A 112,402-nucleotide genomic window follows, 5' to 3' on the forward strand; every position below is an offset into this window, starting at 1 on the left:
AGTTTTTGGAGGCTTTGTCGACAAGGTCGACCCGGCGAAAAGCGGCAACCAGCGCGTGACTGAACGATTGGAAGAGAGCTTGAAAAGAGCCTGAGAGAGCCTTGGACTGCGTGTCGGCGTGGGTGAATTGTATTCGCCTCGCCGCGCGCAAGCCGGGTATGCGCTCGCGGGATGGGATAGCGCGAAGCAATGCGGCGCAAATAATACGTGGGGAAAGTAAAAATGGTTCGCCGTTTACTGACGCCGGAGAGGCGACAGTCGACTGCGTGCGGGCAGGAGCTGCCGGTCACGGGCAGTGCGGTGCGGATCTGAGATGACGCCGGGTGTTCCGGTCGCCATAAAGATCAGGTTTCCTATCAAAGTGCGCGCGCGGCCGGCCAGATCGCCGCGCCACAAGGCCGCTCGACTGCGACCAACTGCTGCGCTCGCATGAGCACTGCGGCCCGGCCGGCTCGAAGCGGCCGTCCAGTGGAAATCGGCAAGAGGCGTCACACCGGCTGAGGCGGCGCCCACTTCACGCCTGCCTCGCCGGTCTCTATCGCACTTCGAGCTCAACCTTCCCGAAAAATCCCGCTGTACGCGCTCAACGCCGGCACCCCGCCAAGGTGCGCATACAGCACCTTCGACCCCGGCTCGAATTCCCCGCGCCGCACCTTGTCGATCATCCCGTGCATCGATTTCCCTTCATAGACGGGATCCGTCAGCACGCCTTCCAGCCGCGCACAGAGACGAATCGCCTCCAGCGTGCCATCGTTCGGCAGTCCGTATTCCGGCCCGGCATAGCGCGTGTCGAGCACGACGTCCTTCTCTTCGATATCGCGCCGCAGCCCGACCAGCTCGGCCGTGTGCCGGGCGATGCGCGTGATCTGTTCATGCGTGCGCTCAGGCGTTGCCGACGCGTCGATGCCGATCACGCGGTCCGCGCGTCCGTCGGCTGCGAAGCCGACGACCATCCCCGCCTGCGTGCTGCCCGTGACCGAGCAGACCACGACGTAATCGAACTTGAACCCGAGTTGCGCTTCCTGCTCGCGCACTTCTTCCGCGAAGCCGACGAATCCGAGCCCGCCGAGCGGATGCTCGGAACACCCGGCAGGAATCGGATACGGCTTGCCGCCCGCCTGCCGCACGCTTTCCATCGCTTCTTCCCAGCTGCGGCGAATGCCGATGTCGAAGCCGTCGGCGACGAGCCGCACGTCGGCGCCCATCATCCGTGACAGCTGGATGTTCCCGACGCGGTCGTACACCGGATCCTCGTAGTTGACCCAGTGCTCCTGCACGAGCACGCACTTCATCCCGAGATGCGCGGCGACCGCCGCGACCTGGCGGGTCTGGTTCGACTGCACGCCGCCGATCGATACGAGCGTGTCGGCGCCTTGCGCAAGCGCGTCGGGGACGAGGTATTCGAGCTTGCGCGTCTTGTTGCCGCCGAACGCGAGGCCGCTGTTGCAGTCCTCGCGCTTCGCATACAGCTCGACCCTGCCGCCGAGGTGCGCGCTCAGGCGCTTGAGCGGCTGGATCGGCGTCGGGCCGAACGTGAGCGGATAACGCGGGAAACGTTGCAGGTTCATCGGCAAGCTCCGAAAGGCGATGGGCGGGATTCGAAACGGTCGGGTGCGGCAGTCGCGCCGTGTTCCGATGGAAAAATGATAGGCACGACCGCGCAAAATGAGCTTGCGAAATAAATAACGACGGCCTACGTTATCGATGATATTTCTGCTAATTAGATAATTTTGGTTCGCAAAATGCACGAGTAACGCAATGAAATTAGATCGCGACAATGCAGCGCCTGGCGATGCAGCGCCGGTGCTCGACCGCATCGACCGCGCGATCCTGCGGCAGTTGCAGCAGGACGCATCGATCTCGAACGTGCGCCTCGCCGCGAAGGTGAAGCTCAGCGCGCCGGCGTGCCTGCGGCGCGTCGAACGGTTGAAGGAGATGGGATTGATCCGCGGCATCGTCGCGCTGCTCGACCCGAGGCCGCTGGGTGCCGGGATGCTGGTCGTGATCGGCTTCGTGCTCGATCGTTCGACGCCGGAGGCATTCGCCGAATTCGAGAAGGCTGCGCAGAAGGTGTCCGGGTGTGTCGAATGTCACGTCGTGACCGGCGAATTCGATTACTTCATGCTGGTCCGCACGCGCGACAACGAGAGCTTCAACCGCCTGCATGCGGAACAGCTGCTGTACCTGCCCGGCGTGCGGCAGGTGCGCTCGTTCATGGTACTCAAGGAGATTCTGTCGACGCATGCGCTGCCGGTGTAGCGCATCGCGACGTCGCCGGGTGCGCTGGCTGCGTTGACGGCGTGCCGAGCGACCGAAGAAGTGAGCGCCACCCCGCATGGCCGAGCGTCGCGCAGAAAGCAATCCGGTGCTGCGCTTGGCGGAGCCACGGCGCCGCGCCCGTCCGCGGCCGCGTCGCCACGCGTGACGCCTGCGTCGCCACGCGTGACGCCTGCGTCGTCACGACGCCGCGCGGCGCGATCGCGTATGCTCGTTCCGTCAGCGGCGACGGCGGCTGCCGTGGCCGGATCAATCGTGTGACGACAGATCAACGAGCGAGGGCATGATGGCTAGACAGACGATGGCGGAATATCTGGCGAAGACGCTGGCGGCAGCGGGCATCGAGCGCATCTGGGGGGTGACGGGCGACAGCCTGAACGGGCTGTCGTTCAGCCTGAGCCAGATCGGCTCGATTCGCTGGATGCATACGCGGCACGAGGAGAGCGCGGCGTTTGCCGCCGGCGCGGATGCCGCGTCGACCGGGCGGCTCGCGGTTTGCGCAGGCAGTTGCGGCCCCGGCAACCTGCACCTGATCAACGGCCTCTACGACTGCCACCGCAATCACCAGCCGGTGCTCGCGATCGCCGCGCACATTCCATCGACCGAGATCGGCCTCGGCTACTTCCAGGAAACCCACCCGCAGGAACTGTTCCGCGAGTGCAGTCACTTCGCGGAACTCGTGACGAACGCATCGCAGTTCCCGCGCGTGCTCGCGCGCGCGATGCGCACCGCGATCGAGGAGCGCGGCGTCGCGGTGATCGTGCTGCCGGGCGACATCGCGCTCGGCGACGGCCCGGAAGAAGCACCCGCGTGGAGCGAGTCGGCGCCGCCGTCGATCCTGCCGGCCGACGCCGATCTCGACCGGCTCGCGGTGCTGCTCAACGGCTCCGACGCGGTCACGCTGCTGTGCGGCAGCGGCACGCAGGGCGCGCACGACGAGGTGGTCGCGCTGGCCGACACGCTCGGTGCGCCGGTCGTGCATGCGCTGCGCGGCAAGCAGTTCGTCGAATGGGACAACCCGTTCGACGTCGGAATGACGGGGTTGATCGGCTTCAGCTCGGGCTATCACGCGATGGAATCGTGCGACACGCTGCTGATGCTCGGCACGGACTTCCCGTACCGGCCGTTCTATCCGACGAATGCGAAGATCGTGCAGATCGACTGGAAGGGCTCGCAACTTGGCCATCGCGCGCCGCTCGCGCTCGGGCTCGTCGGCACCGTGAAGGAAACGATCGCGGCGCTGTTGCCGCGCCTCACGCGCAAGACGCAGCGGCGCTTCCTCGAGAACGCGCTGAAGCACTACGCGGCCGCCCGCAAGGGGCTCGACGATCTCGCGGTGGCCGAGCCGCCGGGCCGCGCGATTCATCCGCAATACCTGACGAAGATCGTCGACGAAGTCGCGGCCGACGACGCCATCTTCACGGCCGACGTCGGCACGCCGACGCTATGGGCCGCGCGCTACCTGACGATGAACGGCAAGCGACAGCTGCACGGCTCGTTCAATCACGGTTCGATGGCGAACGCGATGCCGCAGGCGCTCGGCGTGCAGGGCGCGCATCCGGGGCGGCAGGTCGTGTCGCTGTCGGGCGACGGCGGGCTGTCGATGCTGCTCGGCGATCTGCTGACTGCTCGCCAGCTCAATCTGCCGATCAAGATCGTCGTCTACAACAACAGCCTGCTCGGCTTCGTGTCGATGGAGCTGAAGGCGGCCGGCTACCTCGACACGAACGTCGATCTGAGCCCGACCGACTTCGCGGCGATCGCGAAGGGCGCGGGGATCTTCAGCGTGCGCGTCGAGCATTCGGAGAATGTCGAGCACGCGCTGCGCACCGCGTTCGCGCACGACGGGCCGGCGGTCATCGACGTCGTCACGTCGAAGTACGAACTGGCGATGCCGCCGAAGATCGAGATCGCACATGCGAAGGGCTTCAGCCTGTTCATGCTGCGCGCGATCCTCAGCGGTCGCGGCGACGAGATCGTCGAACTCGCGCGGACCAACCTGCGGTGACGCGGCCGGGGCGGCGCGAACCGTCAGTTGTCCGACGGGTTTGCGCCGGAAGCCGTCCATTCGCGCACGGCGTCGATGAACAGCCGCAGCGCGGCGGGCGGATGCCGGTTCGCAGGATAGTAGAGGCACAGGCTGTCGAACGTCTGCTCCCATTCAGGCAACACGCGCACGAGCCGGCCGTCGGCCAGTTGCTCCGCGACGCGCTCATGCGTGACCCACGCGATGCCGATGCCGGCGAGTGCCGCATCCACCATCAGGCTCAGATTGCCGAGCGTCATTGGCCCGTCGACGTCGACGCTCACGCGCTTGCCGTCGCGCATCAGGTCCCATCGATAGAGCGCGCCGCTTTCGAAGCGGAACCGGATGCATCGGTGTCGCGCGAGATCCTGCGGCGTGTCAGGCGCCGGGTGCCGCGCCAGGTAGTCGGGCGACGCGACCGCGACGAAGCGGACCGCGTCGCCGAAGCGCACGGCGATCATGTCGCGCGGCACGTCCTCGCGCACGCGGATGCCCGCGTCGAAGCCGTGTTCGACGATGTCGATGAGCCGCGAATCGACGACGAACTCCACATGAATGTCCGGGTAGCGCGCAACGAAACCGGGCAGCACATGCCGAATCAGCGGGCGCGACGCGGATTCCGACGCGCTGATCCGGATCTGGCCGGACGGCCGGTTGCGGGCGGTCGCGGCATCGTTCATCGCATCCTCGAGATCGGCGACGGCGGGCCGCACGCGCAACAGCAACTGTTCGCCGGCCTCGGTCAGCGCGACCGAGCGGGTCGTGCGGTTGAACAGCCGCACGCCGAGCCGCGCTTCGAGATGGCGGATCGCATGACTCAGCGCCGACGGCGACACGCCCAGGATGCGGGCCGCGCCGCTGAAGCTGCGCTGTTCCGCGATCGTGATGAAGGTCGTGAGTTCGCCGAGGCCAGTGCGCAGCATTGATGAAATTTCCTCAATAACGCATGAAATGGTACGCCGATTGTTGAGAGGTATCCATCAACCTACACTCGGTTCCTCGGCATCCCGTCGATCGTCTTCACCTTTCTGCAGGGGAAATTCATGCAAAAGCGCATGCTTGGAAAGAGCGGCCTCGAAGTCTCGGCAATCGGGCTCGGCTGCATGGGATTGAGCTACGGTTACGGCCCGGCCGTCGACAAGGCGAGCGGTATCGCGCTGATTCGCGCGGCGTTCGAATGCGGCGTGACCTTCTTCGATACGGCCGAGGCGTACGGCCCGTTCGTCAACGAGGAACTGGTGGGCGAGGCGGTGGCGCCGTTTCGTGACCAGGTCGTGATCGCGACCAAGTTCGGATTCGAGGACGGCGAGCCGATGAAGGGCGTCGATAGCCGGCCGTCGCGGATCCGTGCAGTGGCGGATGCTGCACTCAAGCGGCTGAAGGTCGACCGCATCGATCTGTTCTATCAGCATCGCGTGGATCCGAACGTGCCGATCGAGGACGTCGCGGGCACCGTCAAGGACCTGATCGGCGAAGGCAAGGTGGCGCACTTCGGACTGTCGGAAGCCGGTGAGCAGACGATTCGCCGCGCGCACGCCGTGCAGGCCGTCACGGCGCTGCAAAGCGAGTATTCGCTGTGGTGGCGCGAGCCGGAGGAGCGCATCCTGCCGACGCTCGAGGAGCTCGGCATCGGCTTCGTTGCATTCAGCCCGCTCGGCAAGGGTTTCCTGACCGGGGCGATCGATGCGAGCACGACGTTCGATGCGACCGATTTCCGCAATATCGTGCCGCGTTTCTCGGAAGAAAACCGCAAGGCCAACGCGGGCCTCGTTGACTTGCTCGGCCGAATCGCGGCCGACAAGGACGTGACGCGCGCGCAGATCGCGCTCGCGTGGCTACTGGCCCGCAAGCCGTGGATCGTGCCGATCCCGGGCACGACGAAGCTGCATCGGCTCGATGAAAACGTGGGCGCGGCCGAGGTGGCGCTGACGACCGGCGAACTGTCGGCGATCGAGGCGGCACTGCGGCAGATCACGATCGTCGGCGAGCGGTATCCCGCGCAGCTTCAGCAGCGCGTCGATCGCTGATCGGGCGGCCGTCGGTGGTACGGCCCGCATCGGCGGCGCAATCAGGGACAATCTTCACGTCGCCTTAAGTTTGCATTTCCTAGAATCGATTGATCGCCGCGCCAGCGCGGCTGACCGATTTGTTCAGGAGGATGCACGTGAAAGAGCCCCGTGTCGTCGTAGCCCTGTTACAGGCAATCATTGGCACGCCGAAGCTGAAGGCGCAACCGCGCAAGGTCGGCCGATGACCTGGCCGAACGCGTTGCGTGTCTCGGCACTATTCGTGCGCGAGTGGGTCGGCCGCCCGGCCGCGGTGGGCGCGTTATGCCCGAGTTCGCGGCATCTGGCCCGCGAGATGGCCGATGCGGTGCCGGATGGCGACGGGCTCGTCGTCGAGCTCGGCGGCGGCACCGGCGCGATCACCGCGGCGTTGCTCGAACGCGGCGTCGCGCCACGGCGCCTCGTCGTGGTCGAACGGTCGCCGGCGTTCGTGCAGCACCTGCGACGCCGCTTTCCCGGTATCTCGATCGTGTCGGGCGACGCGCGGCAGCTCGAGCGGCTGCTGCCGCCCGACGCGGCGGTCGATGCGATCGTGTCCTGCCTGCCGCTGCGCACGCTGCCGCGCCAGGACGTGACGGCGATCGTCGGACAGTGCGAGCGCGTGCTGTCGGTCGATGGCGTGATGATCCAGTTCACTTACGATTTGCGCGTGCCCGAGCGTCACCCGCTGCGCGATCCGGCATTTGTTGCCGATGCCAGCCGGATCGTGTGGGCAAATATTCCGCCTGCGCGCATCGTCACGATGCGCCGGGCCGCGATCGGACAGGTGGCGTGATGCCTGCATCGTGGCGCGCTTCCTTTCATTGACCCTGCGAATGTTGGCGGTCGAGCGGCGTCGCGTAGCTGCGCGCGATCAGGTCGCCCGAAAGGAAACGACATCCGGCATGAAAGGCGCCGGACGTTGACGCGGCGCACATGTAACGGTGGATCGTGGGGGGGTGTCGTGTCCGCGTTCACGCAGCGCCCACATGATCTGCGATGAATCACGTTGCGCCGCATCGTCGCGGCGCGAAACAAAAAAACCGCCGGCAGGCGTGCGCCTGCGGGCGGGCAAAGACACCACGGCAGACCCGCGCGGGTGTCGCGTGAAGACGGCGAGACGCGTCAGAACTTGTGGCGCAGCGCGAGCCGCACGGCCACCTGATTCGACGTCGACGACGGCGCGTCGGTGCCGGGGATGAACGCCTGGTCGAGAATCGATCCGGTCTTGTCGCCGGCGATGTGCTGGTACGCGGCCTGCACGTACACGTCGGTCCGCTTCGACAGGTTGTAGTCGGCCATCAGCCCGACCGAGTGGATCTTCGGCTTCGCGTCGCCGGTCGACGCGTCGTATTTCTCGAGCGACAGCACGTACTGCGCACCGACCATGAACGCCGGCGTGATCTGGTACGCGCCGTTCACTTCGAAATTCTGGTACTTGATCGCGCTGACCGTCGCACCCGGCGCGATGATTGCCCCCGGCGTGCCGAGATAGCCGTTGCCCGTCGGGTTCTTGTAGTTCGAGTTCGTGTACGCGAAGCCGACCGTCGCCGGGCCGAACGTGTAATTGATGCCCGCGCCGAACACGCGCATGCGCTCGGCGATGTAGCTGGCGTCGTTCGCGGTGATCGCGCCGGCCGAGCCGTCGCCGGGGCGGTTCGCCTGCAGATATGCGGCGCCGATCAGCAGCCCGTTGTTCTGGTATTGCGCGCCGAAGCTGTATGCGCGATTGTCCGAGAAGCTCGTGCTGTTGCTGAAGCTGTATGCGCCGCCGAACTGGAAGCCGCCGAAGTTCGGGCTCGCGTACTTCACCGTGTTGTCGAGGCGGAACGAGTTGTCGGTGTTGTCGTTGTCGAACGGGTGCGCGAGCAGGTAGCCGCCCCAGTTGCCATTGGCGGTGGTCGGCGCGAGATAGTCGACGACGGAGTCGTACTGGCGACCGAAGGTCAGCGTGCCGTACTGCGCCTGGCTCAGGCCGACATAGGCTTGCCGACCGAACATGCGGCCGCCCTGGTTGAGCCGGCCGCTGTTGACGTCGAAGCCGTTCTCGAGCTGGAAGATCGCCTTCAGGCCGCCGCCGAGATCCTCGTTGCCCTTCAGGCCCCAGCGGCTGCCCTGCGCATAGCCGCTCGCCATTTCGTAGACGTGGCCGGTGCCGACGTTGTTCGTGTAGTTGAGGCCTTCGTCGATCACGCCGTACAGCGTGACGCTGCTCTGCGCGAAGGCGGGCGACGCGAAGGCTGCGGTGACGGCGAGCGCGGTCAGTTTCCTGTTCATTGAGATCTCCGGGTATCCAGCTTGTATCGGTTGTCGTGAGCGCGTCCGGTGAGGCGCGTCCCGTCATCCTGGGCGAAGCGGCGCGGCGCGCACGACACCGGTCCGCGCGAGCGCGGCGGCGTGCCGGCGGGCGGCGTCCGGTCCTGTCTCCTCCGATGACACCGCGCATTGTTCCGAAGCCGAACCGGAACCGAAAGCGAGTAATTTCGATGGATGGAATCGGGTTCGCCGATGGAGGGCGACGGCCGGTTTCGACTACCGGAACGGCCCGCAGCGGCCGCGCTCCGACGCCGGTCGGCCAACGGCGGGACGCGGGCGCGACGTGTCCGGGCGAGGCCGGGAATGCCCTCGCAGAACCGGCCGGGAGGCCCGGCCGGCGGGCCTGACGGCGCTGCCGGCGATCGATTGGCGTGGCCGATTGCAATGATCGGAATTACTCGTTTCCCTAAACATATCGGCGGCTCGACCATGCAGGCTGACCGGACGTGGACGGATACGCGATTCGCCGGTCGCCGCGCATGCCGCGACGCACAAACAACAGATTCGATTTGGAGACGACCCACCATGCAGATTCGACGACTGAGCACGGCGCTTCTTGCCGCCGCGACGATCCTGACCGCGCCCGCGGCCCATGCGGCCGGCGGCGCGTGCGCAGACGGCAAGACGGTCCATTTCGCGGGCATCACGTGGGAAAGCGGATCGTTCGCGACCGAGGTGCTGCGGCAGATCATGGAGAAGGGCTACGGCTGCAAGACCGACGTCGTGCCGGGCAGCACGGCCGCGACGGAAACGGCGCTCGCGCGCAACGATCTGCAGATCTGGGCCGAACAGTGGACGGGCCGCAGCGAGATCACCGCGAAGGCTGTCGCGTCGGGCGCCGTGAAGCTGATCGGCGACACGCTGCCGGGCGGCACGACGGAAGGCTGGTTCGTGCCCGAGTACGTGGTGAAGGGCGACCCGGCGCGCAACATCAAGCCGGTCGCGCCCGGGCTCGCGTCGGTCGACGATCTGCCCAAGTTCAAGCAGGTGTTCGCCGACGAGGAGGAGCCGGACAAGGGCCGGTTCCTGAACTGCCCGACCGGTTGGGACTGCGAGCGCGTGAACACGCGCCTGCTGAAGGTGCTGAAGCTCGACCAGTCGTACACGAACTTCCACCCGGGCACGGGCGCGGCGCTCGACGCGGCGATCGCGTCCGCGTACCAGCGCGGTGCGCCCATCGTGTTCTATTACTGGGGCCCGGCCGCGCTGATGGCGAAATACAAGTTCGCGGCGCTGAAGATGCCGGCCTATAACGAAGCATGCTGGAAGACGCTGCGCGACGAGAGCAGCACGCACCAGTGCGCGTCGTCGTACATGGTGTCGCGGCTGACTGTCGGCGTGTCGAAGCCGTTCGCCGACGCAAACCCCGATCTCGTCGGCGTGTTCGGCAAGGTGCGCTTTCCGATGGATTTCCTGAACCAGACGATCCTCGAGATGACCACGAAGAAGATCGACGGCGCGGCGATGGCCACGCAGTTCCTGAAGACGCGTCCGGACATGTGGAAGCAGTGGGTGCCGGCCGACGTCGCGCAGAAGATCGCCGGCAGCCTGAAAGGCGCGTAACCTGCGCGCGGCGGCGGGCTTGTGCCCGCTGCCGCCGTCACGCGCCTTCGCGGCGCGACGGAGAATCATCATGAACGGCTTCTTCCTCCACCTGTCGATCGCCGACTGGGTCAACGGCGCGCTCGAGACGTTCGTCGCGCAATACGGCGACAGCTTCCATCACTTCAGCGCGCTGCTGTTGCGCTACCTGCTCGTGCCGCTCGAAGGCGCGCTGCGGGTGGCGCCGCCGTGGCTCGTGCTGCTCGTGGTCGGTGCGATCGCGTGGAACGCGACGCGCCGCATCGGCCTCGGCGCGCTCTTCATGCTACTGCTTTACGCGATCGGCTGCTTCGGCCTGTGGGACAAGCTGATGCAGACGCTCGCGCTGATGCTCGTCGCAACGGTGCTGTCGGTCGCGATCGGCGTGCCGATCGGCATTCTCGCGTCGCGCAGCCCGTGGCTGCGCCGGCTGCTGCTGCCCGTGCTCGACGTGATGCAGACGCTGCCGAGCTTCGTCTACCTGATTCCGGTGCTGATGCTGTTCGGGCTCGGCAAGGTGCCGGCCATCCTCGCGACGATCATCTACGCATTGCCGCCGCTGATCCGGCTCACCGATCTCGGCATCCGCCAGGTCGATCCGGACGTGACCGAAGCCGCGCGCGCGTTCGGTACGACGCGCTGGCAGCTGCTCGTGAACGTGCAGTTGCCGCTCGCGCGGCCGAGCATCATGGCCGGCATCAACCAGACGACGATGATGGCGCTGTCGATGGTCGTGATCGCGTCGATGATCGGCTCGCGCGGGCTCGGCGAGGACGTGCTCGCGGGCATCCAGACGCTTGACGTCGGCAAGGGCACGCAGGCCGGCATCGCGATCGTGATCCTCGCGATCGTGATCGACCGCATCAGCCAGGGCTTCGGCCAGGAACGGCGCGCGCGGCGGCGGCTGGCGCAGCAACGCCGCCAGAAAGGCGCGTCGCGCGTGCCGTACCGGCTGCCGCGCAAGGCGGCGCCGTCCGCCACCGATTCGAACCAGCCGGCGCAATCGTCGCGCGCATAGCCACGGAGGCACACATGGCGACCATCGACGTCAAACACGTATACAAGCTGTTCGGGCCGGAGGCGGCGCATCCGCGCGTGCTCGACCTGTTGCGCGCGGGAAAGCGCAAGGCCGACGTGCTGTCGGAAACGGGCTGCAACGTCGGACTCAACGACGTGAGCCTCGGCATCGCGTCGGGCGAGATCTTCGTGATCATGGGGTTGTCGGGCTCGGGGAAATCGACGCTCGTGCGGCACTTCAACCGGCTGATCGAACCGACCGCCGGCGAGATCGTGATCGACGGCAGCGACGTGATCAAGCTCGATCCGCACGGGCTGCGCGAGCTGCGCCGCTACAAGGTCAGCATGGTGTTCCAGAACTTCGGACTGCTACCGCACCAGACCGTGCTCGACAATGCCGCGTATGCGCTGCGCACGCGCGGCGAGAACCGGCACGACGCGACGCAAGCCGCGCGCAACTGGCTGGCGAAGGTCGGGCTCGACGGTTACGCCGAGCATTACCCGGATGAACTGTCGGGCGGGATGCGGCAGCGGGTCGGCCTCGCGCGTGCGCTGGCGGCCGATACCGACGTGCTGCTGATGGACGAGGCATTTTCCGCGCTCGATCCGCTGATCCGCACCGAGATGCAGGATCAGTTGCTCGAGCTGCAGGCGACGTTGTCGAAGACGATCGTCTTCATCACGCACGATCTCGACGAGGCATTGCGCATCGGCGACCGGATCGCGATCCTGCGCGACGGCACGCTCGTGCAGGTCGGCACACCGGACGACATCCTGTCGCGGCCGGCGGACGATTATGTGCGGCGGTTCGTCGAGAAGCGCACGAGTGTGAGCTGAACCGGGAATCGAAAGGAGCATGCAATACGGCGCATCGCGACGAGCGGTGCGCCGTTTTCTGTTGGGATCCCGTGCCGGCGCGATGCCTACTTCGTGCCGATCGCACACGCGAGCGGATGCGACGGCACGTCATTGCGATACACGGCGACCGATGCGAAACCCGCGTCGGTCATCAGGCGCGCCAGTCTCTCGACGCGACAGGCATCGTACGGTGCGCGATCGATGTCCCGCACGGTGATCGCAACGATCCCGCCGCGCCTGACGACGCGGCGCAATTCGCTCAAGCCGCGCGTTGGCGCAGGCCAGAAGTAGACGCAGTTGATCGAGAACGCCTTGTCGAACGCATCGTCGTCGAACGGCAGCGCGTCGACCGAGCCGAGCGCCAGTCGCACGCGCCCCTGATCGATGGCGGCGCGGTTCAGGCGTTGTGCTGCAGACAGCATGGTCGGTGAATGGTCTACGCCAGCGATGCGGCAGGACGGCGCCGCTTCGGTGGCGAGCCGGATTGCGTCGCCGGGGCCGAACCCGACTTCGAGTGCATGGTCGCCATCCTCGATGGCCAGCAGCGACAGCGTCCACGCGTTGTCCGGCCGGTTGTGCCGGCGCATGATGCGACCGACGATCCGGCCGATCACGCCGCGCGGCAAGCCGGGTTGCCCGAGATGAGTCGTCATGGTGTTGCCCTCCGGTTCGACGGGGAGCAAGACGCGTGCCGCCGCCGCGACGTGTGGGGGGCACACGCAAGGCCGCTTGCCGGCGCGGTCAGCCAGTGTCACCCCGCGTCAGGGCGTGACCGTTTCCCTTTCGTGCATCCGCGCGCCGGCCGCTTCGCCCCGCAACGCATCCGCCAGAATCAGGTCCGCGCCTTTCTCCGCAACCATCATCGTCGGCGCGTTGATGTTGCCCGACGTGATGTTCGGGAACACCGACGCATCGACGATCCGCAGCGCCTGCAGCCCGTGCACGCGCAGCGCCGCATCGACCACCGACGTCGCCGCGTCCGGCCCCATCGCGCACGAACCGCACAGGTGATAGATCGAACCCGACTGTTCGCGGAAATACTGGAGCATCGCTTCGTCTGAATTTACCTGCGGCCCCGGCGAGATTTCCTCGACGGTCATCGACGTCAGCGCCGGTGCGCGCATCAGCGCGCGAATCACCTTGCTGCCCTGAACGGCTTCGTCGAGATCCTTCTGCGTGGTGAGCGCGTTGATGTGGATCTTCGCGGCATCTTCCGCGCGGTTCGACGCGATCTCGATCGTGCCGCGGCTCGTCGGCCGACATGGGTTGAATGCGATCAGGAATCCGGAATAGGGTTCGGGCTTGATGCTCGCGCGATCGCTCTTCGGGATCCGGTACGACAGCGGGTTGAAGTAGAGCTGGATATTCGGCTCCTGCGCATCGGCCGCGCCGCGGAAGAAACCGCCCGCCTGGTTCACGCTCATCGCGAGCGGGCCGCGCCTGGCCAGCAGGTAGCGCAAGCCGATCTTCATCTTGCCGATGAGCGTGCCCATCTCGTCGTTCAGCGTCGGCCGGTTCGCCTTGAAGTAGAAGCTCACGCACAGGTGATCCTGCAGGTTGCGACCGACGGCCGGCAGCGGATGGACGAGCGGCACGCGCCGGCGCGCAAGCAATGCCGGATCGCCGACGCCCGACAGTTGCAGCAGCTTCGGCGTATCGACCGCGCCAGCGGCGAGGATCACCTCGCGCGCGGCGGCGAGCGTTTCGTCGCCGTGTTCGCCCGCGACGACCACGCCGGTCGCACGCGTGCCGTCGAACGTCACGCGCCGCACGAGCACACTCGAGCGCAATGTGAGGTTCGAACGGTTCAGCGCGGGACGCAGGTACGCGAAGCTGCTGGAGCAGCGTTCGCCGTTCTTCGTGTTCAGGTCGTAGATGCCCGCGCCCTCGAACTGCGCGCCGTTGAAGTCGTCGGTGCGCGGCAGGTTCAGCTGCGCGCAGCCTTTCAGGAACTCGTGGACGATCGGATGCACGTCGGCCTTCATCGACGTGATGTGGATCGGCCCGGTCGAGCCATGATGCTGCGGATCGGTTGCACCGGCCGCGTGCGTCTCCAGCTTGCGGAAATACGGCAGCACGTCGTCGTAGGCCCAGCCCGGATTGCCGGCGTTCGCCCAGTCGTCGTAGTCGCTGCGCTGGCCGCGCACGTAGACCATCGCATTGATCGAGCCCGACCCGCCGACCACCTTGCCGCGCGGGCAGTACAGCTTGCGATCGGCGAGCTGTGCCTCGGGCTCGCTGTAGTACATCCAGTTGTAGCGGCGGCTGTAGTAGGTCTTCGTGAAGCCGACCGGCACCTTGAACCAGAACGATGCGTCGCGTTCGCCCGCTTCGAGCAGCAGCACGGAATAGCGGCCCGATTCGCTCAGGCGGTTCGCGAGAATGCAGCCGGCCGAACCCGCGCCGACGATGATGTAGTCGTAGGTCATGTTTCGTCCTTCGCGATCAGCCCTTCGCGGGCGCGAGATCCTTCACGTCGACGGGGTGTTCGCCCATCTGCAGGTGAAGCCGTTCGCCGGTGTACGGCGAGTGACGACGCACGACGTCCATGTCGAGTTCGATGCCGAGGCCCGGTTCGTTCGACGGGATGATGTAGCCGTCCTCCCAGCGGATCGGCGTTTTCACGACGTCCGCATGGAAACCGCCCCAGGTCATGATGCTTTCCTGGATCAGGAAGTTCGGCGTGCAGGTCGCAAGCTGGATGCTCGCGGCAGCACCGACCGGCCCGTTGTACAGGTGCGGCGCGATCTGCGCGTAATGCACCTCCGCGAGCGTCGCGATCTTCTTCGCTTCGAGCAGGCCGCCCACGCGCGCCACATTCAGCTGAAGGATCGATGCGCCGCCCGCCTGCAGCAGCTTGTGGAATTCGTACTTCGTCGTCAGGCGCTCGCCGGTCGCGATCGGAATCGACGTGTGCTTCGCGACCGACGCGATCGCTTCTTCCTGCCCGGGCGGCACGGGCTCCTCGAACCACAGCGGATCGTACTTCTCGAGCCGCTTCGCGAGCCGGATCGCCGACGACGGCACCATCTGCCCGTGCGTGCCGAACAACAGGTCGGCCTTGCTGCCGACCGCTTCACGCACGCGGCGGCAGAACAGCTCGCAGCGATCGAGCACTTCCAGCGACAGCTGGTGCCCCGAATAGGCCGTGTACGGGCCGGCCGGATCGAACTTGACCGCCGTGAAGCCGAGCTTCACATTTTCGGTCGCGCACTCGGCGGCGAGATCGGGATCGTCGTAGTCGTAGTCGCCGTTGGCATTCTTCGGATACAGGTACGTGTACGAGCGCAGCCGTTCGTGGATCCGGCCGCCGAGCAGTTCGTACACCGGCTTGCCGGCGGCCTTGCCGATGATGTCCCAGCACGCCATCTCGAGCCCGCTGACGACGCCCATCATCGTCAGGTCCGGTCGTTGCGTGAAGCCGCTCGAATAGGCCTGGCGGAACAGCCGCTCGACATGGTGCGGATCGTGGTCCAGCAGGTAGCGGTCGAACACGTCGGCGATGATCGGGCCCATTGCCTTCGGATGAAACGTCGCCGAATAGATCTCGCCGACGCCTTCGATTCCGCAGTCGGTCTTCAGCGTGACGAAGATCCAGTACATCCCGCCAATGTGCGGCGGCGGTACGGCGACGATGTGGGTGTCGAGCGAAACGATCTTCATGCGGACTCCTTGATGCGGTCGAGGCGATGTTTGAGGAGCGCGGCGGCGCCCGCGCCGCACAGCGCGATGGCTGCGATATAGCCGAAATAAAGCTGGTAACCGTGCGCGCCGGGCCAGGTCTGTGTCACGTAGCCGTTGATCAGCGGCACGAACACGTCAGGCGAATAGCCAAGCACCGAGATCAGGCCGATTGCGAGACCCGCGCAGCGCGCGGGCACGCGACAGTCGTCGAGCAGCGACCAGTAGAGGCCGCGGATCGCGTAGGTGAGGATCCCGATGAACAGCACGAGCACGACGAGCATCGCTTGCGGGCTGTGCGGCGGCGCGGCTATCAGCCCGACGAGCGACAGCGCCGCGAGCAAGAGCGCCCAGAACAGCACGGACACTTTCGATACGCGGTCGCCGAGGAAACCGCCGCCGATGCCGCCGACGGGGCGCATCCACAGCTTGAGCGTCGTGATGAAGCCGGCCGCCGTCGCGCTCAGCCCGAAATTGCCTTCGTGCAGATAGGCCGAGAAGCTGTAGGTCGCCCAGAACACCTGGTAGCCGCAGAACACGATGGCGGCGACGAGCCACAGTTCGGGGATTGCCGCGAGCGTCTTCAGGTCGGTCAGCACGTTGCCCCGGCGGTCGGTGTCGCGACGGCGTTGCACTTCCGTGCGGCGCTCGTCCGCATGCGTCGGATCCTTCACCAGCGCGAGCAGCACGCCGAGCGCGATGCAGAAGAACGCGTACAGATGCACGACGAGCGTGAAGCCGGCTGCGTCGGTGCCGCCGCGTGCCTGCGTCACGTAGGCGAAGAGCGTGATCGCGACGGTCGCGAGCAGCGCCTCGACGAGCCCGCGGCCGCCGTCGAGCAGCCCGAAGAAGCGGCCCTGTTCGTCGGGACCGGCGATCATGTTCACGCGCTTGATCACGGCCGCCCAGAACGTGAGGCCGGTCGTCAGCCCCCAGCCGCCGAAGATCAGCACGAGCGCGTTGAACGACGGGCCGGTCGCGTAGACGAGCCCGAGCGCGCCGGTCGCGAGCAGCGAGAAGCAGATCAGCCAGCGCGGCGACAGGCGGTCCGCAAGCCAGCCGCTCGGCAGGTAGCTGACGAGGAAGATCGTGCCGAGCGACGAGTACAGATAGCCGAGCTGCACGTCGTCGATACGGAAGAACTGCAGCATCGTCGGCTGGTACACCTGCCGCAGGTACAGCATCGGATAGATCGCGCCCGCGGCAATCACGAGCAGCAGCAGTTGCAGGTAGCGTCGGGCGCGCGAATGCTGTGACGCGTGAACGTCGTCGTGCAATGCGAGCGACGCGGCGGGCGTCGACGGTTGGGTCGTCATGGTGTCTTCCTCCATCAGGCGTTCCGGATGCGGATGCCTGCAGATTTGTTATGTATGGTTCGATCGCGGGGCGGCGCGCGCTGCGTGGTGTCGTGGCCGCGCGCGCCGGAAATGGAGCCGGCGGCGCGCGTCAGTACTTCATGACGACGAGGCGCGTCTGCGTGAACTCGAGCATGCCGTGCTTGCCGTCGTCGCCGCCGAGGCCCGAACGTTTCCAGCCGGCGTGGAAGCCTTGGTACGGATCGGCCGGCGTGCGATTCACGTACAGCTCGCCGGCTTCGATCGCGTTCGCCACCTTCATCGCGGTGCGGTAGTTTTCGGTGTAGAGCACCGACGACAGCCCGAACTGGTGATCGTTCGCGAATGCGATGGCCTCGTCGATCGTCGTGTAGCGCAGCACCGGCATGACTGGACCGAAGGTTTCCTCCTGCACGATTTCCATGTCCTGCCTCACGCCGGTGAGCAGCGTGGCCGGGTAGAAGAAGCCGGGGCCGTCGGGGATCGCGCCGCCGGTTTCGAGCGTCGCGCCGGCCGCGATCGCACGTGCGACCATGCCGTGAATGTGCGCGCGCGCCGATGCGCTCACGAGCGGGCCCATCCGCGTGGCGTCTTGTGCGCGGTCGCCGATGCGCACGGCCGCCATCCTTTCCTTCAGCAGCGCGACGAAACGGTCGTGCACGCTGTCGTGCACGTACACGCGCTCGATCGCCGTGCAGAGCTGGCCGCAGTGCGTGGTCTTCGATGCGACGAGCGCGGTGGCCGCGCGTTCGAGGTCGGCATCGGGTTCGATGATCGCGGGCGTCTTGCCGCCGAGTTCGAGCGACGGCTTCGCGATGTTCGCCTTGCAGTAGTCGAGCACCTTGCGACCCGCGTTCACGCTGCCCGTCAGCGTGATCATCCCGACCGCGGGATGCGTGCATAGCGCTTCGGCCGTCGCGTGGTCCATCGTCAGGATGTTGACGACACCCGGCGGGAAGCCGGCTTCGTCGACGGCCTTCGCGATCTCGAACGCCGACACCGGCGTATGGTTGCTCGGCCGCACGACCACGGTGTTACCGGCGATCAGCGCGGGCGCGATCTTGCGCAGCAGCGTGTAGACGGGGAAGTTGAACGGGATCAGGCACGCGACGACGCCGATCGGCTCGCGCTGCAGGAAGAGATTCTCGTCGGGCGTATCGCTCGGGATGATCTCGCCCTCGATCCGGCGCGCCCACTCGGCGTGGTAGCGCGTGATCTGGCCGGCATAGACGGCTTCGTTCGATGCGTCCTCGATGCTCTTGCCGGATTCCTGCGCGAGCGCCGCGCCGATGTCGGGCGCGCGTGCGATCAGCGCGTCGGCAAGCTTGTGCAGACAGGCCGCGCGTTCGGTGCTTGGCAGCTTGCGCCACGTTTTCTGCGCGGCGGCTGCGGCGGCGACGGCGGCGAGCGCGTCGGCCGGCGTCGCGGCCGGCACGCGCGCGAACGGTGCTTCGGTTGCGGGGTTGTGGACGACGATGAGCGCGTCGCTTTCCGGGACGGCGAAACAGCCGTTCACGTAATTGCGTTCGGTACGCATGAAGTGGCTCCTCCGATGGGTGCGGGCGGATCGCTTCTAGCGGCGAAACGCACGGCACGGGACGGAAGCCATTCTGCTCATGCGTTTAATGCACGACAAACGACTTATTTTCGCGTCGAGCATGAGAAAAACGCACGTTACTCCGCCGATCGTCCGGAATCGCCCGTCCGGCAAGACTGCCGTGGCGCGTGCCCGGGCGGCGGGCGGGCCGCCAATTCAGGCGAGGCTGAGTGCGCACGGGCGTGGAAGCCGCTCGGGTGTCGCCCGCGACCGCGGCGAAGGCTCGACTGCGAGGCGGCAGTCGGGGACGGATCGCCCGTCAGGCCAGCGGCACCTGGGGCAGCGGCGACGACGGCTCGAGATGGCGCTTCGCGAGCCACACTTCCTGCTGGAGCCAGTCGCGGAACTGCACGATGTGCGGCAGGTTCGTCTGTTCGGGGCGCGTGACGAACCAGTACGACTGGTGGCCGTCGACGTGCACGTTGAGCACCTGCATCAATTGCCCGGTCGCCAGCTCGCGCGCCACCATGTGACGATCGGCGATCGTGATCCCGAGTCCGTCGATCGCCGCGCGGATCGCGTGATCGAGCAGATCGAACTCGTAGCCGCCGCGCGTGTCGACGTCGGCGATGCCGGCGGCCTTCAGCCAGTGCTGCCAGGTGAGGTAGCGCTGGTCGTCGGTGGCGAGCACGTGCAGCAGCGTGAAGCGGTTCAGGTCGATCGGCGCGCCGTCCTGCCTCAGCCGCGCGTAGAGCGCGGGCGCGCAGACGGCGATATGCTGCTCCTGCATCAGCAGCGCGTTGTCGAAGCCGTCCCATTCGCCGTCGCCGAAGCGGATCGCACAGTCGAGCACGCGCGATTCGCCGAGGCTGTCGTGGATGCGCGTCGTGAGGCTGAGCTCGAATTCGGGATGCGCGTCGCGCAGCCGTCCGAGACGGGGCATCAGCCAGCGCGCGGCGAAGGTCGGCGGGACATTCGCGCGCAGGCGGTTCAGGTGGGTTTTCTCCTGCAGGCTGCGCACGGTCAGCTCGATCTTGTCGAACGATTGCTGCAGCGCGCGCAGCAGCACACGCCCGGCCGCCGTCAGTTCGAGCTGGTGATGACGGCGCTCGAGCAGCGTTTCGCCGAGCTGGCTCTCGAGCTGACGCACCTGGCGGCTTACCGCGCTCTGCGTCACGTTGAGCAGTTCGGCCGCGCGCGTGAAGCTGCCGGTGCGGCCGGCCATCTCGAAGGCTTTCAGCGCATTCAGCGCCGGCATCTTGCGTCTCACGGGGTGGTGTCGTTTTGGTGCGGGATGCTTATTGTAGGCGGGAGACGGCGGGACGGGAGCGATCAATGCTGCGGCCGCGCGCGCAACGGATATCGGGGTTTTCACGGCCTGCCGGGGCGCGCACTTTTCTGCGATAAAGCTGCGCTCGAGATTGCTGGCAGGCCGACTGGCAGCCAGGCGGAAGACGGAGAGGGACACACATATCATGCGACGCCTGCCATCGTTGATCGCGTTGCGATTTTTCGAGGAGACCGCGCGCCATCTGAGTTTCAATCGCGCTGCGGTTTCGCTATGCGTGACACAAGGCGCGGTGAGCCGGCAGATCCGGTTGCTCGAGGACGCGCTCGGCGTGCGGTTGTTCGAGCGCGATCACAAGGGCGTGCGCCTGACGGAGGCGGGCGAGCGGCTGCTGCCGTTCGTCGGCCAGGCGTTCGACACGATCGAGCGCGGCATCGGCGGGATCGCCGTCGCGCGGCCGGACGCGAAACGACGTCTCACGGTATCGCTGCCGCCGACATTTGCCACGCAGTGGTTTTCGCCACGGCTCGGCACGCTCGCGGAGGCACTGCCGGACGTCGAGCTGTCGATCCGCACCGAGCCAGCCGACGATTGTCATTGCCATATTCGGTTCGGGCGCGCGGCGCGGCCCGGCATGCAATCGGAGCTGCTGATGATGGAGCGGCATGCGCTCGTCGGTGCGCCGCGTTATCGCGGCGATACGCTCGATGCGCTGTTCCGCAGGTTGCCGTCGCTGCATGTGTTGCATGAGGGCAAGCGCTTGACGCTGTGGGACGACTGGTGCGAGCAGGCGGGCATCGCAGTCGAGCGCATCGGCGACGGCATCGAGTTCTCGACGCTCGAACAGGCGATTCGCGCGGCCCGCAAGGGCGCGGGGCTTGCCGTGGTCGACCTCACCATGATCGAGGAGGAGATCGGCGAGGGCAGCCTCGTGCGGTTGTCGCCAGTCCAGGCGATCGGTCCGTTCGGCTATTGGCTCGACATCGCGCCGGAGAACGTGGTGGTCGAGCACGTGGACGCGTTCGCCGCGTGGCTGCGGGCGCAAGCGGCGAGGAAGGGGTAGGGGGCTTCTCGTGGCCGCAATGCATTACAGATCGGGATCGAGCCCGAAGTGCAAAAGCGTTTCCCGGCGACAACGCGCTTGGGCATCGGCCATCGAGATGACGCGCAGCGTGCTCTTCGAGCGATCGATAGGTCCGACGTCGAAGACTTTCCTTTGCGGCGGCACAACCTGCGTGCCGACCGCCCGTGCGTCATGTTCGACAGCTGACGTGCTTGCGACATGCGCTTGACCGTGATGGTGTTTGCGCGCGGCGAGCTTGTCGATGAGCTGCCTCAATTGCCACAAGCGAACGGGCAGATCCCCGTTCAATGTGCGACTGCGCCTGGCGACAGGCTTCGCGATTCGGAACCCGGTGATTGCGCGGTGCTTTTCGGTCATCCGTATATTCCTTTTTCGATCAAGTATTGATGCAGCGCCAGTACAGACTCGCCGTGAGGTGCGACGTTGAACGTCATCGCACGATGAGACCCTGCGGCACGCCAGAAATCGCGACCTGATCGCGTCGCATAGAGTGCGCGTAGCGACCGAAGCGTCCCGTCAGCCAGCCCGACCGGATAGCCCTGGAAATACTGGAACAGTGCGGCCTCGTCACCATGCGGGTCGGGGATGGCTGCGTCGAAACCGAACCGCGGCCATGCGTAGTACCCGCACAGGCGGGGGCCACCGGGTTCCGGTGGCGCTTTACGGCCGCCGATCGCGAATGTGCTGATCCAGGCGATCCCCAACCTATCACACGCCCTGACAATGCGCCACAGCATCGCCGCACCGAGTCCTCCGACGGCGTCATCGACGAGATCGATGGTCCGGAGTTCGAGTGCGGACATGTCCGGGGTTTGAAGCACGGATACGCGATTCACTGATCGGATCAGTGTTGGATGGGTGACGGCGAACGTCAGTCTGTCCGCACTGTCGAGATAGGCTTGAATGTCCGATCCCGCAGGCGCGCCGCACAGCGAAACCAGCAATGCGTCGGAAATGTCGCCGTTCACGCCGAGCAACGCGGAGATATCCAGATGGTTTCGATCGACATCGAGCTGATCGTCGAAGTATGTTGTCTCGTAAGGCAGAACATGACTGAGATCGACACGCTGGGCAGACATGGTTGCAGGGCGCAGAACTGAAAGTGTCCAGCATATCGGCTTGGTTTCGACTCGCGGAGTCTGCCGAACAGCCAGGTCGAGCGCGCTGCGCTTGATTGCCCTGCCCCAGGTTCCGGCGACGTGCACGGTATCGTCTCGTGCCTGCCGGCAGGCACGAGACGCATCACACCATCACCGCCTCAACGCCGCCACGCCCGGCCGCCGCCACCAGCATCAGACGCTGCGTCTGCGGCGCCCACGCGATCGACACGCTCTTCCCGACCAGCAGTACGCCGGCCAGCGCGAACATCGTCGCGTGACAGCCGAGCATCGCGCGGCGCGAATCGACCGCCGGCCGCGGTCAGCGGCCAAGCCCCGCCATCAGCGTGTACTTGAGCTCCACATACTCGTCGAGGCCGTACTTCGAGCCTTCGCGGCCGAGCCCCGATTGCTTGACGCCGCCGAACGGCGCGACCTCGGTCGAGATGATCCCGTCGTTGACGCCAACCATCCCGCTCTCCAGCGCGCCGGACACGCGCCATGCGCGGCCGAGGTCGCGCGTGTAGAAGTACGCGGACAGCCCGTACGGCGTGTCGTTCGCCGCGGCGACGGCTTCTTCTTCGGTCGTGAAGCGGAAGCAGCCGGCGACGGGGCCGAAGGTTTCCTCTTCGGCGATCAGCATGTCGGGCGTCATGCCGGTCAGCACGGTCGGTTCGTAGAACGTGCCGCCGAGCGCGTGGCGCTTGCCGCCGGTGACCACGCGCGCGCCCTTCGCGGTCGCATCGGCCACATGCCGCTCGACCTTGTCGAGCGCCGCTTCGTTGATGAGCGGCCCCTGGTCGACGTCGCCCGAGAGCGCGTTGCCGACACGCAGCGCGCGTACCGCGTCGGCGAGCTTGCGCGTGAAGGCATCGTATACGCCGTCTTGCACGAGAAAGCGATTCACGCACACGCAAGTCTGGCCCGTGTTGCGGAACTTCGATGCGATCGCGCCCTGCACGGCCGCGTCGAGATCGGCATCGTCGAACACGATGAACGGCGCATTGCCACCGAGTTCGAGCGACAACTTCTTCAGCGTATCGGCCGATTGCCTGGCGAGCAGCTTGCCGACGCGTGTCGAGCCCGTAAACGACAGCTTGCGCACGACGGGCGAATGCGTGAGCGCCTCGCCGATCGCGACCGCGTCGCCCGACACGACGTTGAACACGCCGGCCGGCACGCCCGCCCGTTCGGCGAGCACCGCGAGCGCGAACGCCGACAGCGGCGTTTCCTCGGACGGCTTGAGCACCATCGTGCAGCCGGCCGCGAGCGCGGGGCCGGCCTTGCGCGTGATCATCGCGAGCGGGAAGTTCCACGGCGTGATCGCCGCGACGACGCCGACCGGTTCGCGCGTGACGACGATCTGCGCGTCGGGCTTCGGGCTCGGGATCACGTCGCCGTACATGCGCTTCGCTTCTTCCGCGAACCATTCGAGAAAGCTGGCGGCGTACGCGACTTCGCCACGCGCCTCCGCGAGCGGCTTGCCCTGCTCGCGCGTGAGCAGTTCCGCGAGCGCATCGCGATGTTCGAGCATCAGTTCGCCCCAGCGCCTGACGCGCGCGCCGCGCTCCTTCGCCGTCAGCGCGCGCCACGCGGGCAACGCGTGCGCGGCGGCGTCGATCGCGCGCTGGGCGTCATCGGCATCGCCTTTCGCGACTTTCGCGATCGTCTCGCCGGTGGCGGGATTCAGCACCGGATAGGTTGCATCGCTAGCGCGATGCGATTCGTGCCATTCACCGCCGATGTAATGGCCCGTTCTCAGAAATTCGCTCATTGCGTGTGGTTCCTTCAGTCTGCCGCGAAGCTGCCCTGCGCCGGACGCGACTCGCGCGCGATGCGCTTGCCGGCGGTGTAGTCGTTGATCAGGTCGCACGGCGTGTAGTTGCGCTCGAGCTCGTGCAGTTCGTCGTCGCCGAGCTGCGTCTCGAGCGCGCCGAGCGCGCTGTCGAACTGCGCGACGGAATCGGCGCCGACCAGCATGCTGGCAATGCCGGGGCGGCTCAGCACCCAGGCCTGCGCGATCTGCGCGGGCGGCACGCCGCGCCGCTTCGCGACCTTCGCGACCGATTCGGCGATCGCGAGCGACGCGGCATCGCCATACATCTGCGCGGTGAAGAAGTCGGTCTGGTTGCGCGTCGATTGCGGCTCGCAGGTCAGCAGGCCGCGCGCGAGCGGGCTGAACACCGACACGCCGACGCCCTGGTCGATGCAGTACGGCACCATCTCGCGCTCTTCCTCGCGATACGCGAGGTTCAGCTGCAACTGCATGTTGATCGGCTTGTCCCAGCCGTTGCGCTCGCACGCCTGCATGATCTTCGCGAACTGCCACGTGTACATCGTCGACACGCCGATATAGCGCGCCTTGCCCGCCCGCACGATGTCATGCATCGCGCTCATCGTTTCCTCGACGGGCGTGTTCACGTCGAAGAAGTGCAGCATGAAGATGTCGACGTACTCCATGCCGAGACGCTTCAGCGAACCGTCGATGCCGTCCAGCACGTGCTTGCGCGAATGGCCGCCGGCGTTCGGATAGCTGCCCATGTCGTAGCCGACCTTCGTCGTGACGACCAGCTCCTCGCGGCGCGCGTTGCGCTTCAGGATGCGGCCGACCACTTCCTCGCCGACCCCCGTCGAATAGAAATCGGCGAGATCGATGAAGTTGACGCCGGCATCGAGCGCGCGGCGCACGATCGGCTCGCTCTGCGCTTCGTCGAAGATCCACGGCTTCCATTCGGGCGTGCCCATGTTCATCGTGCCGAGACACAGGCGGGACACCTTCAGGCCGGACTGGCCGAGGCGGACGTATTCCATGCTTCCTCCTGATACGGCCTTGCCGGCCGCTCGTTGTCGGTCAGTTCTTCGTGGGCGTGTAGAACGGGTTCGAGACGTTGCGCGCGGCGGCGAACACGGCATCGCGATGCGGCAGCCCTTCCATCGCGGCGACGATCGCGTTGCGGCACGCGCGGTAGTTGTTCTCGAACACGGCGTCGAGATCGTCGGTTTTCGGATTGACCCAGTTCGCCGACACGACGACCCAGTCGTTTTCCGCTTCGGGCGGCAGCGTGCCGTTCTCGAGCGCTTCGGCCACGGCCTTCGCGATGCCGGCCTGCGAGGCGCCCCATGTTGCATTGCCGTGGAAGTCGCCGTCGATCTGCGCCTTGTTCACGTATAGCGTGAGCGGCTTGGTCGGTATGCCGGGCTGCGCGATCACGACGAACGGCGCATGGCCGGCCGACGGCGTCGCAAGCGCGGTCGCGAACGCTTGCCCGGCGGGGCCGTTGCGGGGGCCGATCAGCACGTTGATGTGCGCCAGGTTGACGCCGGGGCCTTCGAAGCCTTCGCCGATGAAAAGCTGTCTGGGTTGCGGTGCGGTCATTGCGGTGTCTCGTCGATGAGGTTGGTGTGAGGCGATTCTCCGGGGCCGCGACGCGGCCGGTGAATCGATGTTTTCTGATCGAGGTATGCGTTTTCGTCGTCTCCGGGAAAGCCCTGATCGCCGCGCGCGGACGCCCGCCGGCCGGACCGCCGGCGCGGCCGCACGATGTCGCGGAACGGGCGGTGCGGGTGGGCGACGGCGCGCCGGCTTCGGGTTTGTCATACCCGGGCAGGGGTTGGAGCACCGCGCGCGTCTGGACAACAATCGGCGTACCCCGGGCCTTATCTTTCGACGCCCCGTCCTTTTTCGAAAGCGAGTAATTCCGATGGCAGCCATTCAGAGACCCGATTGGTCGAAACTCAGCTCTCTCGACCCGGAGTTGATCCGCGCATTCGTCGCCGTCGTCGAGAGCGGCGGCTTCACCGCGGCGGCCCGGCAGCTGCATCGCACGCAGTCGACCATCAGCCTGCGGATCCGCACGCTCGAGGAGCGGCTCGACACGCACCTGTTCATGCGCAACAGCCGGCGGCTCGAGCTGTCTCGCGATGGCGAGAACTTCCTGATCCACGCGCGGCGGATCATCCAGGTGCAGAACGACGCGATCATCGCGTTGAAGCAGACGAGCAGCGACCGCGGCGTCGTGCGTTTCGGGCTGCCCGAGGATTACGCGGAGCTGTGGCTGCCCGACCTGCTGAAATCCTTCTACGCGCTGCGGCCGGGCGCGCGCCTGCACGTGCATTGCCGGATGTCGCTGGAACTGGTCGAGCGGCTGCAGGCCGGCGAGCTGGACGTCGCGCTCGTCGTGCGGCACGGGCCGAATGCGGCCGGGCGGCTGCTTGGCCGTCACGACGTCGTGTGGGCCGCGCATCGCGACTTCGCGCTCGACCCGTACGCATCGATACCGCTCGCGCTGTTTCCGGAAACATGCTGCTACCGGCAGCGCGGCCTGCAGGCGCTCGCGACCGCGGAGCGGCCGTATCACGTCGTCTATACGAGCCAGAGCCCGACCGGCATCAAGATCGCGGTGAATCACGGCGCGGCCGTGACGATGATCGACCGCTGCACGCTGCCGGGAAACTGGCGCGTGCTCGACGAAGCGGACGGCTTGCCGCCGCTGCCGCCCGCCGACCTCGAACTGCATCGCTCGCCGGGTATCTGCGATCCGCTGACCGACGATCTGGTCTCGCTGATCGAGGCCATGGTCGACGAGCGGCGGCGCGCGTCACTCGAGGCGTTCGCGTAGCGGTACGGCGCGGCGCGCATGCCGTTTTTTGCACAGCGAAGCCGTTTTTTTGCACGGTATTGATGCCGCGCCTCCTAAGCTGGGGATGTGTCCAACAGCCAGGACGCCCGCCGTCCGCGCCATGACCTTCATCCATCCCGTACCCGGATTCGACATCGCCGGCCGCCAGCTGCGCGCCGGCGCGCTCACCACCGTCAATCCGTTTCCCCCGCCGCGCCCGCGCCTGCGGTTGCCCGTCACGCTGACGGCCGACAGCGGCGCGCTCGGGCATGCCCGGCTCGCGGCGCTGCTGCATTCCACGATCGGCGTGTATGTGGTCAGCGCGCGTACCGTGCGCGACGTGGTCCACGTGGAATTCGACATCGCGCCGGAGGACCTCGACTTCACGCTGCACGTGCTGATCGCGCAGCAGGTCGATGCCGTGATCGGCCCCGTTGCCCGCCGTCTGCGCGTGGCGACGCGGGATCGTCCGGCCGGGGAACGCTGATTGCTCGTACCGTATGGTTCGCCGCCGGTTCGCTGGCCACGGTGTCCGCTGGCCGGTCGCGGCGAAGCTTGGTGCGCCGCATCGCACGCGGCGCAGCCCGTTGACAGGGAGGATCCATGCACCTCATGGAAGAAGTGCAGACCATGCGTCCGGCAAGCGGGCGCGTGCTCGTGGCGACGTTGCCGTCGGGCACGCAGCTTGCGCAGCAGTTGCGGGTGACCGTGCGCGCGGCGGACGTGCTGCTGCGTCAGGCGATCCGGCTGCCGGACCGCCATCATTGGTCGGTCGACCTCGAACGTGTCGACGCAGCCGGCGGTCCGCTGGCTGCATGGGACTCGCATGTGACGCTGCGCATCGCGAAGACGTTCGCGCCGTCGGTCGATGCGAACGCGCGCGCCAGCGATCCCGACCAGGTCGCGGTGGAGATTCGGCTGTTTCTTCCGGAACAGGCGTATCTGCGCGAGCAGCGCGTCGGCATCTTCGGCCGGCGGCACGGCAACCGGTTCGGCGCGACGCTGTCGGTGACGGCAGGGTCGCAGTGGGGCGGCCGGCGGATCGAATGCATTCCGCCTGCCGGGCGGTACGTGCATGGCGACACGCTGGAAGCGCTCGTCGACAGGGTAGCGGGCATCGTCAACGCGGCGTTGCTCGCGGCCGGCCATCCACGGCCCGGCGGTTCATGACGGCACGGGCGGCGCGCGCCCGGCCGCGGTTCAGGCGTCGCCGGCCTGGCCGGTCTGCCGCTGCAGGTCTTCCATCAGTTGCTCCGCGAGAAAGTCGCACGGCGGGCGCTTCGATTTCGTGCTGCGCGCGAGGATCAGCTCGAGCGGCGGCAGATCGGGCAGCCCGTGCGAGCGGCCAAGCATCGACAGTTGCGCGGGAATCGCGCAGCGCGCGAGCGGCGCGACCGCGAGCCCGGCCTCGACCATGCTCAGCAGCCCGAGCAGGCTCGGGCTTTCATAGGACGTCCGAAACGGCAGCTTCGCGCGTTCGAGGCTGCGGATCGCGTTCTCGCGCGCGACGCTGCCCGGCATGAACACCGCGATCGGCAGCGGCCGTTCTTCCCACACGCGCGGCCCGTTCGTCATCGCGGCCCACGCCATCGGCTCGTGGCGGATGAAGTCGCCGGACAGCCCCTTGATGCGCGTGCCGCAGACGAGATCGACGGTGCCGTCCTTCAGGAGCGGCGCGAGCGCACTGCTGGGCAGCCCGATCACCTGGATCTCGACCTTCGGATAGGTCGCCGAGAATTTCTTCAGCACCGACGGCAGCAGCGACGACGCATAGTCGTCCGGCACGCCGATCACAACCTTGCCGGTCACTTCCGGCCGTACCACGGCCGCCCACGCTTCGTCGCGCAGCGCCAGCATTCGTCTGGCGAATCCCAGCAGCACCTCGCCTTCGCGCGTCAGCACGATGCTGCGCGGCTTGCGCACGAACAGCGGCCGGCCGATCGCGTCCTCGAGGCTCTTGATCTGCATGCTCACGGCCGACTGCGAGCGGTTCACCGCTTCCGCGGCGCGGGTCATGTTGCCGGTTTCCGCGACGGCGACGACGGTAGCCAGCACGTCGTGATCGAGCATCTTCATCGGTATCAGGAAAACTGAATGTAACGATCAGCATTATGCGTTTTTATTGTCGCTGTGTGTCTGCCATAGTGGCATCGAGCCTGCCGCATCGTTCGATGCGGTGCGGCGATCACGCCGGCGTGCCCGGCACGCAGCGTTGAACAGGGAAGAGTGGTGTACCGATGATGGATCATCCGTTGCGCGCCGCACTGGCCGCGGAATTGCATGCGCGGCCGTTCCTGCGGCTCGCCGAAGCCGTGTCGCTCACGCACTACGCGATCTACGCGGACGGCCAGCCCGACATCCACGAAACGCTGCTGCACGCGCTGTGCCGCGACACCGGCATTGCCGTGCCGCAGGACGGCGCGACCCATCATGCGGTGCAGTCGCCGTGCGGCTGGCATCTGAAGTGGGAACGCCACACCGAATTTTCGACCTTCACGTTCGTCGCGCCGCGTCGCGACACCGGCTATTTCGACGATCTCGCGATCGAGGGGATTCCGGCCGCCTGGTTCGCGCGGCTCGCGGGCATCCGCTTCGTCGCGGTGCGCATGGAGTTGCTGTCGGGCGATGCCGCGCGGCTCGTGTGCGGCGACCTGCGCCGCTGGATCGACGGGCCGGCGCTCGTCGGCAGCGGCGTGCTGGGCGGCGGCAAGGTGTTTTGCGACTGGCATGTGCGTGACGACGGCTTCATGCGCTTTCTCGTCGTCGACGAGGATTTTCGCGAGGAGCAGGGCGGCCGGCTGCTGCAGCGCCTGTATGAAATCGAGACGTACCGGATGATGGCGCTGCTCGCGTTGCCGGTCGCGCGCCGGATGAGCCGCGAGCTCGACGAGATCCACGCGGCGCTCCATGCGCTGATGCAGCGGATGGACGCGAGCGGCGCCGACGGCGACGACGCGGCGTTGCTCGTGAAGCTCACGCATCTCGCGGTGCGGGTCGAGGCGCTGTCGGGGTCCGGCGGCCGCTTCAGCGCGTCGCGTGCATACGAAAAGCTCGTGCTGGCGCGCATCCACGAATTGCGCGAGGAGCGCATCGAAGGGATGCCGACGATCGCCGAATTCATGGAGCGGCGCTTCGCGCCGGCAATGGAAACGTGCCGCAGCGTGTGGGCGCGCCACGAGCAGATCGCCGCGCGGATCGCGCGAGCGGTCGACCTGTTGCGCACGCGCGTGAATCTCGCTCAGGAAAAGGACGTGACGCGCCTGCTGGCCGGCATGGAGCGCACCGCACGCAATCAGCTTCATCTGCAGCACGCGGTTGAGGGGTTGTCGGTGGCCGCCATTTCGTACTACGTGCTGTCGCTCGCGACCGCGGCGTTCAAGGCGCTGCACGTGATGAACCTGCCGGTCGATCCCGAACTGGCGGAAGGGCTGCTGATCGCGCCGGTCGTGTTCGCGGTGATTCACGTCACGCGGCGCACGCGTGCGCAGCTCGCACGGTCGGAGGGCGCGCACGACAGCGCCCCCGTGCAGGCAGCGGCGTTGAAGCAGGCAAATTAGAACATCGACAACATATCAAAAGGAGTGGAGATGACTTTTACGCAAATGCAACCCGGTTTTTTCAGTGGCCTCGACGCATTCGACGAACCGGTATGGGATGAAGCCGGTGCACCGGAGGACGCGCATGTGACGTCGTATCAGGCCGTGCTGCAGGAGCCGACGACGTCGCTCGTCGGGAATACGGTCGACCGGCCGGATGTCGCGGCGGTGGCGATTCTCGGGTACAACTGACGCGCGTTCACATCGCGTCGATTCGAGCATTCGCAACGGCCCGAACGGGCGCCGGCGTGACGAAACGGCGGGCGCGGGATGTGCCCGTCGATTGCATTTCCGCCATGATCGGCGCAGCGTCGCGCTGCCGGCGAACGCGCTATAGTCGTGCGACGCCCGCTGCGAACACCGCATGTTCGGCGGCTCATCCACGCACGCCTCGCTTCCATGACCGCGCATCCCGCCGTTTCCCTTCATCTCACCGACACCGAACAACCGGCAGCCCGCGATTTCATCAGCCGCAAGCTCGGCGAATTCAACCACGCGATGACGGGCCGCAGCGACACGGCGGCGCTCGACGTCTACGTGACGAATCCCGCGACCGGCGAGGTCCTGGGCGGCCTCACCGGCCGGACGTCGCTCGGTCTCTTCTTCATCGACCTCTTTTACCTGCCGGAATCGCTGCGCGGCGGCGGCTTCGGCAGCAGGCTGCTGCGCGAGGCGGAAGCGGAGGCGAGGCGGCGCGGATGTGCTCGCGCGGTGCTGTACACGATTACGTTCCAGGCGCCGGATTTCTACCGGAAGCACGGGTACGAGGCGTTCGGCGAAGTGCCGTGCGAGCCGGAAGGGGCGGCGCGCGTGTTCATGGTCAAGACGCTGTGAGCGACGTCGCCTGACGTCACCGCCCCGGCGTCGCGCGCTCGACGATCATGTCGTACAGCGCCTGTGCCGCGGGCGACAATTGCGCGGCCCGGCGCATGACCAGCACGAGCGCGCGAGACACCGACGGCTCGACCAGCTCGATCGTGCGGACCATCGGATACGCGTTCTTCTGGATCGCGAGTCTCGGCACGACGGCCGCGCCGAGGCCTTCGGCAACGAGGCCGAGCGCGGTCGAACTGCGCTGCACTTCATAGAACGAATGCAGCGTCACGCCGCTCGTCTTCAGCGCGCCTTCGAGCAGCCCGCGATTGCCGCTCACCTCGCCCGCGAAGATCAGCGGATGCGGGTGCAGCGCTGCCCAGCGGATCCGCCGACGCTTCGCGAGCGGATGATCGTCGCGGCAGACGAGCACGTACGGGTCATGCGTGAGCGGTACGCTGACGAGTTCGGGGTGCTGGTCGCCCGCGATGCTGATTCCGAATTCCGCTTCGCGGCGTAGCACGGCCTGCAATACCGACGCCGACGCATGATCGAGGATCTTCACGCGATCATGTGGCCGGTGCGCGGAGAACGCGCGCAGAATGCGCGGGAGATACTGAACGCCGACCGTCGGCACGCACGCGATCGTCACGTCGCCGCGCTGGCTCAGGCCCGTTTCGCGGATTTCGGTCAGTGCGTCCGACAGCTCGTTCAGCAGCCGGCGCGCCTGCGGCAGGAAACGCCGGCCGATTTCGGTGAGGGTGGTGCGGCGCGTCGTGCGTTCGATCAGCGCGACGCCGAGAAACGACTCGAGCTTGCGCAACCGCTGCGTGATCGCCGTTTGCGTGACGTGCAGCGTGTCGGCCGCTTGCCTGAAGCTGCCGCCGTCGGCGATCGCGACGAAAGCCTGGACTCCGAGCGTATCGATTTTCATCAGAAACATGAATCAATAACGATATTAAATTCATTTTACTGAAGAACCACGAGATCGCAGAATGCGCTGCATCGATGGCTGTCGGTATCCCGACGCCGTCCACGCCGACCAGGAGGCATGCCGTGACGACCCCCCTCGATCAATACGCCAACCAGTACGTGCGATTCGAAGACGAACGCACGCGGCCCGTGCGCGACCTGCTGGCCGCCGTGCCGGATACGCCGATCCATACCGCGATCGACATCGGCTGCGGGCCCGGCAATTCGACTGAAGCGCTGATCGCGCGCGCGCCCGGCGCGACGGTTCGCGGGATCGACGCGTCGCCGGACATGATCGCGGCCGCGCGCAAGCGCCTGCCCACGCTGCGTTTCGATCTCGCGGACGTTTCCAGTTGGGACGATCCGGGCCGCTACGACCTGATTCTGTCGAACGCGGTGCTGCAATGGGTGCCCGCGCACGACACGCTGTTTCCGGCGCTCGTCGGCCGGCTCGCGCCGGGCGGCCATCTCGCGGTGCAGATGCCCGACAACCTCGACGAGCCTGCGCACCGGCTGATGCGCGAGGTCGCGTCGGTCGGGCCATGGGCGGACAAGCTCAAGGACGCGGCGCGCACCGAGCGGTTCGACGCACGGTATTACTACGCGCTGCTGTCGCCATCGTGCTCGCGAGTGGATGTCTGGCGCACGACTTACTACCATCCGTTGCGCGGCGGGGTCGATTCGGTCGTCGAATGGTTCAAGGGCAGCGCGCTGCGGCCGTTCCTCGCGGCGCTGAACGAAAGCGAACGCGACGCGTTCGTCGCGCGCTATCGCGACGCGCTCGCCGGGCCGCGCGGCTATCCGCTGCTCGACGACGGCACCGTGCTGCTGCCATTTCCGCGCCTGTTCATCGTCGCGACGCGCAAGTAAGGCGAAAGCGAGACCGGGCCGGCGGCTGATCTTCGGTCAGGACGGCTGCCGCATCGATTCCGGATCGACCGTCCGGCTCTTCGCGGACTGCCCGTCACGCAGATCCTTGTACCAGAAGAGGGCGACTTCCCCGTCGTTCGCGCCGTCGGCGTACAGGAAACGGTCGTGGCCGCCGACGACGAAGCCCGCGCGGGCGTACGTACAGCAGGCCGCGACGTTGTTCGCTTGCGTCTCCAGTCGCATGAAGCCGAACCCGCGGTTGCGCGCCCACGCTTCCGCGGCCGCCAGCAGGAACTGGCCGATCCCTTGCCGCCGGCAACCGCGGTCGACCGCGAGTTCCGCGATCTCGGCCATCCCGTTCCAGCTTTCGCTGATCGCGACGAATCCCGCGAGCCGCCCGCCCGCGCTCGCGCGGAACAGCGCGGTGCCGCCGGACGCCTCGCGCGCCCAGCCGGCCGGGTCGAAGCCGTAGTCCTTGCGCCGCACGGGCAGCGCGCGCAAATCGAGCAGATCCTGGTACGGCGCATTCAGCTCCCACGCGATGTCGAACGAAAAGTCGCATCCGTTCAGTTCGTCGGCGGGCAGATCGACCGCCTGTTCGATGCTGATGTGCTCGGCTCGGTCCATGTGTCGGTGTCCTGTCTTCAGCGGGATTGGCGGGTGTCCCCCCCCGGGGCGAGCGCCGCCGCCCTGCGGCGAGCCGGATCGCGCTCGTTCCTGTTTCGAATTGCTGCACACGCACAATGCTTCTGGCGCGGTTCAACGCCCGATTATGCGGGATATCGGCGGGGACGCCGCGCCTGAATCGGGTATGCAACCACGTCACACATCGGCATGGGACGCGATATAGTCAGCGATGCTTATCGAAGCGGAGATCGACTGCACCGAACCACATCGACCGGTACGCGAGCACCATTTTGAATTCGACGCAGCGGGGGCCGCCGGCGAAGCGCTTTCGCTCGATGCGATGCGGCACGCAAGAACCATGACGTGGCAGGCAGTCGACGCGATCGCGGCCTGTATCGAGCCCGGGATGCGCAATCGGAGGCCAATGCGCTGGGGTCGAGCGTGCTCGAGGAACTCGGGATGGAGCGCATCCGGCATCCGGCCATCGTCCGCTTCGGGGAAAACACGCTGCGCACGTGCAAGGCGCTCCCGGTCGCCTATCAGGTACGCGCCGGCGACGACATCCTCTTCATCGATCTCGGCGCCGTCGGGACCGCGCACGAAGGCGACGCGGGCGCGACCTTCGTTCGCGGCGACGATCCGGACATGCATGCGTGCGCGCAGGGGGCGCGCGTCATTTTCGATGAAGTCGAGCACCGCTGGCGCACCGAAGTTGCCGCATTGACCAAGACGGTGCCTCGGCGTGCAGCGTCGTCAGCATCCGCATCGGGTCGTCGAGCCGCGCGCGCATCGCACGCGCGCTCGCCCGTTCCGCGGCGGTCCGCTGTTCCGCTGTCTCGCGGCGGCTCGTGCACAGCGCAACGCCTTCGCCGCTCGCCGGTTTCAACGCCTATCATGTATCAAGCGTGTCCCGCGTTCGACATGCGCGGCCGTCCGAGGCCGCACATGTCGCGCGCAAGGGCTGGCCTGGCGTGTGCCTGACCGGACGCGCAACCGCGTCACTCGACGTTTGCAAGGGAGCGTGATGACCGATCGCGACAAGGTGTTTTCAGGCTCGATTCCCGCGTTCTACGACACGCTGATGGTTCCGCTGATCTTCGCGGAATATGCTGCCGACCTGGCGGAGCTCGTCGCCGCCTTCGCGCCTCGCTCGGTGCTTGAAACCGCCGCCGGCAGCGGCGCGGTCACGCGGGCGCTTGCGCCACGGCTCGGCCCGGGCGTGCGCTACGTGGTGACGGACCTCAACCAGCCGATGCTCGACTACGCCGTCACCAGACAGGGGGCCGGCAGCCGTATCGAATGGCGGCAGGCGGATGCGCTCGCGCTGCCGTTCGAGGACGCGTCGTTCGACGTCGTCTGCTGCCAGTTCGGCGCGATGTTCTTTCCCGACCGGGTCGCCGGCTACGGCGAGGCGCGACGCGTGCTGGGGCCGGGCGGGCGTTTCGTTTTCAGTGTCTGGGACCGTATCGAGGAAAACGCCTTCGCCGATGAAGTCACCCAGGCCGTCGCGGCGCTGTTTCCGCACGACCCGCCGCGATTTCTCGCCCGCACGCCGCACGGCTATCACGATCTCGCGCTGATTCGAGACGATCTGCGCCGCGCGGGTTTCGCCGACGTCGACATTGCGACGCGCGAGAAGGCAAGCCACGCCGCGTCGGCACGCGATGTCGCCACCGCTTATTGCCTGGGAACGCCGCTGCACGACGAAATCGTCGCTCGCGATGCCGGCTTGCTTTCGCTCGCGACGGATCGAGCAACCGCGGCCATTGCCGGACGCCATGGCAACGGGCCGGTGGTCGGGAAGATTCAGGCGCACGTCATCGTGGCGTCAGGTTAGCGCCACCGCCGATTGGTCATACGGAATTCGTGCCGCCCGATTGCCGGAGACCCTCATGGGGGCTGCGTCGCGGTTCGACCATGCTGAGATTTCGCGCCGCAACGCGTCGAACGGGCGAAGGCGGAGGGTGCGATGAGCGAACAGGACAACGTGCAACTCGTACGGCAGGCATACGCGGCGTTCGGCAGGGCCGATATCGACGGCATTCTACAGACGCTTTCCGAACGTATCGACTGGTTCATCCCGGGGCCGGCCGGCGTCGTTCCGTTCGTCGGCAGAAGACATGGGCCGCAGGAAGTCGCGGCGTTCTTCGCGGCGCCAGCGGCGGCGCAGACCGCGGAACGGTTCGAGCCGCGCGAATTCATCGCCAGCGGCAACCGGGTCGTCGTGCTCGGCACGCAACGCTGGCATGTGCATTCCACGGGCCGCACGTACGAAGACGACTGGGTGCATCTGCTCACGATCGAAAGCGGGAAGATCGCGACGTTTGTCGAGTATCACGATACCGAGGCCGAAGCGGCGGCACATCGACCGTGACGACGCCGCAATCGTGCGCGGACATCGTCACCCTCGGGAGCGTGTGTCGCATGCTTCCGCCTGCCGCCCTGATCACTCGATCGCACGCATCGCGTGGCGCAGCTCCTGGTAGCTGCGCAGGCCTGTCACGCCGAGTTCGCGGCCGATCCCGCTGAGCCCGAAACCGCCCCAGCACACGTGCGGGTAGATGAGCTGCGGTGCGTTGATCCACACGAGGCCGGCGCGCACGCGTGCCTGGAACTGCTTCGCGATTTCAGCGTCGCGCGTCACGACGGTCGCGACGAGCCCGTAGCGCGTGTCGTTCGCGAGCGCGATCGCCTCGTCGTCGTTGCGGAACGACTTGACGCACGCGACCGGGCCGAACACCTCGTCGGTCCACAGCAGGTTGTCGGCGGCCGGCTCGGCGACCACGACCGGCGCCATGAAGAAGCCGTCGCCGCCGCTGTCGGCGACGCGGCCGCTGAACGCAACGCGCGCGCCGGCCGATATGCCTTGCTCGAGCATCGCCTCGACGCGCGTGCGCTGCGCGGCCGAGATCAGCGGCCCCATCGCGACGTGTTCGGCGGAAGGCGGCGCGACGACGAGCGCGCGCACGGCCGTCTCGAACGCGGCCATGAAGCTGCGGTACAGGCTGTCGTGCACAAGGATGCGCGCGGTGGCCGAGCACATCTGGCCCGCGTTCGTGAACGCGCCGGCCACTGCCAGCGACACCGCCATGTCGAGATCGGCATCGTCGCGCACGATCAGCGACGACTTGCCGCCGAGTTCGAGCGTCACGCGCTTCATGTCTTCCGACGCGGCCTGCATGACCTTGCGGCCGGCGGCCGTGCTGCCGGTAAACGAGATCTTGTCGATCAGCGGATGCGCGGTCAGCGCCGCGCCGACTGCCGCGCCGCCGTTCACGACGTTGACGACACCGTCCGGCACGCCGGCTTCGGCGATCAGGTCGAGCAGTGCGTGCTCCGCCGGCGACGTCAGTTCCGACGGCTTCATCACGACGGTGCAGCCGGCCGCCAGCGCGGGCGCGAGCTTCCACGCGGCCGTGACCATCGGGAAGTTCCACGGCATGATCAGCGCAGCCACGCCGACCGCGTCGTGAAAGCGCTCGGCCGCGACGGCGTCGTTCGGCAGTGCTACCGGCTTGGCCGCGAACAGCGCCGGGTTCTCACACAGCTGCGCGTAGTACGCGAACGTCGCGGCAACGTCGCCGACGTCGGCGTCGGCCTCGAACGGCGGCTTGCCGCTCACCTGCATCTGCAGCGCCGCCAGGCGTTCGCGATTGGCTTCGACGCGTTCGGCAATCGCCGCGAGCAAGCGGCCGCGCTCGGCGGGCGGCGTGTCGCGCCAGCCTGCGAACGCGTCGCGTGCGGCGCGGACCGCGGCATCGACGTGCGTGGCCGTCGCGAATTCCTGCCAGCCGATCGTCTCGCCGGTCGACGCATTGAAGATCGGCGCGCCGGCTTCATCGGAGTGCGTGCGCACGGGATGGCCGGCGATGCGTGCGGCAGGCAGCACGACGGGCGAGGTGGAAGAGGAAAGATCAGCGGTGGTCATGAACGTTTTCCTGTCGATCGGGTTAGCGGCACGCGACGCCCGGCATCACGCAGAGCATCTCGAACGCGAGATTCGCGCCGACGAGCGCGGTGGTGCCGTTCGGATCGTACGGCGGCGACACTTCGACGAGATCCGCGCCGACGAGGTTCAGCCCTTTCATCCCGCGAATGATCTCGAGACCCTGCTGCACCGACAGCCCGCCGATTTCCGGCGTGCCGGTGCCGGGCGCGAACGACGGATCGAGACCGTCGATGTCGAAGCTGAGGTAGACCGGCGTGTCGCCGATGCGTTCTCGCACTTGCGCCATCAGCGGCGCGAGCGACTTGTTCCAGCATTCCTCCGCCTGCACGACGGTGAAGCCTTGCTGGCGGCACCAGTCGAAATCCTCGGCGGCGTAGCCGGTGCCGCGCAGGCCGATCTGCGTGACCTTGTCGCATTGCAGCAGGCCGTCCTCCACCGCGCGGCGGAACGGCGTGCCGTGCGCGATCTTCTCGCCGAACATCGTGTCGTTCACGTCCGCGTGCGCGTCGACGTGCACCACGGCGAGCTTGCCGTACTTTTTATGCAGTGCGCGCAGGATCGGCCATGCGATCGTGTGGTCGCCGCCGAGCGTGATCGGCCGGCAGCCGTTCGCGACGATCTCGTCATACGCCTGCTCGATGCGGCGCACCGAATCCTTCAGGTCGTAAGGGTTGGTCGCGACGTCGCCGATGTCGGCGACCTGCAGCGAATCGAACGGCGCCGCGCGCGTGGCCATGTTGTACGGGCGCAGCAGCACGGATTCGGTGCGGATCTGACGCGGGCCGAAGCGCGAACCCGAGCGGTTCGACGTGCCGAGGTCGAGCGGCACGCCGACGAAGCACACGTCGAGGCCGTCGGTCGTGTCGGCCTGCGGCAGGCGCATCATCGTGGCGATGCCGCCAAAGCGCGGCATCTCGTTGCCGCCCATCGGCTGGTTCAGTTCGCGGTGCATGGGGGCCGTCTCCTCTTTCCGATGAAAAACGATCGGCCGATGGTAGAGGAGAACGCGGACGCGAAGATCCTGAAGTCGCAACGTTTACATCGACGTCATTCGATGCGAGTGGCGCCGCCGCATCGACGCGCCGTGCCCGTCAGCCGGCGGTCGGCGTCGGGCCGGATCGGCGTGCGATCGCGGGCGGCGGCGCGTCGTCGCCGTCGTGCGTCGCGGCCGCCCGAAACGCCGGCATGGCCGAACCCCATGCGGCAAGCTCGCGCTTCGTGCGCACACCGAGCTTCGCGAACGCGCGCTTCACGTACGACTCGGCCGACGCGACCCGCACGCCCAGGATGTCGGCGGTTTCCGGCACGGTCTTGCCGGAGATCAGATGCTTGCAGGTTTCGTACTCGCGCTTCGACAGCTTCACGCCGTCGGCCGCGATCCGCGCATCGAACTGCGCGAGCGGATGCACTTCGGGCGCCGAATGCGCGACGCGCCGCGCGGCGGTGGTCGACGCGTGCAGCTCGAGCAGCGGGAACAGCACGTCGCTGATGCTGCGAAAGCGGTTCATCTCGGCGAGCGTGAACGGCGGGCGGTCACGGCCGCGTTCCAGCGCGATCGAATGCTGCGCATAGCGGGTGCCGCGCGCGAGCACGCATTCGTGGCCGATATGCACGTCGTCGAACAGCCGCTGGCGGAATTCACCGGGCGGAATCGCCGCGATGTCGCGCACGACCAGCATCGTGCCCGTTTTGCCGCGCAGCCCCGCGAACAGCGGGTCGCTGTCGAGAAAGCGCTCGTAGTAGAGCGTCATCACGTCGGAGATCTCGGCGGTCGCGGTGCCGATGCCGCTGCTGCCGATCCATTCGCAGCGGTAGCCGGTGGGCATCGTGCCGTCGACACGCGAACGTTCGACGTGCGCGACGTCGAGCGGCACCACGTCGTTCAGCAGTTGCGTGAGACGCGGCACGAAGCGCGGCGTGCCGACCGTCTCGATCAGCTCGCCCAGCGCCTTGAACGACACGTTGAAGCGTTCGGTGTCGCGGTGGAAGGGGTTCACGTTGAGCAGCATGCGGTTCCCCGGTGAAAAGCGGCGGCGATTTTAGCGTCGGAAGCCGAACGCGTCATTAGGGGGAAATACGGTACGGAGTCCTGCGGCCTCAAGCCCCGGAAAACGCGGCTTGTCCCCCCCGAAGGGGGGCATACCGGGGCAGTGTAAATGAGTAACTTTGTCTCTGCTTTTTCAATCGAGAGACGAAAGATTCAGATGACCAAACTGATCAAGGACATCCTGCCGCTCGGCGCAGGCATTGGCGAATTCACGAAGCTCGACTTCGGGATGGACGAAAGCGACTGGCGCGCGGCCGAGGGCAAGAGCGGCAGCTACCTCATCGGCTGGTGGGAAGGCAAGGTCGGCTCGGTGGAGTTTCCGGAAACGGCGGCGGACGAGGCGGTGTGGCTCGTCGAGGGCCGGATCGCGCTGACCGACGTGGAAGGCAACCGCAAGGAATTCACGCCGGGCCAGGGGTATCTGCTGCCCGCCGGTTTCGCGGGCCGCTGGGAGACGATCGAGGACGCGAAGAAGTTCTACGTGCTGCTCGAGAAGTCGTGATGCGCGCGGCCGCCGCCGTGGCGTCGTCGGATCGGCGCGGGCGTGGCGGCGGTTGCGTTTTCGATCGGCCGCAAGCGATGTCCGTCGCGCGTCTGCCGAGCGCACGCATCGCTGCTTGCGGTGTAAGTGCCGATCATCGTCATCGGCGGAACAACCGACGAGATCGGTGAAATCCGCGCATTCGGCGCGCCGCGCACGCACGGCACGCGCGGGCCGCGATCACGTGGGATGGCTGGGATCATGGAAATGGAAGTCAAAGAAACAACGCAGGCCGTACCGGCACACGCGCACGACGCGCATCGCGCGCCGGTCGCACTGAGCGCCGCCGAGGCGCTCGCGAATACGAAGCTGTTCCCGTACTGGCTGGACAACCCGGCCGCACCGGCCGCCGAGCCGGAACTCGTCGGCGACGCGACGGCCGACCTGCTGATCGTCGGCGGCGGCTTCACCGGGCTGTGGGCGGCCGTGCAGGCGAAGGAACAGATGCCGCATCTCGACGTGGTGCTGATCGAGGCCGGCAAGGTCGCGCACGGCGCATCGGGCCGCGCGGGCGGGATCATCTCGACGTCGGTGATGCACGGGCTGCCGAACGCGGTGCGCGTATTTCCGAACGACATCGCGCAGCTCGAGGCTTTCGGCCATCGCAACCTCGACGGCTTCGAGGAAACGCTGAAGCGCTACGACATCGACGCCGACATCGAGTGGAACGGCGAGATGACGGTGGCGGTCGACCCCGCGCACATCGCGCACCTGAAGGGCGACTACGACCTGCATCGCCAATACGGACACGACGTCGTGCTGCTGGATCGCGAGGCAACGCTCGAGCAACTGAATTCGCCGCTGTTCGCGGGCGCGCTGTGGTCGCGCAATCGCAGCGGCATCGTGCATCCGGCGAAGCTCGCGTGGGGGCTCAAGCGCGCGGCGCTGTCGCTTGGTGTGAAACTGTACGAACACACGCCGCTCATGACGGTGACCGACGAAGGCGCAACGGTGTACGTGAAGACGCCGAGGGGCGGCGTGCGCGCACCGCGCGTCGTGTTCGGCAGCGGCACGGCCAAGGTTGGCATTCCCGACATCAACCGCCGCGTGATGCAGGTGCGCGACCACGTGCTCGCGACCGAGCCGCTGACCGACGCGCAGCTCGCGCGGATCGGCTGGAAGAATCGCCAGGGCGTGTACGACACGCGCACGCAGCTCAACTATTTCCGGCTGACGAAGGACAACAACATCATCTTCGGCGGGCTGGTCAGCTATCACTTCGACGGCGATCCCGAGCCGCACCAGGACGGCGAGCGCGAAACCTACTACCGGCTCGCGGAGGCGTTCTATCGCACGTTCCCGCAGCTCGCCGACGTGCGCTTCTCGCACGCATGGGGCGGCCCGATCGACTACTGCTCGCGCGGCTCGGTGTTCGCGAAGCGCTATCTCGGCGACAAGGCCGTGTTCGTCGCCGGCTACACGGGTTTCGGCGTCGCGGCGAGCCGGTTCGGTGCGTTCATGGGACTGAACATCCTGTTCGATCGCGACAGCCCGGAGCGCAAGCTCGACATCGCGAACCAGAGCCCGAGCTACATCCCGCCGGAGCCGATGCGCTGGGTCGCCGCGAAGATCACGTTCCATGCGTTCGACGGCGCGGATGCCGAAGGCGGCTGGAAGCGTGCGTGGATCAACGGGATCAAGGCGATGGGCTTCCCGATGTGAGCGACGCGCGATGTCCGCGCGACGAGTATGGCGCGAGCCGTTGCCGATGGCGGCGCGCGTCCGGCAAGGTTCATCGGCGAAGACGGCCGGTGTCGCGCCGGCCCGACAACGCGCTCAGGCGCAGCGGCTCGAAGCATGTTTTCGAATACCACCGATCTCGATCTCCGGCTCATCCGGGTCTTTCTCGCCGTCGCCGACGCACGCGGCATCACGGCCGCCGAGGCCTCGCTCGGCGTGCGGCAGTCGACGATCAGCACGCAGCTGTCCGCGCTGGAAGCGCGCGTCGGTTTCAAGCTGTGCGATCGCGGCCGCGGCGGCTTTCGGCTGACGTCGAAAGGCGAACGCTTCGCGGCCACGGCACGCACGCTCGTCGCGGCAACCTCCGAGTTCGTCGCGCGCGTGCGCGACATCGACCGCAAGCTGGTCGGCACGCTGTCGATCGGCCTGATCGGGCAGGCGCCGCTCGTCGAGAACGCGCGCCTGGCCGAGGCGATCGGCGCGTTCCGCAAGCGCGACCAGGCCGTCACGTTCTCGATGAAGGTCGCGTCGCCGCAGGAACTCGAGGAAAGCCTCGTCAACAACCAGCTCGATCTCGCGATCGGGTATTTCTGGCATCGCGTGCCGGGGCTCGACTACACGCCATTGTTTACCGAGGAGCAGGTGATCTACTGCGGACGCGGGCATCCGCTGTTTCATGCGTCGCGGCCGGTGTCGGCCGACGACCTGCAGGCGCACGACTGGGTATGGCGCACCTATCCGGTGCCGGAGGAGCAGTATCCGCTGCCGGAGCGGCGCGTGACCGCGAGCGCGGACAGCATCGAGGCCGCGACGATCCTGATCCTGTCGGGCGGCCATCTCGGCTATCTGCCCGCGCATTACGCGGAGCCGTTCGAACAGCGCGGGCTCGTGAAGGCCATCGGCCGCACGACGTTCAGCTTCGACGTGCCGCTGCATCTCGCGATGAAGCGCAGCGCGAGCGACAAGCCGATCGTCGACGCGTTCTGCGAGGATCTGCTGCGCGCGTTCAACATCAAGGCGATCGCGCTGGCCGCGTAGCGCGGTACCTGCTCAGGCGTCGATGCGCTCGACCTTGCCGACCAGCAGCCCGTACGACAGGCTGCCTGCGAGCGCCATCGCGGCGATATAGGTGATCGCGTGCGAGAAGTCCGCGCCATCGACGAGCAGCCCGATCACGATCGGCGTCGCGATCGCGGCGAGGTTGCCGACGAGGTTGAACACGCCGCCCGTAAGGCCGAGCAACCGCGCGGGCGCGAGCCCCGACACGAGCGACCACGTGATCGATGCGAAGCCGTTGCCGAAGAATGCGATGGTCATGAACGCGATCACCCAGCCCGTCGACGTCACGTAGTTCGCGCCGATGATGCAGGTCGAGATCAGCAGCCCCGAGATGATCGGCAGCTTGCGCGCGAAGCCCTGCGATGCGCCGCGCCGCATCAACCAGTCCGACAGCAGGCCCGAGCACAGCACGCCGACGAACGCGGCGAGAAACGGCAGCGACGCGAGAAAGCCCGACTTGATGAAGTCCATCCCGCGATACTTGACGAGGTAGGTCGGGAACCACGTGAGGAAGAACCAAAGCGTCGAGTTCAGCGCGAACTGGCCGAGATAGATGCCCCACAGCTTGCGCCGGCCGAGCACGACGCCGAGGTCGCGCCACGTCGACGGCGTGCGTTCGCTGCGCGCGGCGATGCGGTCCTCGAGATCGACGAGGCCGCCACCGTCGCGGATCGACGCGATCTCGGCCGCGTTGACGCCGCGAAACGCGCGCGGCTCGCGATACACCGCGTACCAGACCGCGGCCCATGCGATGCCCGCGAGTCCGGTCGCGACGAACACCATGTGCCAACCGAGATGCACCTGCAGCCACGCGAGCACGGGCGTAAGGAACGCGAGGCCGACGAACTGCCCCGACGTGTAGCCGCCGATTGCGCTGGCGCGCTCGCGAGTCGGGAACCACGTCGTAACCACGCGGTTGTTGATCGGATAGGCAGGCGCTTCAAGTGCGCCCACAGCGAGGCGCAGCACGATCAGTCCGACGAACGATCCGGCGAAGCCGAGCAATACCGTCGCGGCCGACCACAGAGCAAGCGCGCTCGCATACAGCACGCGCGGCGACACCTTGTCGACGAGCCAGCCGCCGGGGATCTGCATCAGCGCATAGGTCCAGCCGAATGCGGAGAACACAAGGCCCGCGCGGACCGGATCGATGTTCAGTTCCTTGAACAGCGCCGGCGCGGCGATCGACAGGTTGCTGCGGTCGAGATAGTTGATCACGACCGTGACGAACAGCAGCGCGAGGATGATCAGGCGCTTGCGGCTCGGCGGCTCGGCGACGGCGGCAGCCGCGGGCGCGGCCCTGCGGGCGGCGGAATCGGGTGCTGTGTCGGCATGCGTGTGCGATTGCGATTGCGCCGACGGGTTGGCATGCGTGCGCGACGCGGAATGGGCCACGGTCGTCTCCTGAGTTCTGTGTCGGCCGTCGCACGCATGGCGGGGCGGGGCCGTATCCAATGGCATTGGCGAACGTTAGAACCGTGGAGCAAAGCGCGTCAACATTTGGGCAGGCATCCCTATTAATGGGACGTTGCGTGCTCAATATGTGGACATGTCATGAGCGGAGGGCAGGCCGGGTTACGCGCTTGCGCTGTCGTCGCGATATCCGCTCTTGCCATCGAAGATTTCCTTGAGCGCGGCACGCAGCACGACCGGATCATGCTCGCCGGGCGCGAGATGAATCACGTAATGCGTGTGGCCGTCGAGACGCGCGGCGGTGCGCTCATCGAGTTCGACTTCGATTGTGTCGCCCGTGAGGCGCACCGTCAGATCCTTCACGTGCGCGGTGAGCTGGTCGAGCACCATCACCTCGATCGATGTTTCTTCCGGAAAGCGCAGCAGCGAGAAGCAATAGTTCTGCTCCGCGTCGTGGCAATAGATGTTCGCGCAGCTTTCGTCGTCGTCGATATCGGACGTTGCCGCACCGACGGTGGCATGGAGTTCCATGATGTTTTTCTCGATGTGGGGTTATCGGGCCAGCGCGGTTTCCGCTTCGACCTCGCCGTGCGCATCGCGCGCCTTCAGCCACAACCCGAATGCGCGCATGACTTCGACGACAGGCCGCAGCCGGTCGCCGTCCGCAGTCAGATCGTACTCGACGCGCACCGGCACTTCCGGATACACGGTGCGGCGCACGAAGCCGGCATCCTCGAGCGCGCGCAGATCGAGCGTCAGCATCCGCTGTGAGATGCGCGGCAGGCCAACGCTCGGCTCGACGCGTCCTGATCGAAGCGCGCCGAGCTTTCAGCGCGTCAGCGTCACGAACAGATAGCCGACATATCCGGCCCCGTTCGCCAGCAACGCCCAGATCGCGAGCCCGCGCGCACGCGCATTGACGCGCAGCCACACCGCCGCCGCGAGCGTGATGACCACGCCGGTCAGCACTTCGGGGCGCGGCTCCCATGGCGTCAGCATGATGCCGATCGCCGGCAGCAGCGTGCCCTGGAACACCATCGCGCCGGTGATGTTGCCGAACGCGAGCGTGTCCTTCTTGCGGCGGATCCACAGCACGCTGTTGACCTTTTCCGGCAACTCCGTCGCGATCGGCACGATGATGAGCGACAGCAGCAGCGCGGAGATGCCGAGCAGATGCGACACGCCCTCGACGCCGTGAATGAAGCCCTTCGCGCCGCCGACGAGCAGCGCGACACCGAGCGCGAGTTGCAGCGCGATGGTCGCGAGGTTGGTCGGCAGCCCGACACGCGACAGGAACATCGCGTGCGGCGCCTCGGTGCCGTGCCCGGCATCGACGAGCTGCGTCGATGCGCGGAACGTCATCACGACGTACATCACGTAGACGCCGACCAGCATCGCGGCGAGGAGCGCGCGCACCGCCCACACATGATGCGGAACGAACATCGCGACGGTGGCGAGCGTGAATGCGGCGATGAAGTAGTTCAGGTCGCGCACGAAGCCGGTGCGCTCGGGTGCGATCGTGCCGGTGAGTCCGCGCGAGCGGATCACGGCGAGCGTCATCAGGAATGTCGTCAGCGTCGCGAGCATCAGCGGCGCGCCCAGAATCGCGCCGACGCCGATTTCCTCGTTGACCGCCGCGTTCGACGTGCCGCCCGCGAGCGCGAGCAGCGGCACCATCGTTTCGGGCAGCGCGGTGCCGACGGCGGCGAACAGCGACCCCGTCACGCCTTCCGAAATCTTCAGCCGTTCGCCGAGATGTTCGAGCGCGTTCGTGAAGAGTTCGGCGGCGACCAGGATGACGATCAGCATGAACGCCAGTTCGACGAGCATCAACGTCATGCGGCACCTCCGCAGGCAGGCACGCGGGCGGTGGCGGAACGAATGCAGCGAATGAAATGCAGGGAGAAAGCTGAAAGGAACATGGGGACTCCGTGGTCGGACGTGGACGAACCATGACGCATCTGCCGACGTCCGACCAGGAACGACGCGATGCGTCGATGGTCTCGCCAGACCGATTCGGCCGAACGCGCCACGGCAGCAGGCCGAGTGTGTTGACGCGTTCGCTTTCCGGGGGATGGAAAGCAGGCTACTCCCCAAAGACGAGGGGCAGTCTAGCCGAGAGGAATGCTTTCGGCAAGCATGCATGTGTGCCGCCTCGCTGTCGCGCGTTGCGACTGCCGTACTCCGCTCCGTGGCGCCGCGCGCGCATGCGCACCCGCGTGCATGGCGGCATCGGCCGGACGACGTAGAACTTACATCCATCTGTCTTTTGGTTACTAAAAACTGTCATCGAGCGCCGCTAAGCTTTCGCCACCCTCACAACCGGGATTCCCCGTCATGCGCTCGACAATCCGCCTGTTTGCCCCGCTATTGCTGCTGCCCACGCTTGCCGCACCCGTCTTCGCCGCCACCGCCGCTCCTGTCAGTCCGAACTGCGGCGGCAGCACGACGCCGATCGCCGACATCCAGGGGCCGGGCGCGCCGTCACCGCTCGCCGGCCAGAACGTGTCGATCGAAGCGGTCGTCACCGCCGACTTCGGCGGCACGGACGGCTTCGGCGGCTTCTTCGTCCAGCAGGCCGACGCGCAGCGCCGCAATCAGCCGGGCGTGTCCGAAGGCCTGTTCGTCTATGCGCCGAAAGTGCGCGCGAAGGCCGGCGATCTCGTGCACGTGACCGGCAAGGTCGAGGAAAAATACGGGCAGACGCAACTCACGCTGTCGGGCGCGATCGCGGTGTGCGCGAACGGCCAGACGGTCACGCCCGCGACCCTCACGCTGCCGGTCGACAGCCCGAACGCATTCGCCGCGTACGAAGGGATGCGCGTGCGCCTGCCGCAAACGCTCACCGTCACCGAAAACTACGAGCTCGGCCGCTACGGCAGCGTGATGTTGAGCAACGGGCGCCTGCGCACGCCGACGAGCGTGGTGCCGCCGTCGCAGGCGCAGACGCAGATCGATGCGAACGCACGCAACCGGCTGGTCCTCGACGACGGCTCGAACAAGCAGAACCCGGCGACCGTGCCGTATCCGGCGCCGGAACTGTCGGCCGCGAACACGCTGCGCTCGGGCTACACAGTGCGCGACGTCGAAGGCGTGCTCGAGGTGCGCTATGGCGCATGGCGCGTGCAGCCGCTGCCGGGTGCGGCCGCGCCGACGTTCGACACGCGTTCGAATCCGCGTACCAACGCCCCGGCACGCGATCCGAAATCGAACCTGCGCGTCGCGTCGTTCAACGTCCTCAACTATTTCAACGGCAACGGTCTCGGCGGCGGCTTCGATGATCCGAACAACCGCGGTGCGAAGAACTACCAGGAATTCCAGCGCCAGGAAGCGAAGATCGTCAGCGCGCTGAAGGCGCTCGACGCCGACGTGATCGGCCTGATGGAAATCCAGAACAACGGCTACGGCGAACTGAGCGCGGTGCGCCAGCTTGCCGCGAAGCTCGGCAGCAACTGGCGCGTTGTCGATCCGGGCACGTCGCGCCTGGGCGGCGACGCGATCGCCGTCGCGATGATCTACGACAGCCGCGCGGTCGAACCCGTCGGCCGCGCGTCGACGCTCGCGATCGACGACAAGAGCCGTCAGCCGCTCGCGCAGTCGTTCCGCCGGATCGGCGGCAAGCAGGCACTGACGATCGCGGTCAACCACCTGAAGTCGAAAAACTGCCCGGACGCGGCGAACGACGACCTCGACCAGGGCGACGGCCAGGGCTGCTGGAACCCGACGCGCACGCGCGCGGCCGCGAAGCTGGCCGACTGGCTCGCCGGCACGCCGACGGGTGTCGCGGGGCAGGGCACGCTGCTGATCGGCGACTTCAACAGCTACACGTATGAAGACCCGATCCGCCTGCTCGAATCGCGCGGCTACCGCAACCTCGTGTCGCGCTGGATCGGCGCCAACGCGTACAGCTACGTGTACAACGGCGAAGCCGGCTACCTCGATCATGCGCTCGCGTCGCTGCCGCTCGCGTCGCACGTGAAGGCCGTGCACGAATGGCACATCAACGCGGACGAGCCGCTCGCGCTGCAGTACACGCTCGCGTACAAGTCGGCCGAGCAGCAGAAGACCTTCTATGCGCCGGATGCGTATCGTTCGTCGGATCACGATCCGGTGCTGATCGATATCGCGCTGCCGGGCGGCGGGCGCTGATTGCTGAATCGAATCCATGCATGACGGCGTGCGGCGTCGCCGCGCGTCGTCGCCCGGGCGGTGGCGCCGCCGCTCGCGCGGTCTCCCTCCCTCGGCCGTCACGAGCCCGATTCGGGAACGCTCCAATCCGATCCGGAATGCGCGACGCGAATGATCGCGTCTCCAGTGCGAATACCCGCGTATTACGCATCAATACTGTTCGGCGTATTCGTGGTTTCATTCGGGCATCGAGTAAATAATTCCGTCGTGTGTCCCGGAAATAAATTGAATCGGTATTTTGTGGGTGATGTCTGTCTTTATTCAATGAATCGCGTCAATCGGCCCGGGATAATTAAAATGAAAGAATAATCCTATCGATTTGAAGGGCTTTCGCACGCGCTGCCTGTATTGGAAAGGCGCCGCGTGAAATGCGTAAAACGGGCCGCATTTCAGCAATATTGATTCCCGGAACGTGCCAGGTTCGAACATTCGTTTTCTTTCAAATTCCAGACACTGATCGTCGTTCGCATCATAAGAGATTTTTTAATATCGGAATGATCTTTGACAACGCGGCGCAGCACCGCCTATTTTTGTGATGTCGTAAATTTTGGTAATACGATAAGTCGTCGAAACTGCAAGGGGGCGGCGTTCCCGCATCATTCTCCGCCAGCAGTTTGCTGTGTCTGTATCAAGTTCAGTGTCTCGAAGAAGTCCATTCCCCAACCGCCGTCTGCCGACCGTGCAACGCGAGTGGCGGGTATGCCTGCGCGTTTTTCGCCGGCGATGGCGGCCTGTGTGAAGCGATATCCGACCCAACACAAGGACCGAGATGAAACCAGACAGAAGCAGTACCGGCAGCCGGCGCGAACGTCGCGTCCGGCTGGCCGGGCTAGGCGCAGTGACGGCCGTGACGCTCGCGCTCGCGGGCTGCGGCGGCGACGATTCGTCGTCGGTGGGCGCGTCGAGCCTCGCGCAAACTACCGCCAGCCAACAGGCCAGCGCGCAAGCTGCGGCCGGCAGCCAGTCGCCGACGGCAAACCAGCCTTACGTCGACCCCGTCGCCTATTCGATGAACGCGACCGACGGCCTCGCACCCGCGCAGGTCTCGGAGAAGGCGGCAGTGATGCATTACCAGTGGAAATCCGGCGGCACGACGGTCAACTACACGACGACCACCGGCCACCTGACCGCGCAGGACGCAAACGGTAACGCGGAAGCGTCGATGTCGTACGTCGCGTACACGGCGCCGAGCACGAACGGTAAGCCGCGCCCCGTCACGTTCGTCTACAACGGCGGCCCCGGCTCGTCGTCGATCTGGTTGCGCCTCGGCTCGTTCGCACCGACGCGCGTCGCCACGCCCGATCCGCTGTTCGGCAACAACTGGCCGAACTATCCGCTCGTCGACAACGCGGAAAGCCTGATCGACACGACCGACCTCGTGTTCATCGACCCGCCTGGAACCGGGCTGTCGGAAGCCGTGCTGCCGAACACCAACCAGAAGTACTGGGGTTCGGACGCGGACGTCAACATCATGCGCGACTTCATCCAGCGCTACCTGAACGTCAACAGCCGCGGCACGTCGCCGATCTATCTGTACGGCGAATCGTACGGCACGCCGCGTACCGACATGCTCGCGCTGGCGCTCGAATCGGCCGGCGTGCATCTGACGGGGATCGTGCTGCAGTCGTCGATCCTGAACTACTTCGCCGATGCTGTGGAGGCGGTGGCGATCACGCAGTCGACTGAAGGGCTGCTGCTCGACACCGATACCGTGGCCGGCTACCTGCCCGGCTATGCGGCGGTCGCGGCGTACTTCAACCAGGTGTCGCCGGCGCCGGTCAACCAGTATCTGTATGCACTGCAGACCGAGTTGTTCACGACGCTGATCTACAACCAGTTGCAGCAGTACTCGCAATCGTGGGTGCTGAGCCAGCTCGGCATTCCGGATGCGCTCGGCACGCCGGTGTTCCCGAGCGATGCGACGCTGAAGCTGTGGTCGCTGCCGTCGAGCCTCACGCAGCAGGCGCTGCGCGGCTACTTCAACGCGAATCCGTTCGGCACGAGCCTGCTGCCCGGCACGACGATCGGCCGCTATGACGGACGCGTGTCGTTGCCGAACTCGGATCCGCGGCTGCAAGCGGACGGGGATCCGTCGGACATCCTGATCTCGCAGCCGTTCACGAACGCGCTCGCGACGCAGATGCCCGATTACCTCGGCTACACCGCGCCGAACGCGACCTACCTGCCGCTGAACGACAACATCATCCAGGTGTGGGACTTCTCGCATGACGGCCAGCCGATGCCCGACACGATCCCCGATCTGCTCGGCGCGCTGCAGCTCAATCCGAAGCTCCAGGTGCTCGCGGAGAACGGCCTTCACGATCTGGCGACGCCGTTCTTCAACACCGAGAAGCAACTCGCGCGGCTGCAGACTGTGAAGGGCCTGAACCCGAAGCTGCAGGTGAACTTCTTCCAGGGCGGACACATGACGTACCTGGATGACGTGGCGCGTCCGCAGATGAAGCGCGACCTGAAGATCTTCTATCAGGGCAGGCGGATTCCGACCGCGCTGACGCTGCGCACGCTGCCGCCGCCGTGGCCGGACGAGAACCCGGCCGGCACGCCGACCGGCAGCGTGCCGGGCGCGACGGCTGCGACGACGCTGGCGGCGGCGCCGTAAACGACGGACTCCTTGAGAAAAGGAACCCTCTATTCATCCATTGAATGCGAGTGATCATGTCCCTAATCAATTTGATGCGGCGTATGTCTCCGTTGATCGTCCTCGGTGCCGTGATGAGCAGCGCCCATGCACTGCCGCCGCAGGCGGTGGCGCCGGTGAAGCTGCCGCGCGGCGGGCACGGCGTCGACGGTCCGTTCTTTCCGTCGACCCGCGTGGCGCCGGTGCTGCCGTCGACCGGCGCCACGCTTGAGCAGCAGGCGCAGAAGCGCGTCGACGCCCGGCTCGGCGGCAACACGGTGCTGAGCAACGGCGCGGCGGTGACGAAAGCGCAGGCGCAGAGCAGCGGGCTGGGGTTCGTCGCGAAGCACTTCGACGAGATCGATGCGAAACACACCGGTCGCGTGACGATGAGCGATGTGCGGCAGTTCATCCAGCAGCGGCAAGTGCAGGCGGAGCAGGAGCAGCAGGAGTGACTGTATAGCGAGGTCGTGCGCGGGGCGGTGGCCGGTCCAGGCCGTCTCCCTGCGCGGGCGGTCTGCTTCCAACTCGCCGCGGCGCACGTTCGGCCGCGGCTTTCTTCATCAAGCCCGGTTCTTGCGCGAGCAACGCGACGCTGCGTCACGCATCGCGTGATCGAGGTTCGGCCTCCCGGTGCGCGTAACGTCGCACCGTCGCCGACGGCAACTCGCCGAACATCGCGCGGTAGTCCTGCGCGAAGCTGCTCAGGTGCCAGAAACCCCACTTCGTCGCGGCCGACGTCACGGATCCGCCGAGCCGCAGCTCGCGACGAACGTGATTCAGCCGGACCGCGCGCAGATACGCGATCGGATTCAGGTTGAGCGTGTCGTTGAACGCGTATTGCGCGGTACGCCGGCTGATGCCGAGCTGCACGCACAGTTCGGCGATCGACAGCGGACAAGTCGACGCATCCTGCAGCCGCTCCTGCACCGCGTTCACGAGCGACCAGTATTTCGTCGGTCGCGCCGGGAGGGTCTCCGCGTCGGGCGCGGGCACCGTCATCGCTTCGGAAATCGCATACAGCACGGTCCGCTCGAGCAGTTCGATGCGCTCCTGCGTCGCCACGTCGTCGATCGGCGTGCTTTTCGCCGCCGCGGCCATCGTGTGGCGCAGCAGGCCGCGCAAGCGGTCCGCGACCTGGGTCGTCATCGGGATCAGCGGCGCGAAGGTGCGCGCGCGCAGCGACGCGGCGAGCGTGCGCATGGCTTCCGTCGACAGCTTGTCGGGTTCGATCTCGACGTTCACGAGCACGTGCCTGTCGGGCGAATAGAACTCGAACACGGGCTGGCTCGAGAATACGTGCAGGCTGTCGCGCCCGCTCTTCTCGCCGCACATGCGCGCATGGCCTTCGAGCTCCAGCGGCACGGCCACCGCGATGCGGTCCGACGGCACCGCGCCCTGTTGCAGGATCACCTTGTCGAGGTCCTCGACCAGGAGCCGGATGCCGCCGAGCGACACGATGGACGACGAGCCATGAAACCGGCCGCCCGAGATCTGCGTGTAGTTGAGATCCCAACCGTCGAAGATCCGTGCCTGTTCCTCCACGTCGGTGAACGCGCAGAACGCCACCGTTCGCGCAAACGGCGGGGCACCGGAAAAATCGCTCGGATCGGCGGACGGCGTCATCGGAGTCGGGAAGGGCGGGCCGGATCGATGCATTGTAGCCGCTGCACGGACCGGTCAAAAACCCCGGCGGCCCGATTCTTCGAGCAAACCCTCGCTTGCCGAAATCCGATAGTGAAAAGCCGGCCGACGCAATACCTTTGGCACGAACGGACACAACGCAGCGCCTCGCGGCGGCGCCGCGAGGATTGCACTGCGTTGCCGGACGAATCGAACACGGCTGCCCGCGCGGTACCGGCGGCACACTTCTGGAGAGACGTCGATGGAGCTTCCACGTGGCGGATTCTGGCGGAACTGGGTAGGCAATCAATCGTGCGTCGCCGCCCACATGGCGTCGCCAAGCAGCGAGGCGGAGATCGCCGAGCTGGTGCATGCCGCGACGAGCCAGGGCAAGAACGTCCGGTGCTCGGGATCGGGGCATTCGTTCACGCCGGTCGTCGCGACGAGCGGCCTGCTGCTGTCGCTGAAGGACTACCAGGGCATCGTCGCGGTCGACGCGCAGCGCAAGCGCGTCACGGTGAAGGCCGGCACGCGGATCAACGCGGTGACGCGTCATCTGAAGGACATCGGCTTCTCGCTCGTCAACCAGGGCGACATCGACTCGCAGGCCATTGCCGGTGCGCTCGCAACCGGCACGCACGGCACGGGGACGACGTTGAGCAATCTGTCGTCGCAGGTCGTCGGGATGCGGATCGTTCGCCCCGACGGATCGATCATGGAAGTGAGCGACAGGCAGGACCTCGACCTGCTGCATGCGACGCAGGTGAACCTCGGCCTGTTCGGCGTGGTGTCGGAGCTGACGCTTCAGGTGACCGATGCGTTCTGGCTGCACGACCGCGTGTGGCGCGAGGATTTCGACGCGCTGATGGAAAAGTACGACGACCTCGCGGCCACGCACCGGCATTTCGGTTTCTTCTGGTGCCCGACGTCCGAAAGCCGCCACCTGTACTGCCTGCCCGACACCACGAAGGTATCGAACTCGAAGAAGGATTACGACGTGTGCGAAATCAAGGTGATGGACGTCACCGACGAACGCACGTTCTTCGAAGGCGAGCACGAGAAGATCGCGTACAGCGCCGAGGTCTATGCGATCCACTACGTCGCGAACTTCCACGAACTCGAATACGCCGTGCCTGCCGAACACGGCAAGGACGCGCTGCGCCGCGTGCGCGACCTGATCCTCACGAAGCATCGGGACTGCATCTTCCCGGTCGAGTACCGTTTCACGAAGGGCGATCCGGCGTGGATCAGCCCGTTCAACAATCAGGACAGCGTGACGATTTCGTGCTCGGGCGGGCCGAACGGCGTCGACTACTGGCCGTTCCTGAAGGACGTCGACGACATCCTGCGCGATTACGGTTCGCGTCCGCACTGGGGCAAGCTGCACTTCACGAACCGCGACGATGTGGATCGCTGGTTTACGAAGGCCGAAGCGTTCCGCGAACTGCGCCGCAGCGTGGACCCGGAAGGCCGTTTCCTCAACGATCATCTTCGGACGCTGTTCAGCTGAGCGGTCCGAACGAACCAGACTGGAGAACGACACATGAATGCGAAGATTGACGGGCGCCTGGCCGGCAAGGTCGCCATCGTGAGCGGCGGCGCGGGCGGATGCGGCGGCGCCGCGTCCGAACTGTTCGCCGCGCAGGGCGCGAAGGTGGCGATCATCGACCGCGACGGCGACGCCGCCGAAATGCTCGCATCGCGACTGCGCGATGCCGGCTTGCAGGCGATCGGCCTCGGCGCCGACGTGTCGAAGCAGTCGGACGTGCAGAAGGCGGTCGATGCCGCGCGCAGGCAGTACGGCAATGCGGACATTCTGTTCAATCATGCGGGCACGCTGATCGTCAAACCGTTTCTCGACATCGACGAGTCCGAATGGGACTGGTTGATGGGCGTGAACGTGAAGAGCATGTTCCTGATGACGAAGGCGGTCCTGCCGCAGATGCTGGAAAAGGGGCGCGGCAGCATCGTCTGCACGTCGTCGATCTCGGCCGTCTGCGCGACGCCCGGCGAGGTGCTGTATGACGCGACCAAGGGCGCGTGCCACATGTTCGCGCGGGCGATCGCCGTCGAATACCGCGATCGCGGCATCCGCTGCAACGCGCTGGCGCCCGGCTTCATCCGCACGCCGCACGGGATGCGCGAGCTGAAGGATCTGCAGGCGATGGGCGTGGACGCCACCGAAGCGGCTATCGCGGTGCAGCAGGGCCGGCTGTGCGAGCCGTCGGAAGTGGCCGCGGCCGCGCTGTTCCTTGCGTCCGACGAATCGAGCTTCGTCAACGGCACGCATCTGTTCGTCGACAACTGTTTCTCCGCTGTTTAGGCCCCGTAATTCGCAGGAAGCGGAGGGGCGGGCACGAATTCTCCGGGAACGGCAGGTTCCGTCGAAGGTTCCGCAGCGATGCGGACCTTCGATTTTTTTTGCCGGTTCGCCGCGCGATGCGTCCTAGCGGATTGTCGTAATCCTTCTATCTGAACGAATTTGCGTCTGCTGGAATGGCAATGCCGAATCATCGTTCAGCCGGCATCGCGGGGCGGCATGGTCGATGACGTCATCGCGCGCGGGTCCAGCGCTCGGCTTCGCGGGTCCGGGCAAGTCCGGCATACCAGGGTCAATCCATCACTTTCTTTCGATCAATCATCATGTTCAATCGCACTACCAGCACCGTCGCCAACGTCGATCCGGAACTCTGGACTGCCATTCAGGACGAGAACCGCCGCCAGGAAGAGCACATCGAGCTGATCGCATCGGAAAACTACACGAGCCCGGCCGTGATGGCCGCACAGGGCTCGCAGCTCACGAACAAGTACGCGGAAGGGTATCCGGGCAAGCGTTACTACGGCGGCTGTGAATACGTCGACGTTGTCGAGCAACTGGCGATCGACCGCGTGAAGCAGCTGTTCGGCGCGGAAGCCGCGAACGTGCAGCCGAACTCGGGTTCGCAGGCGAACCAGGGCGTGTTCTTCGCGATGCTCAAGCCGGGCGACACGATCATGGGCATGAGCCTCGCGCACGGCGGCCACCTGACGCACGGCTCGCCGGTGAACATGTCGGGCAAGTGGTTCAACGTCGTGAGCTACGGTCTGAACGAAAACGAAGACATCGACTACGACGCCGCCGAGAAACTGGCGAACGAACACAAGCCGAAGCTGATCGTGGCGGGCGCGTCGGCATTCGCGCTGAAGATCGACTTCGAGCGTCTGGCGAAGATCGCGAAGTCGGTCGGTGCGTACCTGATGGTCGACATGGCGCACTACGCGGGCCTGATCGCGGCGGGCGTGTATCCGAACCCGGTGCCGCACGCGGACTTCGTGACGACGACGACGCACAAGAGCCTGCGCGGCCCGCGCGGCGGCGTGATCCTGATGAAGGCGGAGTACGAGAAGCAGATCAACTCGGCGATCTTCCCGGGCATCCAGGGCGGGCCGCTGATGCACGTGATCGCGGCGAAGGCGGTGGCATTCAAGGAAGCGCTGTCGCCGGAATTCAAGGCGTACCAGGCAAAGGTGGTCGAGAACGCGCGGGTGCTGGCTGAAACGCTGGTCAAGCGCGGGCTGCGGATCGTGTCGGGGCGTACGGAAAGCCACGTGATGCTGGTGGACCTGCGCGCGAAGCACATCACGGGCAAGGCGGCGGAAGCGGCGCTGGGCGCGGCACACATCACGGTGAACAAGAACGCGATCCCGAACGATCCGGAAAAGCCGTTCGTGACGAGCGGGATCCGTCTGGGTTCGCCGGCGATGACGACGCGCGGCTTCGGCCCGGCGGAAGCGGAGATGGTCGGCAACCTGATCGCCGACGTGCTGGAAGCGCCGGAAGATGCAGCGACGATCGAGCGCGTGCGTGGTCGGGTCGCGGAGTTGACCAAGCGTTTCCCGGTCTACGGCTGACACGCGGCAGCCGGGTTCGACCGCCAACGCGGTTGAACCTGCTCGGTTCCGAAGCGACGTAAAAAAACCGGCTCGCGAAACCGCGAACCGGTTTTTTGCGCTGTGTGCGAATCGGTGTCGCGTCACACGGTCGGATCGACGTTCGCCTCGAGTTCGCGAATGCGCTCGTCATTGCGCGCGTCCTTGAGCATCGGCGGCCCGGCGAAGGTTCTGCGCACGCCGAAGCCGTACCAGATGACCATCAGTACCGCCACGAATGCGACGAGCACGTAGAGTACCTTCTCGTTGGGCGGCTGGATGCCGACGTATGCGAGCACGCACGCGCCCACCAGCGCGAGGAGCGCGCACGGCTTCGACCAGATGCCCAGCTGGAACGGGCCTTTTTCGGTCCACGTGCGCCCTTCGGCGAGCATCCCCGAGCCGATCGGCATCGCGTACGAGATGAACAGGAACACGGCGCTGCCCGCGCTCAACACCGAGAACGCGTCGCCGTATAGCGTGACGACGATCGCGAGCACGGCGCATGTCCAGATCGCGGGCCCGGGCGTCCGATGGTTGTGATTCACGCTGCGCAGCAGCTTCGACGCCGGCAGCCCGCCGTCGCGCGCGAACGCGTACATCATGCGCGACGTCGACATGATCGCGGCGAGCCCGCACACGTAGTTGATGAAGAACATCGCGAGCTCGAGGCACACGCGCAACGCCTTCGGGATCGGCGCGAGGATGGCTTCGAAGAAGCCGGTGCCCTGTTTCATTGCGGCGGTCAGGTCCGGCATGACCAGCACGAACGCGCACACCATCACGTAGCCGAACGCCGCGGACCAGAACACCGAGCCGATGATGCCGCGCGGCACGTTCTTCGCCGCGTCGTGCGTTTCTTCCGACGTGTGCGCGGATGCGTCGAAGCCCGTGATCGTGTAGGTCACCAGCAGCAGGCCGGACAGGAACGCGAGCGGCGTGGTCTGTTTCGGCCATGCGCCGCCGTCGACGCCCGTGTAATTGGTGAAGGTGACGAGCCGATGCAGGTCGAACGCGACAGGCGAGTAGACCAGCAGTGACACGACCAGCGCGATCGTCACGACGAAGATCAGATAGCCGGACAAGTCGGTGATCTTGCTTGCGATCCTGATGCCGCGAGCGTTCAGGATTGCCTGCGAAAAGGTGACGACCGCGATGAACGCGGTCTGATGCCACCAGGTCAGGCTGTCCGGACTGACGCCGAACATCGGTGCGATCAATGTCTTGAAGAACGGATCGTAGGTGCCGAAGTTGATCGCCGCGATCACGAAGATCAGGCCGATCAGGTTGAGCCACGCCGTCATCCACCCCCATTTCTTCCCGCCGAGGATCGCGCCCCAGTGATAGAGGCCGCCGGCGGTGGGGAACGCGGACGCGATCTGCGACATCGACACCGCGACGATCAGCGCGAACAGCGAGCCGAGCGGCCAGCCAAGGCCGATCGATGCGCCGCCGGCCGCGGAAAACGCCATCTGAAACGCGGTGATGCCGCCCGACAGGATGCAGATTACCGAAAACGACACGGCGAAGTTCGAGAAGCCGTTCATGCGTCTCGACAGCTCCTGCGCGTATCCCATCTTGTGGAGGAGGCTTACGTCATTGTCAGTGCCTGAATCAGGCTGGATTTTCGCATCCATGTTCGCTCCGTCACGAATGTCCTGCGACGCAGGACCGTCATCGCTGCCCGGGCCCGGCACGGCAGCCCGCTCCTGGAATTCGTCGGCGGCACGCGATGTGATGTATCGATGGCGATCGCGTGCCGGTCCGATACGGGAACGGTATGAAGCCAAATCTCGCGGCGATATCGGATTTCGGCAATGCGGTGAAACTCAGGATGCATGCACCGTTCATGGGCATCGCATGCAGGGTTGAATATTTGTAAGAAATCCATACGGATCAGGGATGATCCGCCCTTGTGGAACTTCGACACAGGGGGAAAGGTGCCGCCTGGAGTGGCACCAACCCGTGTGGCGAAGCGGGTTGACGGAGTGGCGGCTTCAGGAGACGGGGAGATGGACGGGGAACGATGCGGTATCGCATTCATTCCGGTTACCTAACGGTGCGGGACGCCCCGCGCGGCCGCACACCGCAGGATTCGCGCGCAAACGCGGAGCGCTTCGTTACATGCAGACTGCGCTCAGACCGTTGCCGTCCGCCGCGCGGTCAGCCGATTCCACAGCATGCCGGCGCGGCTCCCGCTTCCGCAATATGCGAGCACCGGCTTCGGCAGCGCATCGACCAGCGCACCGAACGCATCGACTTCCGCCTCGCCGATCCGGTCGCGTTCGACCGGCAGATAGCGTGCGTCGAGGCCGACTTCGCGCGCGGCGGCGGCGATTTCCTCGAAGGCCGGCTGATCGGCGCTTTCGCCGTCCGGCCGGTTGCAGATCACCGCACGAAAGCCTGCGTTGCGAATCGCCTTCAGGTCCGCCGGCGTGATCTGTCGAGATGCGGTGAACCCGGTCGCCGCCGCAGCCCGGCATTGTTCGAGCGCGCGCGCGAAACACGCGATCGCGAAGTCGACGTCCTGCTCCGTCGTGAAACGGCCGAAGCTGATGCGCACCGTGCGGGCGGCGGCTTGCGCGTCGAGGCCGAGCGCGGTCAGCACGTGGGACGGCGCGCCGCTCGTCGAGTTGCACGCGGAGGTCGACGACACGGCGAGCGCATCGCCGAGCATGAACGGGAAGAAGCCCGGCGCGTTGACCGTGAGGCTCAGCGTGTGCGGTATGCGGCGTGCCGCCGCCGCGTTGTGCGTGATGTCGCCGAGCGCGAGCAGCGCGTCTTTCAGGCGCGTGCTGAGCGTCGCGATTCGCGCGGTTTCGCGCTCGAGTTTTTCGGCGGCCACCGCGCACGCGGTGCCCATCCCGACGATCTGGTGCGTCGCGAGCGTGCCCGAGCGCAGGCCGCGTTCGTGGCCGCCGCCGTGGATCTGCGGCGCGATGCGCCCGGCAATGTCGCGGCGCACGAACAGCGCGCCGATGCCCTTGGGGCCATACACCTTGTGCGCGGACATCGACAGCAGATCGATGCCGAGCGCGCGCACGTCGATCGGCGTCTTGCCGAGCGCTTGCGCCGCGTCGACATGCAGCAGCGCGCCGGCCGCGTGCACGACGCGCGAGATCGCGCCGATGTCGGTCAGCGTGCCGAGCTCGTTGTTGACGAGCATCAGCGACACGAGGCCCGTGTCGGGGCCGATTGCCGCGGCCACGGCGTCGACGGTGATTTCGCCGTCGGCCGTGGGCGACAGGTAGGTCGCGGTCATGCCGCGCTTCGACAGGTTCGCCATCGTGTCGAGGATGGCCTTGTGCTCGAGGCGGCTGGTGATCAGGTGGCGCTTGTCGGTCGCGGTCTCCGCATAACCCTTGAGCGCGAGGTTGTTCGATTCGGTGGCGCCCGACGTCCAGACGATCTCGTCGGCATCCGCGCCGATCAACGCGGCGACCTGCGCACGCGCGTGCTCGACCTTTTCCCTGGCCAGCCGGCCGGCGGCGTGCGAACTCGACGCGGGATTGCCGAAGATGCCGTCGGCACCGAGGCAGGCCGTCATCGCTTCGATCACGCGAGGATCCGCGGGGGTGGTGGCCGCGTAGTCGAGGTAGTGCAGCGGGGTGGTGTCGCTCATGTCCTTCTCTGGCTCTTTCTTTTCGTGAGGGAGAAATGATACGAGGAGGAGCGGGGAAAAAGGATCCAAAATGCGTTGGCTATTAGAAGATATGTGGAAAAACATTCCATGAATGGCGATTTGAAGAGAATCGAATCCTGGGGTCGCGCATGGCGCCAGGCAACGATCCGCCGATGTCCATGAGGGATTCCCCCGGTGATGCCCGCATCCGCGCCATTCCGCCCGTGCCGCCGCGTGTTCCGTGCCGCCTGCTGACGCCGCCCGCACCGATCGGCCGATTATTTGCGTTTCGCGAATGGCGCGTTCGCCAGTTGTTCCATACCCGATCCGCGTGTGCGCACCTATCGTTCCGGCGTCGGCTGATTGAATTCGACGCCCGCAACGGCAAAGGCGGCCGCCACTTCCTCGCGACTCACGTCGCATCGCACACACAAGACAACGGACCGGACTCGTGCACGAACGCCCCGGCGCGTGCAGGTGGACCGGTCCATGGAGACGGACATGAAAGCAAACGAGTGGGATACCTCCTATGAGTGGAAGGCGGTGACGCTGCTGGCGCTCGGTTTCGGGCTGGTCGGCCTCGACCGCTGGCTCATCGCGCCGCTGTTCCCTTCGATCATGAAGGACCTGCACCTGAGCGCGCAGGACGTCGGCAACTGCATCGGCGTGCTCGGCCTGTCGTGGGGCATCTTCGCGGCGCTGATGGGCGGAATTTCCGACAAGGTCGGGCGCCGCAAGGTCCTGATCCCGGCGATCATCGCGTTCTCGCTGCTGTCGGGCTTCTCGGGGGTTGCGGGCGGGCTGCTCGGCCTGATCGCGATTCGCGGGCTGATGGGCGTCGCCGAAGGCTCGTTCTGCCCGACCAGCTTCGCGGCCACCGCCGACGTGTCGCATCCGCGGCGGCGCGGCCTGAACCTCGGGCTGCAGCAAAGCGGCTTCGCGCTGTTCGGGCTCGCGCTGTCGCCGATCATCGCGACGCAACTGCTCAGCGTCGTGTCGTGGCGCTGGGTGTTCGCGCTCGTGGCGATTCCCGGGCTGATCCTCGGCGCGATCATGTTCTTCGTGATCCGCGAACCGAAGCGCGCGAAGGAGGTCGTGTCGGAACACGCGCCGGCATCGCTCGGCCATGTGCTGAAGAGCCGCAACATCCTCGTCGCGATGGCCGCGCTGTGCTGTGCGATGACCGGCGTGTTCGTGCTGGGCGCGCTGCTGCCGCTGTACCTGACGGATTACCTTGCACTCGGCACGCAGAAGATGGGCCTGGTGGTGTCGGCGATCGGCTTCGGCGGCTTTCTCGGGCAGTTCGGGCTGCCGGGCCTGTCCGACCTGGTGGGCCGCCGCCTCGCGAGCATCGTCGGTTTTGCCGGCACGGCGGTGATGCTCTACGTTTTCCGGGGCCTGGGCCCGCAACCGCTCGTCCTGTTCGCGGTGCTGTTCGTCGCGTCGTTCTTCACGCTCGGGCTGGTGTCGCTGCTGTCGGGCCCGGTGGCCACCGAAGCCGCGCCCGTCGGGCTCGTGTCGACGTCAATCGGCGTGGTGGTCGGTTGCGGCGAGATCTTCGGCGGCGGCATCGCACCGGCGATGGGCGGCTACGTTGCCACACACTTCGGGATCCAGAACATTCTGTGGTTGCCGATGGGGGCGGTGCTGCTTGGCATCGTGGTCAGCTTGCTGCTGCGGGAAACCGCGCCGGCCGTGCTGCAGCGGCGCATGAGCTTGCAGCCGGAGCTGTCGGCGGGCAAGCAGCCGTAACGTTTCGCCAGGTCACGCTCGCACGGGCGGCCGGCGGGATTGACACCCGTCGGGTGACAGTGTGACGCGTTCGGCGTGACCCAGCCGGCAGGCAGGTGCGGTTAGACTGCCGATTTGGGTTTCGGAAAGGGTGCGGCATGGACCGGTTTCTGAGCATCGAGGCATTCGTGAGGGTCGCGGAGGCGAGCAGTTTCGCGGAAGCGGCGCGACAGCTTGGGGTCACCAGTTCGGTCGTGACGAACCGCATCCAGCAACTGGAGAAGTTCGTCAACGCGCCGCTGTTCCATCGCAGCACGCGCCACGTGCGCCTGTCCGAAGTGGGCGAGACCTTCTACCGCGAATGCGCCGAGGTCGTCGGGCGCGTCAACGAGCTGACCGACCAGATGCGCGAGCTGCGCGCGACGCCCACCGGGCGGCTGCGTATCCAGATGCTGCCCGGTTTCGCGCTCGATCACTTCGGCGTGCCGCTCGCCGAATTCAATCGCCGCTATCCGGGCATTCAGCTCGACATCATCGTCAATGACCGCGTCGTGGACCCAGTCGAAGAAGGGTTCGACATCGCGTTCCAGATCTTTCCGCCGATATCCGAATCGCTGATCGAGCGGCGCCTGTTCGTGGTGCGACGCCTGTTCTGCGCGTCGCCGGCCTACCTCGAAGCGCATGGTGCGCCACAACATCCGCGCGAATTGCTGCAGCACACCACGGCACTGTATTCCGGCTATCCGTCGCGCAACCGCTGGACCCTCACGCGCGGTGACGAGGTCGTCGAAATGGAATTGCCCGGCATGATCCGCTCGAACTCCGTGCACCTGCTGCGCGAATACGCGCTGACGGGCGGCGGGGTCGTGTGCCTGCCCACGCTGGTCGCGAGCGACGCGCTCGTCGCGGGCCGGCTGGTGCCCATCCTCACCGATTTCCAGATCGCGCCGCTGAGCTTCGCCGCCGTCTATCCCGCAACGCAGCGACAGGCGCTGAAGGTGAAGGCGCTGGTCGAATTCCTCGTCGAATACATCGGCGACGAGTCGCCGTGGGACCGCCCGCTGCTGGAGCGCGGCTGGGTTCGCTGAACGAAGCGATTATTCGCGAATCGCAAATGCCGTAGTCGCGGTCCGTCGCCTTGTTGACGGGCGCCCTTGCCCCTAGAGTTGAAGCCAACAAGCAGTTCAACTCAGGAGACAGCAATGACCGACACGGCATTCCACACCGTCTTTGGCTCGCTCGACAGCCATGCCAGGGGCGAGATCGAAATCACCAGCGGCAGCGCAAAACACTACGCGTTCTCGAACGTCTTCGAGATCGCATCGAAGTCGGCTCCCTACGAAAAGGTCGTCGCCGGCAAGAACCTCGAATACGTGATCGAAGTGCTGCGGACCGACGGCCAGTCGCCGTGGTTCGCGTGCGCACACGACGAGTTCGCGATCCAGATGGATGGCGAAGTCCGCATCGAATTCATCAAGCTCGACAACCCGCCGACTACCGGCCGCGGAACCGTGAGCGCCGGCGCGCAGCCGGCAGGCCGCGAGATGGGCTACGTCGTCCTGCGCAAGGGGCATCAGGCGTTGCTGCCGGCCGGCTGCGCGTATCGCTTCGCCGCCGGCAAGCCGGGCGTCGCGCTCGTGCAGACCGTGCTCGGCGAGCTGTCCGTCGAGAAGTGGGCCGACATCTGCCTGCACTGATCCACCCGACCGCCCCGTTCAACCATTCCAGGAGACACGTCATGGCCACCCTCGAGACCCTCGATCCTTCCGCGGGCTTTGCCGCCGATCTGGTGCAGGCGACGCAAGCCGATGCCGTCACCGGTTACCGCCGCTTCCAACTCGGCGAGTTCGCGTTCCAGCGCGACGAGTACTTCGTGAAGATCAGCTGGCCGGCGAAAGGCCAGACCCGCACGCACGCGATGCCCGCGGATGCATTCCTGCGCGCGATGATGCGCGACGTCGCGTGGGGCTTCTTCTACGGCTGGGTGAATTTCGATCACGTGTTCGGCACGCGCAATCACTACGGCCAGGTCGACGTCTACGCGGGCACGTTCAACGGAATCCTGAAGGAAGCGGGCGTCGACTACACCGAGACGTTCGAAACGCCGACGATCATGGCGACCTTCAAGGCCATGCTGCACGACTGGACCAACGAGGGCTTCGACCCGTTCGCGGCACCCGAGGAAACCGGCACGGCATTCGGCCGCAAGCACGGCGAGAACGGCGCGGCGATCGAACGCACGCGGATTGCCACGCGCCGCATGCCGGGCCTCGAAGGCGACTCGCCGCTGCGCGACGAGCTGCCGGTCAACCGCGCGTTTCTCGACGTCGGCCAGGACGAGCCGGAAGTGCACGTGAAGCCCGGCTTCGAAGGCGAACTGCACGCGTTCAACCTCTTCAAGTACCTGTCGCGTTCGGACGTGACGTGGAATCCGTCGGTGACGTCCGTGTGCGGGCGCAGCCTGTTCTGCCCGACCACCGAGGAATTCATCCTGCCGGTGTTCCACGGCAACGACCGCGTCGAATGGTTCCTGCAGCTGTCCGACGAAATCGTGTGGGACATCGGCGACAAGAATACCGGCGCGCCGCGCGCGCGCATCACGATGCGGGCGGGCGACATCTGCGCGATGCCCGCCGACATCCGGCACCAGGGCTACTCGACGAAGCGCTCGATGCTGTTGGTCTGGGAAAACGCGACGCCGGACCTGCCGCAGCGATACGAGAGCGGCGAGCTAGCGCCGTATCCGATCGAGTTCTGAGCCGCACGCACTTCAGCAATACATCGAGGACGATTCATGCAAACCCAACTCTTCATCGACGGGCGCTTCGTCGACGCCGTCGAGCGCGGCACGATCGACGTGCTCAATCCGCACGACGGCTCGCTGATCACGAGGATCGCGGCCGCCACCGCGGTGGACGTGGACCTGGCGGTCGAAGCCGCTACCCGCGCGTTCCCGCAGTGGTCGGCGATGCCGGCGGCCGAGCGCGGCCGGTTGCTGCTGCGCCTCGCCGATGCGATCGAAGCCAACGCCGAGGAGCTCGCGCAACTGGAATCGCTGGACACCGGCCATCCGATCCGCGATTCGCGCGCGCTCGACGTGCCGCGCACGGCAGCATGCTTCCGCTACTTCGGCGGCATGGCCGACAAGCTGCAGGGCTCGGTGATTCCCGTCGAAACCGGCTTCCTGAACTATGTGCAGCGCGCGCCGATCGGCGTCGTCGGCCAGATCGTGCCGTGGAATTTTCCGCTGATGTTCACGAGCTGGAAGATGGGACCGGCGCTGGCGGCAGGCAACACGGTCGTGCTCAAGCCGTCGGAGATCACGCCGCTGTCGACGCTGCGCATCGTCGAACTGATGGCCGAGGTTGGCTTCCCCGAGGGCGTCGTCAATATCGTACCCGGCTACGGCCATACGGCCGGCCAGCGCCTTGCCGAACACCCCGGCGTCGGGAAGATTGCATTCACCGGCTCGACGGCGACGGGCCGCCGCATCGTCGAGGCGTCGCAGGGCAACCTGAAGCGCGTGCAGCTCGAACTGGGCGGCAAGGGCGCGAACATCGTGTTCGACGACGCGAACCTCGACGCCGCCATCAACGGCGCCGCATGGGCGATCTTCCACAACCAGGGGCAGGCGTGCATCGCGGGTTCGCGTCTGGTGTTGCATGAACGTATCGCCGACGCATTCCTGGAGCGCTTCGTGGCGCTGGCGTCGTCGATCCGCGTCGGCAACCCGCTGGACCCGGACACCGAGATGGGGCCGCTGACGTCGAAGCAACACCTCGACCGCGTGCTGTCGTTCGTCGACGTCGCGCGCGAGCAGGGCGGCCGCGTGCTCGCGGGCGGCAGTGCGCCGCAGGATGCCGCACTCGCCAACGGCTACTACGTGCGCCCGACCATCATCGAAGCGAAGAGCGCCGCCGACCGCATCGCGCAGGAGGAAGTGTTCGGCCCGTTCGTCACCGTGCTGCGCTTCGGCAGCGACGAGGAAGCGCTGTCGATCGCCAACGCGACCGAATACGGGCTCGGCAGCGGCCTTTGGACCAACGATCTTTCCCGCGCGCACAAGATGGCGTCGCGGATCGATGCGGGCATGTGCTGGATCAACTGCTACAAGCGCGTCAATCCGGGCAGCCCGTTCGGCGGCATCGGCAAGTCGGGCTACGGCCGCGAGATGGGCTTCGAGGCGATGCACGACTACACGGAAGCGCGCTCGGTGTGGGTCAACGTCGACGGCAAGGTGCCGCCGCACTTCAAGCGTTGAGGTCAAGATGGAGCGCTTCGTCTATCAGGGAACGCCGTCGCGCGTCGTGTTCGAGTGGGGTGCGCTCGAACGGCTGCCGGACGAGCTGTCCGCGCTCGGCGCGCAGCGGGCGCTGATTTTGTCGACGCCGGAACAGCAGCCGCTCGCCGAACGGGTCAGGGGCGTGCTCGGCGAGCGCGCGGCCGGCGTATGCGCGCAGGCCGTGATGCACGTGCCGGTCGAAGTCGCGCGTGCCGCGCGCGAGACGGCCGCCGAGCTGGGCGCGGACTGTTGCGTCGCGATCGGCGGCGGCTCGACGATCGGGCTCGGCAAGGCGATCGCGCTCGAGTCGTCGCTGCCGATCCTCGCCGTGCCGACCACGTACGCGGGCTCGGAGATGACGCCGATCTTCGGGCTCACGGAAGGCCGGCTGAAGCGCACTGGGCGCGATGCGCGCGTGCTGCCTCGGACGGTGCTCTACGACCCGTCGCTGACGCTGTCGCTGCCGCCCGGAATTTCGGCGGCGTCGGGCGTCAATGCGATGGCTCACGCGGTCGAGGCGCTCTACGCGGAAGATGCGAACCCGGTGATCAGCCTGATGGCCGAGGAGTCGATCCGTGCGCTCGGCGAGGCTCTGCCAGTGATCGTTCGCGATCCGAACGATCGTGAGATGCGTAGCCGCGCGTTGTATGGCGCATGGCTTGCCGGCACGTGTCTCGGCTCGGTCGGCATGGCGTTGCATCACAAGCTGTGTCATACGCTCGGCGGCACCTTCAACCTGCCGCATGCGCAGACGCACGCCGCGATGTTGCCGCATACCGCGCACTACAACCATGCCGCGGCGCCCGACGCGCTGCGCCGCGTCGCACGGGCGCTGGGCGGCACCGACGCGGCCGACGCCGGCCCGCTGTTGTTCCGGTTGAATCGGCAACTGGGCCTCTCGCCGGCGCTTGCCGACATCGGGATGCCGGAAGCGGGCCTCGACGAAGCCGCCGACCTCGCCTGCCGGAATCCCTATGCGAATCCGCGGCCGATCGAACGCGCGCCGATTCGCGAATTGCTTCAGCATGCGTGGGAAGGGCGCGAGCCGCATTGAGCGGCCGGCTGCATCACAGGAGACGAACGTGACGAATGAGCTTCATGACGACGGCGATACGCGGTTGACCGAGCAGGTCGTCGCCAGCTTCGACGGTACGCCTGATCCGCGCTTGCGCGTGCTGATGCAGAGCCTTGTGCGGCATCTGCATGCGTTCGTCCGCGAGACGGAGTTGACCGAGGCGGAGTGGATGGCCGCGATTCGCTTCCTGACCGAAACCGGGCAGATGTGCGACGACGTCGTGCGCCAGGAATTCATCCTGCTGTCGGACACGCTCGGCGTGTCGATGCTGGTCGATGCGATCAACCATCGCTTCGCAACCGGCGCGACGGAAACGACCGTATTCGGCCCGTTCTACATCGAAGGCATGCCCGAGCGCGCGTATGGCGAGAACATGGCGTTCACGCCCGGCACACCCGTCGTCGTGCACGGCCGCGTGCTCACCACCGACGGCGCACCCGTGCGCGACGCGGTGCTCGACGTGTGGCAGACGGCGGAAAACGGCATGTATTCCGGACAGGACACGGCGCAGCCGCACGGCAACCTGCGCGGACGCTACCGCACCGACGCCGAAGGCCGTTATGCGATCACGACGATCCTGCCGGTCAGCTACCCGATTCCGACCGACGGCCCGGTCGGGAAGATGCTCGATGCCACCGGCCGTCATCCGTGGCGGCCCGCGCATCTGCACTTCATGATCGACGCGCCGGGCTACCGCAAGCTCGTCACGCATCTGTTCGACGAAGAGGACGCCTATCTGAAGTCGGATGCCGTCTTCGGCGTGAAGCCGTCGCTGATGGTTGCCTATCGTCCGCGTGCGGCGGGCGATGAACTCGCGCGCCGGTTCGGGTTGAGCGGCGCGTACCGCGAAGCGACGTACGACTTCGTGCTCGACCGGAGCTGACCGACATGGCGCGATTCTTTGCAGTGTTTGCGACCGACCAGCCCGGAATGCGCGAAGTGCGCGACCGCGTGCGGTCCACGCACCGGACCTACCTGCGCGCCGCTGCGCAGCACGGCGTATATGTGCGGCTCGGCGGCCCGACGCTCGATCCGCAGGGCGATGCGATGAACGGCACGTTGCTCGTCGTCGAGGCCGACGACATCGATGCGGTGATGCAGTTCGTCGGCAACGATCCGTACGTGAAGGAGGGGCTGTTCTCGCGGGTGGAGGTTCGACCGTGGGACTGGAGCCTCGGCAATCCCGAGCGGAGAGCGTGAATCATGGGCGCCGCTCGACTTTGCCGGTTCTCCGATGTGCCGGACGGCGGGGCGCGCGTCGTCGACGAAGCGTGCATCGGGCGCCCCGTCATCGTCGTGCGGCGTGGAGAGCAGGTGTGGGCTTACGTGAATCGTTGCCCGCATTTCTCGGTTCCGCTCGATTTCGTGCCGGGCAACGTTTCCTGCTATCGGTCGCAGGTGCTGATGTGTGCGCATCACAGCGCGCTGTTCCGGTTCGACGATGGTGTGTGCATCGACGGGCCGTGTTCGGGTGCCGGGCTGGAAGCCGTGGCCGTCGAGGTGGATTCGACGGCATGGGTGATTTGTCGGAGCGCTTGATTCGGAAGGTCGGATTGCGCGACTGGAGTCGGGCCGTGCGGTAATCGAATCACGCGGGATGACATCGGAATTAAGCTGGATTTCACCCGCTCCATTCAATCAGTAAAGCTAATCGAATACTCATTTTCACGACCCGGATGAATTCGAAGCCGGGCCGGGGAAGTCGTTGTTTCACGAAGAATCGGGCGAGTGCCCGATTCGTATCGACAAGAAAAGACGGAGACACAATGAAACTGAGGTTTGGAGTGATCGCGATGCTTGCCATCGCGCCGGGCGCGTACGCGCAGAGCAGCGTGACCATGTTCGGTTTGATCGACAGCGGCATCTCGTATGTCAGCAACGAGGGCGGCGGAAAGAACGTCAAGTTCGACGACGGCATCTTCACGCCGAACCTGTTCGGTTTGCGCGGCACGGAAGATCTCGGTGGCGGATATCACGCGACGTTCGCGCTCGTGAACCAGTTCTCGATGGCGAACGGCAGCATCGTCGGCACCGGCATCTTCGGGCGCAACGCATATGTGGGCATCGAGAGCGACCGGTTCGGCAGCGTCAGGCTGGGGAATCAGTACGACTTCATGGTGGATTCCCTGTTTGCGAAGGGCAACGCGATCTCGATGGATCTCACGGGGCTGTACGGGTTCAGGAATGGCCCGTTCCAGCGTCTCGCGCTGCCTGGCAATCCCACCGGCGCATTCGACTGGGACCGCACGGCAGGCAGCAAGCCGGTTGCGAATTCGGTCAAATACAGTTCGCCGACGATTGCCGGGTTTTCCGGGGGCGTGATGTATGCGTTCGGCGGCGTGGCGGGCTCCGTCGGTGCCGACAATACCGTGAGCGCCGGGCTGAACTACGAAGTCGGGGCGTTGGGTATCGGTGCGGCCTATACGAACGAGAAGTATGGTCCGGCGCCCGGTACGCCGTCGACCAGTGTGCGCAACTGGGGCATCGGGATGCACTATGACTTCGGTGCGGTGACCGCGAAGGCGTTGCTGACCACCGTGCACAATTCGTTCAACGACGCGGGCGCGTGGATGGCCGAAGCCGGTGGAGTATGGCGCATCAGGCCGGACATCTTTCTCGGCGCGAAATACATGTACATGAAGGGCAACGAAGCCGTGAACGACAACCATGCACATCAGGTCAGCGTCGCGCTTCAATACCTGTTGTCGAAACGGACGATGGTTTACGTGTCGGCGGACTATCAGCGCGCGAACAGCGGGGCGAATGCGCAGATCAACGGCGTGCTCGATCCGAACGGGGCGTCGAGTTCGGCGAGCCAGGCCGTGGCGCGCGTTGGCGTGCATACGATGTTTTGACGGCGTGCCGGGCGGACTTTGCGTCAAGGTCCGCCCGGTATCGGACTACCTTGCAGCGGACGCTGCCTCCTTGGCCTTGTCCTGCTCGGCCGCGAGTGCCGCATCCGCCGCCTGCGCACGCTGGATGGCCGGGCGAGCAAGAACGCGGTCGATATAGGCGCGAATGTGCGGCGTCTCGGGCACCAGCTTGAACATCGTCGTCCAGTGCAGCGCCGAGCCCCACAGCACATCCGCGGCCGTGAAGCGCTCGCCCAGCAGCCAGGGCCCCTTTGCCAGTTGTGCATCGATCGCGTTGATGACGGCATCGAAGTCGCCGTAGGGCGACGTCGAGTAGGCCGCGGGCGGACGATTCATCGAGCGGTCGACGACGGCCGGCTCGAGGCACGAACCGTAGAACGTCATCCAGCGCAGATACGGGCCGCGCAGCGAATCGCCGGGCGCCGGCGACAGGCCGGCTTCCGGATACAGTTCCGCCGCGTACATGTAGACGGCGGCCTGCTCGGTCACGATCACGTCGCCGTGACGCAGCGCGGGCACCTTGCCCATCGGGTTGATGCCGAGATATTCGGCGTCGTGATGTTTGCCGGCGGAGAGGTCGAACGCGTGCAGTTCGTAGTCGGCGCTCAGTTCTTCGAGCAGCATCCGCGCGCCGGCCGATCGGCTGCGCGGCGAGTGGTACAGGGTCAGGTGACGGTCTTGCGGCATCGCGGGCTCCGGTGTGCGTTGGGGACGAGTATTCCAATGTAGGACGGCCGCGCGGCTTCGTCTTGGAAAAATCCGCTGTGGCGGTGCATCATCACGCAGTCATCTCAACGGTTCGTCACCATGGCCGACTTGCGTAACGTGACCGAGACGCCCAAGGGCGTCGTCGGCCCGAAAGCCTTCAATCAGCGCTTCCGCCTGAATCGCTATTACCCGTGCGCCGAACTGGCCGGGGTGCTGGATCACCACTGGATCGTCGAATGGAATCTGCGCGATCAGCCGCCGTATGTGCAGCGCACGCTGCCGTATCCATGCGTGAATCTGGTGTTCGACCGGCGGCGGACGGGGATCTTCGGGGTGGTGTCGGGGGCGTTCGAGACGACGCTGGCCGGGGCCGGGAGGGTGATTGGCTTGCGGTTTCGGCCGGGGGCGTTCCGGGCATTCTTCGGCAAGCCGGTGCATTTGTCGACCGACAAGGTGCTGCCGGTGTCGACGCTGCTCGATTGTGGCGATGCGCAAGCCGAAGGCGCCGTGCTCGGTGCCGAGGACGATGCCGGAATGGTGGCCGCCGCGGAGGCGTTGCTGTTGCGGGTGCTGCCGCCGGCCGATCCGCAGGTCGAGCGCATTCACGCGATTTTGCAGATGCTGCAGCAAGATCTCGGCCTCACGCAGGTGCGCGATCTGGCCGAGCGCGCGGGGATGAGCGAGCGCACGCTGCAGCAGCTCTTTTCCAACTACGTGGGTGTGACGCCGAAGTGGGTGATCTGTCGTTATCGCCTGCATGAGGCCGCGGACAAGCTTGCCGGCGGCGAGCCGGTCGATCTCGCGGAACTGGCTCAGGCGTTGGGGTATTTCGACCAGGCGCATTTCACGCGCGATTTTCGGAAGCTGGTGGGGAAAGCGCCAGCGGAGTATCGGCGCGAGGATGGGCGGGTATGAGGGTGCCGATTCCTGATCGGCGAGCCGGCCATGAGTCATTTCGAACGGGGGTGCGTCGCGCGCCATTCCACCCTATAGTGCTCGTCGTTGACCGATCAGAAAGAAAATCAGGAGTTCGTCGTGCTTCACAGGAAATCCAAGTTGGGTCGTTCGAGCTTCGCGTGGGGCGTCGTGTTGGCGATGATGCTGGCGCCAGTGGCGGCATACGCGGAGGTGCAGGCTGCAGACGGCGCGACGCGCGTCGCGCCCGCTGTCGATCATGGCACGTCCACCGGACGATCGATTGTCGGTGACGATCCGGTTGCAATCCGGGATGCGCTGAAGAAGCAGCACGTCAGCGCTGCCGCCCCTTCATTGAGTGCACGGGTTCGCGGCCTCGTCTCCAGCGCCACCGATCGGCATGGCCCGAATCCCGACCTGGCAGCCGTCGATCTCGATCGTGACGTGACGTTCGTGGTGCCGGTGCGATACGGGCTGAGATACCAAGCGCAGCGGCGCTTGATGACGCTGGACGTCGACCTGTTCGACGCGGAGCGCGACGACCGAACGAGCATCCTGCTCAGAAAGGTCACGACGGGGCCGCGAGGGCGAGGGCTAGTGATTGCACCCGAAGCGAAGGCGAAAGGGTATATCCAGCAGGTCGATATCATCGAGCTCGACGCCGGGGAAGGGAAAAAGACGTCGATTCGCAGCCGCATGCGGCTTTCGCCTGCCGTGTACGCCCAAGCGCATGGCGACTTCGCACTCGTATTTTCCGGGCGCCTGGTTCGGCCTTACCTGACTGAACAAACCGAGCATGTCGATCCGAGCATCGAGGAGCCGACGGATATCACGACCCGGATCTCCAGGTTGCACATGGATCTCCAATCCATCCGGCTGGTGAGTCCGTCGAGCGGTGTCGTGCTGTCGAAGAAGCTGAGTTTGTCGAAGTAGCGATTTTCTTGTGCGAGGGGATGATGATTGCGTGCGATCAAGCGGTTGCTGAATTATCATGATTTACGTATTGTTCTCAAAATACAGGAGAATTAACGAATGACTGAAACCTACAAGAAGCTGAAGGCACAACTTGACGTGCTCCAGAAGCGCACTGAAGCCGCTCGCATCGCGGAGCTCGAAGCCGTGATTGCGCAGATTCGCGAGCTCGTTGACGAGTACGGCATCACTGAAGACCAGATTTTTGGTCGCAAGCGCGCGAAGACGGCCGCGAAACCGGCAGCAGTTGCCGAGCCGAAATACCAAAACCCGAAGACGGGGGAGACGTGGTCGGGCCGAGGCCGCGCCCCGCTGTGGATTCGCGACGCGAAGAACCGCGACCGCTTTCTTATTGCCAAGTAAGGCGGGAGTCCGGAAACCGCACGCATCCCGCATTTGCGCGTGCAGTTTCGTGAGTTCGCCGATACATTACGCGTCGCGCTCGAACTCCCGGAGCGCGGGTTGGGAACTGCACATCGGGAACCCGGCTCCGACTAGTTCCAATTGGTAGCTCAGCGGCACCTGCAGTTCCCTCGCAATGAGCTACCTTAAGTATTGCGGGCAGCAAGACATACCCTCACTCCACCGTCACCGACTTGGCCAGATTCCTCGGCTTATCGATATCCGTGCCCCTCGCCAACGCCGCGTGATAAGCCAGCAACTGCATCGGCACCGTATGCAGAATCGGCGAAAGCGGCCCGTAGTATTCATTGAGCCGAACCACCTCGATCCCGTCACTCGGCACCAGCCCGCAGTCCACATCCGCGAACACGAAAAGCCTGCCGTTCCGCGCGCTGACCTCATGCATGTTCGACCGGAGCTTTTCCAGAAGCACGTCATTCGGCGCCACCGCAATCACCGGCATTTCATGACTGACCAGCGCCAGCGGCCCATGCTTCAATTCCCCGGCCGGATAAGCCTCCGCATGGATATACGAAATCTCCTTCATCTTCAGCGCGCCTTCGAGCGCGATCGGGTAATGCATCCCGCGCCCGAGGAACAGCATGTTGTCGCGTCGCGCGAGCAACTCCGACCAGCCCATGATCTGCGGCTCCAGCGCGAGCACCTTCGACATCGCATCGGGCAGATGCCGCAGCGCACGCAGATGCGCCTTCTCCTCGTCATCGCTCAATCGGCCGCGCACCTGTGCCAGTGACAACGTCAGCAAGAACAACGCAACGAGCTGCGTGGTAAAAGCCTTCGTCGAAGCCACCCCGATCTCGATTCCCGCACGCGTGACGAACTGCAGCGCGCATTCGCGCATCAGCGCGCTCGTCGCGACGTTGCAGATCGCGAGCGTATGCATCATCCCGCGCTGCTTCGCGACATGCACGGCGCCGAGCACGTCGGCCGTCTCACCGCTCTGCGACACGGCGACGACCAGCGTGCGCGGATTCGGCACGCTGTCGCGATAGCGAAACTCGCTCGCGATCTCGACGCTCACCGGCAGCTTCGCGATGCTCTCGATCCAGTACTTCGCGGTCAATGCCGCGTGATAACTGCCGCCGCATGCGAGCAGCAACACCGAGTCGACGTCGTTGAACACACGCCACGCACCGTCGCCGAACAGCTCGGGCATGATCGACGCGACGTCGAGCAGCGTATCGGCCACTGCCTGCGGCTGCTCGAAGATTTCTTTCTGCATGTAGTAGCGATACGAGCCGAGGTCGGCCGCGCCGCTGTGCGCGGCCACCCGTTGCACCGCACGCTCGGCGCGCTGGCCGGCCGCGTCGACGATCCAGTAGCGATGCAGCTGGATATCGGCAACGTCACCGTTCTCCAGGTATGCGATGCGATCGGTGATGCCCGACAACGCGATCGCATCCGACGCCAGGAAATTCTCGCCATCGCCGACACCGACGACGAGCGGCATCCCGTCGCGTGCACCGACGATCCGGTGCGGTTCGTCGCGGCACATCACCGCGATCGCATAGCTGCCGCGCAGTCGCGCGACCGCGCGGCGCACCGCGTCGAACAGGTCGCCGTCGTACAGATGGTCGATCAGGTGCGCGATCGCTTCGCTGTCGGTCTGGCTCGCGAACACATAGCCGTGCGCCTGCAGTTCGGCGCGCAGTTGGTCGCAGTTCTCGATGATCCCGTTGTGCGACAGCGCGATGCGCGCGTTGTCGTCGCTCGGCGAGAAGTGCGGATGCGCGTTGAGCGTGACGGGCGCGCCATGCGTTGCCCACCGCGTATGCGCGATGCCGGTGTAGCCGGACAACGCGTGCGCGGCGATCTCGCGTTGCAGGTTGGCGACGCGCTCGACGCTGCGCGCGCGTGCCAGCGCACGGTCGCGATAAACCACCACGCCGCATGAGTCGTAGCCGCGGTATTCGAGCCGCTTCAGGCCCTCGACGAGGTTCGGCAGGATGTCCCGCTGGGCAACCGCCCCGACAATTCCACACATATCGCGCTCCGTAAATGTCCTGTCTGGACCCGTGACAGCGATGGTATGAGTGGCTGAATGGAATTAAATTTCAAAATATGCGCGAAGATGAAACCGTTGCGATGCCATGTATTATGCTGAAATTAAATTTCACACTCTGACCGGAAGGAGCCGCCGATGGCCGGCATCACGCTCGACGATCTCGACCTGCGCATTCTCGCGATCCTGCAGGACGACGCATCGGTGTCGAACCTGCAACTCGCCGAGCGTGCGCTGTCGTCGCCGCCGACCTGCATGCGCCGCGTGCGGCGGCTGACGGAAGCGGGCGTGATCCGCCGCCAGGTCGCGGTGCTCGACCCGGTCGCGATCGGCACGGCCGTCACGGCCTTGATCGAAATCAGCCTCGATCGGCAGACGGCGGAAGACTACGACGCGTTCGAGGCCTACGTGTGCGCGGAGCCGGCGGTCACGCAGTGCTACCGCGTATCGCCGGGGCCGGATTTCGTGGTGGTGGCCGATCTGGCCGACGTCGCCGAATACGATGCATTTGCGCGGCGACTGTTCACCGGCGCATCGAACGTCCGCAACGTGCGGACGTTCTTCTCGACGCATCGCGCGAAGTTCGAGGCGAACGCGCGAGTCACGCACGCGATGCGCAGGCGCGGCAACGACTAGGCCACACGACGCCCGCGAAAACTACACACGCGACATCAGAACGCGAACGCCTGCTGCATCGGATGGCGCTCTCCGCGCGCGAACCCGGCGCCTTCGAGCGACAACAACGCACGCTTGCGTTCGATGCCGCCCGCATAACCGGTCAGGCTGCCCGACGCGCCGATCACGCGGTGGCACGGCACCATGATCGACACGGGATTGCGGCCGACCGCGCCGCCGACGGCGCGCGCGGCACTCATCGGTAGTCCGATGCGTTCGGTGATGTCGCCGTACGACACGAGCTCGCCGAACGGAATCGCGAGCAGTTCCTTCCATACGCTGCGCTGAAACGCGGTGCCGCGCAGGTGAATCGGCACCGAGAAGGTCTCGCGCACGCCGGTGAAGTATTCGGCGATTTCATCGGCGACCTTGCGCGCGAGCGGCGACACGTTGCGTGCGCCGGCGGTCGCATCGGCTGCGATCGCGAGCGACGGATAGTATTTCTGGCCGACGAAGAAGAGACCCGTCAGCGCATCGTCTTCGATACGGATGGCGATGTCGCCCAGCGGGCTCGGAATCAGAAGAGCGGGAGTCATCGCGAAGCTTCTCCATGAAGGCGCCACACATGCAATGCGGCATACGCGCGCCATGGCGCCCAGCTCGCCGCCGGCGGCGCCGACGATGCGATGCGCGCACGCTCGGCGGCGGAGGCGCGCGGTGCAAACCACGCGTCGTCCGCGGGGAACGCGTTCGGCCAGGCCATTGCACGCATTGCGACATACTGCACCGCGCGTTCGTCGAAGCCGGGCAGCGCGCGCAATGCATCGAGCGTCGCATCGAGCGGCGCCATCGGCTCGAGCGCAAGCGCGCCGTCTGCGACAGCACGTGCCACCGACACGATCGCTCGTGCAGCATCGCGCGCCACGCCGATTGCTTCGAACGCTGCCGGCGGCACGCTCGCCAGCGTTGCAGCGGAAGGCAACGCATGCGTGAGCGCTGGCGGTGCGTGGTCGATCGGCGTGCCGAAGCGTTCGGCCACGCGCGCCAGCATCGCGCCTGCTTGCGTCGCCGCCAATCGTTCGCCCGCGATCGCCCGAATCGCGATCTCGAGCCCGTCGAATGCGCCGGGCGCGCGCAGGCCGGGCGAGCCGTCCGCGAGTTCGCCCAGATGCGCGTCGATCACGTCGGGGCGGCTGTCGAGATCGAACAGCCGCCGCATGCGCGCGAGCACGGCCGGCACGACGGGCGTGAGCGCGGGCGACACGGTCACCGCGAGCGCGAACCGTTGCGGCACGTGCGTGACGGACAGCCAGCCCGTCACGTGAGCGTCGCCGTGTCCGGTGGGCAGTGCGACGGCGCGCGCATAGCCATGCGCGTCGATGCGCTCGACGCCGTCGATCTGGCGCGGCGCGAGAAAGCGCATCAGCTCGGGCCATGCGAACGGCGGCCGGTACGGCAGCGGAAAGGTCATGTCGCCACCGGCGGATGCACCGGCGCCCTTGCGCAAGCGCAGCGGATTGAGGCCGTAGCGTTGGCGGAACAAATCGTTGAAGCGCCGCACGCTGCCGAACCCGGCGGTCGATGCCACCACGGCTACTGGCAGCGCGGTATCGGTCAGCAGACGCTTGGCCATCAGCAGCCGGTGCGTCTGCGCGAATTCGATCGGCGACACACCGAACTGCGCGGCGAAGATTCGGCGCAGATGGCGCTCGGTCACGCCGACCCGCTGCGCGAGCGCATCGACGGGATGCTCGTTCAGGAAGCCGTCCTCGATCAGCGACGCGGTCGCGGCGGCGAGATTGCCGGACAGGTCGAGCAGCCCGTGGCCGGGCGCGAGTTCGGGCCGGCATCGCATGCACGGCCGAAAGCCAGCTTTCTCCGCCGCGGCGGCGGTCGGGTAATAACTGCAATTCCGCGCCTTTGGCGGCTTCACCGGGCAAACGGGGCGGCAATACACGCCCGTCGTCGACACGCCGACGAAGAACCAGCCGTCGAAGCGGCGGTTCCGCGAAAGCAGCGCGTCGTAGCAGGTGTCTGGATCGAGGTGCATGAGGCGACTGTAAACCATCCTCGCTGCCGATTCTGGCTGGAATCGGACATGTGTATCGACGCGCAGGCACGCGTCATGGCCCTGTTTCGCACACGGGAAAATCCCGAAAAAACGGTTAATGCCACTCTGCGAAACAGTCATCTCTTTTTGCGGCGCTGAATTTGAGATGACTCATCGAAATCCCCGACTGACACGGCACCGGCCGAAGCCCTATCCTTTGAAAAACGTTTTCCAGATCTCGACGGACGAGCGGCCGTGCCACGCAAGGGATGGGCCGCCGCCCGCCCCGGCGCCCGTCGCCGGTCCCGGACAGGCAATATCCAGCGGCGCGGCGGGCGCGGCCGCGCATCGGAGACACTCATGCAATCTGCCGTCGTCGGCGCGGTGCGCGCGGCCGCCAGCCGCTACCGCTGGACCGTGTGTGCGCTGCTGTTCTTCGCGACCGTCATCAACTACATGGATCGACAGATCCTCGGCCTGCTCGCGCCGATGCTCCAGCACGACATCGGCTGGAGCCAGGTGCAGTACGGCCGCATCGTGATGGCGTTTTCCGCGTTCTACGCGATCGGCCTGCTCGGGTTCGGGCGCATCGTCGACTGGCTCGGCACGCGCATCTCGTATGCGGTCGCGATGCTGGTGTGGAGCATCGCGGCGATGCTGCACGCGGCGGTCGGCTCGGTGATGGGCTTCGCGGCCGTGCGCGCGTTGCTCGGGATCGGCGAGGGCGGCAACTTCCCGGCCGCGATCAAGACGACGGCCGAATGGTTTCCGCGTCGCGAGCGCGCGCTCGCCACCGGCATCTTCAACTCGGGCGCGAACATCGGCGCGGTGTTCGCGCCGGCGATCATCCCGGCGATCGCGGTGTCCTACGGATGGCGCGCGGCGTTCGTGATCATCGGCGCGATCGGCATCGTGTGGCTCGCGGTCTGGCTGGTGATGTATCGCACGGCCGACACGCGCGCGCTCGCCGCGGAATACGACGAGCCGCGCGACGAAGCCGAGGCGCTCGACGCGGCGAACGCGGATGCCGGCGCGCCGCGCTGGGGCGAACTGATCCGCAAGCGCGAGACGTGGGCGTTCCTGATCGGCAAATTCCTGACCGACCCGGTGTGGTGGTTCTACCTGTTCTGGCTGCCGAAGTGGCTCAACGAGTCGCGCGGGATGGACATGCAGCATATCGGCCTGCCGCTCGTGTGCATCTATGCGCTGACGACGGTCGGCAGCATCGGCGGGGGCTGGCTGTCGTCGATGCTGTTGCGCGCGGGCTGGAGCGTGAACGGCGCGCGCAAGACGGCGATGCTGATCTGCGCGTGCTGCGTGTTGCCGATCGCGTTCGTGTCGCAGGTGCAGAGCCTGTGGATCGCGGTGCTGATCGTCGGCCTCGCGGCCGCCGCGCACCAGGGCTGGTCGGCGAACCTGTTTACGACGGCGTCCGACCTGTTCCCGCGCCGCGCGGTCGCCTCGGTGGTCGGCATCGGCGGGATGGCCGGTTCGATCGGCGGCGTGCTGTTCTCGGAAGTGATCGGCCAGGTGCTCCAGCGCACGGGCCACTACTGGGTGCTGTTCGCGATCGGCGCGCTGGCCTACCTGCTTGCGCTGGCGATCATGCACGTGCTCACGCCGAAGATGAAGCCCGCGAAGCTCGACGCCTGATCGCGTGCCGGCAAACGAACGCGCCGCCCGGAGGCGGCGCGTTTTTGTTTGCGATGCACGAACGCGAAGCGATGACGAAGAGGCGGCAGGCGGCGAACGCGGTCGCGCGCTTCAACCGGCCGCTGCCGTCGACGCACGCATGATCAGCCGCGGCTCGAACGTCGAATAGCTCGCGTCGGTGCGCCCGGCGAGTGCGTCGATCAGCTTCTGCATCGCGAGCTCGCCCATGTTCTCGCTCTGGATGTCGATGGTGGTGAGCGCGGGCGCCGCGTATTCGCCGTACGGCACGTTGTCGACGCCGGCGACGGACACGTCCTGCGGCAACCGGAACCCGAGCGACGCGGCTTCCTTCATGAAGCCGAGCGCGATCAGGTCGTTGTAGCAGATCACGGCCTGCGGACGGTGCGGCCCGAGCATCACGCGCGAGCATGCGCGCTCGCCGGCGTCGGCGGTCGGCGCATGCGCGTCGTACACGTCGAGCGTGAGCCCCGCTTCGGCGAGACAGTCCCGCGCGCCCTGGATCCGTTCGTCGTTCACGCGCGCCGGGCCGAAACCAAGGTATGCGATGCGCGTATGGCCGAGATTGAGCAGGTGGCGCGCGAGCATGTAGGTGGCGAGCCGGTTGTCGATGCCGACGCTCGGAATCGGCAGGCCGGGGCTGCGGCGCAGCAGCACGAGCGGCTTGTGCAAGTCGAGCATCCAGCCGGCCTCGTCGTCGGGCATCCGCGTGCTGACGATCAGCCCGTCGACGCGCTGCGCGAGCGCCTCGATCAGCGAGCGTTCACGCGCCTGGTTCTCTTCGGTATCGACGAGCAGCAGCGTGTAGTCGTGCTGGAGCGCGACGCGGTTCGCGCCCTTGACGACATTGGTGAAGTGCGGGTTGCTGATGTCGAGGATCACGAGGCCGATGGTGCGCGTGCGTCCGGTGATCATCGAGCGCGCGAGCGGGTTCGAACGGTAGCCAAGCCGCTCGATCGCTTCCTTGAGCCGCGCTTCGACGGTTGGCGAAAAGCGCTGCGTGCCGTTCACGTACTTGGATACCGTCGCGACCGACACACCGGCTTCCGCCGCCACGTCGCGGATCGTCGGGGAAACTTTTTTCATCGGAAGGGTAACGTTTTCGTTCGATTGCACCGGATTGTGGCAGAAAAAGCCGGCGTCCGGCCACCGGCCGATATCGGGAAAGTGCGGATGGTTCCGGGCGGCTCCGACCATTGACGTTCGGCTTTTGTCCCGCGTATAGTTGGAAAACGTTTTCCGATTTCATTGAATTCGGGCGACGTCCAGGACACTTCAGAACAGATTCAAGGAGATTCGATGAACGCCACATCCACCGGCGCACGCAAGCCGTTCGGGCGCCTGCTGCTGACCGGCGCGGCCGGCAACCTCGGCCGCCAGGTGCGCGGCGCGCTGGCGAACTGGGCCGACGTCGTGCGCGTGAGCGACATCGCCGCGCTGGACGACGCGGCCCCGCACGAAGAAATCCGGGTCGTCGATCTGGCGGACCGGCCGGCGGTGATGGCGCTCGTCGACGGCGTCGACGCGATTGTCCACCTCGGCGGCATTTCGGTCGACGCGCCGTTCGACGATCTCGTCGATGCGAACATCACAGGCACGTACAACCTGTACGAAGCCGCGCGCAAGCACGGCGTGAAGCGCGTCGTGTTCGCGAGCTCGAACCATGCGATCGGTTTCCATCCGGTCACGGAAGTGCTCGACGCCGATTCGCCGCAGCGTCCGGACAGCCTGTATGGCGTGACGAAGTGCTTCGGCGAGTCGCTGTCGCGTTATTACTTCGATCGCTTCGGGATCGAGACGGTATGCCTGCGGATCGGCTCGTCGTTCGAGGCGCCGAAGAATCCGCGCATGCTGGTGACGTTCCTCAGCTATCGCGACCTCATCGAGCTCGTGCGCTGCTCGCTGCTGACGAACCGCGTCGGGCACGTGATCGTCTACGGCGTGTCGGACAATCCGGTGAAATGGTGGGACAACACGAAGGCCGGCTTCCTCGGCTACCGGCCGCAAGACAGCTCCGAGCAGTTCGCCGGGCTGTTCCCGGTGACGGCGCCGACTGCCGAGTACGACGATCCCGCGCAGCGCTACCAGGGCGGCGGGTTCGTCGTCGGCGAGCCGATGGAGCGCAACGCGAAGTAAGCATCGCAGGCGCCGGCGTGGTGGATCAGCGCAGGATGTCCGTCGCCTTGTGCTGCTCGTCCACGCCGTCGATCAGGATCAACGGGCCGCTCGCGTGACGTGCGCGCAGCGGCTGGATTTGCTGGTACGCATCTGATTCGTACCACGCGCGCGCCGTATCGAGATCGGGAAACGCGATCGCGATCAGGTCGCCGCGCCACACGCCTTCGCGCACGTCGGGCCGCGCGCCGTGAATCACGAAATGACCGCCGAACGGCGCGAGCGTGCCGTCGATGCGTTCGAGGTATTCGACGATGTCGTCGCACATTTCGACGTCGTGCAGGTGGGCGATGGCGTAGGCGGTCATGGCGGGCTCCGTGGCGTCGACGCGATGGGTCGATCGATGAAGCCATGATCGGCGCGCGGGCGGCGCCCGTCGATTACCTGCGACGTAAGCAAATCCGTGTTGCCGTGCGCAAAGCGGGCCGCGTGCCGCACGTCTCGGACATCGAACGCGCCACGCGCTCACGCGCGCTTGCGGATCGGCCGCGGGCGCGGCACGGGTGCCGGCTCCGGCTCCGCCCCTGCCACTTCCTTGCACAGCTTGTCGAGCATGCGCTGCGCGGCGCCCGCGCAATCCTCGCCGGCGGGCTTGTTCGCGATCTCGTCGATCAGCGCCTGCAGGTTGCGCCGGTTCTGCGCGAGCCGCTGTTCGAGCAACGCGATTTCGTCGACCTTGTGCCGCAACGCCTGCAGCAGTTCGTCGCGCGGCCACGCGCGGAGATCGGGCGGCAGCACCGCGCGGATCTCGTCGAGCGCGAAGCCCGCGCGTTGCGCGCGGTCGATGATCGCGAGCCGCGTCAGCGCTTCCGGCCCGTATTCCCGATAACCGTTCGCCTGCCGGCGCGCCGGTTCGAGCAGGCCGCTCGCTTCGTAGAAGCGGATGCGCGATGCCGCGATGCCGCTGGTTCGAGCGAGTTCTCCAATCTTCATCCTCGTGCTCCAGAGGGGCTTGACCTTGAAGCTGACTTTAAAGTTATGGTTGGGCATCGTCAATCGAGGAAGTCCACCATGAACTTGTTTGCGCCCCTCACGCTGCCCAACGGCGCGGTGATCCCGAACCGGCTCGCCAAGGCCGCGATGGAAGAGAACATGGCCGATGCGGATCACGCGCCATCCGACGCGTTGCTGCGCCTGTACCAGGCGTGGGCCGACGGCGGAGCGGGCCTGATCCTCACGGGCAACGTGATGGTGGACGGCCGCGCGATGACGGGCCCGAACGGCGTCGTGCTCGACAGCGACACGCATCTCGACCGCTTCCGGCGGTGGGCGCAGGTCGCGCGTTCCGGCGGCGCGCACGTGTGGATGCAGATCAACCATCCGGGGCGGCAGATGCAGGCGGCGCTCGGCCAGACGACGCTCGCGCCGTCGGCCGTGCCGCTCGCGCTCGGCGCGCTGTCGAAGCAGTTCCCGGTGCCGAAGGAGATGACGGAAGCCGACATCGCCGACGTGCGGCAGCGCTTCGTGCGCGCCGCGCAGCTTGCCGAGGAAAGCGGCTTCACCGGCGTGCAGATCCACGCGGCGCACGGCTATCTGCTGAGCCAGTTCCTGTCGCCGCTGACGAACCGCCGGCAGGACGCGTGGGGCGGCAGCATCGAGCACCGCGCGCGGCTTCTGCTCGACATCGTGCACGCCGTGCGCGCGACGGTGTCGCCGGCGTTCGTCGTGTCGGTCAAGCTGAATTCGGCAGACTTCCAGCGCGGCGGCTTCAGCGCGGACGATGCGAAGCGTGTCGTCGAACTGCTGAATCCGCTCGGCGTCGACCTCGTCGAGCTGTCGGGCGGCAGCTACGAAGTGCCGGCGATGCAGGGCGAGGCGCGCGACGGCCGCACGCTGGCCCGCGAAGCGTATTTCCTCGAATTCGCGCGGGACATCACGGCCGTCGCGGCCATGCCGCTGATGGTCACGGGCGGCATCCGGCGCCGCGCGGTGGCCGAACAGGTGGTCGCCAGCGGCGTGGCGATGGTCGGTATCGCGACCGCGCTGTCGATCGATCCGAACCTGCCGCGCGACTGGCAAGCCGGCAAGGACAGCGCGCCGGCGCTGCAGCCGATCCGGTGGAAGAACAAGGCCCTCGGCGCGCTCGCGAACATGGCCGTCGTGAAGTTCCAGCTCGCGCGCTTGAGTGTCGGGCGGCGCACGCATCCGGGCGTGTCGCCGCTGCGCGCGCTGGTGTCGCAGCAACTTGCCGCGCAGTGTCAGACGCGGCGTTACCGCAAGTGGATGGCGGGGCGGGCGGCGCGCTAGCCGAGAAGGCGCCGCGTCGGGCTGCCCGATGCCCGTTCACACCGGATACGCATCGTCGACCTTCAGGTTCGCGAGCCGGAACAGCGTGCGCAGCGTTTGCGGATGAATGTCCCGATGCGCGGCGAGCGACGTCAGCATGAAGTCGAGGACCTTCGCGTAGCGCAGCAGCACGAGGCAGCGCGCGAGATCCGCGTTGCCGCCGCGCATGCCTTCCGCATAGTTGACCATCTGGGTCGACAGCGTGCGCGCCATCTCGAGTTCCATCTGCTGTTTTTCCGTCCACTCGGGCTGCGGCTGTTCGAGCAGTTTCGCGAGAAAGATCTGGAATGACGTATCGGATGAGTTGGGCAGCGCATCCATGAAGAGCCTCATACTTTGCGTGGATCGGTCGGGCGTGTCCGGTGCCGGGCCGCGATCCGGGTTCATGTTCGCGCCGATCGTCGGCGCGACTGTTACCCGATGGGAATGCAGATTCCGTACCAGCCCCGCGATCCGAGTGTTGAGCAATGTTGACGAGGAGCGCGGCAGCGGTCATCGCGCCCCGTCGCTACTGGCTTGCACGGAAAATCGAGAAGGGGATCCATACGCTGTATGCGACCACAGGCGACAACGCGACAGGGGCCGAACGAATGAAATGCTTCAGCGATGTAACGTAACGCCGGACTGAAACCAGCCCTGTGTTTCCGTCGACGAATCGGGGAAATGCCGTGTCTGGCGCGTGCCGGTGCCGCTCCCGGCGTCTGCCCGAAGTCGGGACGGTCTCGCGCGGCGAGTCGCGGCGTCGCCCGCCTCACGACGAAAGCTCACCGCACATGCGCCGGATGTTTCATATCCGAGACGTCGTGTTCGCGGCACGCCCGATGCGTGCGCAACCTGTGCCGCGCGCGCTGCCCAACTGGCCCAGCGAATAACCGGACAACTGTCCATGGGCAGCCGCGCGGTGTTTGCGAACAATCATCGCATCATCTCCGCGAGGTTCGACATGAGCGTCCACGCCTTCTTCTCGGCCAATCTGCTGTTGGCCTACACGGCCTATTTCGTCGGGACGGCCAGCCCCGGCCCGAGCAATCTCGCGATCATGTCGGTCGCCGCGAACCACGGCCGCAAGGCCGCGCTCGCGTTCGCGCTCGGCGTCATCTCGGGCTCGATGTTCTGGGCGACGGTGGCTGCGCTGGGCGTGTCGGCCGCGCTGCTCGCATGGTCGAAGCTGTTGGTCGCGATCAAGCTGTTCGGCGGCGTGTACCTGCTGTGGCTCGCGTTCAAGTCGGGCCGCACCGCATGGTCGGCCAAGGCGGCCGCCACGCCGAAGGCGACCGGAGATCGGAAACTGTCGCGCTTCTACGCGCGCGGCGCGATGCTGCATCTGACGAATCCGAAAGCCATCCTGGTGTGGGTGTCGATCGTTGCGCTGTCGTCGAACGGCGCGGGCGCGTCGCATGGCGCGGTGGTGCCGGGTTGCATCGCGATCGGATGCCTGGTGTTCGGCGGCTATGCGCTGGTGTTCTCGACGGACGCCGCCCGCCGGCTGTACGTGCGTGGCCGCCGCGCGATGGAAGCGTGCCTCGCGGTGGTGTTCGGCGTGGCGGGGATCCGGTTGCTGACGTCGAACGCGTGAACGGACCACCCGCACGCGTGAAGCCGGACAAACGATCCGCCGCGCGAACACGCGGCGGATCGGCTTTGGCACTTCAGAAAATGAAGCCCGTGTTGATGAACTTCGAGTAGTGATCCGACACGATCGAATCGAGCAGTTGCTTGCTGCCGTCGGTCTGCTTCGCCGCGACCATCGAGCGGATCGAGAACGCGCGCAACGCGTCGGTCACCGACAGCGTGCCTTCGGCCGAATCCTTGCGCCCCGCGAAGGGGAACACGTCCGGCCCGCGCTGGCACTGGCAGTTGATGTTCACGCGGCACACCTGGTTGACGAGCGGATCGACGAGCGCGCCGATCTGCGCCGGATCGGAACCGAAGATGCTGACCTGCTGGCCGTGCTCCGACGTCGTCACGTAGTCGAGCGCGGTTTCCACGTCGTCGAACGGCGCGACCGGGATGATCGGCCCGAACTGTTCTTCGCGATACAGCTTCATCCCTTCGGATACCGGATACACGACGGCCGGGTAGAACAGCGTCTTGCTGAATTCGCCGCCCGAATGGTTGACGACCTGCGCGCCCCGGGCCTTCGCGTCGTCGATCGCGTCGGTCATGTACGCGGTGCGATGCATGCCCGGCAGCGGCGTGATGCTGACACCTTTCTCCCACGGCATGCCGATCTTCAGCTGTTCGAGCGCGGCGGTGAAGCGCTTCAGGAATTCGTCGACGATCGAGCGATGCACGAGCAGCATCTTCAGCGCGGTACAGCGCTGGCCGTTGAACGACAGCGCGCCGAGCAGGCACTCCTTCACGGTCAGATCGAGATCGGCGTCGGGCAGCACGATCGCCGCATTCTTCGCATCGAGGCCGAGGATCGCGCGCAGCCGGTGCGACTTCGGATGCTGCTTCTTCAGGTGATCGGCGACCTTGCTCGAGCCGATCAGCGCGAGCACGTTGATCTTGCCCGACGCGAGCATGTGCGGCACGACCACCGCGCCCGGCGCGTAGATCGTATTGATCACGCCTTTCGGGAACGCGTCGAGCAGCGGCTCGAACAGCAGCGTGCCGTACTGCGGCGGCTTGAACACCACGGTGTTGCCCATCAGCAGCGCGGGAATCAGCGTCGCGAAGGTCTCGTTCAGCGGATAGTTGTACGGCCCCATGCACAGCACGACGCCGAGCGGCGTACGGCGAATCTGGCCGATCGTGCCTTCCGCGATCACGAAGCGCGAATTCGCGTTGTCGAGCTCCTTCAGCGCGTCGATGGTCTGCGTCATGTACGTGACGGTGCGGTCGAACTCCTTCTGCGAATCGGCGAGACTCTTGCCGATCTCCCACATGATCAGGTTCACGACCAGCTCGCGCTGCGCGACCATTCGCTTGATGAAGTCCTGCATGCATGCGATGCGCTGCTCGACCTTCATCGTCGGCCATTCTCCGCGGCCGGAATCGTACGCGCGCACCGCGGCGTCGAGCGCCGCATCGCTTTCCGTCTCGCCCATCACCGGATAGCTGCCGATCTCCATCTGCGCGACGCTGCCGTCCGGCTGGCGCACGCATACGGGCGACAGCACGGTCTTGGTCGCGCCGTCCCACGGGCGCAACTCGCCGTCGACCAGCGACACGCGCTGGTGGATCGGCGCGGCAAGCCGGAACTCGGCGGGAATGTCTTGATAGGCGGGAAACAGCTGCTGCAGGGAGGCGGAATCGGGCATGACGGTCTCGTTTGAGGGGGTGTCCGGGAAGGACGGGCGATGCGGAATCCTGAGCTGAATGATCGTCGATCCTGAATCGGCATGATGACGCGCGGACGACGTGGCGTCACGCGGCGGCATGGCCGAAACGCGGAATGGAACCAGTTCCATTAAAAAGGAACGCCGAACCGAATGCAAGATTTGCCGAATGCTGTCGATCGTTGCGTAAGGTATTTGCATGACTGTGTCGGAATCCTGGATATATGCGGTTTGGTGCGCGCGCAAACGTTTCACTTTGGCCGGATTGCGCGGATAATGGCCGAGCGCGGTGAAGTAAAAAAATGCCCCGGAACCTGAGAGATCACACGCAGTGAATAAAACAGAGAAGGTCCGCCGCGCTGCCGATGCGAGGTCGGCTGCCCGGAGCGCCGGGTCGGGGTTGCCCGGCCCGGCGCGCACCGGACCGGCGAGCGATTCCCGTCTCCGCCATTGAGTCTCTCGCGATCCTCTTTCGTCTTTCCGACATATCCCAAGCAGCCCTTCGATCCACGCGGCCATCACGCGCCGCGCTCGTCCATGCCCTTTTGTTTTCATCAAGGCATCGGCGCATTCGCGCGAGAAATTGAAGGCTATTTGTCAGGAATCCGCAGTGTCAGCCCGATGTACGTTGCACGAAGGCGACATGTTAAAAATTAACTAATAACGCGAATCATTCTCGTTTAATATTTCGCTCCGTTACGAGCCGTGACGCGTCGTAACGGCGTTTTCCTGACGGGCATATCGGCCCGCGCGACGGAGCGATAGCCAGTGCGCCGTCCGTTGTGCGCGCAATGGTGTCCGCTCGTCGAAGCGCCGGTTCGCGCGGCGGCCAGCGCGTTTGCGCTCACCGTTTTCCTTCTGCCTTCACTTCCACGATGAAACTCAACAAGAGCGCGTGCCACGCACTTCTGATCGCCTCGACGCTTGCCGGCACACGCGCCGCCTGTGCGCAGGCAAGCGACACCGCGGCGACCCTGCCCGCGATTTCCGTCAACGCGTCCGCCGAGCATGCGTCGTACGACGGCGGCCATTCGCGCGCGGCGACCAAGACCGACATGTCCCTGATGGACGTGCCGCAGACCGTGAACGTCGTGCCGCACGCGGTGATCGAGGATCAGAACGCCACGTCGCTGCAGGATGCGCTGCGCAACGTGCCGGGCGTCGGCTTTTCGGTCGGCGACGGCCAGCGCGACCAGATCACGATCCGTGGCTTCAACAGCATCACGGATCAATACGTCGACGGCATTCGCGACGATGCGCTGTACTACCGCGACCTGTCGAACGTCGATCGCGTGGAAGTGCTGAAGGGGCCGGCCGCCGTGCTGTACGGGCGCGGTTCGGCGGGCGGCATCGTGAATCGCGTGCTGAAGCGGCCGCAGGCGAACCCGGTGAACGACGTAGGCGTGACGCTCGGCACGCGCGGCGAGCGGCGCGGCGAATTCGATCTGGGCTGGAATGCGAACGACGCCGCACGCTTTCGCGTCACCGGCGCGGCCGAGAACTCGAACAGCTTCCGCGATCAGTTCCAGCTCAACCGGCAGGCGATCGCACCGTCCGCGCAGTTCAAGCTCGACAGCGACACGGTGCTGAACGTCGAATTCGACTACCTGCACGATCGCCGCACGTCGGACCAGGGCCTGCCCGCTTACCGCGGCCGGCCGGTCGATGTGCCGATCAACACGTATTACGGCTCGGCCGACGGGGTGAACAGTTCATGCAACGACATCTCGGCGAAAAGCGCGACGGTGTCGCTCGATCACCGCTTCAACGATTCGCTGTCGTTCCACGGCGCGATTCGCGCGTACGACTTCTCGCTCGAGCGGAAGAACTACGTGACCTACGAGCCGATCAAGACCGCCGCGCACCCGGTCGTCACGCTCGACCAGTCGACGCGCCAGCGCACCGATCACGGCATCGACGGGTTGTTCGAGCTCACGCAGAAGACGTCGCTGTTCGGCATGCGCCACGAGCTGCTGTACGGGCTCGAGCTGTCGCAGCAGCAGAAATTCGATACGGTCTACAGCGTGTCGAAGGTCGCGACCTACGATCTCTTCAATCCGCAGCCGATCGTGCTGCCCGGCGTGCCGATCGGCGCGCGCGCGAAGACGAACGCGTCCACCGTCGTCGGGCTCGCAGGCGTGTATGCGCAGGACCTGATCTCGCTGACCGAACACTGGAAGGTGCTCGCGGGTCTGCGCTTCGACTACCTGAACCAGATCCGTCACGACTACACGTCGTCGAACGTCAATCTCGATCGCACCGACCATGCGTGGAGCCCGCGTGTCGGCCTGATCTACGAACCGCTCGACTGGCTGACGCTGTACGGTTCGTTCAGCCAGTCGTTCTCGCCGCTGGCCGACACGCTGATCAGTTCCGGCGCGTTCTCGAACGGCGCCGCGCTCGCGCCGCAGAAGACGACCGCATATGAAATCGGTTCGCGCTTCGACATCGGCGGCAAGGCGACGGCCAGCGTCGCGTTGTTCGACATGCGGCAGACGAACCAGCAGATCGGCGACTCCGCGAATCCCGGCTATGCGTTGCCGATCGGCACGCAGCACGTGCGCGGGGCGGAGCTCGGATTCACCGGGCAGATCGCGCCGAAATGGTCGGTGTATGCGGGTTACGCGTACCTGAACGGCACGGTCGACGGCTCGCCTCAATCGACGGCGGCCGGCCTCGCGCTGTCGAGCAACACGCCCGGGCTGATGCCGCGGCACAGTGCCAGCCTGTGGCTCAAGCGCGAGCTGCCGTATGGTTTCTATGCGGCGGCGGGGATGCAGTTCCAGTCGGCCCGCTACACGTCGGCCAGCGATCTGGTCACGCTGCCGTCGTTCACGGTGTTCAATCTCGGCGCCGGCTATCGCAGCAAGAAGGTCGACGTGACGCTCACGCTCGACAACCTGTTCAATCGCCGGTACTTCATTGCCGCGCACGGCAACGCCGATCTGTACAACATGCCCGGCGATCCGCGCACGCTGACCGCCACGGTGAAATGGCACATGTAAGGATGTCGCCCGCGCCGGCCGCTGCGCCGGCGCGGCCGCGCCGTTACTCGACGTCCTCGTCGTCGTCCATGTCGTCCATGTCGTCGCCGTCCGCGTCGGGAGCCGGCGCCGCATACGCGCTCGCCTGCTCGAGCAGCCAGCCGCGAAACAGCTCAAGCGGCTTGCTGTGGCTCAACTCCGTCGGATACACGAGGTAGTACGCCGAATCGCCGACCGTCGCCGCGTCGCACGGCACGACGAGGCCGAGCTGCTGCAACTGCTCCTCGACGAAGAACTTCGGCACCAGCGCGATGCCGAGCCCGGCCGCGGCCGCGCTGATCAGCATCGTGTGCAGTTCGTAGCGCACACCCTGCATCGTGCGGATGTCCTCGACGCCGTGCGTCTCGAACCATTGCGCCCACGCGCCGGGACGCGTGGTCGAGTGCAGCAGCGGATACGCGAGCAGATCCTCCACGCGTTCGACCGGCCCGTCGAGCAGCGCTGGCGAGCAGATCGGCACGACTTCCTCGCCGAACAGGTAATCGGACGACGTGCCGGGCCAGGTCGGCTTGCCGTAGTGGATCGCGGCCTCGAAGTGCGTGTCCTCGAACGAGAACAGGTCGGTGCGGCTGCCCATGTTCACGCGCACGTCCGGCGTGCGGTCATAGAAGCTCTTGATGCGCGGGATCAGCCAGTGCGACGCGAAGGTCGGCAGCACCGCCAGCTCCAGGTAGCCGCCGCCGCTGCCGTGCGCGATGATCGACAGCGTGTCGCGATCGAGCGCCTCCAGCGCGCGCCGCACCTGCGTGCCGTACAGCTTGCCGGCGCGCGTCAGCACGACGCGCTGCTTCACGCGCGCGAACAGCCGCACGCCGAGGCTTGCCTCGAGCGTCGCGATCTGCCGCGATACCGCGCTTTCGGTCAGGAACAGCTCCTTGGCCGCGTGCGTGAAGCTCTCGTGGCGCGCCGCGGCTTCGAAAGCCACGAGCGCACCCATGTTGGGGATCTTGAATTTGCGCATGATGCTCGTTTTGTCTGACGAACCGACCCGCCCGCGGCGGACCGGCGGACGAGTGCGGAGACGGCCGATGATTCCGAAAACTCATCACATCTCAATTTAATCTCGCTTTACGCGCCGCTGCAACCCTTTGAATAATGCTTCCCACGCAAGGCAAGGCGCCCGCTGGGCGGCCGGCATGCGAATGGCCGGCACGCTTGCCGGCGGTCCCCTGAACACGAGAATCCTGATGCGCAATCCGAATATCGAGAGCCTGCTGACGAAGCTGCTGGGACAGGCGAAGACCGACGCCCTGTTCGCGACCCTGAACATGCCGGCCATCCTCGACGAATGGGAAACCGACGTCGTCACGCGCGCGGAAATCGCGCAGGCGATGAACATGGCGCTGTTCGAAGGGCTGCTCGAACGTTCGGCGAACGGCCGCGCGTACACGGCCGACGCGATCGAAAACGGCGGCTCGGTCCACTTCGACCACGGCGCGCTGCGTACGGTGCGCTGGCCGCACACGGGCGCGCTGCCGCCGGGCGAAGCCGCGTTCACGCGCATCCTGCGTCCGCTGGGCTTTCGCCTGAACGGCCGTTATCCGCTCGACAAGCTCGGCATGACCGGCCGCGCGTATGCGCATGAAGATGCGCCGGACGAAATCGCGCAGTTCTTCGTCAGCGAACTGCATCCGGAACGCTTCTCCAAGGAATTCCAGCAGGCCGTGACGAACGTCGTGAGCTCGTCGCGCGATCCGCTGTCACCGGCGGCCGTCGCGCTTCTGTGGGAGATCGAGCGCGAAGGCTGGTTGCCGCTCGACGCCGCGCATGCGCTGCTGCCGGAGATCGTCGGCGCGTTCGCGCGCCAGCACGACCTGCCGAACGAACTCGATTACGAGACGCTGCTGCTCGAATCGGCCGAGATGGCGTGGATCGCGACCGAAGGCAACGCGTTCAACCACGCGACCGATCGCGTGACCGACGTGTACAAGCTGTCCGACGACGAGAAGGCGAAGGGCCGGCCGATGAAGCCGGAGGTCGAACGCTCGCGTTCGGGCCGCGTGTTCCAGACCGCGTATCGCGCGGACATCGTCGAGCGCGAATTCCGCACGCGCGACGGCGGCATCGTGAAACGGAACGTGCCGGGCTCGTTCTATGAGTTCATCACGCGCCGCCGCACGTTCGATCAGGCGACGCGCCGCTGGGTGACGGACCTGCGTTTCGACGCGGGCAACGCGCAGGGCATCTTCAAGATGACGGCGAACGCGGCGAAGTAAGCGCGACGCAGGCAGGCAAACGGGCCGGCGGCTGATGACAGCCGCCGGCCCGTTTGCATTGAATGGGCGCCGCGTTCGTCAGAACAGGTGCGTGACCAGATAGAACAGCACCAGCACGCCGAGCGGTACGCCGAGCAGCCATGCGATCAGATATTTGCCCATGCCGTGGCCCTCCACGTGGCCGCGATGCGGGATGCATCGCGGCGGGGTATGACGACCGGCGCGTCAGAGCTCGCGATCGAATTCCTTCAATTGTTTCTCGGCCTCGTCGCGAGCGATGCCGTAACGCTCCTGGATCCTGCCGACCAGATAGTCGCGGTTGCCTTCGGCGACGGTCAGATCGTCGTCGGTCAACTTGCCCCACTTGGCCTTCAGCTTGCCGGTCAGCTGCTTCCATTGACCCTTGATCTTGTCTTCGTTCATCGTCTGCTCCTGGAGTAAGGGGAGAAAAGCGCGGCGCTCGGCCGCGCGACAGCTCAGGCCTTCGCCTTCAGGCCGGATGCGTCGACGTGCTTCACGCCCTTGACGGAGCGCGTCACGGCGACGGCCTTCTTCACCGCGGTCTTCGACGGCAGCACGCCCGTCAGCGTGACGGCGCCGTCCACCGTCTTCACGCTGATGTCGGTGCTCTTCACGCCCTTGGTGGTCGCGAGTTCGCTCTTCACCTTGGTCGTGATCCATGTGTCGGTCACCGGCTGGTCCGAATTCGACGTCATCGTGGTGTCGGTCGACGACGATGCCTGTGTCTGCGCCTGTGCGTTCGAGAGCGGTGCGGCGGCGAGCAGGAAAGCCGCACTCGCGGCGAGTAGCGTCGAAAGGTGCGAGGTCTTGTTCATTGATGTTCTCCTTCGATTGGCGTGGTGGATGGATGAATCGACGAACGGGGAGCGCGTCGCGCGTTACCGTGCGATCGGCGTGTCGTAGCCGGGCTCGCGCGGCGGTATGTCGGGGCGCGGCACATCGGGCGGCAGCGGTACCGGCGGATCGGTGCCGGGCGAGGGTTCGGGCGGATTGTCCGGGGCCGGCTCCGGTCGCGTCGGATCGGGTGTCTGATGCTGTTTCATCAGGTGATCCTCCTCTGCTGTTTTGAAAAGGCGGCGCACGTGCGCCGATGCAGTACCAGCGTACCGGCGCGAATGCACGCGGGCATCGCGCAAATTCACCGGATCGGCTAGTGCGTTTGCACGGGAATGAAAGAACGAGCGGGAACGGGAAGTGCGCCGGGGAAGCGCGTCGTGATGCGCGCGATGCGGGCGGCCGGCGCGCAAGCCGTGTCGCGCGCCGCTCGGCGGGATGGCGCACGCAGCCGGCGCGGCATGCGAATGTACTATTGCGCATGGTGCATCCGCGCCTGTCGATCGCCTCGGCCCGCACGCGATCATTGCGTGCACGCGCCAGCCGGCGCGGGTTGGCGCGTATCGGCGCGGAGGCAGCCGGCCCGGCAACGATGTCGACCACGTGGACCACCGATCAATGGACGAACGAGTAAACGAACAGGCGCTCAAGTCGCATACCGACCGGCGCCAGCTGCACCAGATCATCGCGGGGCTCACCGAGGGCGTGATCCTCATCGAACCCGACCAGCGCATCGTGTGGGCGAACGAGGCAGCGCTCGCGATGCACGGCGTCACCGAGCTCGACGCGCTTGGCGCGGACGTCACCGAGTATCGCGAGCGCTTCAGGCTGCGCTACCGGAACAACCATCCGGTGCGCGACGGCCACTATCCGATGGATCGCGTGATTGCCGGCGAGGAGTTCAGCGACGTGACGGTCGAAGTCGAATCGGCCGCCGACGAGAACGTGAGCTGGGTTCACCGGATCCGCAGCCTCGTGCTGACGAACGCGGCCGGCGAGCCCGACTGCCTCGCGCTCGTGCTGCACGATGCGACCGAATGGGCGAGCGCCGAGGACCGCTTCGAGCGCACGTTCAACGCGAACCCCGCGCCGGCCGTGATCTGCCGGCTCGACGACCTGCGCTACGTGAAGGTCAATCAAGGTTTCCTCGAGATGACGGGCCATGCGCGCGACGACGTGCTCGGCCGCTCCGTCTACGAAGTCGACGTGCTTGAACAGGCCGAACGGCGCGAGCTCGCGATCGAGCGGCTGGGCGAGGGCGCGACGATTCCGCAGATGGAGGCCGTGCTCAAGCGCGCCGACGGCGGCACGAAGGCGGTGGTGGTCGCCGGGCAGCCGATCGACATGAACGGCGAGGCGTGCATGCTGTTCACGTTCATGGATCTCGAGCCGCGCAAGCAGGCCGAGTTCGCGCTGCGGCAAAGCGAGGAGCGTTTCGCGAAGGCGTTCAGGATGGCGCCGGTCGCGACCGCGATCGTCACGGCCGGCCGCTTCGAGCTGCTCGACGTGAACGATGCCTTCGTCGGGATGGTCGGCCATGCGCGCGACGATCTGCTCGGCAGGTCCGCGGACGAGATCGGGCTATGGGCCGAACGTGGCGCCCGGCAACACATCGACAGCCAGCTCGCGCGCGACGGCAACGTGCGCAACGCGGACGTGCAGATCCGCACGCGCGACGGCGACGTGCGCGATTGCGTCGTGTCGGCCGAACCGGTCGCGATTCACGGGCAGGATTGCCTGCTGATCGCGTTGCTCGACATCAGCGATCGCAAGCGCACCGAGATGGAGCTCGTCTATGCGATCGAAACCGCGATGCAGGACGCGTCGTGGTTCAGCCGCACGCTGATCGAGAAACTGGCGAACGTGCGGCGCGCGAATGCGCCGGACGCCGGCGCGCAGCTGTCGGACCTCACCGCGCGCGAGCGCGACGTGTTCGACCTGCTCTGTCACGGTCTCGCCGACAAGGAGATCGCCGCCCGCCTCGGGCTCGCGCCGAACACGGTGCGCAATCACGTCGCGACGATCTACGCGAAGCTCGACGTGCATAGCCGCGGCGAGGCGATCGTGTGGGCGCGCGAGCGCGGGATCGTCGGCGCGTCCGACGCGAACGGCGCGCGAGCCGAGAAGGGCGCCGAGAAGGGCGCCGACAAGGGCGGCACGAACGGCACGGACTGACGCCGCGCGTCGCGCCATCGGTGCGAATGCACCATGCAGGCTGGTGCATCCGCATCTGCCGTGTGTTGCGCGCGGCTGCGATCCTGTCCACTCGGCGGTGCGGCGCGGGCCGCCTCGCCGCCGGCTCTCCCCAACTCATCGCAGGAGACGACCATGGACAGGAATCGCATCGAAGGCAAACTCAGACAAGTGAGGGGTTCGGTCAAGGAAGCGCTCGGCAAGGTGACGGGCGATCGCGAGACGGAAGCGGAAGGCGTGGCGGAACAACAGGCCGGCAAGGTCCAGGAAAAGGCCGGCGAGGCGGCCGATGCGTTGCGCAAGCATACGGGCACCGACAGGCATTGACCGGCGGCCCCGGCGCGACGAACCGATCGCGCGACGTGCCGCGCGTTGCCACTGCCTGATACGGCGATGATTCTCCATCTGCATTACCCGTGCGAGCGCGGTCCAACGCGCGATGCGCGCATCCCGCTGGTGTTTCCCCTCCCCGGCCCGCCGTCGCGCGGGCCGCATGCCGGCCGCAGCACCGGCACTTGATGACAATTCCTCACAACATAGTTCCGATATTTCGTTTGCTGCACGCGTATTGGCTACCCACAATCGGTGCACCTCTTTCGCGCCGCCAGGTTCCCCGGAGACGGAGCCGCGGTGATCGACCGGCAAGTGACGCGCCATCGGCGGCCACCCGGCGACGAAAACATCACCGGCACGCGGGAGGTCGCCGGCGCGCGATGGTCGCGCGTCGCATCCCGACCCACAGAAGAAGGATTGGCCGATGACGTTCCGCATTCGTTCGCTTTCCGGCATTGCACTGACCGCCGCGATCCTCGCGTTCCAGACGGGCGCGGCCCACGCGCAGGAGACGGTCGTCAAGGTTGGCGTGGCCGTGCCGCTGACCGGCGGCGGCGCCGCATACGGCAAGGACATCGAGAACGGCGTGCGCATGGCCGTCGACGAGGCGAACGCCGCGCACACGACGATCGGCGGCAAGCCGGTGAAGTTCGTCGTCGCGTCGCAGGACGACCAGAGCGATCCGCGCATCGGCGTGCAGGCCGCGCAACAGCTGACCGACGCGCAGGTGGCCGTCGTGATCGGCCACTTCAATTCCGGCACGACGCTGCCCGCGTCGAAGATCTACGCGAAGGCCGGCATTCCGATGATCACGCCGTCGGCGACCAATCCCGACATCACGCGCGCCGGCCTCGGCACCGTGTATCGCGTGATCGCGACCGACGCGCAGAACGCCGGCAATGCCGGCGCGTATGCGGCGAGCGTGACCAAGGCGAAGCGCATCGCGATCATCGACGACCGCACCGCGTTCGGCCAGGGCGAAGCCGACGAATTCGAGAAGGCCGCGAAGGCGAATGGCGGCATGATCGTCGCGCGCGAATTCACCAACGACAAAGCCGTCGACTTCAGCGCGCAACTCACGAAGATCAAGAGCTCGAATGCCGACCTGGTGTTCTTCGGCGGCCTCGACGCGCAGTCCGCGATGCTGGTCAAGCGCATGCGCCAGCTCGGCATCCGCGCGCAGTTCCTGGCCGGCGGCGGCGTGATGAACGCGAACTTCATCAAGCTCGCCGGCAACGCGGCGGAAGGCGCGGCCGTGTGGGAATACGGGCAGCCGCTCGCGCGTCTCGCGAAGGGCAAGCAGTTCGAAACGAAATTCAAGCAGAAATACGGCGTCGACATGCTCGCGTATGCGCCGTTCGCGTACGACGCGACGTGGATCGCGATCAATGCGATGCAGAAGGCGAACTCGACGAAGCCGGCCGATTTCAACGGCGCGCTGAAGGGCACGCGCTACGACGGCATCACCGGCACGATCGCGTTCACGAACACGGGCGACCTGAAGAACCCGAGCTCGACGCTGTATGAAGTGAAGAACGCCGCGTGGCAGCCCGTCACGACGCAAACGGCGGACTGAGTACCCGAACGCGCGCGGACTTTCGCGGCGATGCAGGACGTGCTGAAATAGCCGAAGCGACCCGATGCGGTCGCGGCGCACGTCGGGGCGATTCGCCGGGTGGTTCGCACGCACGGCGCCGCGCGCGACGCGGCACGAACAACTTTCGGGCGCGGCCAGCCGGCCGCGCCTTTCACGTGCAACTGGAGTCAGTCGTGAGTTCTCAAGTCGTCATCGTCGGCGGTGGTGTGATCGGCAGCTCGATCGCCTATTTCCTGCGTGCTACCGATCCGACGGTGTCCGTGACCGTCATCGAACGCGATCCCACCTATGCGAAGTCGTCGTCGGCGCTGTCGGCCGCGTCGATTCGTCAGCAGTTCTCGACGCCGCTGTCGATCGAGATGTCGCTGTTCGGGATCGACTTCCTGCGCACGATCGGCGAACGGCTCGAGGTCGACGGCACGCGGCCGTCGATCGATCTGCACGAAGGCGGCTACCTGTTTCTCGCGACGCCGGCGGGCGATGCGACGCTGCGCGAGAACCACGCGCTGCAGACCAAGCTCGGCGCCGATATCCGGCTGATGGATCGCGACGCGCTGCGCGCGAAGTTTCCGTGGCTGAACGTCGACGATCTCGTGTCGGGCGCCTACGGCGTGAGCGGCGAAGGCTGGTTCGACGGTTACGGGCTCGTGCAGGCGCTGCGCAAGAAGGCGCAGGCGCTGGGCGCGCGGTATGTGCCGGCCGATGTGACCGGCGTCGTTCGCGACGGTCGCAAGGTCACGCACGTGATGACGAACGATGGCGAGCGCTACGCGTGCGACACGCTCGTCAACGCGGCCGGTGCGTGGACGCGCACGCTGTCGTCGATGATGGGCATCGACATTCCCGTATATGCGCGGCGTCGCAGCATCTTCAACGTGTCGTCGCCGGCGAAGCTGACCGATTGCCCGCTGCTGATCGATCCGACGGGCGTGTATTTCCGGCCGGAAGGGCGCACGTATATTTGCGGGACGTCGCCGAGCCCCGATCGCGATCCCGACGATCTGCCGCTCGACGAGGTCGATCACGACCTGTTCGACGAGGTGATCTGGCCGACGCTCGCGAATCGCGTGCCGGAATTCGAAGCGCTGCGCGTGGAGAACTGCTGGTCCGGGTACTACGAATACAACGTGTTCGATCACAACGCGATCATCGGATATCACCCCGAACTCGACAACGTCGTGTTCGCGAACGGGTATAGCGGACACGGGCTGCAGCAAGGGCCCGCGACGGGGCGTGGCGTAAGTGAACTGATCCTGAACGGGCGGTATGAATCGCTCGACCTGTCGTCGCTCGGCTGGGAGCGTGTGCTCGAAAACCGGCCGATCGTCGAAAAGAACGTCGTGTAGCGCGGCGTGACCGCCCCCTGTGTGGTGGGCGGGATTCTCCTTGTGTCTCAATCTGATTGGCCCGGCTTTGCCGGGCTTTTTTTCGGAGCGCGGATGCGGAATGCACCGTTTTCGCGCGCGCAATTCACGCGAGCAGGCGCGTGATCAGTTCGTGGGTCGTGCGTACCTCGTACTTCCTCAACAAGCTCGCGCGATGAATATCGACCGTGCGCGGGCTGATGCTCAGTTCCTTGCCGATTTCCTTGCTGGTGAGTCCGTGAACCAGAAATGCAGCGACGTCGCGCTCGCGATCGGTCAAGGTGCTGGTGACGTCGGGATGCTTTGCGTTTTCCGACAGGTCGGTGAAGGTCCAGATGGCCAGCTCGAAGGGACGCTTCGGGTTGTAGCCGAAGCCGCACACGGTAACCCAGAAATGGCTGCCGTCGACGCGACGCATGATGCGGTCGTCGCTGAACCCCGCATGTCTGGCGAGCAGCGGCGCGAGGCGGCGGCCGGTCGTCGCGAAGTCCTTCTGCTGCGGATACAGCTTCGCGAACGACTGGCCGATGATGTCGTCGCGGGTTGCCCGAAACAGTTGCAGCGCCTTCTCGTTGCAGTCGACCATGACGCGTTCCCTGGCGACGATGGCCGCGACGGGCAGATGCCTGAAGAGATCTTCGTAGTCGAGGCTTGGCATCGTGTCGGTCATGGTCGGCATCTTGTCGACGGGTCCGAACCGTGTTCGGACCAAGGCTATCGGGCGGGTTCGCTCCCGTCGGATTGTAGCGCTTGCGCGGACCGGCTCCCGACATGAAAGACACAGCAGTCGTGCCCTTCGCCCGCGCACCGGACTTCTGCGGAATGCGCGCGCGGGCCCTTGCTCTCCGCGTCGGCTGCGGTGTCGTTGACCCAGTCCATCGCGCCGGCGAACCATCCCGCGAACATGTGGCAGAGCTTGCCTTGCTTGTCGGGCTGCGCGAGCACGAAGGACGAGTGGTGCAGATGGATGCGCGCGTGCGACGTCGCCGGATCGGCTTCGGCGATGCTGAACACGCCCCAGCCGCGCTGGGACAGCCGTTTCAGATAATGCTCGAACACGGCCATGCCCTCGATGCCGTGCTGCTTCGCCTCCTTGTCGCACCAGTGGTAAGCGGACTTGTAGCCGGCCTTGTAGAGGATCTCGGCGTATGCCTCGACGCCGAGCGCTTCCTCGACGGCGACATGATTGTTCGTGAAGAAGTGGCGCGGCACGTACAGCATCGGCAGCGCGTCCGTGGTCCAGACGCCGGTGTCCGGATCGACGTCGATGGGCAATTGTGGCTGCATGGCGGGTGCGTATGTGTCGTGCGATTCAGACGTTCCAGACTTCGCCGAACACCCGCAGCCAGTTCTCGCCCATCACTTTCCGTATGCGCGATTCGCTCCAGCCGGCACGTTGCATCGCGGCCGTCAGGTTCGGAAATTCGCCGATCGTGCGGATTCCTTCCGGATTGACGACCTTGCCGAAATCCGTGAGGCGACGATAGCGGCCCTTGTCATGCGTGATCCAGTCGAAGAACTCGGTGCTGTAGCCCTGGGTGAAGTCCGTGCCGATACCGACCTTGTCCTCGCCGATCACGCCGATCACGTATTCGATGGCTTCCAGATAATCGTCGATGGTTGCGTCGGCGCCGCGTCGCAGGAACGGCATGAACATCGTGACGCCCACGAAGCCGTTTGCTTCCGCGATCTCGCGCAGTTGATCGTCCGTCTTGTTGCGCGGATGCGCTTTGAGCGCGGACGGGCAGCAGTGCGAGTAGGTGACCGGCTGCTTCGAACAGGCAATCGCGTCGGACGACGTCTTCGCGCCGACGTGCGAGAGGTCCACCATGATGCCGACCCGGTTCATCTCCTGAATCACTTCGCGGCCGTATCCGGACAAACCGCCGTCCGGTTCGTAGGAACCCGTGCCGACGAGGTTCTGCGTGTTGTAGCAGAGCTGCACCACGTTCACGCCGAGTTCCTTGAACACCTCGATGTAGCCGAGATTGTCCTCGAACGCATAGGCGTTCTGGAAGCCGAGAATGATGCCGGTCTTGTTCTCCCGCTTCGCGCGCAGGATGTCGTCCGTCGTGCGCACGAGCGTGAGGATTTCGCTGTGCTCGCGGATCTGCTGCTTCATTTCCGCGATGTTGTCGATTGTCTTCTGGAAGTCTTCCCACACGGAGACCGTGCAGTTGACGGCCGTGACGCCGCCCTTGCGCATGTCTTCGAACACCGAACGCTCGAACCGCGAAATGTTCAGGCCGTCGATGATGATGCTGGAGTCGTGAAGGCTGGTCATGGTGTTTGCCTGTGCGTCGAGTTCTGGCGGACGGGGGAACGGCGCCCGTGCTCAAACGGCGCGTTCGACGCCGCGCTTGGCGGACCGGGCGGCGCTCGCGGTCGCCGGACCGGCTTCCTCGAGTGCCGTCTTCGACGTTTCCGGCAGGGCCAGGCCGCCGATCATCGCGAAGATCGACACGGCGATCAAGTAGTACGCCGGCGACAGGTTGGTGCCGGTGGCGGCGATCAACCACGTGGCGACGAGCGGTGCGGTACCGCCGAAGATCGTGTAGGCGAGGTTGTACGTGATGGCCGATGCCGTGTAGCGCGTTTTCGTCGCGAACACTTCCGACATCAGCGGCGCCGTCACCACGCCCGAGAATACCGCGCCGATCGCGAGCAGCGCGACGCCGATCAACGATTGCGACAGCACGCCCGAGCCGCCGAGCGAGAACGCCGGATAAACCGCCACGATGATGAAGATGCAGGTCGTGGCGATCGTCGCGCGGCGGCCGACGAGGTCGGAGAAGAAGCCGGCGACCGGGCACAGGGCCGCGGCGAAGAAGAGCGCGAGCACGGTCACGAGAAGCGACGTGCCGCGAGACAGGTGCCCTGCCACTTGAAGGTAGGTCGCGAAATACGTCGTGAACGTGTAGAACGACAGCGCCGTCACGGACACGAACGCGCCGAGCTTCAGGATATTCCACGACTGCGAATGCAGCGTTTCCATCAGCGGGGCATGTGCGATGTCGTGCTTGCCTTCGAGCGCCTGGAACGCGGGCGTTTCGTTCAGGTTGACACGCAGGTAGACGCCGATGAGGCCGACCGGCGCCGCGATCAGGAACGGCACGCGCCAGCCCCATTCGACCATCGCCTGCGACGACAGCGACGATTCGAGCAGATAGGCCACTACCGCCGCGCATGCGAACGACGAGAACGTCGATACCGGCACGAAGCTGCCGAAGAAGGCGCGGCGGCGGCGCGGTGCATGTTCCATCACGTACGCGCATGCGCCGGCGTATTCGCCGCCTGCGGAGAACCCCTGGACGCAGCGAATGATCGTGAGCAGCAACGGTGCCCAGTAGCCGATGCTCGCGTAGGTCGGGAGCAGACCGATCAACGTCGTCGAGCCGGCCATCATCAGAATCGTCAGCGCAAGGGTGCGCTTGCGTCCGATCCGGTCGCCGATCACGCCGAAGACGAGGCCGCCGAGCGGGCGGAATGCGAAGGCGACCGCGAAGACCGCGAAAGTCTTCAGAAGCCCGATCGTGGGGTCGCCGCTAGGGAAGAATTCGCGCGTGAGGATGGTGGCGAGAAAGCCGTATGCGGCGAAATCGAACCATTCGACGAAATTGCCGATCGACGCTGCGGCGATCACGCGTCGTAGCGTGCTGGTATCGACATCCTGTGTGGTCATGGTCGTGTCCTCTTCATGTGGGCGCTTGGATTCGCGTCGAAAACCATGGTAGGGAGGACAATTACCTAGGTCCATACGTGTCAATTACCTAGGTAATCGGGGGCGGGGCGGGGGATCCAGTCCATCGCCGGCCGGCGTTGCATGAGGAAGCGCGGAGGCTAGACTGGAAATTCCCCATGCAAACCATGGAGCGAGACATGACCACCATCTATGTCGTGAAGACCGGTCTGCAGTTTCTCTGTACCGGCGAGGACGGCGACATCGGCATGGCCCCGGAAATCGAAGAAGCCATGTCCTTTCGGTCGTATGAGGAAGCGAAAAAGGTAGCGAGCGAGAATGCCGATCCCGGGTACGAGATCCTGAGCGTCGACATCGTTTGTCGATGAAGGGGACGAGAGACGCCAGCAAGGCGACCCGGGTAGTCGGCCGAACTCGCGCGGGGCGCCCTCATTTGATGACCAAACCGCAAGACGTAGTGCATAGATATCGTTTGCCGCGGCGTTAATGACTATCGACAATCGTGGCTCGAATTCCCGCCATTGCGCCCGAAGCGCCTTGGCGGGCGGCGCCTGTCGGCTATCCCGGCCGTCATCGCCACCCAGCTCACGACGACATGTACGCGTTCACGCCCTCATTCCAGAATCCTGCCGGTTCGCCGATCCGCGAGCTGTTCAAGTACCTCTCCGAACCGGGGATGATTTCGTTCGCCGGCGGCTACCCGGCCAGCGACCTGTTCGACGTCGACGGCCTGAACGCGGCCGCCGAACGCGCGTACGCGCAGCCGGTCCGCTGCCTGCAATACGGCCCGACCGACGGCCTCGCCGAACTGAAGCAGCAACTGATCGCATTGATGGCGCGCCGCAACGTGACGTGCACGCCGGCCGAAATGCTCGTCACGACCGGCTCGCAACAGGGCCTCGATCTGCTGCTGCGCGTGATGGTCGCCGCGGGCGACGTCGTGCTGACCGAACAACCGGCGTATCCGGCGACGCTGTCGGCGATGCGTCTGCAACAGGCGCGCATCGTGACGATTCCCGTCGACGGCGATGGCCTCGACGTCGATCGCCTCGCATCGCAACTCGCGTCCGGCGCGATCGTGCAGCCGAAGCTGCTCTACACGGTGCCGACCTTCGCGAATCCGACCGGCGCGACGCTGACGCGAGAACGCCGCCTGAAGCTGCTGCGTCTCGCGGTGCAATACCGTTTTCTGATCGTCGAGGACGATCCGTACGGCGACCTGCGTTTCGCGGGCGAACCCGTGCCGTCGATGCTCGCGCTGTCGAACGAAGTCGAGGGCGCACGCGACTGGATCGTGCATTTCGCGAGCTTGTCGAAAATCGCCGCGCCGGGGCTGCGCGTGGGCTGGACGATCGCGCCGGCCGAAATCGCGCGACGCTGCGTGATCGCGAAGCAGACGGTCGACCTGTGCAGCACGCCGTGGACGCAAGCCACCGCCGCCGAGTATCTGGCCGACGGCGCGCTCGAACGTCATCTGCCGCGCATCACGGCGGCCTACAAGCGCAAGTGCGATGCGATGTGCGACGCGCTGCGCGACGGTTTCGGCGACGCGATTACCTTCCATCGTCCCGAAGGCGGGATGTTCGTGTGGGCGCGGATCGGCGCGGTATCGTCGGACGTGCTGCTGCAACAGGCGATCGCGAACAAGGTCGTCTTCGTGCCGGGCAAGGCCTTCTTCGCGGACAACGTCGACGCCGCTTCGCTGCGGCTGTCGTTTGCGGCGCCCGACGCCGACGCGATCCGGGAAGGCGTGGCGCGTCTCGTGCGCGCGCACAGTGCGGCGCTGGCCGCATGAGGAGGAGATAAACATGAGCATCGTCGTCAACGACACCGCATGGATGGACGAAGCACCGCGCATGGCCGGCATCCGTCCTGTCGAACACAAGTCGTCGCAGATCAGCGCGGGGCCGCAGTACGTCGCCGACGTTCTCGGCCGCTTCGGCGCGGATTCGACCGACACGCGCGACGCAGCACCGGTCGTCCTCGGCTACAACTGAACTGCGCGGCGGGGGCTTGCAACGGCAGCCCGCCGCCGAAACGGGTAAGCTGGCGCGATCGAACCACGCAGGCGCGCCGGGTCATCATGGCCGACATCGACATCGAATCGCTCACGGAAACGTACGACCGCGTCTGGTCGTGCCTCGCGTCCGGCGTGGGCGCGCAGCGCTCTCCGTTCACCATGCTGCAGGCCGCGACGCTCGGCCTCGACGGCGCGCCGAAGGTGCGCACGATCGTGTTGCGGCAGGTGAGTCGCGCCGAACATCGGCTGTCGTTCCACACGGATGCGCGCTCGGACAAGGTCGCGGAGTTGCGCCGCGATCCGCGCATCGCGATCGTCGCGAGCGATCTCGATTCGCTCGTGCAGATTCGCGCGGAAGGCGTTGCGGCGATTTGCGACGACGAAGCGCAGCGTCGCGCGGTCTGGCAATCGAACCGTCCGCATACGCTGTTGCTGTATCGTGCACCACTGCGCCCGGGCACGCCGATCGAGTCGCCGGAGGACGCGCACGTTATCGCACGCTCCGGTCCCCGCACGACGCCCACCGACGACGGTTACCAGAACTTCTGCCTGCTCCACGTCACGGTGACGCGCATCGACTGGCTCGAACTCGCGCGCAGCGGCCATCGTCGCGCGGTGTTTGACGTGATCGACGACGGCTACGAAGGCCGCTGGATCGCGCCCTGACGGCGTCGGTCGCCTCTCCGCTACAAACGCGTACAAACGAGACACATCCCGGATACGTCAGACCTTTCAAATGGGCAACGCCGCACGACCGGCGCACGCCCGAATGGAAGTGAAGGCGCGCTCGGCCACGCGGCATGTTCACTTTCCACTTCACGAAAGGAGATGCCGAACGATGTCTTCCACACAGTTTTCCCCGATGCGTCGCCACCTGCTCGCCACATCCGTGGCCGCCGGCGTATCCGCGATGCTGCCCACCGCGCTGCATGCTGCAACCGGCGGCGACGGCATTCGCCCGTTTACCGCCCATATCCCCGATGAAGCGCTGGCCGACCTGCGCCGCCGCATTGCCGCGACGCGCTGGCCGGGCCGCGAGACCGTCGCCGACGAATCGCAGGGCGTGCGGCTCGCGCGCATGCAGGCGCTGCTGCGCTACTGGGGCACCGACTACGACTGGCGCAAGGGTGAGGCGCGCCTGAACGGTTTCCCGATGTTCATCACCGAAATCGACGGGCTCGACATTCACTTCATCCACGTGCGCTCGCGGCATGCTGATGCGATGCCGATGATCATGACGCACGGCTGGCCGGGTTCGATCTTCGAGCTGCTGAAGGCGATCGGTCCGCTGACGGATCCGACCGCCCACGGTGCGAGTGCCGACGATGCGTTCCACGTCGTCGTGCCATCGTTGCCGGGTTTCAGTTTTTCGGGGCGTCCGACGAAGACGGGCTGGGGCTCCGATCACATCGCGCGCGCATGGGGCGTGCTGATGGCGCGCCTCGGCTATACGCGCTTCGTGTCGCAGGGCGGCGACTGCGGCTCGGTGATCTCGCACCGAATGGCGATGCAGCGCGTGCAGGGCCTGGCAGGCATTCATGTGAACATGCCGGCGACGGTGCCGCCGGACATCGCGACGCTGCTCCAGACCGACGCGCCGGCGCCGGCGTCGCTGTCGCCGAAGGAGAAGGCCGCGTACGACAAGCTCGCGACGTTCTATCGCGACAACACCGGCTACTCGGCAATGATGGTCACACGCCCGCAGACAATCGGGTACGCGCTCGCCGATTCGCCGTCGGGGCAGGCCGCGTGGATGTACGACAAGATCTCGCAGTGGACCTACAGCGGCGGCGTGCCCGAACGCTCGATCCCGCGCGACGAGATTCTCGACGACATTTCGTTGTACTGGCTGACGAACACGGCGACGTCCGCCGCGCAGATCTACTGGGAGGATCACTCGAACAACTTCAACGCGGTGGACATCTCGCTGCCGGCGGCGATCACGGTGTTCCCCGGCGAGATCTACCAGGCGCCGCGCAGCTGGGCCGAGCGCAGCTATCACAACCTGATCTACTTCAACGAAGTCGACAAGGGCGGGCATTTCACGGCATGGGAGGAGCCGGAACTGTTTGCTCGCGAGGTGCGCGCCGGGTTCCGGCCGTTGCGTCGCGCGTAAGCGCGATTCGATCGAGCGACGGCGTTACGGGCCGGCGCGGGTGGCGACAGCGCGACCCGCGCCGGCCGGCAGCCGGCCGTTTCGCATGCGATTTTGAATCGTCATGTGTCGCACCGAAACACAGATACGTTGGGATACAAAGCGCCAGAAGGGAACGGATATAAAGGCGGTGAAGCGTTTCGCGCCGGTGGCGCGAAGGCGATACCCGGAGCGCCCGCACGTGCCGCTGGCGTCCTTTCTTAGCGATCGACAATGGAGAACGAGTCATGCCTGATACCGTGAACACCCGCCGCCGCCTGATCCTGGGTACGACGCTCGCCGGCCTGAGCCTGGCCGACCTCGGGTTCGGCTCGCTCGCGCGGGCGCAGTCGGCCCCTGATGCGCCGACGCCGAAGCGCGTGGCCGGTGCGGCCTCGCTCGGCAAGATCCACCAGATCGACGCGGGCGTGCTGAACGTCGGGTATGCGGATCTCGGGCCGAAGGACGGCCCCGTCGTGTTCCTCCTGCACGGCTGGCCGTACGACATCTACAGCTACGCGGAAGTCGCGCCGTTGCTCACGGCGGCCGGCTATCGCGTGATCGTGCCTTACCTGCGCGGTTACGGATCGACGACGTTCCGCTCGGCCGACACCGTGCGCAATGGCCAGCAGGCAGTGACGGCCGTCGACATCGTCGCGCTGATGGATGCGCTGAAGATCGAGCGCGCGGTATTCGGCGGTTACGACTGGGGCGCGCGCACGGCCGACATCATCGCGGCACTGTGGCCGCAACGCGTGAAGGCGCTGGTGTCCGTGAGCGGTTACCTGATCGGCAGTCAGGAGGCGAACCGAAAGCCGCTGCCGCCGCAAGCGGAATTCCAGTGGTGGTATCAGTTCTACTTCACGACCGAGCGCGGCGCGCTCGGCTACGCGGCGAACCGCGATGCGTTCAACAAGCTGATCTGGCAACTGGCGTCGCCGAAGTGGCAGTTCTCCGACGAGACCTACGCGCGCAGCGCCGCATCGTTTCAGAACCCCGACCACGTGGCCGTCGTGATCCACAACTATCGCTGGCGCCTCGGGCTTGCGAAGGGCGAGGCGCAATACGACGACATCGAGCGGCGTCTCGCGGCCGGCCCGACGATCGCCGTGCCGACGATCACGATGGAAGGCGACGCGAACGGCGCGCCGCATCCGGAGCCGGCCGCGTATGCAAAGAAGTTCACGGGCAAGTACCAGCACCGGACGATTACCGGCGGCATCGGCCACAACCTGCCGCAGGAAGCGCCGCAGGCATTCGCCGAGGCGATCCTGCAAGTGGAGCATCTGTGATGCAGGCCGGGGTTCGCGTGTTGTCTCTCCGTGCGAGACGGGCATACGTTGCCGGCGTGCTGCTGGCCGCCACGTTGGCCGTCGGCGGGCCGGCCGCGTTGGCCGAGCAGCCGAAGCCGGGCGCGTCGCCCGTCTACGGGGTGACGATCCCGCCCGGCTACCGCAAGTGGGAAATGGCCGCACCGGCGGAGGAAGCGGCGCCGCTCGACGAATTGCGCGTGGTTCTCGGCAATCCCGTCGCGATTCGCGCGCTCGAACAGTCGACGCTGCCGTTTCCGGACGGCACGATCCTCGTGAAGCTTGCGTACAAGCGCAAGCAGTCGGACGAGTTCGCGCCGGCGACGGTGCCCGGCCAGGCAACGACCGTGCAGGTGATGGTGAAGGATTCGCGCCGTTATGCGTCGACGGGCGGCTGGGGCTTCGGGCGCTTCATCAACGGCGTGCCGGCCGATATCGGCCAGCACCAGACCTGCTTCGCGTGCCATCAGGCGCGCGTGAAGAATCACGATTTTGTGTTCACGCGGCTTGCGCCCTGAAGTGACCTGAGCGGATCGGTTTGGCGGAAAGGCGTGCCGCTCGCGGCACGCCTTTTTTCATGGTGGCGGCGCAGGCGAATGGCGTATTGGTTGCCGGGTTTGTATCGCACTGTATCGGGAACCGTTGCGGAAACATCGGATTGCACAACCCACCTGTTTCGGAAACATGCCGGATACGTGAGCGGGTTCTACTGTCGACATGCAGCAAACGTTCGGTGCGAAACGTTCGCACCGGATGCCGAATGATCGATACCCCAACTTCCGCCAAGGAGAAATCTCATGAAAGCCGCTCGAATCCTCGCAGTCGCAGTGCTCGCTTCGATCCCCGCATTGTCGTTCGCCGATACCGGCCACGGCCTCACGCGCGCCGACGTGCGCGCCGAGCTCATTCGCCTCGAGAAGGCCGGCTACAACCCGGCCGGCAGCGACGCGCGTTACCCGGACGATATCGCCGCCGCACAGAACGTCGCCGCCGCGCAACAGGTAGCACGCTCCGACCAGAACGGCTCGTCGAAGTCGCAGGACGACAACGTGGCCTCCGCATCGGCGCCTGCCGCCCGCCATGCCGCAGCCGACAAGCGCGCTGCACGGAACGCGCGGACAGACGCCGACGACCTGTACGCACATTCGTGATGCATTGCCGCGCCTGCCGCACGCGGGCGCGGCCGCATCGGCAACACTTCAGATGAACGACACGACGGAAAGGAGCATGAAGATGATCGGTTTGACGAAACGGGTTCTGGTGTCCGCGGCGGTGCTCGGCGGGCTGTTCGGTGCGGTCGCGGCGCAGGCCGCGCCGATGGACGATCTGAAAGGCACGAACGTCGTGCTCGTGCACGGCGCATTCGCCGACGGATCGAGCTGGAACCGCGTGATTCCGCTGCTCGAGGCGCGCGGCCTGCACGTCGTGTCGGTGCAGAACCCGCTGAGCTCGCTTGCCGACGACGCAGCCGCGACGAAGCGCGCGATCGACGAGCAGAAGGGCCCCGTCGTGCTGGTCGGCCACTCGTGGGCCGGTGTCGTGATCAGCGACGCCGGCAACGACGACAAGGTGAAGTCGCTGGTCTACGTCGCCGCATTCGCGCCGGACAACGGCCAGTCGATCGCCGACGTCACGCAGGGGTTGCCGGCACCGTCGTGGGCCGGCGAACTGCGCAAGGACGGCGGCGGTTTCGCGACGCTATCGGACAAGGCGATCGCGCAGGATTTCGCGCCGGACCTGCCGCCCGCGCAGCAGCGCATCGTCGCGGCGACGCAAGGGCCGTGGTACGGTGGCTGCATTTCGGAGAAGGTCGCGCAGGCGGCCTGGCATGCAAAGCCGTCGTCGTTCGTCGTCGCGACGCAGGACCGGATGATCGATCCTGAACTGCAGGAGGCGATGGCGAAGCGGATCGGCGCGACGGTCACGCGCGTGAACGGCAGCCACGTCGCGATGCTGAGCCAGCCGAAGGCCGTGGCCGACGCGATCATCGCGGCGGCGGAGCGTGCGAAGCAGGATGCGCAGTGAATGCGGCGCCGCGTTGCGGACGACGCGGCGCCGTCGGTGATTGTGATGTCCTTTCACGAGGAGATGTCATGACGCAGCAACTCTGGCAACTGTCGGCGACCGAAATTGCAACACGCGTGCGGCAGCGAGAAGTGTCGGCGCGGGAAGTGGCGGATGCCGCACTGGCGCGCCTCGAAGCGGTGAACCCGGCGATCAACGCGGTGGTCGAGCATCGCCCCGAAGACGTGCGGCGGCAGGCCGACGACGTCGATCGCGCGATCGCCCGAGGCGACGATCCGGGCCCGCTCGCCGGCGTGCCCGTGACTGTGAAGATCAACGTCGACGTCGCAGCGTTCGCGACGACCAACGGCACGCGACTGCAGGAAAAACTGATCGCGAGCACGGACAGCCCGTCGGTCTCGAACCTGAGAAAGGCGGGCGCCGTGCTGCTCGGCCGCACCAATTCGCCGACGTTCGCGCTGCGCTGGTTCACGTCGAACCTCGTGCACGGCCATACGTACAACCCACGCAACCGTTCGCTGACGCCGGGCGGCTCGAGCGGCGGCGCGGCGGCTGCCGTGGCCGCCGGGATCGGCCCGATCGCGCTCGGCACCGACATCGGCGGCTCGGTGCGTTATCCGGCCTATGCGTGTGGCGTGCATGGCATCCGGCCGTCGCTCGGGCGCGTGCCGGCATTCAATGCGTCATCGCCGGAGCGTGCGATCGGCGCGCAACTGATGTCGACGACGGGGCCGATCGCACGCACGATCGACGATCTCGCACTGGCGTTGCGTGCGTTGGCCGCGCCGGACCTGCGCGATCCGTGGTACGTGCCGGTGCCGATCGACGGCCGCGCGGTGCCGAAGCGCGCGGCGCTATGCGTGCGTCCGCGCGGTCTGGAGGTCGTGCCCGAGGTCGAGGCCGCGTTGCGCGATGCCGCGCGACGGCTCGTCGACGCGGGCTGGACCGTCGACGAAATCGACGATACGCCGCCGATGCGCGAGGCCGCGCTGTTTCAGGAACAGCTCTGGCTAGGCGACGGATTCGATGTGCTGGCGAACGCGGTCGCCAGCGACGGCGATCCGGGCGCAGCCGCGGTGATCGCGGGCGTGCGCGGCAAGGTGCGCGATCTGCCGGCCGACGTGATCAGCCGCGCGCTCGTGCGGCGTACGACGCTGACGCGGCAATGGCGGCTCTTTCTCGACGACTATGCGGTGTTGTTGTTGCCGGTGTCGTCCGAGCTTCCGTTTCCCGACGATCTCGATCGGCAAGGGCCGGAAGGGTTCGAGCGCGTATGGGAAGCGCAGCTCACGCTGCGGGCGCTGCCGGCGATGGGGCTGCCGGGGCTCGCGGTAACGACGCAGATCGTGAATGACGTGCCGGTGGGCGTGCAAGTGGTTGCCGCGCATCATCGCGAGGATCTGTGCTTGCTCGCGGGGCGCGACATCGAGGCGCGCGGCGTGCCGATCGTGGTGGTCGATCCGGCACGTTGATGCGGTGACGGGATGTGGTTGCGTCGACGATGCGCCGCCACGTCCGTCGGCCGCCGTTCATCGGATCATCGTTTCATCGAAGCGCGCCGTTCTACCCGGCGCGCGATTTCATTTCGGATTCCGCTGCAACGCACAGCGCGTCGCGTGCAGGGTGGCGTAAGCAGTCTTTTCCCGCGGCGACGCGAGAGTGTGAAGGCGCTCAGCGCCCCGCCAGCATCCGCCCGCCGAGCCCCATCAGCAGCAGCCCGGCCGTCGTGTCGAGCACGGCCTTGCGCCGGACCAGCAGCCGGCGCACCGACGGGTGCGACGCGAGCAGCGCCATCGAGCAGTACCACGCGCCCGAAATTCCGATCGACAGTGCGACGACGGCCAGATCGAGCCACGCCGGTGCATGGGCCGGCACCATCAACGCGAAGATACTGCCGTAGAACGCGACGGCTTTCGGATTCGTCATGCTGACCACATAGCCCTTCCGTGCGGCATGCCAGCCGGAGGACGCGGCCGGCGCGGAAACGGCGACCGGCTTGCGCGCGGTCAGCACCATTTTCAGGCCGAGCCAGATCAGGTATGTCGCACCGCCCAGGCGCAGCGCGGTGTGCACCCAGGCGACGTGGGTCACGAGCAGGCTGAGGCCGGCAATCGCGATCGCGGCCCAGGTGCCCGATGCGGCGGCGAGGCCGAGCCCCGTCATCACGCCGGCGCGGCGTTGCGCGATCGCGGTCGACGTGACGATCACGAAGTTCGGGCCCGGGCTGGCCACGCTGAGCAGC

106 protein-coding genes, 1 pseudogene and 1 riboswitch (1 of these 108 cut by a window edge) are annotated in these 112,402 nt (G+C 66.2%); of the genes and pseudogenes, 60 read left to right on the forward strand and 47 right to left on the reverse strand.

Annotated features, from left to right (window positions below; translation table 11 throughout):
* Nucleotides 1-551: 551 nt before the first annotated feature.
* The gene (locus WI26_RS16220; RefSeq protein ID WP_069226517.1) at nt 552-1,568 is read right to left on the reverse strand and encodes a 1-aminocyclopropane-1-carboxylate deaminase; all 1,017 of its coding nucleotides are present in this window, start codon (nt 1,566-1,568) and stop codon (nt 552-554) included.
* Between the two features lie 190 nt (nt 1,569-1,758).
* On the opposite strand from WI26_RS16220, the gene WI26_RS16225 reads away from it, so the two are divergent.
* Together WI26_RS16225 and poxB are read left to right on the forward strand one after the other, a co-directional pair.
* Nucleotides 1,759-2,259, forward strand: a complete 501-nt coding sequence (locus tag WI26_RS16225; RefSeq protein WP_059464962.1) for an Lrp/AsnC family transcriptional regulator — start codon at nt 1,759-1,761, stop codon at nt 2,257-2,259.
* Between the two features lie 304 nt (nt 2,260-2,563).
* Complete coding sequence (gene poxB, locus WI26_RS16230; protein ID WP_069227747.1) at nt 2,564-4,285, forward strand: ubiquinone-dependent pyruvate dehydrogenase; 1,722 nt, start codon at nt 2,564-2,566, stop codon at nt 4,283-4,285.
* Between the two features lie 23 nt (nt 4,286-4,308).
* Here the strand turns inward: poxB and WI26_RS16235 are convergent, their stop codons facing one another.
* Entirely contained in the window at nt 4,309-5,226 is a 918-nt protein-coding gene (locus WI26_RS16235; RefSeq protein ID WP_069226518.1) for a LysR family transcriptional regulator, read from the reverse strand.
* A 120-nt stretch (nt 5,227-5,346) separates the two neighbouring features.
* Between WI26_RS16235 and WI26_RS16240 the strand changes: the two genes are divergently transcribed.
* Nucleotides 5,347-6,330: an aldo/keto reductase gene (locus WI26_RS16240; RefSeq protein ID WP_069226519.1), complete on the forward strand. Its 984-nt coding sequence runs from the start codon at nt 5,347-5,349 to the stop codon at nt 6,328-6,330.
* Between the two features lie 223 nt (nt 6,331-6,553).
* Complete coding sequence (locus tag WI26_RS16245; RefSeq protein WP_059464963.1) at nt 6,554-7,144, forward strand: class I SAM-dependent methyltransferase; 591 nt, start codon at nt 6,554-6,556, stop codon at nt 7,142-7,144.
* A 329-nt stretch (nt 7,145-7,473) separates the two neighbouring features.
* On the opposite strand, the gene WI26_RS16250 is transcribed toward WI26_RS16245, so the two are convergent.
* Nucleotides 7,474-8,625 (reverse strand): porin, encoded by a 1,152-nt coding sequence (locus WI26_RS16250; protein WP_059509918.1) that lies wholly within the window; start codon nt 8,623-8,625, stop codon nt 7,474-7,476.
* Between the two features lie 564 nt (nt 8,626-9,189).
* Here WI26_RS16250 and WI26_RS16255 point away from each other — a divergent pair.
* The 3 genes from WI26_RS16255 to WI26_RS16265 all read left to right on the forward strand — a co-directional run bounded on the left by WI26_RS16255 (nt 9,190) and on the right by WI26_RS16265 (nt 12,099).
* Nucleotides 9,190-10,227, forward strand: coding sequence for an ABC transporter substrate-binding protein (locus WI26_RS16255; protein ID WP_069226520.1), 1,038 nt, complete (start codon nt 9,190-9,192; stop codon nt 10,225-10,227).
* Between the two features lie 70 nt (nt 10,228-10,297).
* Nucleotides 10,298-11,263: an ABC transporter permease gene (locus WI26_RS16260; RefSeq protein ID WP_059464966.1), complete on the forward strand. Its 966-nt coding sequence runs from the start codon at nt 10,298-10,300 to the stop codon at nt 11,261-11,263.
* Nucleotides 11,264-11,277: 14 nt separating this feature from the next.
* Nucleotides 11,278-12,099: a quaternary amine ABC transporter ATP-binding protein gene (locus tag WI26_RS16265; protein ID WP_060189357.1), complete on the forward strand. Its 822-nt coding sequence runs from the start codon at nt 11,278-11,280 to the stop codon at nt 12,097-12,099.
* Nucleotides 12,100-12,185: 86 nt separating this feature from the next.
* Here the strand turns inward: WI26_RS16265 and WI26_RS16270 are convergent, their stop codons facing one another.
* From WI26_RS16270 to WI26_RS16295, 6 genes are all read right to left on the reverse strand, one after another.
* Nucleotides 12,186-12,773, reverse strand: a complete 588-nt coding sequence (locus WI26_RS16270) for a class I SAM-dependent methyltransferase (RefSeq protein WP_069227748.1) — start codon at nt 12,771-12,773, stop codon at nt 12,186-12,188.
* 108 nt (nt 12,774-12,881) lie between these two features.
* Entirely contained in the window at nt 12,882-14,549 is a 1,668-nt protein-coding gene (locus tag WI26_RS16275) for a GMC family oxidoreductase (RefSeq protein ID WP_069226521.1), read from the reverse strand.
* A 16-nt stretch (nt 14,550-14,565) separates the two neighbouring features.
* Nucleotides 14,566-15,783, reverse strand: coding sequence for a mandelate racemase/muconate lactonizing enzyme family protein (locus tag WI26_RS16280; protein ID WP_069226522.1), 1,218 nt, complete (start codon nt 15,781-15,783; stop codon nt 14,566-14,568).
* Nucleotides 15,780-17,117 (reverse strand): MFS transporter, encoded by a 1,338-nt coding sequence (locus WI26_RS16285; RefSeq protein WP_155768781.1) that lies wholly within the window; start codon nt 17,115-17,117, stop codon nt 15,780-15,782. The genes WI26_RS16280 and WI26_RS16285 overlap by 4 nt, the downstream gene beginning before the upstream one ends.
* Nucleotides 17,118-17,247: 130 nt before the next feature.
* A complete protein-coding gene (aldA, locus tag WI26_RS16290; protein ID WP_069226523.1) occupies nt 17,248-18,672 on the reverse strand; it encodes an aldehyde dehydrogenase in 1,425 nt (474 codons plus the stop codon).
* 319 nt (nt 18,673-18,991) lie between these two features.
* Nucleotides 18,992-19,930, reverse strand: coding sequence for a LysR substrate-binding domain-containing protein (locus WI26_RS16295; RefSeq protein ID WP_059447594.1), 939 nt, complete (start codon nt 19,928-19,930; stop codon nt 18,992-18,994).
* Nucleotides 19,931-20,147: 217 nt separating this feature from the next.
* Between WI26_RS16295 and WI26_RS16300 the strand changes: the two genes are divergently transcribed.
* Nucleotides 20,148-21,023 carry a LysR substrate-binding domain-containing protein gene (locus WI26_RS16300; RefSeq protein ID WP_069226524.1) on the forward strand — a complete coding sequence of 292 codons (876 nt, stop codon included), beginning with the start codon at nt 20,148-20,150 and terminating at the stop codon, nt 21,021-21,023.
* Between the two features lie 24 nt (nt 21,024-21,047).
* Here WI26_RS16300 and WI26_RS16305 read toward each other — a convergent pair whose 3' ends face one another.
* From WI26_RS16305 to fae, 6 genes are read right to left on the reverse strand one after another with little or no spacing between them, the layout of a single operon-like run.
* Nucleotides 21,048-21,401, reverse strand: coding sequence for a hypothetical protein (locus WI26_RS16305; RefSeq protein WP_069226525.1), 354 nt, complete (start codon nt 21,399-21,401; stop codon nt 21,048-21,050).
* Entirely contained in the window at nt 21,398-22,249 is an 852-nt protein-coding gene (locus tag WI26_RS16310) for a hypothetical protein (protein ID WP_236849344.1), read from the reverse strand. The genes WI26_RS16305 and WI26_RS16310 overlap by 4 nt, the downstream gene beginning before the upstream one ends.
* Before the next feature lie 37 nt (nt 22,250-22,286).
* Nucleotides 22,287-22,433 carry a hypothetical protein gene (locus WI26_RS32235; protein WP_155768782.1) on the reverse strand — a complete coding sequence of 49 codons (147 nt, stop codon included), beginning with the start codon at nt 22,431-22,433 and terminating at the stop codon, nt 22,287-22,289.
* Between the two features lie 30 nt (nt 22,434-22,463).
* Nucleotides 22,464-23,915 (reverse strand): NAD-dependent succinate-semialdehyde dehydrogenase, encoded by a 1,452-nt coding sequence (locus tag WI26_RS16315; RefSeq protein ID WP_069226526.1) that lies wholly within the window; start codon nt 23,913-23,915, stop codon nt 22,464-22,466.
* Nucleotides 23,916-23,929: 14 nt separating this feature from the next.
* Nucleotides 23,930-24,952, reverse strand: coding sequence for an aldo/keto reductase (locus tag WI26_RS16320; RefSeq protein ID WP_059464976.1), 1,023 nt, complete (start codon nt 24,950-24,952; stop codon nt 23,930-23,932).
* Nucleotides 24,953-24,992: 40 nt separating this feature from the next.
* Nucleotides 24,993-25,517 carry a formaldehyde-activating enzyme gene (gene fae, locus WI26_RS16325; RefSeq protein ID WP_059464977.1) on the reverse strand — a complete coding sequence of 175 codons (525 nt, stop codon included), beginning with the start codon at nt 25,515-25,517 and terminating at the stop codon, nt 24,993-24,995.
* Nucleotides 25,518-25,842: 325 nt separating this feature from the next.
* Here fae and WI26_RS16330 point away from each other — a divergent pair, with 325 nt between their 5' ends.
* From WI26_RS16330 to WI26_RS16340, 3 genes are all read left to right on the forward strand, one after another.
* Nucleotides 25,843-26,760, forward strand: coding sequence for a LysR family transcriptional regulator (locus WI26_RS16330; RefSeq protein WP_069226527.1), 918 nt, complete (start codon nt 25,843-25,845; stop codon nt 26,758-26,760).
* 121 nt (nt 26,761-26,881) lie between these two features.
* Nucleotides 26,882-27,247 (forward strand): hypothetical protein, encoded by a 366-nt coding sequence (locus WI26_RS16335; RefSeq protein ID WP_069226528.1) that lies wholly within the window; start codon nt 26,882-26,884, stop codon nt 27,245-27,247.
* A 116-nt stretch (nt 27,248-27,363) separates the two neighbouring features.
* The gene (locus WI26_RS16340) at nt 27,364-27,930 is read left to right on the forward strand and encodes a hypothetical protein (RefSeq protein ID WP_069226529.1); all 567 of its coding nucleotides are present in this window, start codon (nt 27,364-27,366) and stop codon (nt 27,928-27,930) included.
* A gap of 30 nt (nt 27,931-27,960) precedes the next feature.
* Here the strand turns inward: WI26_RS16340 and WI26_RS16345 are convergent, their stop codons facing one another.
* Nucleotides 27,961-28,836, reverse strand: coding sequence for a LysR family transcriptional regulator (locus WI26_RS16345; RefSeq protein WP_059464981.1), 876 nt, complete (start codon nt 28,834-28,836; stop codon nt 27,961-27,963).
* A 161-nt stretch (nt 28,837-28,997) separates the two neighbouring features.
* Between WI26_RS16345 and WI26_RS16350 the strand changes: the two genes are divergently transcribed.
* From WI26_RS16350 to WI26_RS16360, 3 genes are all read left to right on the forward strand, one after another.
* Nucleotides 28,998-30,317 carry a DUF3422 family protein gene (locus WI26_RS16350; RefSeq protein WP_060325975.1) on the forward strand — a complete coding sequence of 440 codons (1,320 nt, stop codon included), beginning with the start codon at nt 28,998-29,000 and terminating at the stop codon, nt 30,315-30,317.
* A 30-nt stretch (nt 30,318-30,347) separates the two neighbouring features.
* The gene (locus tag WI26_RS16355) at nt 30,348-30,548 is read left to right on the forward strand and encodes a hypothetical protein (protein ID WP_069226530.1); all 201 of its coding nucleotides are present in this window, start codon (nt 30,348-30,350) and stop codon (nt 30,546-30,548) included.
* Nucleotides 30,549-30,755: 207 nt separating this feature from the next.
* A complete protein-coding gene (locus WI26_RS16360; protein ID WP_069226531.1) occupies nt 30,756-31,190 on the forward strand; it encodes a GNAT family N-acetyltransferase in 435 nt (144 codons plus the stop codon).
* A 16-nt stretch (nt 31,191-31,206) separates the two neighbouring features.
* Here WI26_RS16360 and WI26_RS16365 read toward each other — a convergent pair whose 3' ends face one another.
* Nucleotides 31,207-32,103 carry a LysR family transcriptional regulator gene (locus WI26_RS16365; RefSeq protein ID WP_069227750.1) on the reverse strand — a complete coding sequence of 299 codons (897 nt, stop codon included), beginning with the start codon at nt 32,101-32,103 and terminating at the stop codon, nt 31,207-31,209.
* A gap of 122 nt (nt 32,104-32,225) precedes the next feature.
* Between WI26_RS16365 and tam the strand changes: the two genes are divergently transcribed.
* Nucleotides 32,226-33,011 (forward strand): trans-aconitate 2-methyltransferase, encoded by a 786-nt coding sequence (gene tam, locus WI26_RS16370; protein ID WP_069226532.1) that lies wholly within the window; start codon nt 32,226-32,228, stop codon nt 33,009-33,011.
* A gap of 36 nt (nt 33,012-33,047) precedes the next feature.
* Here tam and WI26_RS16375 read toward each other — a convergent pair whose 3' ends face one another.
* Both WI26_RS16375 and WI26_RS32240 read right to left on the reverse strand, forming a co-directional pair.
* Nucleotides 33,048-33,638, reverse strand: a complete 591-nt coding sequence (locus tag WI26_RS16375) for a GNAT family N-acetyltransferase (RefSeq protein WP_059464986.1) — start codon at nt 33,636-33,638, stop codon at nt 33,048-33,050.
* Nucleotides 33,639-33,833: 195 nt separating this feature from the next.
* Nucleotides 33,834-34,334 carry a hypothetical protein gene (locus tag WI26_RS32240; protein WP_155768783.1) on the reverse strand — a complete coding sequence of 167 codons (501 nt, stop codon included), beginning with the start codon at nt 34,332-34,334 and terminating at the stop codon, nt 33,834-33,836.
* A 328-nt stretch (nt 34,335-34,662) separates the two neighbouring features.
* Between WI26_RS32240 and WI26_RS16385 the strand changes: the two genes are divergently transcribed.
* Together WI26_RS16385 and WI26_RS16390 are read left to right on the forward strand one after the other, a co-directional pair.
* On the forward strand, nt 34,663-35,475 hold the full coding sequence (locus tag WI26_RS16385) for a class I SAM-dependent methyltransferase (RefSeq protein ID WP_059464988.1): 813 nt from the start codon (nt 34,663-34,665) through the stop codon (nt 35,473-35,475).
* 132 nt (nt 35,476-35,607) lie between these two features.
* Nucleotides 35,608-36,012: a nuclear transport factor 2 family protein gene (locus tag WI26_RS16390; RefSeq protein ID WP_069226534.1), complete on the forward strand. Its 405-nt coding sequence runs from the start codon at nt 35,608-35,610 to the stop codon at nt 36,010-36,012.
* Nucleotides 36,013-36,084: 72 nt separating this feature from the next.
* On the opposite strand, the gene WI26_RS16395 is transcribed toward WI26_RS16390, so the two are convergent.
* The 3 genes from WI26_RS16395 to WI26_RS16405 all read right to left on the reverse strand — a co-directional run bounded on the left by WI26_RS16395 (nt 36,085) and on the right by WI26_RS16405 (nt 39,596).
* Nucleotides 36,085-37,566 carry an aldehyde dehydrogenase family protein gene (locus tag WI26_RS16395; protein WP_069226535.1) on the reverse strand — a complete coding sequence of 494 codons (1,482 nt, stop codon included), beginning with the start codon at nt 37,564-37,566 and terminating at the stop codon, nt 36,085-36,087.
* A 22-nt stretch (nt 37,567-37,588) separates the two neighbouring features.
* Nucleotides 37,589-38,539 (reverse strand): agmatinase, encoded by a 951-nt coding sequence (gene speB / locus WI26_RS16400; protein ID WP_069226536.1) that lies wholly within the window; start codon nt 38,537-38,539, stop codon nt 37,589-37,591.
* A gap of 139 nt (nt 38,540-38,678) precedes the next feature.
* Entirely contained in the window at nt 38,679-39,596 is a 918-nt protein-coding gene (locus WI26_RS16405; protein WP_069226537.1) for a helix-turn-helix transcriptional regulator, read from the reverse strand.
* Nucleotides 39,597-39,791: 195 nt separating this feature from the next.
* On the opposite strand from WI26_RS16405, the gene WI26_RS16410 reads away from it, so the two are divergent.
* The 3 genes from WI26_RS16410 to WI26_RS16425 all read left to right on the forward strand — a co-directional run bounded on the left by WI26_RS16410 (nt 39,792) and on the right by WI26_RS16425 (nt 42,893).
* Nucleotides 39,792-40,136, forward strand: a complete 345-nt coding sequence (locus WI26_RS16410) for a cupin domain-containing protein (protein WP_059447616.1) — start codon at nt 39,792-39,794, stop codon at nt 40,134-40,136.
* Between the two features lie 240 nt (nt 40,137-40,376).
* On the forward strand, nt 40,377-41,837 hold the full coding sequence (locus tag WI26_RS16420; RefSeq protein ID WP_069226539.1) for an NAD(P)/FAD-dependent oxidoreductase: 1,461 nt from the start codon (nt 40,377-40,379) through the stop codon (nt 41,835-41,837).
* 135 nt (nt 41,838-41,972) lie between these two features.
* Entirely contained in the window at nt 41,973-42,893 is a 921-nt protein-coding gene (locus tag WI26_RS16425; protein ID WP_069226540.1) for a LysR family transcriptional regulator, read from the forward strand.
* 12 nt (nt 42,894-42,905) lie between these two features.
* On the opposite strand, the gene WI26_RS16430 is transcribed toward WI26_RS16425, so the two are convergent.
* The 4 genes and pseudogenes from WI26_RS16430 to WI26_RS16445 all read right to left on the reverse strand — a co-directional run bounded on the left by WI26_RS16430 (nt 42,906) and on the right by WI26_RS16445 (nt 46,166).
* Complete coding sequence (locus WI26_RS16430; RefSeq protein WP_069226541.1) at nt 42,906-44,309, reverse strand: MFS transporter; 1,404 nt, start codon at nt 44,307-44,309, stop codon at nt 42,906-42,908.
* Between the two features lie 180 nt (nt 44,310-44,489).
* Complete coding sequence (locus WI26_RS16435; protein WP_059509938.1) at nt 44,490-44,858, reverse strand: hypothetical protein; 369 nt, start codon at nt 44,856-44,858, stop codon at nt 44,490-44,492.
* 21 nt (nt 44,859-44,879) lie between these two features.
* A pseudogene (locus WI26_RS16440) lies at nt 44,880-45,110 on the reverse strand (winged helix-turn-helix transcriptional regulator); the annotation flags it as partial.
* Between the two features lie 45 nt (nt 45,111-45,155).
* The gene (locus tag WI26_RS16445) at nt 45,156-46,166 is read right to left on the reverse strand and encodes a sodium:calcium antiporter (RefSeq protein WP_059465002.1); all 1,011 of its coding nucleotides are present in this window, start codon (nt 46,164-46,166) and stop codon (nt 45,156-45,158) included.
* 91 nt (nt 46,167-46,257) lie between these two features.
* Nucleotides 46,258-46,434, reverse strand: a riboswitch (yybP-ykoY riboswitch).
* Between the two features lie 230 nt (nt 46,435-46,664).
* Here WI26_RS16445 and WI26_RS16450 point away from each other — a divergent pair.
* From WI26_RS16450 to WI26_RS16460, 3 genes are all read left to right on the forward strand, one after another.
* A complete protein-coding gene (locus WI26_RS16450; RefSeq protein ID WP_069226542.1) occupies nt 46,665-48,476 on the forward strand; it encodes an ExeM/NucH family extracellular endonuclease in 1,812 nt (603 codons plus the stop codon).
* Nucleotides 48,477-49,284: 808 nt separating this feature from the next.
* The gene (locus WI26_RS16455) at nt 49,285-51,135 is read left to right on the forward strand and encodes a S10 family serine carboxypeptidase-like protein (RefSeq protein ID WP_059536084.1); all 1,851 of its coding nucleotides are present in this window, start codon (nt 49,285-49,287) and stop codon (nt 51,133-51,135) included.
* Nucleotides 51,136-51,179: 44 nt separating this feature from the next.
* Nucleotides 51,180-51,608, forward strand: a complete 429-nt coding sequence (locus tag WI26_RS16460) for a 2-oxoglutarate dehydrogenase (RefSeq protein ID WP_069226543.1) — start codon at nt 51,180-51,182, stop codon at nt 51,606-51,608.
* A gap of 145 nt (nt 51,609-51,753) precedes the next feature.
* Here the strand turns inward: WI26_RS16460 and WI26_RS16465 are convergent, their stop codons facing one another.
* A complete protein-coding gene (locus WI26_RS16465; protein ID WP_069226544.1) occupies nt 51,754-52,779 on the reverse strand; it encodes a helix-turn-helix domain-containing protein in 1,026 nt (341 codons plus the stop codon).
* Nucleotides 52,780-53,038: 259 nt separating this feature from the next.
* Here WI26_RS16465 and WI26_RS16470 point away from each other — a divergent pair, with 259 nt between their 5' ends.
* The 3 genes from WI26_RS16470 (at nt 53,039) to glyA (ending at nt 56,667) form a co-directional block, all read left to right on the forward strand.
* Nucleotides 53,039-54,286 (forward strand): D-arabinono-1,4-lactone oxidase, encoded by a 1,248-nt coding sequence (locus WI26_RS16470; RefSeq protein WP_069226545.1) that lies wholly within the window; start codon nt 53,039-53,041, stop codon nt 54,284-54,286.
* Between the two features lie 33 nt (nt 54,287-54,319).
* Nucleotides 54,320-55,099, forward strand: a complete 780-nt coding sequence (locus WI26_RS16475) for an SDR family NAD(P)-dependent oxidoreductase (protein ID WP_069226546.1) — start codon at nt 54,320-54,322, stop codon at nt 55,097-55,099.
* 320 nt (nt 55,100-55,419) lie between these two features.
* A complete protein-coding gene (gene glyA / locus WI26_RS16480) occupies nt 55,420-56,667 on the forward strand; it encodes a serine hydroxymethyltransferase (protein ID WP_069226547.1) in 1,248 nt (415 codons plus the stop codon).
* 122 nt (nt 56,668-56,789) lie between these two features.
* Here the strand turns inward: glyA and WI26_RS16485 are convergent, their stop codons facing one another.
* Nucleotides 56,790-58,322, reverse strand: coding sequence for an amino acid permease (locus WI26_RS16485; protein ID WP_059466148.1), 1,533 nt, complete (start codon nt 58,320-58,322; stop codon nt 56,790-56,792).
* A gap of 500 nt (nt 58,323-58,822) precedes the next feature.
* Nucleotides 58,823-60,307 carry an aminotransferase class V-fold PLP-dependent enzyme gene (locus WI26_RS16490; RefSeq protein ID WP_069226548.1) on the reverse strand — a complete coding sequence of 495 codons (1,485 nt, stop codon included), beginning with the start codon at nt 60,305-60,307 and terminating at the stop codon, nt 58,823-58,825.
* A gap of 501 nt (nt 60,308-60,808) precedes the next feature.
* On the opposite strand from WI26_RS16490, the gene WI26_RS16495 reads away from it, so the two are divergent.
* The 10 genes from WI26_RS16495 (at nt 60,809) to WI26_RS16540 (ending at nt 70,250) form a co-directional block, all read left to right on the forward strand.
* Entirely contained in the window at nt 60,809-62,059 is a 1,251-nt protein-coding gene (locus WI26_RS16495; RefSeq protein ID WP_069227751.1) for an MFS transporter, read from the forward strand.
* A gap of 137 nt (nt 62,060-62,196) precedes the next feature.
* Entirely contained in the window at nt 62,197-63,126 is a 930-nt protein-coding gene (locus WI26_RS16500; RefSeq protein ID WP_059601009.1) for a LysR family transcriptional regulator, read from the forward strand.
* A 114-nt stretch (nt 63,127-63,240) separates the two neighbouring features.
* Entirely contained in the window at nt 63,241-63,735 is a 495-nt protein-coding gene (locus tag WI26_RS16505) for a hypothetical protein (RefSeq protein WP_059466144.1), read from the forward strand.
* Between the two features lie 41 nt (nt 63,736-63,776).
* Nucleotides 63,777-64,796 (forward strand): hydroxyquinol 1,2-dioxygenase, encoded by a 1,020-nt coding sequence (locus WI26_RS16510; protein WP_069226549.1) that lies wholly within the window; start codon nt 63,777-63,779, stop codon nt 64,794-64,796.
* Between the two features lie 36 nt (nt 64,797-64,832).
* The gene (locus WI26_RS16515; RefSeq protein WP_069226550.1) at nt 64,833-66,299 is read left to right on the forward strand and encodes an aldehyde dehydrogenase family protein; all 1,467 of its coding nucleotides are present in this window, start codon (nt 64,833-64,835) and stop codon (nt 66,297-66,299) included.
* Nucleotides 66,300-66,306: 7 nt separating this feature from the next.
* Nucleotides 66,307-67,374: a maleylacetate reductase gene (locus WI26_RS16520; protein ID WP_069226551.1), complete on the forward strand. Its 1,068-nt coding sequence runs from the start codon at nt 66,307-66,309 to the stop codon at nt 67,372-67,374.
* Between the two features lie 28 nt (nt 67,375-67,402).
* Nucleotides 67,403-68,278: an intradiol ring-cleavage dioxygenase gene (locus tag WI26_RS16525; protein WP_060322203.1), complete on the forward strand. Its 876-nt coding sequence runs from the start codon at nt 67,403-67,405 to the stop codon at nt 68,276-68,278.
* A 5-nt stretch (nt 68,279-68,283) separates the two neighbouring features.
* Complete coding sequence (locus WI26_RS16530) at nt 68,284-68,595, forward strand: YciI family protein (protein WP_059504020.1); 312 nt, start codon at nt 68,284-68,286, stop codon at nt 68,593-68,595.
* 3 nt (nt 68,596-68,598) lie between these two features.
* Nucleotides 68,599-68,934, forward strand: coding sequence for a Rieske (2Fe-2S) protein (locus WI26_RS16535; RefSeq protein WP_059466139.1), 336 nt, complete (start codon nt 68,599-68,601; stop codon nt 68,932-68,934).
* Between the two features lie 227 nt (nt 68,935-69,161).
* Nucleotides 69,162-70,250 (forward strand): porin, encoded by a 1,089-nt coding sequence (locus WI26_RS16540; protein WP_059542714.1) that lies wholly within the window; start codon nt 69,162-69,164, stop codon nt 70,248-70,250.
* A gap of 45 nt (nt 70,251-70,295) precedes the next feature.
* Here the strand turns inward: WI26_RS16540 and WI26_RS16545 are convergent, their stop codons facing one another.
* Nucleotides 70,296-70,955 (reverse strand): glutathione S-transferase family protein, encoded by a 660-nt coding sequence (locus WI26_RS16545; RefSeq protein WP_059540401.1) that lies wholly within the window; start codon nt 70,953-70,955, stop codon nt 70,296-70,298.
* A gap of 120 nt (nt 70,956-71,075) precedes the next feature.
* Between WI26_RS16545 and WI26_RS16550 the strand changes: the two genes are divergently transcribed.
* The 3 genes from WI26_RS16550 to WI26_RS16560 all read left to right on the forward strand — a co-directional run bounded on the left by WI26_RS16550 (nt 71,076) and on the right by WI26_RS16560 (nt 73,226).
* Nucleotides 71,076-71,891 (forward strand): helix-turn-helix domain-containing protein, encoded by an 816-nt coding sequence (locus WI26_RS16550; RefSeq protein WP_069226552.1) that lies wholly within the window; start codon nt 71,076-71,078, stop codon nt 71,889-71,891.
* An 87-nt stretch (nt 71,892-71,978) separates the two neighbouring features.
* Nucleotides 71,979-72,824: a hypothetical protein gene (locus WI26_RS16555; protein ID WP_420480790.1), complete on the forward strand. Its 846-nt coding sequence runs from the start codon at nt 71,979-71,981 to the stop codon at nt 72,822-72,824.
* 99 nt (nt 72,825-72,923) lie between these two features.
* The gene (locus WI26_RS16560; RefSeq protein ID WP_069226553.1) at nt 72,924-73,226 is read left to right on the forward strand and encodes an H-NS family nucleoid-associated regulatory protein; all 303 of its coding nucleotides are present in this window, start codon (nt 72,924-72,926) and stop codon (nt 73,224-73,226) included.
* Between the two features lie 214 nt (nt 73,227-73,440).
* Here WI26_RS16560 and glmS read toward each other — a convergent pair whose 3' ends face one another.
* The gene (glmS, locus tag WI26_RS16565) at nt 73,441-75,270 is read right to left on the reverse strand and encodes a glutamine--fructose-6-phosphate transaminase (isomerizing) (protein ID WP_069226554.1); all 1,830 of its coding nucleotides are present in this window, start codon (nt 75,268-75,270) and stop codon (nt 73,441-73,443) included.
* A 156-nt stretch (nt 75,271-75,426) separates the two neighbouring features.
* Between glmS and WI26_RS16570 the strand changes: the two genes are divergently transcribed.
* A complete protein-coding gene (locus WI26_RS16570) occupies nt 75,427-75,924 on the forward strand; it encodes an Lrp/AsnC family transcriptional regulator (RefSeq protein WP_069226555.1) in 498 nt (165 codons plus the stop codon).
* Between the two features lie 35 nt (nt 75,925-75,959).
* Here the strand turns inward: WI26_RS16570 and WI26_RS16575 are convergent, their stop codons facing one another.
* Nucleotides 75,960-76,499, reverse strand: a complete 540-nt coding sequence (locus tag WI26_RS16575) for a methylated-DNA--[protein]-cysteine S-methyltransferase (RefSeq protein WP_059466131.1) — start codon at nt 76,497-76,499, stop codon at nt 75,960-75,962.
* The gene (locus WI26_RS16580) at nt 76,496-77,971 is read right to left on the reverse strand and encodes a DNA-3-methyladenine glycosylase 2 family protein (RefSeq protein ID WP_069226556.1); all 1,476 of its coding nucleotides are present in this window, start codon (nt 77,969-77,971) and stop codon (nt 76,496-76,498) included. The genes WI26_RS16575 and WI26_RS16580 overlap by 4 nt, the downstream gene beginning before the upstream one ends.
* A gap of 342 nt (nt 77,972-78,313) precedes the next feature.
* On the opposite strand from WI26_RS16580, the gene WI26_RS16585 reads away from it, so the two are divergent.
* The gene (locus tag WI26_RS16585) at nt 78,314-79,606 is read left to right on the forward strand and encodes an MFS transporter (RefSeq protein WP_059466129.1); all 1,293 of its coding nucleotides are present in this window, start codon (nt 78,314-78,316) and stop codon (nt 79,604-79,606) included.
* 111 nt (nt 79,607-79,717) lie between these two features.
* Here WI26_RS16585 and WI26_RS16590 read toward each other — a convergent pair whose 3' ends face one another.
* Nucleotides 79,718-80,821: a LacI family DNA-binding transcriptional regulator gene (locus WI26_RS16590; protein WP_059509407.1), complete on the reverse strand. Its 1,104-nt coding sequence runs from the start codon at nt 80,819-80,821 to the stop codon at nt 79,718-79,720.
* A gap of 102 nt (nt 80,822-80,923) precedes the next feature.
* On the opposite strand from WI26_RS16590, the gene WI26_RS16595 reads away from it, so the two are divergent.
* Complete coding sequence (locus WI26_RS16595) at nt 80,924-81,760, forward strand: NAD-dependent epimerase/dehydratase family protein (RefSeq protein WP_059509409.1); 837 nt, start codon at nt 80,924-80,926, stop codon at nt 81,758-81,760.
* Between the two features lie 25 nt (nt 81,761-81,785).
* Here the strand turns inward: WI26_RS16595 and WI26_RS16600 are convergent, their stop codons facing one another.
* Nucleotides 81,786-82,106, reverse strand: a complete 321-nt coding sequence (locus tag WI26_RS16600; protein WP_059466126.1) for a DUF1330 domain-containing protein — start codon at nt 82,104-82,106, stop codon at nt 81,786-81,788.
* Nucleotides 82,107-82,264: 158 nt separating this feature from the next.
* Complete coding sequence (locus WI26_RS16605; RefSeq protein ID WP_069226557.1) at nt 82,265-82,732, reverse strand: MerR family transcriptional regulator; 468 nt, start codon at nt 82,730-82,732, stop codon at nt 82,265-82,267.
* 78 nt (nt 82,733-82,810) lie between these two features.
* Between WI26_RS16605 and WI26_RS16610 the strand changes: the two genes are divergently transcribed.
* Complete coding sequence (locus WI26_RS16610; protein ID WP_069226558.1) at nt 82,811-84,046, forward strand: NADH:flavin oxidoreductase/NADH oxidase family protein; 1,236 nt, start codon at nt 82,811-82,813, stop codon at nt 84,044-84,046.
* Nucleotides 84,047-84,082: 36 nt separating this feature from the next.
* Here the strand turns inward: WI26_RS16610 and WI26_RS16615 are convergent, their stop codons facing one another.
* Nucleotides 84,083-84,406 carry a hypothetical protein gene (locus WI26_RS16615; RefSeq protein WP_059466123.1) on the reverse strand — a complete coding sequence of 108 codons (324 nt, stop codon included), beginning with the start codon at nt 84,404-84,406 and terminating at the stop codon, nt 84,083-84,085.
* A 622-nt stretch (nt 84,407-85,028) separates the two neighbouring features.
* Between WI26_RS16615 and WI26_RS16620 the strand changes: the two genes are divergently transcribed.
* Nucleotides 85,029-85,661 carry a LysE family translocator gene (locus tag WI26_RS16620; RefSeq protein WP_059915526.1) on the forward strand — a complete coding sequence of 211 codons (633 nt, stop codon included), beginning with the start codon at nt 85,029-85,031 and terminating at the stop codon, nt 85,659-85,661.
* Between the two features lie 73 nt (nt 85,662-85,734).
* On the opposite strand, the gene WI26_RS16625 is transcribed toward WI26_RS16620, so the two are convergent.
* Complete coding sequence (locus tag WI26_RS16625) at nt 85,735-87,351, reverse strand: NADP-dependent glyceraldehyde-3-phosphate dehydrogenase (RefSeq protein WP_069226559.1); 1,617 nt, start codon at nt 87,349-87,351, stop codon at nt 85,735-85,737.
* 893 nt (nt 87,352-88,244) lie between these two features.
* Between WI26_RS16625 and WI26_RS16630 the strand changes: the two genes are divergently transcribed.
* Nucleotides 88,245-90,374: a TonB-dependent receptor gene (locus tag WI26_RS16630; protein ID WP_069226560.1), complete on the forward strand. Its 2,130-nt coding sequence runs from the start codon at nt 88,245-88,247 to the stop codon at nt 90,372-90,374.
* A 43-nt stretch (nt 90,375-90,417) separates the two neighbouring features.
* Here WI26_RS16630 and WI26_RS16635 read toward each other — a convergent pair whose 3' ends face one another.
* The gene (locus tag WI26_RS16635) at nt 90,418-91,374 is read right to left on the reverse strand and encodes a LysR family transcriptional regulator (protein ID WP_059540394.1); all 957 of its coding nucleotides are present in this window, start codon (nt 91,372-91,374) and stop codon (nt 90,418-90,420) included.
* 226 nt (nt 91,375-91,600) lie between these two features.
* Between WI26_RS16635 and WI26_RS16640 the strand changes: the two genes are divergently transcribed.
* Nucleotides 91,601-92,629, forward strand: coding sequence for a DUF1338 domain-containing protein (locus WI26_RS16640; RefSeq protein ID WP_069227753.1), 1,029 nt, complete (start codon nt 91,601-91,603; stop codon nt 92,627-92,629).
* Nucleotides 92,630-92,854: 225 nt separating this feature from the next.
* On the opposite strand, the gene WI26_RS16645 is transcribed toward WI26_RS16640, so the two are convergent.
* From WI26_RS16645 to WI26_RS32725, 3 genes are all read right to left on the reverse strand, one after another.
* Entirely contained in the window at nt 92,855-93,052 is a 198-nt protein-coding gene (locus tag WI26_RS16645; RefSeq protein ID WP_059466119.1) for a CsbD family protein, read from the reverse strand.
* 53 nt (nt 93,053-93,105) lie between these two features.
* Nucleotides 93,106-93,465, reverse strand: a complete 360-nt coding sequence (locus tag WI26_RS16650) for a BON domain-containing protein (RefSeq protein WP_069226561.1) — start codon at nt 93,463-93,465, stop codon at nt 93,106-93,108.
* A 63-nt stretch (nt 93,466-93,528) separates the two neighbouring features.
* On the reverse strand, nt 93,529-93,693 hold the full coding sequence (locus WI26_RS32725) for a hypothetical protein (protein ID WP_167359249.1): 165 nt from the start codon (nt 93,691-93,693) through the stop codon (nt 93,529-93,531).
* 409 nt (nt 93,694-94,102) lie between these two features.
* On the opposite strand from WI26_RS32725, the gene WI26_RS16655 reads away from it, so the two are divergent.
* From WI26_RS16655 to WI26_RS16670, 4 genes are all read left to right on the forward strand, one after another.
* Nucleotides 94,103-95,659, forward strand: a complete 1,557-nt coding sequence (locus WI26_RS16655; protein ID WP_069226562.1) for a helix-turn-helix transcriptional regulator — start codon at nt 94,103-94,105, stop codon at nt 95,657-95,659.
* A 153-nt stretch (nt 95,660-95,812) separates the two neighbouring features.
* Nucleotides 95,813-96,004, forward strand: coding sequence for a CsbD family protein (locus tag WI26_RS16660; RefSeq protein WP_059466116.1), 192 nt, complete (start codon nt 95,813-95,815; stop codon nt 96,002-96,004).
* 430 nt (nt 96,005-96,434) lie between these two features.
* Nucleotides 96,435-97,586: a branched-chain amino acid ABC transporter substrate-binding protein gene (locus WI26_RS16665; protein WP_069226563.1), complete on the forward strand. Its 1,152-nt coding sequence runs from the start codon at nt 96,435-96,437 to the stop codon at nt 97,584-97,586.
* A gap of 194 nt (nt 97,587-97,780) precedes the next feature.
* The gene (locus WI26_RS16670) at nt 97,781-98,953 is read left to right on the forward strand and encodes an NAD(P)/FAD-dependent oxidoreductase (RefSeq protein WP_069226564.1); all 1,173 of its coding nucleotides are present in this window, start codon (nt 97,781-97,783) and stop codon (nt 98,951-98,953) included.
* Between the two features lie 124 nt (nt 98,954-99,077).
* Here WI26_RS16670 and WI26_RS16675 read toward each other — a convergent pair whose 3' ends face one another.
* Genes WI26_RS16675 through WI26_RS16690 form a run of 4 tightly spaced genes read right to left on the reverse strand, consistent with a single transcriptional unit; the run spans nt 99,078 to nt 102,653 of the window.
* A complete protein-coding gene (locus WI26_RS16675; RefSeq protein WP_059466112.1) occupies nt 99,078-99,650 on the reverse strand; it encodes a PAS and helix-turn-helix domain-containing protein in 573 nt (190 codons plus the stop codon).
* 35 nt (nt 99,651-99,685) lie between these two features.
* Complete coding sequence (locus WI26_RS16680) at nt 99,686-100,258, reverse strand: DUF5943 domain-containing protein (protein WP_069226565.1); 573 nt, start codon at nt 100,256-100,258, stop codon at nt 99,686-99,688.
* Nucleotides 100,259-100,283: 25 nt separating this feature from the next.
* Nucleotides 100,284-101,255: a dipeptidase gene (locus WI26_RS16685; RefSeq protein WP_059466110.1), complete on the reverse strand. Its 972-nt coding sequence runs from the start codon at nt 101,253-101,255 to the stop codon at nt 100,284-100,286.
* 51 nt (nt 101,256-101,306) lie between these two features.
* Nucleotides 101,307-102,653, reverse strand: coding sequence for an MFS transporter (locus WI26_RS16690; RefSeq protein WP_059509434.1), 1,347 nt, complete (start codon nt 102,651-102,653; stop codon nt 101,307-101,309).
* Nucleotides 102,654-102,850: 197 nt separating this feature from the next.
* Between WI26_RS16690 and WI26_RS16695 the strand changes: the two genes are divergently transcribed.
* The 10 genes from WI26_RS16695 (at nt 102,851) to WI26_RS16740 (ending at nt 111,632) form a co-directional block, all read left to right on the forward strand.
* Nucleotides 102,851-103,039 (forward strand): hypothetical protein, encoded by a 189-nt coding sequence (locus WI26_RS16695; RefSeq protein WP_069227755.1) that lies wholly within the window; start codon nt 102,851-102,853, stop codon nt 103,037-103,039.
* 227 nt (nt 103,040-103,266) lie between these two features.
* A complete protein-coding gene (locus WI26_RS16700; protein ID WP_069226566.1) occupies nt 103,267-104,466 on the forward strand; it encodes a PLP-dependent aminotransferase family protein in 1,200 nt (399 codons plus the stop codon).
* A gap of 13 nt (nt 104,467-104,479) precedes the next feature.
* A complete protein-coding gene (locus WI26_RS16705) occupies nt 104,480-104,668 on the forward strand; it encodes a hypothetical protein (protein ID WP_059466156.1) in 189 nt (62 codons plus the stop codon).
* 86 nt (nt 104,669-104,754) lie between these two features.
* Nucleotides 104,755-105,357 carry a pyridoxamine 5'-phosphate oxidase family protein gene (locus WI26_RS16710; protein WP_069226567.1) on the forward strand — a complete coding sequence of 201 codons (603 nt, stop codon included), beginning with the start codon at nt 104,755-104,757 and terminating at the stop codon, nt 105,355-105,357.
* Nucleotides 105,358-105,529: 172 nt separating this feature from the next.
* On the forward strand, nt 105,530-106,807 hold the full coding sequence (locus WI26_RS16715) for an epoxide hydrolase family protein (protein WP_069226568.1): 1,278 nt from the start codon (nt 105,530-105,532) through the stop codon (nt 106,805-106,807).
* 266 nt (nt 106,808-107,073) lie between these two features.
* Nucleotides 107,074-108,117 (forward strand): alpha/beta fold hydrolase, encoded by a 1,044-nt coding sequence (locus WI26_RS16720; RefSeq protein ID WP_059509441.1) that lies wholly within the window; start codon nt 107,074-107,076, stop codon nt 108,115-108,117.
* The gene (locus tag WI26_RS16725; protein ID WP_069226569.1) at nt 108,117-108,653 is read left to right on the forward strand and encodes a cytochrome P460 family protein; all 537 of its coding nucleotides are present in this window, start codon (nt 108,117-108,119) and stop codon (nt 108,651-108,653) included. The genes WI26_RS16720 and WI26_RS16725 overlap by 1 nt, the downstream gene beginning before the upstream one ends.
* 279 nt (nt 108,654-108,932) lie before the next feature.
* Nucleotides 108,933-109,286, forward strand: coding sequence for a DUF4148 domain-containing protein (locus WI26_RS16730; protein ID WP_069226570.1), 354 nt, complete (start codon nt 108,933-108,935; stop codon nt 109,284-109,286).
* Between the two features lie 82 nt (nt 109,287-109,368).
* Nucleotides 109,369-110,160 (forward strand): alpha/beta fold hydrolase, encoded by a 792-nt coding sequence (locus WI26_RS16735; protein ID WP_069227756.1) that lies wholly within the window; start codon nt 109,369-109,371, stop codon nt 110,158-110,160.
* Nucleotides 110,161-110,228: 68 nt separating this feature from the next.
* Nucleotides 110,229-111,632, forward strand: a complete 1,404-nt coding sequence (locus WI26_RS16740; protein WP_069226571.1) for an amidase family protein — start codon at nt 110,229-110,231, stop codon at nt 111,630-111,632.
* Nucleotides 111,633-111,831: 199 nt separating this feature from the next.
* On the opposite strand, the gene WI26_RS16745 is transcribed toward WI26_RS16740, so the two are convergent.
* On the reverse strand, nt 111,832-112,402 hold the 3' portion of the coding sequence (locus WI26_RS16745; protein ID WP_069226572.1) for a LysE family translocator. 44 nt of this gene lie beyond the right edge of the window; only the last 571 of its 615 coding nucleotides appear in the window; its start codon lies off the right edge, out of view; its stop codon occupies nt 111,832-111,834.

The sequence above is a fragment of the Burkholderia diffusa genome (assembly GCF_001718315.1).
GTDB classification, from domain to species: Bacteria; Pseudomonadota; Gammaproteobacteria; order Burkholderiales; family Burkholderiaceae; genus Burkholderia; species Burkholderia diffusa_B.

Bases quoted from the DNA above. Each gene is read 5' to 3' on its own strand.
- WI26_RS16590 (WP_059509407.1), bottom strand. From the start codon at position 80,821: ATGGTCGGAGCCGCCCGGAACCATCCGCACTTTCCCGATATCGGCCGG.
- WI26_RS16275 (WP_069226521.1), bottom strand. From the start codon at position 14,549: ATGACCTACGACTACATCATCGTCGGCGCGGGTTCGGCCGGCTGCATT.
- WI26_RS16280 (WP_069226522.1), bottom strand. From the start codon at position 15,783: ATGAAGATCGTTTCGCTCGACACCCACATCGTCGCCGTACCGCCGCCG.
- WI26_RS16500 (WP_059601009.1), top strand. From the start codon at position 62,197: ATGGACCGGTTTCTGAGCATCGAGGCATTCGTGAGGGTCGCGGAGGCG.
- WI26_RS16295 (WP_059447594.1), bottom strand. From the start codon at position 19,930: ATGCCGGCGCTGAATGCGCTGAAAGCCTTCGAGATGGCCGGCCGCACC.
- WI26_RS16330 (WP_069226527.1), top strand. From the start codon at position 25,843: ATGGCAGCCATTCAGAGACCCGATTGGTCGAAACTCAGCTCTCTCGAC.
- WI26_RS16645 (WP_059466119.1), bottom strand. From the start codon at position 93,052: ATGAACGAAGACAAGATCAAGGGTCAATGGAAGCAGCTGACCGGCAAG.
- WI26_RS16475 (WP_069226546.1), top strand. From the start codon at position 54,320: ATGAATGCGAAGATTGACGGGCGCCTGGCCGGCAAGGTCGCCATCGTG.
- WI26_RS16575 (WP_059466131.1), bottom strand. From the start codon at position 76,499: ATGACTCCCGCTCTTCTGATTCCGAGCCCGCTGGGCGACATCGCCATC.
- WI26_RS16445 (WP_059465002.1), bottom strand. From the start codon at position 46,166: ATGACGTTGATGCTCGTCGAACTGGCGTTCATGCTGATCGTCATCCTG.
- WI26_RS16255 (WP_069226520.1), top strand. From the start codon at position 9,190: ATGCAGATTCGACGACTGAGCACGGCGCTTCTTGCCGCCGCGACGATC.
- poxB (WP_069227747.1), top strand. From the start codon at position 2,564: ATGGCTAGACAGACGATGGCGGAATATCTGGCGAAGACGCTGGCGGCA.
- WI26_RS16335 (WP_069226528.1), top strand. From the start codon at position 26,882: ATGACCTTCATCCATCCCGTACCCGGATTCGACATCGCCGGCCGCCAG.
- WI26_RS16520 (WP_069226551.1), top strand. From the start codon at position 66,307: ATGGAGCGCTTCGTCTATCAGGGAACGCCGTCGCGCGTCGTGTTCGAG.
- WI26_RS16550 (WP_069226552.1), top strand. From the start codon at position 71,076: ATGGCCGACTTGCGTAACGTGACCGAGACGCCCAAGGGCGTCGTCGGC.
- WI26_RS16600 (WP_059466126.1), bottom strand. From the start codon at position 82,106: ATGACCGCCTACGCCATCGCCCACCTGCACGACGTCGAAATGTGCGAC.
- WI26_RS16490 (WP_069226548.1), bottom strand. From the start codon at position 60,307: ATGAGCGACACCACCCCGCTGCACTACCTCGACTACGCGGCCACCACC.
- WI26_RS16655 (WP_069226562.1), top strand. From the start codon at position 94,103: ATGGACGAACGAGTAAACGAACAGGCGCTCAAGTCGCATACCGACCGG.
- WI26_RS16690 (WP_059509434.1), bottom strand. From the start codon at position 102,653: ATGACCACACAGGATGTCGATACCAGCACGCTACGACGCGTGATCGCC.
- speB (WP_069226536.1), bottom strand. From the start codon at position 38,539: ATGCACCGCGAACTGAACCAGCCGATGGGCGGCAACGAGATGCCGCGC.
- WI26_RS16580 (WP_069226556.1), bottom strand. From the start codon at position 77,971: ATGGTTTACAGTCGCCTCATGCACCTCGATCCAGACACCTGCTACGAC.
- WI26_RS16620 (WP_059915526.1), top strand. From the start codon at position 85,029: ATGAGCGTCCACGCCTTCTTCTCGGCCAATCTGCTGTTGGCCTACACG.
- WI26_RS16725 (WP_069226569.1), top strand. From the start codon at position 108,117: ATGCAGGCCGGGGTTCGCGTGTTGTCTCTCCGTGCGAGACGGGCATAC.
- WI26_RS16395 (WP_069226535.1), bottom strand. From the start codon at position 37,566: ATGACCACCGCTGATCTTTCCTCTTCCACCTCGCCCGTCGTGCTGCCT.
- WI26_RS16640 (WP_069227753.1), top strand. From the start codon at position 91,601: ATGCGCAATCCGAATATCGAGAGCCTGCTGACGAAGCTGCTGGGACAG.
- WI26_RS16220 (WP_069226517.1), bottom strand. From the start codon at position 1,568: ATGAACCTGCAACGTTTCCCGCGTTATCCGCTCACGTTCGGCCCGACG.
- WI26_RS16435 (WP_059509938.1), bottom strand. From the start codon at position 44,858: ATGGAACTCCATGCCACCGTCGGTGCGGCAACGTCCGATATCGACGAC.
- fae (WP_059464977.1), bottom strand. From the start codon at position 25,517: ATGACCGCACCGCAACCCAGACAGCTTTTCATCGGCGAAGGCTTCGAA.
- WI26_RS16420 (WP_069226539.1), top strand. From the start codon at position 40,377: ATGGAAATGGAAGTCAAAGAAACAACGCAGGCCGTACCGGCACACGCG.
- WI26_RS16535 (WP_059466139.1), top strand. From the start codon at position 68,599: ATGGGCGCCGCTCGACTTTGCCGGTTCTCCGATGTGCCGGACGGCGGG.
- WI26_RS16680 (WP_069226565.1), bottom strand. From the start codon at position 100,258: ATGCAGCCACAATTGCCCATCGACGTCGATCCGGACACCGGCGTCTGG.
- WI26_RS16510 (WP_069226549.1), top strand. From the start codon at position 63,777: ATGGCCACCCTCGAGACCCTCGATCCTTCCGCGGGCTTTGCCGCCGAT.
- WI26_RS16450 (WP_069226542.1), top strand. From the start codon at position 46,665: ATGCGCTCGACAATCCGCCTGTTTGCCCCGCTATTGCTGCTGCCCACG.
- WI26_RS16540 (WP_059542714.1), top strand. From the start codon at position 69,162: ATGAAACTGAGGTTTGGAGTGATCGCGATGCTTGCCATCGCGCCGGGC.
- WI26_RS16665 (WP_069226563.1), top strand. From the start codon at position 96,435: ATGACGTTCCGCATTCGTTCGCTTTCCGGCATTGCACTGACCGCCGCG.
- WI26_RS16375 (WP_059464986.1), bottom strand. From the start codon at position 33,638: ATGGACCGAGCCGAGCACATCAGCATCGAACAGGCGGTCGATCTGCCC.
- WI26_RS16605 (WP_069226557.1), bottom strand. From the start codon at position 82,732: ATGAAGATTGGAGAACTCGCTCGAACCAGCGGCATCGCGGCATCGCGC.
- WI26_RS16720 (WP_059509441.1), top strand. From the start codon at position 107,074: ATGCCTGATACCGTGAACACCCGCCGCCGCCTGATCCTGGGTACGACG.
- WI26_RS16355 (WP_069226530.1), top strand. From the start codon at position 30,348: ATGACTTTTACGCAAATGCAACCCGGTTTTTTCAGTGGCCTCGACGCA.
- WI26_RS16625 (WP_069226559.1), bottom strand. From the start codon at position 87,351: ATGCCCGATTCCGCCTCCCTGCAGCAGCTGTTTCCCGCCTATCAAGAC.
- WI26_RS16715 (WP_069226568.1), top strand. From the start codon at position 105,530: ATGTCTTCCACACAGTTTTCCCCGATGCGTCGCCACCTGCTCGCCACA.
- WI26_RS16270 (WP_069227748.1), bottom strand. From the start codon at position 12,773: ATGACGACTCATCTCGGGCAACCCGGCTTGCCGCGCGGCGTGATCGGC.
- WI26_RS16585 (WP_059466129.1), top strand. From the start codon at position 78,314: ATGCAATCTGCCGTCGTCGGCGCGGTGCGCGCGGCCGCCAGCCGCTAC.
- WI26_RS16345 (WP_059464981.1), bottom strand. From the start codon at position 28,836: ATGAAGATGCTCGATCACGACGTGCTGGCTACCGTCGTCGCCGTCGCG.
- WI26_RS16560 (WP_069226553.1), top strand. From the start codon at position 72,924: ATGACTGAAACCTACAAGAAGCTGAAGGCACAACTTGACGTGCTCCAG.
- WI26_RS16360 (WP_069226531.1), top strand. From the start codon at position 30,756: ATGACCGCGCATCCCGCCGTTTCCCTTCATCTCACCGACACCGAACAA.
- WI26_RS16405 (WP_069226537.1), bottom strand. From the start codon at position 39,596: ATGCTGCTCAACGTGAACCCCTTCCACCGCGACACCGAACGCTTCAAC.
- aldA (WP_069226523.1), bottom strand. From the start codon at position 18,672: ATGCGTACCGAACGCAATTACGTGAACGGCTGTTTCGCCGTCCCGGAA.
- WI26_RS32725 (WP_167359249.1), bottom strand. From the start codon at position 93,693: ATGAAACAGCATCAGACACCCGATCCGACGCGACCGGAGCCGGCCCCG.
- WI26_RS16485 (WP_059466148.1), bottom strand. From the start codon at position 58,322: ATGGATGCGAAAATCCAGCCTGATTCAGGCACTGACAATGACGTAAGC.
- WI26_RS16695 (WP_069227755.1), top strand. From the start codon at position 102,851: ATGACCACCATCTATGTCGTGAAGACCGGTCTGCAGTTTCTCTGTACC.
- WI26_RS16425 (WP_069226540.1), top strand. From the start codon at position 41,973: ATGTTTTCGAATACCACCGATCTCGATCTCCGGCTCATCCGGGTCTTT.
- WI26_RS16390 (WP_069226534.1), top strand. From the start codon at position 35,608: ATGAGCGAACAGGACAACGTGCAACTCGTACGGCAGGCATACGCGGCG.
- WI26_RS16240 (WP_069226519.1), top strand. From the start codon at position 5,347: ATGCAAAAGCGCATGCTTGGAAAGAGCGGCCTCGAAGTCTCGGCAATC.
- WI26_RS16515 (WP_069226550.1), top strand. From the start codon at position 64,833: ATGCAAACCCAACTCTTCATCGACGGGCGCTTCGTCGACGCCGTCGAG.
- WI26_RS16700 (WP_069226566.1), top strand. From the start codon at position 103,267: ATGTACGCGTTCACGCCCTCATTCCAGAATCCTGCCGGTTCGCCGATC.
- WI26_RS16265 (WP_060189357.1), top strand. From the start codon at position 11,278: ATGGCGACCATCGACGTCAAACACGTATACAAGCTGTTCGGGCCGGAG.
- WI26_RS16340 (WP_069226529.1), top strand. From the start codon at position 27,364: ATGCACCTCATGGAAGAAGTGCAGACCATGCGTCCGGCAAGCGGGCGC.
- WI26_RS16495 (WP_069227751.1), top strand. From the start codon at position 60,809: ATGAAAGCAAACGAGTGGGATACCTCCTATGAGTGGAAGGCGGTGACG.
- WI26_RS16710 (WP_069226567.1), top strand. From the start codon at position 104,755: ATGGCCGACATCGACATCGAATCGCTCACGGAAACGTACGACCGCGTC.
- WI26_RS16385 (WP_059464988.1), top strand. From the start codon at position 34,663: ATGACCGATCGCGACAAGGTGTTTTCAGGCTCGATTCCCGCGTTCTAC.
- WI26_RS16305 (WP_069226525.1), bottom strand. From the start codon at position 21,401: ATGACCGAAAAGCACCGCGCAATCACCGGGTTCCGAATCGCGAAGCCT.
- WI26_RS16410 (WP_059447616.1), top strand. From the start codon at position 39,792: ATGACCAAACTGATCAAGGACATCCTGCCGCTCGGCGCAGGCATTGGC.
- WI26_RS16740 (WP_069226571.1), top strand. From the start codon at position 110,229: ATGACGCAGCAACTCTGGCAACTGTCGGCGACCGAAATTGCAACACGC.
- WI26_RS16315 (WP_069226526.1), bottom strand. From the start codon at position 23,915: ATGAGCGAATTTCTGAGAACGGGCCATTACATCGGCGGTGAATGGCAC.
- WI26_RS16300 (WP_069226524.1), top strand. From the start codon at position 20,148: ATGCGACGCCTGCCATCGTTGATCGCGTTGCGATTTTTCGAGGAGACC.
- WI26_RS16465 (WP_069226544.1), bottom strand. From the start codon at position 52,779: ATGACGCCGTCCGCCGATCCGAGCGATTTTTCCGGTGCCCCGCCGTTT.
- WI26_RS16630 (WP_069226560.1), top strand. From the start codon at position 88,245: ATGAAACTCAACAAGAGCGCGTGCCACGCACTTCTGATCGCCTCGACG.
- WI26_RS16735 (WP_069227756.1), top strand. From the start codon at position 109,369: ATGATCGGTTTGACGAAACGGGTTCTGGTGTCCGCGGCGGTGCTCGGC.
- glmS (WP_069226554.1), bottom strand. From the start codon at position 75,270: ATGTGTGGAATTGTCGGGGCGGTTGCCCAGCGGGACATCCTGCCGAAC.
- WI26_RS16350 (WP_060325975.1), top strand. From the start codon at position 28,998: ATGATGGATCATCCGTTGCGCGCCGCACTGGCCGCGGAATTGCATGCG.
- WI26_RS16570 (WP_069226555.1), top strand. From the start codon at position 75,427: ATGGCCGGCATCACGCTCGACGATCTCGACCTGCGCATTCTCGCGATC.
- WI26_RS16455 (WP_059536084.1), top strand. From the start codon at position 49,285: ATGAAACCAGACAGAAGCAGTACCGGCAGCCGGCGCGAACGTCGCGTC.
- WI26_RS16610 (WP_069226558.1), top strand. From the start codon at position 82,811: ATGAACTTGTTTGCGCCCCTCACGCTGCCCAACGGCGCGGTGATCCCG.
- WI26_RS16615 (WP_059466123.1), bottom strand. From the start codon at position 84,406: ATGGATGCGCTGCCCAACTCATCCGATACGTCATTCCAGATCTTTCTC.
- WI26_RS16705 (WP_059466156.1), top strand. From the start codon at position 104,480: ATGAGCATCGTCGTCAACGACACCGCATGGATGGACGAAGCACCGCGC.
- WI26_RS16365 (WP_069227750.1), bottom strand. From the start codon at position 32,103: ATGAAAATCGATACGCTCGGAGTCCAGGCTTTCGTCGCGATCGCCGAC.
- WI26_RS16545 (WP_059540401.1), bottom strand. From the start codon at position 70,955: ATGCCGCAAGACCGTCACCTGACCCTGTACCACTCGCCGCGCAGCCGA.
- WI26_RS16595 (WP_059509409.1), top strand. From the start codon at position 80,924: ATGAACGCCACATCCACCGGCGCACGCAAGCCGTTCGGGCGCCTGCTG.
- WI26_RS16320 (WP_059464976.1), bottom strand. From the start codon at position 24,952: ATGGAATACGTCCGCCTCGGCCAGTCCGGCCTGAAGGTGTCCCGCCTG.
- WI26_RS16225 (WP_059464962.1), top strand. From the start codon at position 1,759: ATGAAATTAGATCGCGACAATGCAGCGCCTGGCGATGCAGCGCCGGTG.
- WI26_RS16730 (WP_069226570.1), top strand. From the start codon at position 108,933: ATGAAAGCCGCTCGAATCCTCGCAGTCGCAGTGCTCGCTTCGATCCCC.
- WI26_RS16505 (WP_059466144.1), top strand. From the start codon at position 63,241: ATGACCGACACGGCATTCCACACCGTCTTTGGCTCGCTCGACAGCCAT.
- WI26_RS16675 (WP_059466112.1), bottom strand. From the start codon at position 99,650: ATGCCGACCATGACCGACACGATGCCAAGCCTCGACTACGAAGATCTC.
- WI26_RS16245 (WP_059464963.1), top strand. From the start codon at position 6,554: ATGACCTGGCCGAACGCGTTGCGTGTCTCGGCACTATTCGTGCGCGAG.
- WI26_RS16235 (WP_069226518.1), bottom strand. From the start codon at position 5,226: ATGCTGCGCACTGGCCTCGGCGAACTCACGACCTTCATCACGATCGCG.
- WI26_RS16650 (WP_069226561.1), bottom strand. From the start codon at position 93,465: ATGAACAAGACCTCGCACCTTTCGACGCTACTCGCCGCGAGTGCGGCT.
- WI26_RS16285 (WP_155768781.1), bottom strand. From the start codon at position 17,117: ATGACGACCCAACCGTCGACGCCCGCCGCGTCGCTCGCATTGCACGAC.
- glyA (WP_069226547.1), top strand. From the start codon at position 55,420: ATGTTCAATCGCACTACCAGCACCGTCGCCAACGTCGATCCGGAACTC.
- WI26_RS16685 (WP_059466110.1), bottom strand. From the start codon at position 101,255: ATGACCAGCCTTCACGACTCCAGCATCATCATCGACGGCCTGAACATT.
- WI26_RS16470 (WP_069226545.1), top strand. From the start codon at position 53,039: ATGGAGCTTCCACGTGGCGGATTCTGGCGGAACTGGGTAGGCAATCAA.
- WI26_RS16250 (WP_059509918.1), bottom strand. From the start codon at position 8,625: ATGAACAGGAAACTGACCGCGCTCGCCGTCACCGCAGCCTTCGCGTCG.
- WI26_RS16530 (WP_059504020.1), top strand. From the start codon at position 68,284: ATGGCGCGATTCTTTGCAGTGTTTGCGACCGACCAGCCCGGAATGCGC.
- WI26_RS16460 (WP_069226543.1), top strand. From the start codon at position 51,180: ATGCGAGTGATCATGTCCCTAATCAATTTGATGCGGCGTATGTCTCCG.
- WI26_RS16260 (WP_059464966.1), top strand. From the start codon at position 10,298: ATGAACGGCTTCTTCCTCCACCTGTCGATCGCCGACTGGGTCAACGGC.
- WI26_RS16635 (WP_059540394.1), bottom strand. From the start codon at position 91,374: ATGCGCAAATTCAAGATCCCCAACATGGGTGCGCTCGTGGCTTTCGAA.
- WI26_RS32235 (WP_155768782.1), bottom strand. From the start codon at position 22,433: ATGCTCGGCTGTCACGCGACGATGTTCGCGCTGGCCGGCGTACTGCTG.
- WI26_RS16660 (WP_059466116.1), top strand. From the start codon at position 95,813: ATGGACAGGAATCGCATCGAAGGCAAACTCAGACAAGTGAGGGGTTCG.